This is a genomic window from Agrobacterium sp. M50-1, assembly GCF_049843495.1.
GTDB lineage: Bacteria > Pseudomonadota > Alphaproteobacteria > Rhizobiales > Rhizobiaceae > Agrobacterium > Agrobacterium radiobacter.
Genome location: NZ_JBBHZH010000003.1, coordinates 397044 through 512386, shown reverse-complemented (window position 1 = coordinate 512386; position 115343 = coordinate 397044). Strand labels below are relative to the sequence as shown.

The window sequence follows — 115343 nt, the reverse complement described above, 5'->3', positions numbered from 1 at the left end:
GAGAAGATGAAGTCGGTATGGCTATCGGGAATGATGCGCTTGACGATACCCTCGCCCGGTCCGCGCCCGAACCAGTCACCGCGAATGATCGCCTCGCGCGCGGTATCCACCTGAAACGTATCGCCCTCTCCCGTCCAGAACCGGTCGATACGGCCCGCGACGTGCGGCAACATGAGATAGGCGGTCACAATGCCGCCGACGCCAAGGCCGCCGAGCATGATGATCCAGAACCACGGCACGCCGGCCATGAAGAACATGCCGCCCCAGACGACCGAGGTCAGGATTGTCTGGCCGAAGTCCGGCTGGGCGATCAGGAGCGCCGCCACGATGCCGAAGGTGATGATGGCGAAGAGATTGCCCGGAATTTCCGGATGACGCGCCCGCTCGGCAAAAAGCCATGCGCAGACGATGACGAAAGCCGGCTTCATGAATTCCGACGGCTGGATCGAGAAGGTGCCGATGGAAATCCAGCGCCGCGCACCCTTGACCTCGATACCGAAGAACAGCGCGAAGATCATCATCAGCAGCGAGGCGATCAGCATGATGACCGCCACACGGCGAACCTGGCGCGGTGACAGGAAGGACAGGCCGACCATGATCGCCAGTGACGGCACCATGAACATCGCCTGACGCTCGACGAAAAAGAAGCTGTTGAGACCGATGCGTTCGGCAACCGCAGGCGACGCCGCAAAGGACAGCATCAGACCGATGCCCATCAGCGCGATGAACGCCGCCAGAAAGAAACGGTCGATGGTCCAGAACCATTCCGCGACCGGACCTCGATCAACTCGGCTTACCATGGCCTTCAGCCCCCTTTTCCAGAGTCAACCAGCATCGTCATGCCATCGAGCGCCGCGACCTGCGCGACGAACGAATCACCTCTGATTTCAAAGTTCTTATATTGATCGAAGCTTGCGCAAGCCGGGGATAACATCACGATATTGCCGGCCGTCGCATCTTTTTCCGCATCCGCGGCCGCATGCTGAATCGCTTTGTCCAGCGTGCCGGATATTTCGTAAGGCACGGCCTCGCCCAGCGTCGCCGCAAATTCGGCTGCCGCTTCGCCGATCAGATAGGCTTTGGCGATGCGCGGGAAGAGCGGCGAAAGGCTGGTGATGCCGCCCGCTTTCGGCAGGCCGCCGGCGATCCAGTAGATGCGGTCGAAGCTTGAAAGCGCCGGTGCAGCAGCATCGGCATTGGTTGCCTTGCTGTCATTGACGAAGGTAACGTTGCCACGGCGCCCGACAGGCTGCATGCGATGCTTGAGGCCGGGGAAGGATTTCAGGCCTGCGCGAACTTCCTCTTCGGAAACGCCGACCGCAAGGCAGGCGGCGATTGCCGCCGCCGCATTCTGCGCATTGTGGCTGCCACGAAGGGTCTGGATGCCATCGAGATCAACCAGCAGCGAGGACGTGCCACCATGCGCCCGCAGGATGCGGCTGCCTTCGGCATAAAGACCTTCGGAAACAACATTGCGTTTGGAAATGCGCTCGACCTTTACCCCGGCACGCTCGATACGATCGGCGATCAATGTCGAATGGCTGTCATCAACACCGACGATGGCCGTTTGACTGCCAGCCACCAGCCGCTCCTTGACGTCGGCATAGTGCTGCATCGTGCCGTGCCGGTCGAGATGATCGGGCGTCAGGTTAAGAAGAATTCCGGCGGTCGGATTGATCGTCGGCGCGAGATCGATCTGGTAGGACGAGCATTCCACAACGTAGAAACGCTGCGCCTTCGGCGGATCGAGGCTCAGCACCGCCGTGCCAATATTGCCGCCCAGCTGCGTATCGCGCCCCGAAGCCTTGAGAATATGCGCGATCAGCGCCGTCGTTGTCGACTTACCGTTGGTGCCGGTAATCGCGATGAAAGGGCAATCCGGCGCGTGCGCACGGCGCTCGCGGATGAAGAGCTCGATATCGCCGATGATCTCGACGCCAGCAGCTTTCGCGAGGTCCACCGACCAGTGCGGTTTCGGATGCGTCAAGGGCACACCGGGCGCCAGCACGAAGGAGGAAAAGGAGGGCCAGTCTATCGTCCGCAGGTCCGCCGTCGTAATGCCTTCGGCTTCACCCTTGGCCACGCTGTCGGGATTGTCGTCGAAGGCGACGACATCCGCCCCGCCGGCAACCAGCGCCCGAGCGGTAACGAGGCCCGAACCGCCGAGCCCGAAGAGAGCGACTTTCTTACCCCTGAACGACGTGACCGGGATCATCGCTCACCTCAGCTTCAGGGTAGCGAGGCCGAGCAGCGCAAGGCCCACGGAGATGATCCAGAAACGGATAACCACCTGGCTTTCCGTCCAGCCTTTTTTCTCGAAGTGGTGATGGATCGGCGCCATCAGGAAAACGCGCCTGCCGGTACGCTTGAACCAGAAGACCTGGATGATGACCGACAGCGTTTCCATGACGAAAAGACCGCCGACGATGACCATGACGATCTCGTGCTTGGTGGCGACAGCGATGGAACCGATGAGGCCGCCGAGCGCCAGCGACCCCGTATCGCCCATGAAGATTGCGGCGGGCGGCGCATTGAACCACAGGAAGCCAAGCCCCGCACCGATGACCGCGCCGACGATGACGGCGAGTTCACCCGTGCCGGGCACGAAATTGATCTGCAGGTAATTGGCAAAAACCGCGTTGCCGGCGAGATAGGCGATCACGCCGAAGGTGGCGGCCGCGATCATGACGGGCACAATGGCAAGCCCATCGAGACCATCCGTGAGGTTCACCGCATTGCCCGCGCCGACGATGACGAAAGCACCGAAGAGCACGAAGAAATAGCCGAGATTGATCACGAGTTCCTTGAAGAAGGGAAAGGCGATGGAGCTGCCGAGCGTGCCGCCATGCGGTGCGGAAGCAAGCGCCATCTTCATCATGAAGAACACGGCAATCGCCGCAATCAGGAATTCGATGCCAAGACGCGCCTTGCCGGAAAAGCCCTTGTCGCTCTGCTTCGTGACCTTGAGATAATCGTCGTAAAAGCCGATTGCGCCGAAACCAAGCGTCACCATCAAAACGGCAACGACATAGACGTTGGAGAGGTCACCCCAGAGCAGCGAACCGCCGAGGATACCGGCAAGGATCATCAGCCCGCCCATGGTCGGCGTGCCGGCTTTCTTGAAATGCGTCTGCGGCCCGTCGGCGCGGATCGGCTGGCCCTTGCCCTGACGCACGCGCAGCGAATTGATGATGGCCGGTCCAAACAGGAAAACGATCAGCGCAGAGGTGAACATCGCCGCACCCGCCCGGAAGGTGATGTACCGGAAGAGATTGAAGACTTGAATTTTATCCGACAGTTCGACGAGCCAGATCAGCATAATTGCCCTTTCAAAAGGCTATTTCAGACTTGGCGTTCCGTCTCGGGGAATGCCGGATACTTGTCAAGCAGCGCGGCGACAATCTTGCCGAAACCGAGGCCAAGTGACGATTTTACCATCAGCGCGTCTCCCGGTTGCACCCATTGCAGGGCAAAATCGGTGAGTTCCGCCGTCGTCGGGAACCAGATGACGGTCACGCTATCAGGCAGCGCATCGCGCAGCGCCGCCATCGCCTCGCCCGCAAGCCACACATGCTCGATGCCGGCTGCGAGCAACGGCCCGGCCAGTTCCTCATGCAGCTGCGCCGAAAACTCGCCCATCTCCAGCATGTCGCCGAGAACCGCGACCCGCCGGCCGTGACCCTGCGTTTCCGTTTCCGCCAGCACGGCAATCGCGGCGCGCATGGAGGCCGGATTGGCATTGTAGCTTTCATCGATCAGCAGGAAGGAGCCGCCATTGATGGAAAGATGATGGCGCTGGCCGCGCCCCTTCACCGCTTCGAGCGATCCGAGCGCCTCGAAGGCGCGTTCGAGATTGGCGCCCGTTACGGCAACCGCGCCAAGGACCGCCATGGCGTTGTCTGCGATGTGCCGGCCGGGAATATTGATGTGCAACTCACTGGTTTCGCCGTTCAGGATCGCCCAGATCGTCGAGCCCGTCGTCGTGCTCTCGAAATCCGCGAGGCGGAAATCCGCTTTCGCGTGCTGCCCGAAGGTAAGGATATGTTCGATGCCCTGTTCCTGCGCCGCTTCTTCAAGCTGTTCGAACTGGGCGTTATCGCGGTTGAGGATGACGGAACCACCCTCCTCCAGACCTTCGAAAATCTCGGCCTTGGCGGCGGCGATCTCTTCGATATTCTTGAAATTGCCGAGATGCGCCGGTGCGATGGTCGTGATGATCGCCACATGCGGGCGGACCATTTTCACCAGCGGCCGGATTTCGCCGGAATGGTTCATGCCGATTTCGAACACGCCGAATTCCGTATCGGCGGGCATGCGCGCGAGCGTCAAAGGCACGCCCCAATGGTTGTTAAAGGAGGCAACCGCCGCATGCACCCGGCCCGAAGGGGCCAAAGCCTGCCGCAACATTTCCTTCGTCGTCGTCTTGCCGACCGACCCCGTGACCGCGATGATGCGCGCCGACGTTCTTTCACGCGCCGCGATGGCGAGTTTGCCAAGCGCGATAAGAACATCTTCCACGACGATCATCGGCACCGTCAGACGGCCAAGAGCCGGCAGCTTGCCTTCGGCCACGACGAGCAGACTGGCCCCGTTGGCGACGGCAAAACTCGCATAGTCATGGCCGTCAACCCGGTCGCCCTTGATGGCGAAAAAGGCCTCGCCGGCTTTGACAGTCCGGCTGTCGATGGAAATGCCGGTGATTCCGGTCGACAGGTTGCCCACGGGGCGTCCTGCCGTAATGGCGATCATGTCGGCGACTGTCCATAACCAGCTCAAATCTTCGATCCTTCCAGCCCTGCCAGCGCAGCGCGCACCTGTTCATGATCGGAAAACGGCAGCGTCACGGAACCGACGATCTGCCCCTCCTCATGCCCCTTGCCCGCAACGATCAGCGTATCGCCATGTGAAAGCATCGACACCGCATGGCGGATTGCCTCCGCCCTGTCGCCGATTTCCAATGCATCGGGAGCCGCCGCCATGACTTCCGAACGGATCGTCGCGGCGTCTTCCGAACGCGGATTGTCGTCGGTGACGATGACGATGTCGGAAAGCCGCGTTGCAACCTCGCCCATGATCGGGCGTTTGCCCTTGTCACGGTCGCCGCCGCAGCCGAAGACGGTGATGATGCGGCCAGAGGTGAAGGGCCGGACCGAAGTCAGCACGTTCTCCAGCGCATCCGGCTTGTGGGCGTAATCCACATAGGCGAGCGCACCGTTCCCCGTCTGGCCGACGAGTTCCAGACGGCCGGCAGCGCCGATCAGCTTTTCAAGCGCCTTGAGCGCCGTTGTCGCGGCAACGCCGGTGGACATGGCAAGACCTGCAGCGACGAGAGAATTCGCAACCTGAAAATCGCCCGCCAGCGGGATGTCGACTTCATGGATCACGCCGTCATGATGCACTTCGATCATCTGCTTGTGACGGAAGTGCTCCACCCGTTTCAAGGTCAAATAATCACCCTTGCGGCCGACGGTGCGCACATCGAGACCCGCTTCGCGCGCCGCGCGGATTGCCTTGTCCGACCACGGATCGTCAGCAAAGATCACTGCGGGAGAGCCCTTCTCCATCAGCGTATCGAAGAGCCGCATCTTCGCGGCCATATAGTCCTCGACGGTCGGATGATAATCCATGTGGTCGCGGCCAAGATTGGTGAAACCGGCGGCTGCCAGCTTCACTCCATCGAGACGGCGCTGGTCAAGACCATGGCTGGACGCCTCCATCGCCGCATGGGTCACGCCTTCGGCCGCAAGTTCGGCGAGAAGCGCATGCAGCGTCACCGGATCGGGCGTGGTGAGCGCGCCATAATCCTCGCGGCCGGGAGCGATGACGCCCGTGGTGCCGATCTGGGCGGCGGCATGGCCGGCGAAAGCCCATATCTGCCGCACAAAGGAGGCGACGGACGTCTTTCCGGCAGTGCCGGTGACGGCGACCATGGTTTCCGGCTGTTTTCCGTAAAAACGGGAAGCGGCAAGGGAGAGATAAAGGCGTGGGTCCGTGACGGAAAGCACCGGCACATCAGCCTCCAGCGCGTGTCCGGAAACGACAGCGACCGCACCCTTGGCAACCGCGTCCTTTACATAGGCCGCGCCATCCGCCCTGGTGCCCGCAACCGCCACAAACAGGCTGCCGGGCGCAGCCTTGCGGCTGTCTGCGGTGATCCCCCCGATTTCGATCGCCCCGATCTCAGACAGGAGCAATTCTTTCAATTCCGGAAACGCATTTCCGGATATATCTCGCAAATTCATCGACTGTGTCCGTCTTGTCCCCCCGGCGCGAATCGCCGGAACATCATAAGCTAACAATCAATAAGACACGAGCAAGGCCGAGCCATCCTTGCCGAACTTCGGCTTCACGCCCAGCACCGCCGCCGTGCGGGTGATGATATCGTGCACCATCGGCGCCGCAGAGGTGCCGGCAAGCGCTGCGCCGTTGCCCTTGTCCGTCTTTGGCTCATCGATGAAAGACAGCACGACATATTGCGGATCGTCCATCGGAAAGGCCGAGAGGAAGGCGTTGAAGTTCTTGTCGTGCACGTAACGTCCGTTGACGACCTTGTCGGCCGTACCGGTCTTGCCGCCGACGTTGAAACCGTCGACGCGCGCATTGCGGCCCGAACCGTTGACGCCGTTCCACTCGAAGAGGAAACGCATGTCCTTGCTGGCGCCGGGCTTCAGAACCTGCTTGGCCACCTGATCGGCCTGTTCGCGGGTACGCGGCAGGAACGTCGGCTCGATCAGTTTGCCGCCATTGACGAGTGCTGCACCGGCAACCGCCGTCTGCAGCGGTGTCGTGGAAACGCCGTGGCCGAAGGAAATGGTGATGGAGTTGATCTTCTTCCATTCGCGCGGCTGTGACGGCAGCGCCACTTCAGGCAACTCGGTCTGCATGCGGGTCAAAAGGCCAAGCCGCGTCAGGAATTCCTTATGGCCTTCCGTTCCGACGGTGTCGGCGATCTTGGCCGTACCGATATTGGACGAAAACTGGAAGATTTCCGGCACCGAAAGCATTCGGCCCTTGCCGTGGAAGTCCTTGATGGTGAAACCGCCGATGCGGATCGGATAACGCGCATCGAAAGTGTCGCCGAGACGGACGCGGCCCGAATCGAGACCCATGGCAATCGTGAAGGACTTGAAGGTGGAGCCCATTTCGAACGTGCCGTTCGACATGCGGTTGAGCCAGCCTTCCTTGGCGCCTTCGGCCGGGTTGTTCGGATCGTAATCCGGCACCGAGGCCATCGCGAGAACTTCACCGGTATGCACATCCAGAACCACGGCACCCGCACCGATCGCCTGGAACTTGGCAATCGCCGCGGTCACGACTTCACGCACAATGGACTGCACACGCAGATCGATGGAAAGCTTTACCGGCTCCAGCGGCTGGTCGCTGGTCATGCCGAGCGCCGTCAGATCGGCAAGGCCCTGGCTGTCGACGTAACGTTCCATGCCGGCAACGCCACGGTTGTCGATGTTGACGTGGCCGACGACATGGGCCGCAGTCGGCCCGCCGGGATAAAAGCGGCGCTTTTCCGGGCGGAAGCCGACGCCGGGAATACCGAGCGCCAGAATCTGGCTCTGCTGCTTCGGCGTCAGCTGACGGCGCAGCCACTGGAAGCGCGAATTAGAGGAGAGCTTCTGATAGGTGGTACGCTGGTCGAGGTCAGGCAGGACGGTGCGCAGCTTCTCGATGGCCTCGTCGATATCAACGATGCGATGTGGTTCGGCAAACAGCGAGACGGTGCGGATATCGGTGGCCAGAACCTCGCCGTTGCGATCAAGAAGATCGGGGCGCGACGCCATCAGCCGGTCTGCGGGCGCAATGCTCGACACTGTTTCCTGTTCCGCCATGCCATATTGCACGAGACGGCCGCCCACGACGGCATAAAAGGCGACAAAACCGAAAATCAGAAGGCCGACGCGGCTTTTCGCCTGGGCGGCCCGCTTCTTGCGGGCGCCCTCAAACGCCGCATGGTCGGTATAGACACCGGTGGTGCTGGCGGAAAAGTGAGCCTTGCTCTTCAAAACCATGACGCGGGAGAGAAAAGACATCAGCGGTTCACCGATCCTGTTATGGTTTCATCCATATCGCCGGTTTCATCACCAGCGGCGGCGGAAGCGACCGGTACAGGCGCCGGTGCCGGACGTGAAACGCGCGCACGTGGCGTGGGCACCGGAACGCCGTTCACGGCAATCTGGCCCGCAGGCGGCGATTTGGGCTTCGAAGCGCCACCGAGGGTAGCCCCCGGCTTGGAGCCATTGACGGCGGCGGCGATGACATCCTCGACGCTCATGCCTTCAGGCTCGGGCGGCTGCGGCAATTGCGAGCGCAGCATGGGCAACTCGCGCGGCTGCGCCAGCTGCGTCGGCAGCGTCGGTGAAAGACCGAGTTCCGTTTGATAGGCATTCACCAGACGGTGCAGACGGTTCGGCTGTGTCAGCAGCGCCCAGTCGGCCCTCAAAAGATCGATCGTGTCCTTTTCAAGCTTGATCTCGGCCTCCAGCTTGCGGACCTCCTCAAGCTTCAGATCGGCCTTGTGCTTGATCGAATAGGTCACGACAGCCGCAGCGACCATGACCCCCATCAAGATGACATCGAAAGTGCGCAGCATATCAGCCTCCCATCTTTTCAAGGCTGGCGAGATCAGGAAGCTCGAAAATCGAGAAATCTGCAGCGCGCGCCGGGGCTGTGGTGCGCAGGCCAGCGCGAAGCTTGGCCGAGCGAGCCCGCGGATTAAGCTCCGCCTCCTCATCGCTGGCGGCGATCATCGGCTTGCCGATGTTCTCGAAAATGGCCGGCTTATCCTCCACCATCGGCAGATGCCGGGAACCGGCGGCCTTGCCCGAACGGTCGGAGAAGAATTTCTTGACGATACGGTCTTCCAGCGAATGGAACGTGACGACGACGAGCCTTCCGCCGGGCTTCAAAACCTGCTCGGCGGCAAACAAAGCCTGCGCCAGTTCCCCCAGCTCATCATTGACGAAAACGCGCAGCGCCTGGAACACCCGCGTTGCGGGATGGATCTTGTCCTTCGCCTTGCGCGGCGTGACGATCTCGATGAGCCCCGCCAGATCGCGGGTGGTTCGGAACGGCTCTTCCGCCCTCTTCTTCTCGATGGCGCGGGCAATGCGGCCCGGCTGCTTCTCTTCACCGAGAAAGCCGAAGATGCGGATCAGATCGCTGACCTTGGCGCGATTGACGACATCGGCAGCCGAGACGCCGGAAGCGGACATGCGCATGTCGAGAGGGCCGTTTTTCTGGAAGGAAAAACCGCGCTCGGCCTCATCGATCTGCATGGAAGACACGCCGATATCGAGAACGACGCCATCAAGCCCGCCTTCAGGCGCATGCTTCGCGAGATCGGAAAATTGCGCATGAATAAGCGAAAGGCGGCCGCCATTGGCGGCAACCATGGCCTGGCCGCCGGCGATCGCCGTCGGATCGCGATCGAGTGCGATGATATTGGCGCCCTGATCGAGAATGGCCTGGCTATAACCGCCGGCGCCGAAAGTACCATCGAGAATAATCTTGCCGGACGCAGGCTCCAGCGCGGCGATGACTTCGCGAAGCAGGACAGGGATGTGACGCTGAGGTCCGCCATCGGCATCAGAAGATCGTCCGCCAGAATTCGCCGCCATCCCGTGTCCCCGTCCTAGGCGGGGCGAGCAGCCGAAAAACCGCGCCCCGCTCTTGCTTCCGCCTGCGCCGCCAAAAACGCATCCGGTTGCCAAAGCTGAAAATGATCCGCCCGCCCGACGAAGGTGACCTCGGTGGATATGCCGGTGAATTCCCGCACAAAATCCGTCACCATCAATCGACCTTCCTGGTCGAGCTTCATGAAAACGCCGCCGCCGTGAACCAGCAGCGACATTGCGTTCGCCTCTGGCGAGAAAGCATCCATGGACGCAATCTGCCGCTCGTAGCGCTCCAGCAAATCCGGACCGCCGACACTGATTGCCGGAAACGCAAAATCCTGGAGACAATAAAGCTCCTGAACGCCGCGCTTCGCCAGCACCGAACGAAACGGAGACGGAACCGAGACGCGCCCCTTGGCGTCGATCCTGTTCGTCACGTTCGATAAAAAGCGGTCCATTACTCAACTCGCCAAAACCGCATGCCGCAAAGCGATCCATCCGCTCCGCAGCCGACACCGGTACGCACGACACATCGCCAAGCGCCAGGGCGACATGCCCTGCAGCAGCCCCTCGCAGGCTCCTCACTCGTTTCAGCGATTGCGGGTCAAAAACACGACCCAATGTGGTGTGCATTTGGGATATCATGGGACACTATGGGCGTCAATGGGAGAAGCCGGCACGATACCGACTTCGCATCGGAAATTCATAAGCCGTTAAGTTTAACGAATGGTTTACTTCAGCCGCAAAGACACTTTTTCACGGCACACAAAGGTGCGGTGAAACCACCATTTTTCTGTTTTGAAACAAGGAAATGATTTCAGCCGCACCGCTTTTGATCGCGGTCTGGGCGAATGCGCCTCTTCATCCAGCCATGGTCTCAGCCACAATGCACGGAAGACGGCGCACGACGGCGCTCGCGCCACAGGTGACAGGAGTACGATGTCGTTTTTCATCGGGAGCATTCCAGCTAAAAGCGTGACGGCGCACGGGGCCGCCCGACACGTCGAGCATCGGCCCCATATTTGCCCGGCAATTGAACTGCAAATGGCAATTGCTTTCGGCCCTGTGGACCGCAAACATTATTTCACTGCGATGACGACCTTGCCCTTCGCACGGCCGGTCTGGATATAGTCCAATGCCTCATTGGTCTTTTCGAACGGGAATATCCGATCCATCACCGGACGTATGTGGCCCGCCTCGATCAGAGCGGTAATCTTTTCAAGCTGCCCGCCATTCGCAGTCATGAAGAGAAAAGAATAGCCAATCCCCCGGCGTTTCGATTTCCTCCTGATGCCAAGGCTCAACAGGCGCATGACCTGCCGAAGCGGCCAGCCGGAGCCATTCTGCCGTGCGAAATCCGGATCAGGTGGGCCGGAAATCGAAATCAGCTTGCCGCCCGGCTTCAGCACCGCAATGGATTTTTCCAGCGTGTCCTTTCCGAGGCTGTTCATCACGACATCATAACCGTGCAGCACTTTTTCGAAGTCTTCCTTCTTGTAGTCGACCACGACGTCTGCACCGAGACTTTTTACCATATCCACGTTGGCTGTACTCGTGGTTGTGGCCACATAAGCCCCGAGATGTTTGGCAAGCTGGATCGCGATAGTGCCCACGCCGCCCGAACCGGCATGGATCAGCACCTTCTGTCCCTTCTGCACATTGGCCCGCTCGACAAGCACCTGCCATGCCGTCAGGGCGACAAGCGGCAAAGATGCCGCCTCTTCCATGGTCAGATTGTCCGGCTTCATCGCCACATCGGCCTCATCGATGGCGATGTACTCGGCAAATGTCCCGATACGCGCCTGGTGCGGACGGGCATAGACCTCGTCGCCGGGCTTGAATTTGCGGACATTGGCGCCGGCGCGGACCACAACACCCGCCACATCGTTGCCCAGCACCAGCGGAAGGCGGTACGGCAGGATGAGCTTGAACTCTCCGTCTCTGATCTTGTTATCCAGAAGGTTGACGCTGACGGCGCGGATTTCGACCAGAACGTCGTTTGCGCGCACCTCCGGCTCGGGGATTTCACCGAGCCGCAATGCGCCGCCTTTCTTGTAGCGATCGATCAGAAATGATTTCATCGGACTAACTTTCGTTTCTGCGGCCGACACCCGGCACCGGCAATAAAAGCTCAATCAGGAAGCCTGCTGAATTTCCGAAAGCTCCTGTCGACGAAGGACTCAGGCAGGAAGCGGCGGATGAAGCGGGCCTGCCCCGCAGCTTTTCCGGCAGTATAGCGTCGTTTGGGCGCTGCCGTATTGGCGGCCTCTACGACAACTTTTGCGACCACCTCCGGGTCATCGCCCTTTTCGATGACGTCACGCATCAGTTTCTCGGCGTCCGCCCGAACCGTATCGTAGAGGGCAAGCGGCCGGTCTGGCCGTGTGATGTTTTCTTCGAAGGAGGTGCGGGTCACACCCGGCTCGACAAGCACGATGCGGATGCCCTGCGTTCGCACTTCATGGTCAAGAGATTCCGAATAGCCTTCAATGGCGTGCTTGGTCGATGCGTAAAGCGCATTATAGGGGGCCGGGATCAGCCCGAGTATGGAACTGAGGTTGACGATACGGCCGCGACGCTGCCGTCTCATGACGGGCAGAACCGCATTTGTCACGCGCATCACGCCGAACACGTTAACGTCGAATACGGCCTTCGCCTGCTCCGCCGTCGATTCTTCCGCACCGCCCAGCAAACCGATCCCGGCATTGTTGACGAGAAGATCGATCCTTCCTGCGCGGCTCAAAACCTCGTCCACCGCGCGCCGCACGGACGCATCGTCGGTAACGTCGCAGATCAGCATCGTGATCCCATCCTCCATGTCTGGCATCGGCTTTCGGCTGGTGCCGAACACACGGTAACCATCGCGCCGGAGCGCCCGCGCCGTCACCAGCCCGATGCCGGAGGATGCGCCCGTCACCAGGGCTATGCCGCGTTCTGTCTTGCTCATCTGCGTCCACTTTCATTTTGTTATGGAACAACAATGAGCATTGAGTTACTATCAAATCGATACAAAGTCACTACTAAAAAGATATCGACATGAAAAATCTCTCGGACCAGCCCTGCCTCATCGCCCGCAGCCTTGCCCTTGTCGGTGATGCCTGGAGCATGCTGATCATGCGCGATGCCCATGCGGGCCTCGCCCGCTTCGATGATTTTCGCAAGAGCCTCGGCATCGCGCCGACGATGCTGACGGCGCGGCTTTCATCGCTGACCGAAGAGGGATTACTGATGAAACGCCGTTATTCCGATCGTCCGCCACGCTACGAATATATGTTGACGGAAGCCGGCCGCGATTTTCTGCCGGTGCTGTTTGCAATTGGCGCATGGGGAAACAAGCATCGCGGCGGAGGTGAGGTAACCCGTTTTTTCGACGCCGAGACCGGAACGGAAATCGATCCCGTCACCATAGACCGCGTGACCGGCGCTCCGGTCGGAACCCGTCCAATTCGTATCGCTAAACCCGAATAAGCACCTTCACCGCAAGTGCGCCGGATTAACAGCGGAGCATCGCACACAGGTAGGAAAATTCGCCAGTTGGCCTGTAAGCCGGGTTCTGTATGGCCCCGGTTTGACCCGGAACGTGGCAGCCATTCATCTGGGACGGCATTTGCATGCCGCCTCGCGCAACCCACCCGGATGACGGGCCTGGAAACCGGCTGTGAACGGGCTTTCGCCCATCCCGTGTCATCCCTATTCGGTCTTGCTCCCGGTGGGGTTTACCTTGCCGCCGCTGTCACCAGCGGCGCGGTGGGCTCTTACCCCACCCTTTCACCCTTACCATGCAAGGCATGGCGGTTTGCTCTCTGTGGCACTTTCCCTGGGGTCACCCCCGCCGGACGTTATCCGGCACCGTATTTCCGTGGAGCCCGGACTTTCCTCACCTTACCGTCTTTCGACATTGGTAAAGCGCGGCTGCCCGGCCAACTGGCATGGGCTCCATAACCATGTTCCGAGGCGAAAGCCACTGAAAAGCGCAGGCGAGGATCAAAGAAATGCCGGTTTGAAATCCGTCGAAAAGGCCCCGTCAACGATTTCTCCGTCCCGCAGCAGCCCGGCGCCAAGCCGGCCGATCTCGTCAGAGCTCTTGGCCGCCGTGCCGTTGCCGCCGGTCAGAACCGCGATGCGCGGCGAGGCGGTGAAACCGATGGCCGGATAGCTGCTCCCCGTTTTGGAGACGACGCAGGCGGCCATCGAGACACGCGAGAGATCAATGGAAGGCACCAGCGTTCCGACGATGTCAGAGAGATGATCCCGCACGCTTTCACGTCCGCCGGAGCGGAACCATTCCCGGATTTCCGGATCGCTGCCGAGCCTCTTGTCATCCGGATCGCCGCCGATCTTCAGGTAGAATTTGCCATCGGGATAACGCACCGGCGGCAGCAGATAGATATGTTTGGTCGGCTCACGCGGCTCATAGATCAGCGATGGCATGTCCGCATATTGCGCAAGGTCACCCTCGTCTATCTCGAAGAAAGCGACGGTGCGTGCATAGACATCAAGAGCCACCGGCTGCGGCAGAAGATCTTTCATGATCGAGAAGCCGCCAGCCGCCACCAGCACCCGGTCTGCGGTATAAACCGCGCCCGAGGCCGTCTGAACCGATACCCGGCCACCCTCTTCCCGCGTCGAAACGACGATATCGTCGATAAGCGTGACACCCGCCATTTCAGCGAGAATAGTTTGCGCCTTCACCAGCGCCCGTGGATTGACGTATCCGGCATTGTTCCTCTCGAACACTCCCTCGCAACCCGGCTCGAAGGTGAAATAGGGAAAGCGGTTTTCGAGGCTTTGACCGTCCAGCAGTTCCGTCGAAACGCCGAGCCGCGCCGCCGCCTTGCGGACATCGTCAACAAAGGAATTGTCACCGCCCCGCTGAGGCCCCACCATCAGGCAGCCGACCGGAGCATAAAATTCAACGCCGCTTCTGGCCGTAATATCGGCATAACGCGCGATCGAGCGGTTGGCGAGCAGCGCCCAGTCTGCGTCACCATCGATGGTGCGGGTAATCCGCGCTTCGTCATAGTGGCTGGCGAAAACACCCTGATGCGATTTAATGTCGGCAGGTTCACCGGGACCGATCAGCGCGACGCCATCCACCGTTTCCGCCAGATGGCGGGCGGCGGCCGCACCCATCATGCCGCGACCCACGACAATATATTTGAAATGTCCCGACATGCCGCCCTCTTCACCCGCTCACTTCCGTCGCAACCTTTTAGCCGCTTCCGCCCGTGAATGTCAGACGAAAACCGGCGCCATTTCAGCGGCGAATTCATCCTCGGTCAGCTGGCCGTTCAGAAGCAGCACAGCACCCAGCCGTCCGATCTCGTCCGAAGACTTGGCGGAGACGAAATTGCCCCCGGTCAGAACCGCGATATTGGAGGATTGCGTATAGCCGATATAGGGATAGCCGCTACGGGTGATGGAGGCGACACAGGAGCCGGAGGTCACGGGGCAGCCGGCAAGCGCCGGCATCAGGGACAGCGCCCGCTTTTTCAAAAATTCTACTTCACCCGGCGTACCGTCCGAGTGGAACCAGTCTACCGCTTCGGTGAGCGTTTCAAGCCTGCCCTTCTCGCTTTCGCCGCCGATCTTCAGATAGACTTTGCCATCGGGATAACGCACCGGCGGCAGGATATAGACGATGTCGTCCTCGTTCTCCGCGAGCACGATGGTGGACGGCATAGCGCCGAACAGGGCCTGCCTTGCCTCATCCAGCTCGAAAAACACGATGGTGCGGCCCGTTGCCGCCATATCGACCGGCGATGGAAGAAGTTCCGCCATGTTGGTAAAGCCGCCCGCCGCAACGATGACCTTTTCGGCGGTATGGACGGCCCCGTCGCGGGTCGAAACCTCCACGCCATGGGAGGTGTCGCGAATATGGGCCGCCGTCTCACGCAGCAGTTTCGCGCCCTGCACCTCGGCAACGGCGCACTGCGCCTTCACCAGGGCGCGCGGATTGACGTGACCGGCATTCTGCGCCTCGAAATAACCGTCGTGATCGGCCGGCAGGGAGAACATCGGAAACCGGTCAACGAGGACATCGCTGCCGAGTGTCTCTACACCAAGACCGAGACGGTCGACCGAGGAAAGGGCGCGCGAGACATAATCTCCCGCAAGACCCTTACCGTTGCCGGTGAACAGGCAGCCTGCTTCAGTGAAAAAGCGGATGCCGCTTTTGGCCTCGATCTCCGCATAACGGCGGATGGAGCGTTGCGCCAGCTCCGCCCAGACCGGATCGCCGTCAAACCCGCGGGTGATGCGCGCCTCATCGTAATGACTTGAAAACACACCCTGATGGGTCTTGCGATCAGCGGGTTCGCCCGGTCCGATCAGCGCCACGCCATTCATTTGCGCCGAAAGATGCCGCGCCGCGGCCGCTCCCATCATCCCGGCCCCGACCACGATATATTTGAAATCCGGCATGTCATGCTCCGTATCAGCTTTGTTTCTGACTACAGCATGCCGGGCCGAACCGGAATCGCTTTTCGCAATTTAACAAGCAATACAAGCCGGCCTCAGCCGGCCAGCAGCGCCTGCACCTTGCCGCAATAACGCTTGGAGACCGGGTTCATGCGGGTGGCGCCATGGCCGGCATTGTAGCGCAGGATCGTGCTGCAGACCTGGCCGCCGCCCAGTTGATGCGCCGTCGCCAGATATTGCATGCCCCAGCGAATATTGGTCTCGGGATCGTAGAGCGCCTTGGTGGTGCCGCGATAGCCCATCATCCGCGCCGTTGCCGGCTTGATCTGCATCAGCCCGACTTCACCTGCGCTGCCGCGGGCCTTCGGATTAAACTTGCTTTCCACCGAAACCACGGCATGCGCCAGATTGGTGGGAACGCCGTAACGCTTGGCATATTTGACGATCAGATCGGAATAATCGTTCCTGAGCGAGGAAGGCAGGCTTTTTTCGGGAATGGGATAACCGGGCTTGCGGAAGAAGGTCTCCAGCGTCACGGTTTTGGTCTTGACGTCCTCGTCTTTGGCAAAAGCAATCCCCGCCTGCGAAGCGAGCATAACAACGCTCGCCACGACAGCAACAACAACCCTGTTCATATGTAGAAAAATTCTCCAGATCGGATGACCGGAACAATGAAGCGACACAAATAGTCTGCGCCCGGAAAGTCGATCTCGACCTTCCGCTGTCCGGTCTCCTTGATTGATATTGACGGTAAGTTCCCCTGAAGAACGACACCGCATGCAGTGACGTTCTTAAACTTCCTCAATGCGGATTAACTGTGGCACAAGAAAAAAAGCGACTTGAACACGCTGGAAGAGCGGGAATGCTTTTCCAGAATCGGCGGTTAAGCGCCCGAAAATCTCGGCAGGCTGGCGATCAGCCGGTGCAGCGTGTCAATGGTGGAGAAATCCGCGATGCCATCCACCAGGATGGGGCGGAAATGCCGCTGGAAAGCCGCCACGGCGCCTTCGGTTTTTTCACAATAAGCGCCTGTTATTTCAACGCCATAACCATAAATAGACAGCATCGACTGCAGCGCTTCGACCGGCTGGCCATGGTCCCCGCGCTGAAAAAAGCGCCCGCCACGGATCGGCGCAGGCTCCACCCAATGGCCGACACCCTGCTGCGACAGGATGTCCCACGGGAATTTTTCACCCGGATCGACCTTGCGGATCGGGGCTACATCCGAATGCGCCAGCACCCTTTCAGGGGCGATATTCCAGCGCTGGCCGCAATCGCGACACAATTCGATGACGGCTTCGATCTGCTTTTTCGGAAATTCCGGCAGGCCGCCTGGATGGCCCTGATTGGCGATCTCGATACCGATGGAGCGAGAATTGATGTCTTCATCCCCAGCCCAGCTGCTCTTACCCGCATGCCAGGCACGGCGGGTTTCCGGCACGAGCTGGAGGACGCGTCCGTCTTCGAAGACGAAATAATGGCTGGAGACCTGGCTTTCGCGATTGCAGAGCCATGACAGCGCGCCATCGGCCGTCGTCATGCCGGTATAATGCAGAAGAATGATGTCAGGACCGGCTACACCCAGCCTTTCGCCATGATTAGGCGAAGGCGCAACGGCTGCGCCCCCGAAATCCGGGGTAAAATCCGGCAGACATTCACTCATGCGACGCGGCGTTCTTTCTCAATGGCCGCATAAGCGGCGTTGAGAGCCGCCATACGTTCATTCGCGGCCGCATGCAATTCCATGGGAACGCCGCGGGCGATGAGCTTGTCGGGATGGTGTTCGGCAACCAGCGTTCGGTACCGCTTGCGGATATCCAGAAAATCGTCCGAAGGTGAAACACCGAGTACGCGGTAAGGGTCGCGCCCGTCCATATGCACATGCCGCGCCATGATCGTTTCGAAATGATCTTCGGTGATACGGAAGATTTCCGCGATCCGGCCGAGGAAGGCCAGTTCCCGCTCGTGGATCAGCCCGTCGGCCTTGGCGATGTGGAACAGGCCGTCGATGACGCTTTCCAGCATCTCGCAATTGGCGTGCCCGGAACCGCAAAGACCCGCCAGCCGCTCCGCATAGGCTTCGTAACCGGCAACGTCCTGACGCGCGAGGTTATAAAGACGAGCGACGTTCTTGGCTTCTTCTTCCGGAAAATCGAAAATCTGCCGGAAAGCGCGAACCTCGGCATCGTTGACGACCCCGTCGGCCTTCGCCATCTTGGCGGAAAGTGCAATGATGGCCACGGAAAAGGAAACCTTGCGGCGGGTTTCCGGATCACCTTCGAAAAGGGTGCGGATGGCTTCCACCACGCGCCCGAGTGCACCGCCTGCCGCGTCGCCGATTGCGCCGAGCAGCCGTTCCCACAGGGATGAAATTTGCAGACACGCGAAATCGAACATCATGCGACAAGCATGACGGGATATTGCCGCGAATGCAATATGTCCAGCGGTCCGGCGGCATTAACTTTTATTCATCTTTGCGACAGTTTTGCTTCAGGAACAAGGGTGCGGCAGACGATGGGACCACGGTTTTCCACAGACGGCGGATAGCCGGCCACCGGCTATGCCGATTGAAACGATTATATTTCGCCACTTTGCTCAAGCCGCTGAAAAACCGCGAGAAATCCGCGTTTTTCTTCATAAATTCACTTTACACCTACACGCGGCTGTCGCATCCATTTGCCAGACATGTCTTTGGGTATATGTGAAAAGGAGAGCCATGATGGCCAAACAGAAAGTCGCAATGCTGACCGCGGGTGGCCTTGCGCCCTGTCTCTCTTCGGCCGTGGGCGGCTTGATCGAGCGTTACAGCGACATCGCGCCCGAGATCGACATCATCGCTTACCGCTCGGGTTATCAGGGCGTGCTTCTGGGTGACCGCATCGAAATCAACAAAGACATGCGGGAAAAGGCGCATCTGCTGCACCGTTACGGCGGCTCGCCGATCGGCAACAGCCGCGTCAAGCTCACCAATGCCGCCGATTGCGCCAAGCGCGGTCTGGTCAAGGAAGGCGATAATCCGCTGCGCGTCGCCGCTGACCGGCTGGCGGCCGACGGCGTCACCATTCTCCACACCATCGGCGGTGACGACACCAACACGACGGCTGCGGACCTTGCCGCCTATCTCGGCGCGAACGGCTATAACCTCACCGTCGTCGGCCTGCCGAAGACGGTGGATAATGACGTCGTGCCGATCAAGCAGTCGCTCGGCGCCTGGACGGCCGCCGAAGTCGGCGCCTCCTTCTTCGACAATGTCAGCAACGAGCAGAGCGCTGCCCCGAAAACCTTCGTCATCCACGAAGTCATGGGCCGCCATTGCGGCTGGCTGACGGCCGCCACCGCCCGCGCCTATATCCAGAAGACCAGTGGCAATGAATATGTCGAAGGCCTGATGATGAACACGCAGATGAAGAACATCGACGGCATCTACCTGCCGGAAATGGCCTTCGACATCGAGGCGGAAGCCGAGCGACTGAAGGAAATCATGGACAAAAACGGCTATGTCACGCTGTTCGTGTCGGAAGGCGCCGGCCTTGATTCGATCGTTGCCGAACGCGAAGCCTCCGGCGAGGCCGTCAAGCGCGACGCTTTTGGTCACGTCAAGATCGACACCATCAATGTTGGCGGCTGGTTCCAGAAGCAGTTTGCCAGCCTCATCGGCGCAGAACGCTCCATGGTGCAGAAATCAGGCTATTTCGCCCGCTCCGCCGCCGCCAATGGAGACGATCTGCGCCTCATTCAGGGCATGGTGGATCTCGCCGTCGAAAGCGCGCTCAACAAGGTCTCCGGCGTCACCGGCCATGACGAAGACCAGAATGGCAAATTGCGGACCATCGAGTTTCCGCGTATCAAGGGTGGAAAGCATTTCGACCTCTCTGCAAAATGGTTTACCGAAGTGATGGAACACGTCGGTCAGCCGTTCACAGTCGCCTGATTTTACGATAGTCTAAAATAAGACGGCGACAGGGAGGGCAAGGAGGAAGAGAATGTCTGGACAGGCCTGGCTGATTTTTTGTGCAGCATGTGCCGTTGTGTTCGCACTCCCCTCTCCCCTTGTATTCTCTGTTGCCTCCTATGCCGCCATCCGCGGCAAGAAGACGGTCTTCGCCTCCGCTGTCGGCGGCGCGCTCGGCATCGTCACGGCCATGATGATTTCGGCCATTCCGGTGGCCGGTCTCGCCTATCTGCCGCAATCCTTCTTGGAAATCGTGCAATGGGCCGGCATCGGCTGGCTGATGCTGTTTCTGTTGTGGACCTTCGCCACGCCGGCCGCCCAGGCGGCCAATGCCGACAATGACAATCTGCCGGGCAAATCCTGGAGCGGCATTTTCCGCGATTGTTACGCCATTGCCGCTTTGCGACCGCGCTACTTCACTTTCTTTCTGGCGCTGTTGCCGCAATTCGTTTCCACTTCCGGCAACACAATTGAAACGCTCGCCATAGCGCAGGCCGCCATCCTGCTTCTGGCGCTTGTGATTCTGACCGCGCAGGCGCTGTTTGCCGGCCCGACGCTCGCGCTGGTGCGCCGCATGTCGGGCGACAAGAAAATCCGGCCGAAATACCGCACCCACTTCATTTCCGGTCGCGCTGTCAGCGCCGGATACAGGCGCATCGCAGCCTGAAAAACTTGGTCGCCACCTCCCGGCTTGCCGCTATCCTTACAATAGGTTAATGAAGGCTCGACGGGACACTGCCTGCTTCGCTCGACGCGGGGGTATCGAAAGACAGGCATAACGAAGGCGGCAACATGCGAAATTCGGGCAAATTCCGCGGAAGAAGTGCACTTCTTCTGTCTTCCACCGTGGGTCTGGCACTGGCATTGAGCGCATGCACCAGCGTCGAATATACCGCAAAGGAAGGGCCAAACGGCCCGAAGATCGCAACGGTTAACCCCGCTGCCACTCCAGCGCAAACATCGGCGCAGACGGCAACGGCCGAAGCCGCAGCGGGCGCGACCCCGGCAGCGGTACAGACTGCCGAAACCACAACCTCTTCCCAGCCAGCAGCACTTCCCACCGCCGTCGCCGTCAAGGGCGGACGCGTGGCCCTGCCGCCGGCCTCCGAAATTGCAGCCGCCGCAGCCATCACCGCCCAGATGCAGCCGCACCAGACGGAAGTGGCTCAGGCCGCAGGGGCGACATCCGCACCCACAGCCGTTGCAGCACTCGCGCCGACGGGCGCTGCTCCTGCGGCAGCAGCCATCGAAACGGCGGCAAAACCGGCTGCCCACAATGCCGCAGCCGATCTGCCGCAGGTGGTTGCCGTCAAGGGTAGCTTCCCGCCTGCACCGCCACCGCCCGGCTCACCCTCCATCGGCACCGAACTGACAGCGGAACGCAAAGTCATTCCGCTGCCGAAGCCGGACAGCACGGTTCTGGCCTATGCCGCCGGCCCCACCAATGCCGCTCTTGCCGCCATCCGGCAGAACGAATCAATGACGGCGCCGCTCAATGCCGCGCCGGCCGGACGCGAAAAGCTGAGCGGCCTCATTACCAAATACGCCACCATGTATGATGTGCCGGAAGATCTGGTTCACCGCGTGGTTCAGCGCGAGAGCCGGTACAATCCCGGCGCCTATAGCAGCGGCAATTTCGGCCTGATGCAGATCAGGCACGCCACGGCCCGCTCCATGGGCTTCGATGGCCCCGCCTCCGGCCTCTTCGATGCCGAAACCAATCTCAAATACGCCGTCAAATATCTGCGCGGCGCATGGGTTGTGGCTGGTAACGACCGCGACAATGCCGTCCGGCTTTACGCACGCGGTTATTATTACGATGCCAAGCGCAAGGGCATGCTGCACGTTCTGCGCAAGTGATAGCCCCGGCTGTATTGGGGATGCCGTCTGAATTCGTTCGGCTTCTCGATACCGGTGACAAAAGCGCCTGAAATTTTCTCTCCGTCATCCGCGGGTTTGACCCGAGGATCCACGATTGCAATGCGTTATGGATCCTCGGGCCAAGCCCGAGGATGACGTCGTGTGTGACGAGGTTTCGTGGGCAACTTAGACGCCGATGGTTTCACATCGTCTTTTCGATTCGTTGCTTTCACCCACAGCCCCTGTCATCAAATTGTAGTGTCCCGGCTGTAGACGCCTCTCAATCGACTGAGAGGTGAACATATGACGAGTGCGGCACCCAAGACCGGCTTCAGCAAGAACACAAAACTGAAGTCCGCATTGCTCCAGCACAAGGCACTCTCCAAAAGCGGATTGTCCGAGCGCTTTTTCGGCGTCCTCTTTTCCGGCCTCGTCTATCCGCAGATCTGGGAAGACCCTGAGATCGACATGGAAGCGATGGAGCTTGGCGAAGGCCACCGCATCGTCACCATCGGCTCGGGCGGCTGCAACATGCTGGCCTATCTCTCCCGCAACCCTGCCAGCATCGATGTGGTTGATCTCAACCCGCATCACATTGCGCTGAACAAGCTGAAGCTTGCCGCGTTCCGCCATCTGCCGGGCCATCAGGATGTGGTGCGCCATTTCGGCCGCGCCAACACCCGCAGCAACAGCCACGGTTACGACCGCTTCATCGCCGAGCACCTTGACGCCACGACCAAGGCTTACTGGTCGAAGCGCACCCTTTCCGGCCGCCGCCGCATCTCGGTGTTCGACAGGAACATCTACCGCACCGGCCTGCTCGGCCGCTTCATCGGCGCCGGCCATCTCATGGCCCGGCTGCACGGCGTGAAACTCACCGAAATGGCCAAGACCCGGACGCTGGATGAACAGCGCCAGTTCTTCGACAGCAAGGTCGCACCGCTGTTCGACAAGCCGGTGGTGCGCTGGCTGACGAAGCGCAAAAGCTCGCTTTTCGGCCTCGGTATTCCGCCGCGCCAATATGACGAGCTGGCCAGCCTTTCCGCCAATGGCACGGTTGCATCCGTGCTCAAGGAGCGGCTGGAAAAGCTCGCCTGCAACTTCCCGCTCAGCGACAATTATTTCGCCTGGCAGGCCTTTGCGCGCCGTTACCCCGAACCGCATGAGGGCGCACTGCCCGCCTATCTCAAGCCGGAATATTACGAGACGATCCGCAACAACACGGCGCGCGTCACGGTGCATCACGCCACCTATACCGAGCTTCTCTCGCGCAAGCCTGCAAGCGCCGTCGACCGCTACATCCTCCTCGACGCGCAGGACTGGATGACGGACGTGCAGCTCAACGAATTGTGGTCGCAGATCAGCCGCACCGCCGCCTCGGGCGCGCGCGTCATCTTCCGCACCGCCGCCGAAAAGAGCGTCATCGAAGGTCGGCTTTCCCCTGATATCCGCAACCAGTGGGTCTATCTCGAAGAGCGCTCCAACGAGCTCAACGCCATGGACCGCTCGGCCATCTATGGCGGCTTCCATATTTACGAGAGGGCTATGGCATGAAAACCATCGGCGAAAATGTGGGCCTTGCAGACAGCGCGCATGCGAGCCTGATGGACCGCATGTATCGCCACCAGCGGCATATCTACGATATTACCCGCAAATATTACCTTCTCGGCCGCGACAGAACCATTTCCGGCCTCAACGTGCCGAAGGGCGGCACCTTGCTGGAAATCGGCTGCGGCACCGGCCGCAACCTGCTGCTGGCCAGCCGCAAGTTTCCGGACGCGAAACTGTTTGGCCTCGACATTTCCGCCGAAATGCTGCTGACCGCCTCCGAGAATTTCGCCGGCAAGGCGGAACGCCCCGTTCTGCGCGTGGCCGATGCCACTGCCTTCCGCGCCTCGGAATTCGGCCAGTCCGAGGGCTTCGACCGCGTCATGATCCCCTATGCGCTGTCGATGATACCGGACTGGGAAAAGGCGATCGAGCAGGCGCTCACGGCGCTGAAACCGGGCGGTTCGCTGCATATTGTCGATTTCGGCCAGCAGGAACAGTTGCCGAAGTGGTTCCGCACGCTTCTGCAGGCCTGGCTCACCCGCTTTCACGTTACGCCCCGCGCCAATCTCCGCTATGTTCTCGCCAATATGGCCGGCCGTTTTGATGGTAACCTCGAATTCGAGGAAATCGCGCGGGGTTATGCGTGGCGGGCCATCATCACACTTCCGATCGCTGAAGCGCAGCAGCCGAAAATTCATCGCATATTGGCCGACGCCTGATTCCAGAGGGCGGTGCGAATCCCTAACCATAAGGGGTGTCGCCTTCAAGGCTCCTGCCGGGCCAGAATTTCGGCGTTAAAACCGCAAACCGCTTCAAATCCAGCGACTTGCGGGGTGCAAAAAACACGTTGCCCCTTGCCATATCAGTTTGTTTACCATGTTATGCGTAAATCGGGAGATACGGCGCGCTATTCTGCGGCCGTGGGATGGGCAACATTTTCATCAGGATTCCAATGCGGCTGCGTTCATGGGCACTATTGTCGGCTTTGCTGTTGATCGGCGGCTGCACCTCCACCAGCTATGACCTGCTGGAAACCGCATCCGTTTCCAAGCCGAAATTTTCCGATACCGACCCGCAGGATTTCGGCATGAACAACCCGCACCGCCATGAGGTGCACGGCATCGACGTGTCCAAATGGAATGGTGATGTCGACTGGCAGACCGTCCGCAAATCAGGTGTCTCCTTCGTTTTCATCAAGGCGACGGAGGGATCGGACCGCATCGATCCGAAGTTCGGTGACCATTGGCGCAGCGCGGCAGCCGCGGATATTCTGCATGCGCCCTACCATTTCTATTATTTCTGCTCGACAGCGGATGCCCAGGCCGACTGGTTCATTCGCAACGTGCCAAAGGACGCCGTCACCCTGCCGCCGGTTCTCGACGTGGAGTGGAACCCCTCCTCGCCCACCTGCAAGACGCGCCCGGCGCCCGGCGTTGTTCGCGTCGAAATGCAGCGTTTCCTCGACCGCATCGAAGCCCATTATGGCAAGCGCCCGATCATCTATACCTCTGTTGATTTCCACCGCGACAACCTCGTTGGCCAGTTCAAGGATTACCATTTCTGGGTGCGTTCCGTCGCCGCCCATCCGGCCAAGATCTACGAAGATCGCAAATGGGCCTTCTGGCAATATACGGCAACCGGCGTCGTGCCCGGCGTAAACGGCCCAACCGACATCAATGTCTTTGCCGGTACGGAGAAAAACTGGCGAAAATGGATTGCTTCGGCCAAATAAGACGGCCAAGAAGCAACACTTTCGAAAAATCGGCGTTGTTCTGCAACGTCAGATCGCGCGGTCCGTTTTTTTGTCGCAAACATATGGGTAAAGCGGGCTAACAACCTATCGAGGAAATTCCCATGCCCACGTTCCGGTCGCGCAGCATCGTTTTTGCCGCCGCTTTGTCGCTTCTTTCCACCACCTGCGCCTTCGCCACCCCGCCCGTTGCCTCGCCTGAGGATCCCAAGCAGGTTTCCTGCGGCGGCGATCTCGGCGCGTTTCTTGAAGGCGTGAAAGCCGATGCGCTCGCCAAGGGCATTCCGGCCGATGCCATTCAGAAGGCGCTTGCAGGCGCGCAGATCGATCCGAAAGTGCTCTCGCGTGACCGCGCCCAGGGCGTCTTCCGTCAAACCTTCCTGGAGTTCTCCCAGCGCACCGTCAGCCAGGCGCGTCTGGATATCGGCCGCAAGAAGCTTCAGGAACTGTCCTCCACCTTCGCCCGCGCCGAAAGTGAATACGGTGTACCGGCCGGCGTCATCGCCGCCTTCTGGGCCATGGAAACCGATTTTGGCGCCGTTCAGGGTGATTTCAACACCCGTAACGCGCTGGTGACCCTTTCGCATGATTGCCGCCGCCCGGAACTCTTCCGCCCGCAATTGCTAGCGCTCATCGAAATGGTCCAGCATGGTGATCTCGACCCCACCACCAATAGCGGCGCGTGGGCCGGTGAAATCGGCCAGGTGCAGATGCTGCCCAAGGACATCATCGCCTTCGGCGTCGATGGTGATGGCGACGGCCACATCAACGTCAAGAGCAGCGCCCCGGATGCGATCCTGACGGCTGCGAAGTTCATCCAGCATCTCGGTTTCAAGAAGGGCGAACCCTGGATTCAGGAAGTTTCCCTGCCGGAAAACCTGCCCTGGGAAAAATCCGGCCTCGGCGGCCCGCTGACAGCCGGCGAATGGTTCGCGCTTGGCGTGACGCCACGAGACGGCAACAAGAACTTCGCCGCCCTGCCCGCAGCGCTCATCATGCCGCAGGGGCGCAAGGGACCGACCTTCATCACCTATCCCAACTTCAACATCTATCTGGAATGGAACCAGTCGTTCATCTACACGACTTCGGCCGCCTATTTCGCCACCCGCCTGATGGGCTCCCCCGTCTACAACAAGGGCAATCCGGAGCCCGGTTTCGATGACGCGACCATGAAGGAGCTTCAGACCAAGCTCGAAGCGCGCGGACACAATGTCGGCAAGGTGGATGGCATTCTCGGTTCCGGCACCCGCGTCGCCATCCAGAAGGAGCAGCAGCGTCTCGGACTGCCCGCTGATGGCTGGCCGTCTGCCGCACTTCTGCAGGCGCTTTAAGCAATCTTAACGACGCCTTCCGGACTTTAATCTATCGGCCGGAATCAAGGCATAAAGTGTTAATCTCGACCTGATGACTGGGGATAACACCCCGGTCATTTACTTTTTTTAAAGATATGAAGCACTGCGTGATAAGAAAATAATCATTTAATTTCAGCATGTTACATGAATTGATTTTTTGCGCCCCGCCAAAGCGTGCTGCACTGCGTCACAGAAACCGCTTTTCAACTGCCACAAAACGGTCATATTATCGAACCTGTCAACAACAGGAGGCACCCATGGGACTTACAAAATCTCTCAATGCCTTGGCAGTCGGTTTGGCGTTTTTGTTCGTAGCGATGATGCTTTTCATCTGACACGACGTGAAGACCAAACGCAGATAAGAACCGTAGATGACACGAGTTTAAAAAGCGCAGGCCCCGAGGGACCTGCGCTTTTTTCATGTCGGTGCTCTGCTGCTTTAAGTCAGGCGGCGCTGCGGCGCAGACGCTCCAGCCCGAGATTTTCAAGCACAGCGTCGACCAGGGGCGCGCGGTTCATGGTGTAGAGGTGGAACTCATTGACACCGCGACGCTGAAGATCGGCGATCTGTTCGGCGGCAACCTCCGCAGCCACACGGGCACGACCTTCCAGATCGTCGTCATAGCCTTCAAAACGCTCATCCAGGAAACCGGGAACGCTGGTGCCGCAACGGCCGGCGAAACGCTTGAGCTGGGTGAGATTCTGGATCGGCATGATGCCCGGAACCACCGGAATGGTGATGCCTGCCGCCGTCACCCGCTCCATATAGCGCTCGAACACGTCGTTATCGAAGAAGAACTGCGTCAGCGCACGCGTCGCGCCATTGTCCGCCTTGCGCTTCAGCATATCGATATCAACAGCATCGCTGGCGCTCTCGGGATGTTTTTCCGGATAGGCGGAAACGGAAATCTCGAAATCGCCGATCTCGCGCAGTCCCTTCACCAGGGCTGCAGCATTCTCATAACCTTCCGGATGCGGCTGATAAGCCGTGCCGATGCCGGTGGAGGGATCGCCACGCAGCGCCACGAAATGGCGAACGCCGGCGTTACGGAATTCTTCGATGACCTGATGCACGTCCTCACGGCTGGCATCCACGCAGGTCAGATGTGCGGCGGTCGACAGATGGCTGTCACCGATCATGCGGCGCACCGCATCCAGTGTCGGCGCTTTGGTGGATCCACCGGCGCCATAGGTGACGGATACGAAATCCGGATCCCACTTCTTCAACTCGGCAACCGTTTCCCAGAGCTGGGTTTCCATCTCGGCATTCTTGGGCGGGAAAAATTCGAAAGACAACCGGATATCGCCATCGCGGCGTGCGGTTTCCGACCTCAACATATCATGCCCTCCCGGCAGCGAGTAAAACGGCCTCTTGCACCACATCGTCTGCCATCAGCAGCCGCTGGTCGCGGGCAACCCAGATCGTCACGTCCAGAGATTCATCGGACGCCTTTTCAGAATGAAGATCGACGGCGCGGTCCGGAGCAAGTCCGGCCTTTTTCAGCCATTCTTCCATCAGCGGATGGGAAAAACCGAGCCGCACATGCGCATGTTCATCGCGCAGATATTCGAAGGAATGCGGCGCAAGGTCGATGACGATCAGCCGCCCACCGGGACGCAGCATGCGCGCGGCTTCCGAAAGCGCAATTTCCGGCTGGTCGAGGAAATGCAGGACCTGATGGATAACGATCAGATCGAAATCCTGTCCCTCCAGCGGCAGATTGAGAATATCGCCATGACGGACCGAGGCGTTGACCACCCCCGCCTTGTCGAGATTGGCACGCGCCACCGACAGCATGTCACGGCTGGCATCGACGCCGATCGCGCGGCGATAGATGCCGCTCAGAAGCTGCAGGATACGGCCGGTGCCGGTGCCCAGATCGAGAAGCGAATCGACAGGCGTGGTGCCCACCAGCTTCAGGAGCGCACCCTCCACGGCCTCGTCACTGACATGCAGGCGACGCAGTTCGTCCCAGGCGGAAGCATTGCGGCTGAAATAATCCTGCGCCCGCTCCGCCCGCACCCGCTTGACGGTGGCAAGCCGTTCACTGTCACGCTGGAGAACGGCATCAGACGGTGACGCAGCGTCAAGCAACTGCCGAACGACGCCCGCGGGCTCACCATCCTGCCGCAGACGGAAATAGGCCCATGCGCCTTCCTGATAACGCTCGATCAGCCCCTCTTCCGTCAAAAGTTTGAGGTGACGGGAGATACGCGGCTGCGACTGGCCGAGGATTTCGGTAAGATCGGTAACCGTCAGATCGCCGGCAGCCAGAAGCGCAAGCAAGCGAAAGCGCGTCGTCTCACCCGCCGCTTTCAACAGATCCACCAATTTGTCCAGACCGAACGTCACTCTGCCGCGCCTCGCAAGCTAATCAAGATATAAAGATATCTTTATGTCGATGTAGCGTTCGATGCAAGCGTAAAGTGTCGTGCGAGACGATGATGTCCACTTATTGCACGGAAAAAGGCCCGCTTTACGGCGGGCCTTTTTGAAGAAATGACGAAAGGGATCAGCGCGTCAGGCGCTTGTAGCTCACGCGGCCGGGCTTGATGCTTTCCGGGCCGAGACGGCGGACCTTGTCCTTTTCGTAGTCTTCGAAGTTGCCTTCGAACCATTCCACGTGGCTGTCACCCTCGAAAGCGAGGATGTGGGTGGCCAGGCGGTCGAGGAACATGCGGTCGTGGCTGATGATGACGGCGCAACCGGCAAAGGCTTCCAGCGCTTCTTCGAGCGCTGCCAGCGTTTCCGTATCAAGGTCGTTGGTCGGTTCGTCGAGGAGCAGCACGTTGCCGCCGGCCTTCAGCATCTTGGCGAGGTGCACGCGGTTACGCTGACCACCCGAGAGGTTGCCGACCTTCTGTTGCTGATCGCCGCCCTTGAAGTTGAAGGCGCCGCAATAGGCGCGCGAGTTCACTTCGAACTTGCCGAGCTTGATGATGTCGTTACCGCCGGAGATTTCCTCCCAGACGGTCTTGTCACCCGCCAGCGTATCGCGGCTCTGGTCGACATAACCGAGCTGCACGGTCTCACCAACCGTAACAGAACCGCTATCCGGCTGTTCCTGACCGGTGATCATCTTGAACAGCGTCGACTTACCCGCACCGTTCGGACCGATGACGCCGACGATGCCGCCGGGCGGCAGCTTGAAGGAAAGGTTTTCGATCAGCACGCGGTCGCCATAGGACTTGGTGAGGTTCTCGGCCTCGATGACGACGCGGCCAAGACGCTCGGCAACCGGAATAACGATCTGCGCGTCGCCGGGACGGCGGTTTTCAGCTGCTTCCACCAGCTCGTCATAGGCCTTGATACGCGCCTTGGATTTCGTCTGGCGTGCCTTGGGGCTGGAGGCGATCCACTCGCTTTCGCGGCTGATGGCCTTCTGGCGCGAGGCGTCTTCGCGGGCTTCCTGCTGCATGCGCTTGGCTTTCGCCTGCAGGTAAGCGGAATAGTTGCCTTCGTATGGAATGCCGCGACCACGGTCGAGCTCGAGAATCCAGCCCGTCACGTTGTCGAGGAAGTAGCGGTCGTGGGTGATCATCATCACGGCGCCGGGATAGTCGCGCAGGTGCTTTTCGAGCCAGGCGATGGTTTCCGCATCAAGATGGTTGGTCGGTTCGTCGAGCAGCAGCAAGTCCGGCTGCGACAGCAGCAGGCGGCAGAGCGCCACACGGCGGCGTTCACCACCCGAAAGGCCGGTTACGGCCGAGTCGCCGGGCGGGCAACGCAGGGCGTCCATGGCCATTTCAACCTGGTTTTCCAGATCCCACAGGTTCTGGCTGTCGATGATGTCCTGAAGCTTCGCGCCCTCATCCGCCGTTTCGTCGGAATAATTCATCATCAATTCGTTGTAGCGGTCAACGATGGCCGTCTTGCTCGCCACGCCTTCCATGACGTTTTCCATCACGGTCTTGTTTTCGTCGAGCTTCGGCTCCTGCTCGAGATAACCGAGCGTAGCACCTTCGGCCAGCCATGCCTCGCCGGTATATTCCTTGTCGAGACCGGCCATGATCTTCAAAACAGTCGACTTACCGGCGCCGTTGGGGCCGAGGATACCGATCTTGGCGTCTGGGTAGAAGGAGAGATGAACGTTCTCCAGAACCTTCTTCGCGCCATAGGCCTTGTTCAGCCCGGCCATGTGATAGATGAATTGACGTGCCATTGTAGCGAATGCTCCACATCGGATTTTAAAGAGTACGTATCGGGAAATTTGCCGCTATGTAGGGTAAATAGGACCTTGGGGCAACCTCTGGCACGATTATGACCCCATGATTATGACAAGAGATGTTATGGCAGGACAGGCGCGATCATGAATGAAACGACCGACGACTTGGCCTTCAGCCGTATTGAGAGACTGGAAGCCCCCTCCGGCGCATCCATCGCCTTTCGCCACCAGCCCTCCGCCCTTTCCCCGGCGCGCGGCGTGCTGATGATCTGCCATGGCCTTGTCGACCATGCCGGACGTTATCGCCGGTTCGCGGATGTGATGTCGAAGCAGGGTTTCGAAGTCTATGCCCACGACCATCGCGGCCATGGCCGCACGAGAGCGGCAGATGCGCCTCTTGGCCGTTTTGGCTGGAAGGACGGCGCGGAAAAGGTCATCGCCGACGTCATGGCGATGCGCCGGATGGTCGGCGAAAGGCACCCCGGCCTGCCGGTGATCCTGTTCGGCCATTCCATGGGCGGCCTCGTGGCGCTTAACACCGCCGTCAGCCATCCGGATGCCTTCGACGGCCTGTCGATCTGGAATTCCAATCTCAACCCCGGCCTCATGGGCCGCGTCGCGCAGGTGCTGTTGCGGCTGGAAAAAATGCTGAAAGGCTCTGATGTGCCGAGCGCCATTCTGCCGAAGGCAACCTTCCGCGTATGGAATGCCCGAATGCCGGAAAAGCGCACCCATGCGGACTGGCTTAGCCATGACAAGGCGGCAGTGGATGCCTATGTGGAAGATCCGCTCTGCCAGTTCGAGGCAAGTGTTTCCCTGTGGCAGGATGTTTTCCAAATGTCCTTTCGTGCACCGAAACTCATTGAGCGCCTTCCGAAAACCTTGCCGCTTCTGCTTGTCAGCGGCGATCAGGATTCAGCCACCAATGACGGCCAAGAGATCGTCTGGCTGGCGGAGCGTTTCCGGGAGGCCGGCTTCAGCCATGTCGAGCACACGATCTACAAGGGCATGCGGCACGAGACCTTGAACGAGATCGGCTGGCAGGCCGTGGCGGCGGATTTCGCCGCCTGGTGCGGGCGCGTCGTCGGCGATTGAGGCAGCCTTTGCCGAAACGGAATAAGTCCATGAGATAAAATCACATGCGACGCGGCAAGCAGCGGTCTATAAACCGGCAGACACAAATACCGGGGGACAGATGACCGACATGCCGAACAGGAAACCGCCGCTATCAGGCATTCGCGTCATCGAGCTGGCGCGTGTTCTGGCCGGTCCCTGGGCGGGGCAGATGCTGGCCGATATGGGCGCTGATGTCATCAAGGTGGAAAACCCCGAAGGCGGCGACGATACCCGCGCATGGGGGCCGCCCTTTTTCGAGGATGCCGATGGAGAAAACCTCTCCGCCGCCTATTATCACGCCACCAATCGCGGCAAACGCTCGATCGTCGCCGATCTGAAGACGCCTGAGGGTTGCGAGCTGGTGCGCCGGCTGGTGCGCACCGCCGATGTCGTCATCGAGAATTTCAAGCGCGGCGGGCTTGCCAAATATGGCCTCGACTACGAGAGCCTGCGGGCGCTCAATCCGAAGCTGATCTATTGCTCCATCACCGGCTTCGGCCAGACCGGGCCTTATGCCGATCTCGCCGGATACGACTATATCGTGCAGGGCATGTCCGGTTTCATGTCGATCACGGGCGAAGCGGACGGACAGCCGATGAAGGCGGGTGTTGCGGTTGCCGATATCTTTACCGGCATCTATTCCGTGTCAGCCATTCAGGCGGCCCTGATCCACGCCATTCGATCAGGCGAAGGCCAGCACATCGACATGGCGCTTCTCGATGTGCAGTCGGCCGTGCTGGCGAACCAGAACATGAATTACCTGATTTCCGGCAAGCCTCCCGTCCGGCTCGGCAACGCCCACCCGAATATTTCCCCCTATGAGGTGGTGCCGACTGCCGACGGTTTCCTGATCCTCGCGGTCGGCAATGACGGCCAGTTCCGCCGTCTCTGCAATATTCTCGGCATCGGCGCGATTGCCGACGACGAGCGTTACGCGACGAACAAGGCCCGCGTGGCCCATAAGGTCGAGGTGCGACAGATCGTGTCCACGGAAACCTTGAAATGGCAGAAGCGCGATCTTCTGACCGCCTGCGAAAAGAACGCCGTCCCGGCCGGGCCGATCAACTCCATCGAGGAAATGTTCGCCGATCCACAGGTTCAGGCACGTGGCCTTCGCATCGATCTGGAAGCGGAAGACGGCACCGTCATCCCCGGTGTCCGCACACCCATTATCATGTCGCAAACGCCGCTGCGCTATGAACGCCCGAGCCCGAAGCTCGGCGAACATCAGGCGCAGGTGCTGGCCGAACTGGAAAACATCGAAAGGACCACGACGCCATGACTGCAGCCGGAATGAAAAGAACAGGCGGGCAATTGATCGTCGAAGCGCTGAAGGCCAATGGCGTCTCCCGCGTTTCCTGCGTTCCGGGCGAAAGCTATCTCGCCGTGCTGGATGCGCTTTATGAAAGCGGCATCGAAACCGTGGTCTGCCGCCAGGAAGGCGGCGCCGCCATGATGGCCGACACCTGGGGCCGGCTGACCGGCGAACCCGGCATCTGCATGGTGACCCGTGGTCCGGGCGCAACCAACGCCTCGGCCGGCCTGCATATCGCACGGCAGGATTCCATTCCGATGATCCTCTTCATCGGCCAGGTGCAGCGCGAAGCGCGTGAGCGCGAGGCGTTTCAGGAAGTGGAATATCGCCGCGCTTTCACCGAATTCGCCAAATGGGTGGGCGAGATCGACGATGCCCGCCGCATTCCCGAATTCGTCACCCGCGCCTTTGCCGTCGCCACCTCCGGCCGCCCCGGCCCGGTTGTGCTGACCCTGCCCGAAGACATGCTGGTGGAAGAGGTCGAAGCGCCCCAGGCGAAGCCCTACACACCCGTCGAGGCACATCCTGGCCCGTCGCAGATGGCCGCCTTCGCGAAAATGCTTGATGAGGCAAAGCGCCCGGTCTTCATCATCGGCGGCACGCGCTGGTCCGAGGAAAGCGTCGCAGGCTTCAAGGCTTTTGCGGAAAAGCACAAACTTCCCGTCGGCTGCTCCTTCCGCCGTCAGATGCTGTTCGATCATCTGAGCCCCTCCTATGCGGGCGATGTCGGTATCGGCATCAATCCGGCGCTGACCAAGGAGATCAAGGAGGCCGATCTCGTCGTTCTGCTCGGCGGCCGCCTCTCCGAAATGCCGTCTTCCGGCTATACGCTGCTCGACATCCCCTACCCCTCGCAGAAACTCGTCCACATCTATCCCGAAGCCGAAGAGCTTGGCCGCGTTTACCGTCCTGATCTTGCGATCTGCGCCGCGCCGGATGATTTCGTTGCCGCCCTCTCCTCGCTCACCCTTACCGCGAATGCCGCATGGGCGGACCGCACCGCCGCCATGCATTCGGCCTATCTGAATTGGTCCACCCCACCGCAGACTGGCCCCGGCGCGGTGCAGATGGGGCCGATCATGGACTGGATCGAGGCGAATGTGCCCGAGGATGCGATCTTCACCAATGGCGCGGGCAACTATGCCACCTGGGTGCATCGCTTCCATCGTTTCCGTCGCTACAACACGCAATCGGCGCCGACATCAGGCTCGATGGGTTACGGCCTGCCGGCGGCGGTTGCCGCGAAGCACCTTTTCCCGGAGCGTGAGGTGATCTGTTTTGCCGGTGACGGCTGTTTCATGATGCATGGTCAGGAATTCATCACTGCCGTGCGTTACGGCCTGCCGATCATCACCGTGCTGGTCAATAACGGCACCTACGGCACGATCCGCATGCATCAGGAGCGGGAATATCCCGGCCGTGTCAGCGGCACGGATCTCGTCAACCCGGATTTCAACGCCTTTGCCAAGGCCTATGGCGGCCACGGCGAAACGGTGGAAAGGACCGAAGACTTCGCCGCCGCCTTCGAACGGGCCCGTGCAAGCGGCAAGCCGGCCATCATCGAGGTGAAGCTGGACGCTGAAGCCATCACGCCGACACGGACCCTGACGCAGATCAGGACCCGCGCGTGACATTGCGCATGGACATGGTTCCGGCATGGTGTAAATCCTGACGCTCGCACGACGTCATCCTCGGGCCTGTCCCGAGGATCCAATCACGTATCGCAAAGTTCATCCGTTGCAGATGCTCGGGACAGGCCCGAGCATGACGAAGAAGGGGTCTCACACTTCTTTCAGCAGCCCTTTGGATCAGGAAACGACATGCCGGATGCAGTCTCTCCCGTCATCACCCCGCGCGGCGCAAAAATCGAACCCTCGGCTGGCGCGCCTTTCGAGGCCGTGCGCGTGGCCCGCGATGTGCTGCACACTTCCCGCACGGCAGCGCTTGCCACGCTCGATCCTATCAGCGGCTATCCCTATACGACCGCTACCAATATCGGCATCGAGCCGGATGGCACGCCTTTCTTCTTCGCCGCCGGGCTGACGCTGCATGCCCGCAACATGGAGGCGGACCCGCGCATCTCGCTGACGCTCGCCCCCTTCGGCAAGGGCGATGCGCTGACGCTGCCGCGGCTGACACTGGTGGGCAAGGCGGAACAAATCGGCCCGGATAAAGGGCCACTCGCCATCGCGCGCTACATTGCCCGCTACCCCAAAGCGAAGCTTTATCTCTCCCTTCCCGATACGCGGCTTTACCGGCTGCGGACGGAAGGTGTGCAGATCAATGGCGGCCCGGCCCGCAATGCCAGCAACATCACCCCGGCCGATCTGCGCACCGATCTGTCAGGCGCAGACGAACTGATGGCGGCGGCGGAAAGCGAAGCCATCCGCCTTAACGCCATCAAGGGCGAAGCATCCCGGCTTGCCGTTCTGGCCGGCGCAAAAAGCGGCCGCTGGACGATCACCTCCATCGACCCTGAAGGCATCGATCTCGCCTCGGCGAGCGATCTGGCCAGGCTGTGGTTTGCGGAGCGGGTGACGACGTTGAAGCTGTTTGAGAAGGCGCTTGCTTAGCTTTTGAAGTGACGTTTCCAAGCGATTCACAAACCTGGGACAATCCCCTCTCCTCCGTCATGCTCGGGCCTGTCCCGAGCATCTGCAACCTATCAAATTGCGATAGGTGATTGGATCCTCGGGACAAGCCCGAGGATGACGAAACGAAGGTTTCGAATTTTCTCATCAAAAAAGGCCGGGCCGCTTTCCGCGACCCGGCCTTTCTCAAAAATCAGACGGATGCTCAGAGAGCAGCGGTCACGATGAACTCAACCTTGTAATCCGGCGTTGCCAATGGTGCACCGCTGGTGGCGCGGGCCGGCGGGTTTGCCGGGTCGATCCAGCCTTCCCAGACGGCGTTCATTTCGCCGAAGGTGGACATGTCGGAGAGGTAGATGATCGTCTGCAGGATCTTCGACTTGTCCGAACCGGCAGCGGCCAGCAGGCGGTCGACTTCAGCGAGAGCAGACTTGCTCTGTTCCGTAACGCTCGTGCCTTCGCCAACCTGGCCGGCCAGGTAAACGGTGTTGCCGTGAACGACGGCGCCGCTCATGCGCTTGCCCGGCTCGATACGCTTGATGGTCATGAAAAACTCCTGTTGATTGGCATTAAAAGTCGGGATGTGCGGAAAATCAGCCGCGCAGGTGATGGGTCTTTTCGTAGATGGCCGTCGAGCGCGCGCCGGAGCGGCAATAACCGAGCATCGGACGCTGCAATTCGTCCAGCGCATCCACCATGCCGGCAGCGGCATCGGCGTCGACGCCATATCGGCCAACAGGCACATGCATGATGGTGAGGCCAAGCTGTTCCGCACGCTCGGCAATATCGGCAAAAAGCGGCTGGCCGTCTTCTTCGCCGTCGGGGCGGTGGCAGACGATCGACTTGAAGCCGAGCGCCTTGATCTCGTCCAGATCGGCAACGCTGATCTGTCCCGTTACCGAATATTCGTCGTCTATGCGCCTGATATCCATGTCATACCTCCGCTGAAACCGGCGTCCGCGCCGCTGGCTGTCATCCTTAAATCCGCATCCGATGTAAGCGGTCAAACCCCATGCGTCAATGATGCGCGGCCTTCATTCGGTACGGCTCAGAGGATGGAAAAGCGCAGGCCGAAGGAACGGCTTTCGCCCGGCTGAAGAATATTGAACTCGCCCGCCGCCTCAAGCTCGCCGCGCCCCACCCAGCGATGCGAAACCGGCTCGATGCCGAGCACATTGGCGGGCTCCTGCTGGTTACGCCACATTTGCAGATAGGGCAGCGTCTCCGTGCGAAAACGCACGGTCAGTGTCTTCCCGCCAATGGCCGCAATCGGGCCAAGCTTCAATTCCGCCCATTCGTCCTTGCCGGCGGAAACACAGAAAACATTGCCCGGCTCCTCGCCAAAACGCCAGCCGTGGCCGCCGCCATCCAGCATCGCGCCTTCAAGCCGCACGGCATCATCAAACAGGCGGGCGCCGACATTCATGTGATACATCAGGAATACCGGGATCGGCCGGTCTGACGTATTGACGATCCTGTCATCAAGGCTGACTTCGCCGCTTTCGCCATGGATGCTCCATGTCCGTTCCAGCAGTGCTGTGCCACCATCGGCGAGCTTTACGGGAACCTCGACGCGCGCCAGCGCATTGGACTCCTGAACATCGAAGACGATGATCGTCGCGGGATGCGAGGAGAAGGAGCCATGCAGCGGATATCGACGCCCCTCACCGTCGCCATCGATCGGTTCGGGATGGCGGATATGGTCGGGACCGCAGGTGAACAGAAAGCCTTCCAGCGAATGGTCGATACGCGCATCGCCATCATCGGGAATGGCGCGGCCGGGCGCGATATCGATGCCATCGACGACACAGGAGCCGATATCGAAAACGGAGGTTTCATCGAGGAAAATGCGTGGCGACCTGCCAGCCTGAAACGAACGCAAGACAACCTCCCTGTGGCACTAAAAACGCATGGTTCACGGAAACGCTACTAACCGTGACGGAAATTAAGATTGCATTAACCGCGAATTCACCTTTTTCACAATAGGGTCAAGATTGCGGTGTGTTTATCGGTGAACAAGCAAGGGATAGCAGAATCGTGAAACAGTTTCTTAACGCAGCTCTGGGTCTGACAGTCGCGCTGGTGGCGGTTATCGCCCCGCTCCAGGCTGGCGCGCAGCAGCGTTATGGCGACCAGCAGCAGACAATGCTGGTCACTCCGGACGGTCGTGTGCTCGACTTCATGCCGGAGCGCGGTGATATCGTCATCAGCCGTGATGCGATGGGCCGCACGGTGTTTTACGACCAGTACGGCAATCTCCTGGCCACCGAAATGCCTTCCGGTTATCAGCAGCGTCAGCAGGCGCGCCAGCGCGACACCACCTATTACCCGCCCGCCCCCGGCGGCCAGTATCGCGAGCCGCAGCGCGACTACGGTTATCAGGACAATGGCAGCGTGCGCGATTACCGCGAATATCGCGGCGACGGCTCCGACAACAACTTTTATACCGGCTCCGTTCCCGCGCCCGGCGCAGTGGAAAGCGGCCCGCTCGGCCAGCCGATGCCGGGCGAAAGCACCACGGCCGCCGTTCCACAGCCGGATCACCTGATTGAGCGGCATACGCCGGTGACCACACCGGTCAACCGCTCGCGTCAGGAAATCGTCGCGCTGCAGACCTTCCTCGATCGCGAGGGCATCTCGCCCGGCGTTATCGACGGCAAGATGGGCGACAACGTCAACAAGGCGATTGCCGCCTGGCAGGACATGACCGGCGAAAAGCTCGATCCGAACAATTCCGATGATATTCTGGAGCGGCTGCGCGCCTCCGGCGGCATGCCGATCGTGGATTATACGATCACGGCTGCCGATGCCGCAGGCCCCTATGTCGCCTCCATTCCGGACGACTATGCCGCAAAATCACAATTGCCGGCGCTCTCCTTCACCTCCACGTCCGAGGCGCTGGCCGAACGCTTCCATATGGATGAGAACTACCTGAAGGAACTGAACCCCGGCATCGATTTCTCCGTGCCCGGTACGATCATCAAGGTCGTTAATCCGGGCGAGACGAAGAAGGGGCAGGTCGCCCGTATCGTTGCGCACAAGGGTATCAAGCAGGTCTTCGCTTATGGTCAGGACGGCAACCTGATCGCAGCCTATCCCGCCACTATCGGTTCCACGGATACGCCCTCGCCGAGCGGCACGCATACGGTGGAGCGCATCGCGCTCAATCCGGGTTACACCTATAATCCGAAGATCAACTTCAAGCAGGGCCAGAACGACAAGATCCTGCAGATCCCGCCGGGTCCGAACGGCCCGGTCGGCACGGTCTGGATCGCCCTGTCGAAGCCGACTTACGGCATTCACGGCACGCCGGAACCGTCCAAGATCGGCAAGACCAACAGCCACGGCTGTATCCGCCTGACCAACTGGGATGCGACCGAGCTGGCGAAAATGGTCCGTCCCGGCGTGGTGGTCGAATTCGCGGAATAAATCGGCTGGAAGAAAAAGAAAAAGCCCGGCGGTTTGGTCCGCCGGGCTTTTTTCGTTGATGGCGTTTCAGTCGCGCTTTTCCGTCAGGAAATATAGAAGGGCTGCCACCGGCAAGGCAAAGCCGATCCACGAGGCGGCTTGCCATTCGCCAACGGCATAGGCCCAGCCGCCCACGGCGGAACCGATCGCGCCGCCCATGAAAAACGTCGCCATGTAGATACCGTTCAGGCGGCTGCGGAATTCCGCTCCGAGCGTAAAGATCGCCCGCTGGCCGAGCACCAGATTGGTGGTGACGCCGAAATCCAGAACGATGGCTGCGACGACCAGAATGGCGAGCGCCAGATGTGAACCTTCAGGCGCCAGATGGGTGACGGCGAAGGAGAGCGCCACCGCCACCAGTGCAAAGAAGGTGGCCGCACGCGTCCAGCCGCGATCGGCCATCCGCCCGGCAATCGGAGCGGCCACGGTGCCGGCCGCACCGGCCAGTGCAAAGAGCGCAATCTCACCCTGGCTCAGATTAAAATGCGGTCCGCTCAGATAAAGCGGCGTCGTGGTCCAGAACAGGCTGAAAGCCGCAAACAGGAAGGCGTGATAGATCGCCCGCCGCCGCAGGATCGGCGTGTGCAGCGCCAGCCGGCCCATCGAGGCCATCAAGGCCCCATAGCTCAGCCGCGCATCGGGCATACGGGCGGGCAGAAGCCGGAAAAGCACCACGGCAAGAAGCGCCATGACTGCCGCAGACGTCAGAAACACACCGCGCCAGGACACCACTTCCGACAACAGGCTGGAAACCGGCCGCGCCAGCATGATGCCGGCCATCAGCCCGCTCATGACATTACCGACCACCCGCCCGCGAATGGCGTGCGGCGCCATATGGGCGGCATAGGGAACGATGACCTGTACCGCCACCGAACTGACGCCGACGAGAAAGGCCGCAATCAGAAACGGGGCCGCATGCGGCGCGAATGCCGCTCCCACGAGGGAAAGCACCGCCATCGCGACGGAACTGACGACCAGCTTGCGGTTTTCAACGAGATCGCCAAGCGGCACGACAAACAGCAGACCGATACCGTAACCGATCTGAGTCAGGGTTACGATAAGGCCGGTAGCGCCGGCGGAAAGACCAAGTTCCGCCCCGATAATGCCGGCAAGCGGCTGGCCATAATAAAGGTTGGCGGCAATCAGTCCGCAGGCTGTCGCCAGGAGGAAAGTCAAGGCCGGGGAAATGGATGTTGCCTCAACATCATCCCCTTCAATTACACGCGTCGTCATCATTCTCTCCAATATGGAAACAATCGTTTCCTAAATAGTCATAAAATCACTCGGCAAGCTTCATGGCGATATCCACCACGGCCACCATGTCTTTGAGGCTGCGCCCCGTCTTTCCCACCACGCGCATGCCGTACATCATGCACAACATCGCCCGGGCGAGATCATCGGGATCAGCCTTTGAACCTACGGAACCATCCTTCTGCCCTTCGGCAACGAGACGGGCAACGATGCGCTCCCTCGCCTTCACAGCCCGCTCGACCACAACTGCAATGTCGTCATCCAGGGCCGCCAGATCGGCAGCAGCACCAACCACCAGACATCCGTCAGAGCCGACACCACCATGCGACCGTTCCGCATAGAACATCAGGCCTGCCCTAAGGCGCTCATAACCGGTATCGAAGCCGGCCACCGCTGCCTCGAAACGCTCGGTCTGTACGATCCTGTAGCGCTCCATCGTGGCGATGAACACGGCCTTCTTGTCCTTGAAGGCCTTGTAAAGACTGCCCTGCGCCAGTTCCATCGCATCGGTGAGATCACCAACGGAGGTAGCGTGGTAACCTCGTCTGGAAAAAACGCGGATCGCGCCATCAAGTGCACGGTCGAGATCGAACTCGCGTGGCCTGCCGCGATGGCGCTGCTCCTGAGAATTGGGTTGGGCGATATTGGTCATGGCCGCAATATAGGAAACGATCATTTCCAAATCAAGCGAATAATTTTCTGCCTGCGCCCGGTTAGTCGGATGAAGCCGGGCGTCTGGCTATTTCCCGATACAAAGCCTCGGCAGAAACGCCTATTTCAGCCGCGAGGCTCTTCCATTGACCCTTGGGCGGAAGCAGACCTTCATTGACAGTGATCCAGGCATCGAGCCGCGCGCCAACCGAGCGCAGCGCCAATATTTCCGCCCGCGTCCTGACCTTTTTTAGCTCGCCGGAGATATGATTTATCCATTCGAGTGCGAATGCGGGTTCGCGTTCCAGCAATTGCCGCAGCGTGCTGATTGACACGAACAATGCGCGCCCTGCCGTCATCGCGATGGCGTCGCAGTGATATTGCTTCGAGAAGACCGAGGCTTCGGCAAGAATCGTCAGGGGCCCCGCGCGCTGCAACACTGCACTATGTCCATCCGCCTGAAACCGCATCAGGTGGACGCAGCCCTCGGCGACCAGCGCCAGCATGTGAATGGGATCGCCCTGATGAAAAAGGTATTCACCTTTTTCAAAGGATCGGGAGATGGACGCCCTCGGGCGAAGCTGGTCAAAAATCGAACTCGACATGATTTCTATCATGTCCGGCAAACCGGCCGGCTGGCAAGCTCAGGGGATCGCAACAACCCGAGTAGCCTCATGAAATCCACGGTTCTTGTCTTCCTAACCGCTCTTCTCCCCCTCTCAGCCGCCGGGGAAGAGCGGCATCTCCACCAATCGCCCTATGCGGGCCAGCAGAGCCGAACCATCAAGAGCCTGTCGGCTGAAGATATTGCCGAATTGGAACAGGGAGGCGGATGGGGCTTTGCGAAAGCCGCCGATCTCAACGGTATGCCGGGTCCCTCACATGTCAGCAAGATGGCGACCGAACTGGCGCTGACGGCGGAGCAGACCGCCGCCGTCCAGCAGCTGTTTCAAACCATGCGGAAAGATGCCGCGACAGAGGGCAGGCAAATGATCGCCGGCGAAGCGGCGCTGGATGCCAGCTTCCGTACCGGCGCGATCAATGCGGATCAACTGCGCGCGCAGCTCGACCGTATTGAAGAAAGCCGCGCCAGGCTGAGATACATCCACCTTGCCGCTCATCTCGAAACGGTGAAGCTGCTGACCAAGGAGCAGGTCACACGTTACAACAAGCTGCGCGGCTATGCGCCTTGACGGCCCGGAAATGTCCTCTGGCCTTAAGCAGGCGGACGGAACCTGTCCCTGCGCTTCAGGCAGCTCCGGCTCTCAGGCGGCTTTGCGGGTGAAGAGGCGCGCAGGTTGCGTGCCGAGCCGCAGAAGCCGTTGCGGCAGAAGGCCGACGACCTCAGTCGCGAAGGCTTTCGCATTCTCCACGGCCTTGTCGATATTGCTGACCTTGTCCTTGTCGAGACAGAGAAGCGTGCCGCCATAATCGAAAATATCGCGATAGGCTGCTCTCTCGACAATCGGCGTATTGAGAACCGAGACGTTCTTCTCAGCCAGCAGCATTTTGACGAGAAGCAGGGAGCGCGTCGCCACCATGGCATTGACCCGCGTCAGCACGATGGAATGGGCGATCGCCTTGCCCATCTTGCGGTTCAGGAATTCGATATGATCGAGAACCTCGGCAGCGCCGCGCGCATCCATGGCTGAACCCTGTACCGGGATAAGCACATGATCGGAAATACCGAGCGCCATCGTCAGAAGCGGCGTTTTCGCTCCCGGAAGGTCGATGATGAAACAGTCGGTGTTGGCCTTGTTTTCGCGAATATGACCCTCGAGCGAGGCCATCGTCACATGCGAAATCACCGAGAGATTTTCGATGTCGCCTGATAATTCGCGCCAGCGGGAAATCCACAATTGCGGATCGGCGTCTAGAACCGTCACGCGGTGGCCGCTGCTGGCCAGTTCGGTCGCGAGAAGCAGCACAGCCGTGGTTTTTCCAGCGCCGCCCTTGGTATTGGCGAAAGTGATGACTGACATGATACCCCCTGTTGGTCAGAGCCGTTTCATGCTCATTCACGCACCGAACCAATCATGGTGCTTTCCATAACCTTAACGAAGATGGTTAAGAAAAGGCTAAGATCGTTTTTGGGGACAACAAAAAGCCCGCGACTGGATCATCGCGGGCTTCATGGATTACAGATCGTATCTCAGCCCTGTCCTGATGCAGGGCACGACGGTGCGGCTTGTTTCTTCTCCCCGCCGGCGAGAAGACGAAAATCGCACCCACTCGGCCTCTCATAAACCTAGCGAATGGCAGGGCTCATCAGAAGCAGTCCTCGAACAGCTTCTTTGTATTCTCAAGCGTCATCGGCACCGGATTGCCGCCGCAGCTCGGATCCTTGATCGCTTCCGCGGCCAGTTCGTCGATACGATCAGGCTTGATGCCCATGGCGGTCAGGTTTTCCGGCACGCCGAGTTCCTTGCGAAGCTCCAGCACATAGTCGTAGAAGCCGTCAAAGCCGCCGGAAATGCCGAGATAGGCGGCCGCGCGGGCGATCTTGTCTTCGATGGCCGGGCGATTGAAACGTAGCACCGCAGGCATCACGACGGCATTGGTCATGCCGTGATGGGTATTGTAGACCGCACCGATCGGATGCGAGAGCGAGTGAATGGCGCCGAGGCCCTTCTGGAACGCAACCGCCCCCATCGCCGCCGCCGCCATCATATTGGTGCGCGCTTCGATATCCGTGCCATCCTTATAGGCGCGCGGCAGGAATTCCTTGACGAGACGCAGGCCCTCCAGCGCCACGCCGGCGCTCATCGGGTGATAGAAGGGCGAGGAATAGGCCTCGAGGCAATGGGCAAAGGCATCCATGCCGGTGCCCGCCGTGATGACCTTCGGCATGCCGACGGTCAGCTCCGGATCGCAGATGACGACGCCGGGCAACAGCTTCGGATGGAAGATGATCTTCTTCACATGGGTCTGCGAATTGGTGATGACGCTGGCGCGGCCGACTTCCGAACCGGTGCCCGCCGTGGTCGGCACCGCGACGATCGGGGCGATCTTGGCGGCATCCGCCCGCGTCCACCAGTCGCCAATATCCTCGAAATCCCAGACCGGGCGCGTCTGCCCGGCCATGAAGGCGATTGTTTTGCCGAGATCGAGGCCCGAACCGCCGCCGAAGGCGACGACGCCGTCATGGCCGCCATCGCGGTAGGCTTTGACGCCGGCTTCCATGTTGATCTCGTTGGGGTTCGGATCCACATAGGCGAAGATCGCCCGGCCAAGGCCAGCCTCTTCCAGCACGTCGAGCGCATGCGCGGTGATCGCCATATTGGCAAGGCCGCGATCCGTCACGAGAAGCGGCTTTTTGATCCCGAGCGTCTTGCAGGCTTCCGCCAGTTCCTTGATCCGGCCACGGCCAAGCTTGACGGCGGTGGGATAGCTCCAGTTGGCGACGATATTCATTTCGTGACTTTCTTCAGATGGTAGGATTTCGGTCGGGTCAGGTTCTGGAAGCCGAGCACGGAGAGCGAGCCGCCACGGCCGGTTTCCTTCACGCCTGTCCAGCAAAGGGCCGGATCGAGGTAATCCGCGCGGTTCATGAACACGGTGCCGGTTTCGATTTCGCGGCCGATCCGCCCGGCGCGTGCCGCATCCTGCGTCCAGAGCGAGGCGGTGAGGCCATATTTGCTGTCATTCATCAGCGCGATGGCTTCGTCGTCATGTCTGACCTTCATGATGCCAAGAGCAGGGCCGAAGGTTTCTTCGGTCATGAACTCCATGGAATGATCGACATTGACGAGGATTTGCGGCGCGACATAGGCGCCTTCACCGTCGTCGGCAGGGAAGAGCTTCGGATCGACCAGCGCCTTCGCACCCTTTGAGACGGCATCGGCGATCTGCGCGCGCACCACCTTGGCGAAACGCTTGTTGGCCATCGGCCCGAGCGTCGTTTCCTGTTCCAGCGGATTGCCGAGCTTGTAGTTGGACACCCAGGCGACGGACTTCTCGACGAATTCGTCATAGAGGTTTTCGTTGACGTAGATGCGCTCGATGCCGCAGCAGCATTGCCCGGAATTATAGGTCGCGCCATCCATCAGCGTATCGACGGCGGCGTCGAGATCGGCGTCCTCCATCACGTAGCCGGGGTCCTTGCCACCGAGCTCAAGCCCGAGACCGGTGAAGGTGCCGGCTGCGGCGCGCTCGATGGCGCGGCCGCCTTCCACCGAACCGGTGAAGTTGACGAAATTGAATAGGCCTTCGGAAATCAGCGCCGAGGTCGTGGCATGGTCGAGGAAGACGTTGATGAAGACATCTTCCGGCACGCCGGCCTCAACGAATGCCCGCACCATGCGCTCGCCCACCAGAAGCGTCTGCGCCGCATGTTTGATAACAACCGTATTGCCGGCCATCAGGGCGGGCGCAACGGTATTGATCGCCGTCATGTAAGGATAGTTCCACGGCGCGATGACGAAGACCACGCCATGCGCCTCGCGCTCGATGCGGCGTTCGAAATTGCCGCTTTCCTCGATGACGAGCGGCGCCAGCGCATCGGCGGCAATAGAGGCGACATAGTTGGAGCGTTCGTTGAAACCCTTGAATTCGCCGCCGTAACGAACCGGACGGCCCATCATATGCGCCAGTTCCGGCACGACTTCCGCCACCATTTCGTTGAGGCGCGCCACACCCTTCAGAACCAGCTGAACGCGGTCCTCAAGCGGACGTCGCGCCCAGTCCTTTTGCGCCTTGCGCGCTCTTGAAACGGCGGCGCGCGCCGCCTCCAGCGACATCGCCTCCCGCTCGGCATAAACCGAGCCGTCGATGGGCGAGATATTCTGGATCATGGTCATGATGTTTTCCCGTAATGATTAGGCTCGTTCGAAACCGCGCGCCACTTCCCAGTCGGTCACGCGGCGGTCGTATTCTTCCTGCTCCCACCGTCCGGCATGGACGTAATGATCGATCACATCGTCGCCAAAGGCGTTGCGCAGCATCTTCGATCCGTCCAGAAAGGCAGTGGCGTCACGCAGGGTCTTGGGTATCTCGCGCACGTCCTTGCCGCCATAGGCATCACCGACAAAAGCGGGCTCAAGTTCAAGTTTATTTTCGATGCCGTCAATGCCTGCCGCAAGCAAAGCCGCCATGGCGAGATAGGGATTGAGATCGGAACCGCCGACGCGGCATTCGATGCGGATGCCCTTGGTGCCTTCGCCGCAGAGGCGATATCCGGCCGTACGATTGTCGAGGCTCCAGATCGCCTTGGTAGGGGCAAACGTGCCGGCCATGAACCGCTTGTAGGAATTGATATAGGGCGCGAGGAAATAGGTGATCTCGCTGGCATGAGCGAGAAGCCCGGCAACATAGTGCCGCATCAGCTCCGACATGCCGTGCTTGGCGTCTTTGTCGAGGAAAGCGGGAGTCTTGCCGTCGACGCTCCACAGCGACTGGTGAATATGTGAGGAGCTGCCGGCGGCGTTGTAGTTCCACTTGGCGAGGAACGTCACCGCCTTGCCCTTGGACCAGGCGATCTCCTTGGTGGCGTTCTTGATGATGGCGTGCCGGTCGGCCATGGTCAGCGCATCGGCATAACGAACGTTGATTTCCGCCTGCCCGGCGGATGCTTCGCCCTTGGAATTTTCGACCGGAATGCCGGCGCCCTGCAGGCCCTTGCGCAGCGCCCGCATGACATCCTCTTCCTTGGTCGTCTGGAAGATATGGTAATCCTCATTATAACCGCTGGCGAGGTTCAAACCCTTGTAGCCGTTGGCGCGCGCCGCATCGAAGGTCTGGTCGAACAGGAAGAATTCCAGCTCGGTCGCCATATAGGCCTTCAGCCCCATGGCCTCCAGCCGCGCCACCTGCTTTTTCAAAAGCGCGCGCGGCGAATGCGGCACTTCCTCATGGGTGTGATGGTCAAGCACGTCGCACAGCACCAGCGCCGTGCCTTCCAGCCATGGCACGCGCCGCAGCGTCGAAAGGTCTGGCTTCAGCACATAATCGCCATAGCCCTTTTCCCAGCTGGAGGATTTGTAACCGGGAACGGTTTCCATCTCCATGTCGGTGGCAAGCACATAGTTGCAGCTATGGGTTTCCTCAAAGGCGCTTTCGACGAAGAATTCCGCCTGGAACCGTTTGCCCATCAGACGCCCCTGCATGTCGACAAGGCAGGCCAGAACCGTGTCGATGCGCCCCTCGGCGACATCCATTTTAAGCGCGTCGAATGTGTAGCTCGTCATTTTGTCCGTTCCCTTTATTGTGGCGACCGGGCGGCCGGGATACGGCCGCCCGTTTCGTTTGAGCGTCAGGCCTTGGCGGCCGCTGCGGCAACCGCAGCCTGCTTGTGCTCCATCGCGAATTCCTCTTCCGGCGACAGGATGAGGCGATGGCGTCCGACAAAGGCGAAATAGGCGATCGCCACGGCGAACCAGACGGCGACCCAGAGTACGCCCTTGGTGAAGTTCGGATCCTGGATCTGGTAAAGCAGCGTGACGATGGCGATGATAACAGTCAGCACCGCGCCGGGAATGCCGAAGGGCGAGCGGAACGGCCGCTCGATATGCGGCAGGTTCTTCCGGAGCAGGATGAAGGAAATCGCCTGCATGATGTAGGAGAACATGGCGCCGAACACGGCCATGTTCAAAAGCACGCTGCCGATGATGCTGCCGCCCTGTTCCGCACCCAGAGAGAACCAGATGACCAGCATGACCGCGAGACCCACAATCGCGCCGGTGATATTCGCAACGTATGGCGTGCGGTATTTGGAGTGGGTGATCGACAGCACGGTCGGGAAGTAACCCGCACGCGACAGCGAATAGATCTGCCGGCCCTGTGCATAGAGGATCGTATGGAAGCTGGCGATCAGACCGGTCAAGGCAACGAGACCGAGCACCACCACGCCGCCGTCGCCATAGATCGCCTTGAAGCCATCAAGCAGCGGCTCGAGCGAGGAGCTGAGATGGAAGGCGCCGACGCCCGGCAGGGACGGGTTGAGCAATACGATCATGAAGGCCGAGACCATCAGCGTCACCATGCCGAGAATGATGCCCTTGGGCATGTCCCGTTTCGGATCGACCGATTCTTCCGCCGCCAGCGGCAGCTGCTCGATGGCAAGGAACAGCCAGACCGCAAAGGGCAGCGTGGCGAGAACGCCCGAGAACCCGAAGGGGAAGAAGGAACCGCCGCCTTCCGGCAGCTCCACCGCCTTGCCGTCAGGGCCGACACCGATATTCAGCGCGAAACGCGAAAAATCGATGTTTGGAATGGCGCTGATCCAGAAGAACACCAGAACCGTGAGGGAGATCAGCGTGATAACCAGCGTGACCTTGAAGGAAAGCTCAAGCCCGAAGACGTTGAGCGCAAGGAAAATTGCATAAAAGACTATCCACACGAAGGGTGAATAGGCCGGATCAAGGCCGAGAATGGAATTCACATAGGCCGTGATGAAGGTAACGACGACCGCCGGCGTCAGCACATATTCGACATTCTCGCAAAGCCCGGTGATGAACCCGCCCCAGGGGCCCATCGCCGTGCGGGCGAAGGAATAGGCCGCACCCGTATGCGGCAAGGCGGGGCTCATTTCCGCAATCGAAAATGTCAGCCCGAGATACATGATAGCGATGATGATGCCAGCCACCAGCATGCCGCCCCAGCCGCCGGTGGAAAAGCCGAAATTCCATCCGGAAAAATGTCCTGATATGACCGCGCCGACGCCGAGCGACCAGAGCGACCACACGCCCGCATAGCGGGATAGTCCGCGTTTTTCGAAATAGGATGCATCAGCCTTCTTGTAGCTGACGCCTGATGATGAACTGTCCATGCCCTTCTCTCCTGATAAGAAAAAAACAAGCCAGTCAGCCGTTATTGGCCGATTGTGCCCCAGTTTCCGGCTTCACGCGGGTGCTTCCCGCGCTCTGCCGCACGCACTTGCTGTTCCCTTGCCGCTTCGCGCCTTTCCGGCTTTATTGAATGGCGGCAGTCTCGTTTTGATGGCGGGCCCCGGTGCTTTCACCATCGGCCAGCCCTTGCTCCCTCACCCGTCAAGCAACGAGAGCGCCTTCTCCATGAGCTCATGGAGAAAACCGGCAATAGTCGCCTGATCTCCTTCATTGGCGATGAGATCGTTGCGGATTTCGATCATGACGTTCAAAAGCCCGTCCGGCAGCGCATGCAGGCGAAGCGTATGCGTCACGCCGTCTTCCGGACCATAGGGATCATTGCGATTGACCGTGAGCGAAGCCCCTTCGGCGCCCGCCAGCATCGCATCCGCCAGGCGGCTGTCGCTATCGTGCAGGATGCCGATCTCAACCTTTCGGAACCGGCCGTGATAAACGGGCGTGAAACTGTGAATGGTTACCACCACCGCCTTGCGGCCATCCGCCTGCCGTTTGGCGATAATCTCGCTCACCCGGTCATGAAACGGCACATAAAGCGCTGACGTGCGGGCGAACCGCTCCGCTTCGCTAAGCTCGAAATTGCCGGGAATATCGTAAATCTCGCTTTTCACCGGCATGGCGGAAGGCGATTCGGGCGGCCGGTTACAATCATAGACGAGACGCGAAAAGCGCTGATAGACGAGCGTGGCGTCAAATTTTTCAGAAAGCAGCCGGGCAACGGCCAGAGCGCCCGGATCCCAGGCCGCATGGCTCGAAAGCACATCCGGCGAAAGACCCAACGTGCCATATTTCTGCGGGATGGTGGCGGAGGCATGCTCGCAGACGAGAAGGACATCGCCTTTCGCCGCCGCATTCTCAACGCCGACGGCCTGCCCTTCCGCTTCTGTGAAAAACCGTGAACGCACCGTCATGCACGAACCCCACCCGGAAACCCCGTGTTCCGCCAATGACGAAAAGAATTCTTCACATTATTGCGAGTGTCAAATGGAATTTTGAAATTTTCTCTTCATTTTCCCCATTGACTCGATAGCTGGCACAGATGTTTATTTTAGCCATGCACCGGCAGAAGACCGGAAAGGGGAAAAATTTGCGCAGCACGACGGCGACCGTGTCGGATGTCATCCATGCCCATTACGGCGCGCTGACCCGTTCGGAAAAACGGCTGGCGGAAAGCCTGCTCGGCAACTACCCCGTCTCCGGCCTCGGCAGCATCACCACGATCGCGGAAAATGCCGGCGTTTCGACGCCAACGGTGGCGCGCATGGTGCAGAAACTCGGTTATAAGGGCTATCCGGAATTTCAGGCGCATCTGCATCAGGAACTGGAAGCAACGATCTCCGGCCCCATCGCCAAACACGACCGCTGGGCCACCAATGCGCCCGGCCTGCACATTCTCAACCGCTTCGCCGATGCCATTACCGGCAATCTGCGCGATACGCTGAGTGACCTCGACACCGCTGTCTTCGACAATGCCGCCGCGCTGCTTTCCGACCGCAAGCGCAGCATCTATTTTGTCGGCGGGCGCATCACCGGCGCGATTGCGGAATATTTCTTCACCCATATGCAGGTGATCCGCCCGAAAACGACGCTGATGTCGTCCAATTCCAGCGCCTGGCCGCAATATATGCTCAATATGAGCGCCGGCGATGTGCTCGTCATCTTCGATATCCGACGTTACGAACACGATATGACGACGCTTGCCGAAGTGGCCAAGGCCAACGGCGTGCAGATCATTCTCTTCACCGATCAATGGACATCGCCGGTGGCGCGCCATGCGCTGCACATTTTCCGCGTCAGGATCGAAGCTCCCTCGGCATGGGATTCCTCCGTTGTCACCCTGTTCGTGGTCGAAGCCCTGATCGAGGCGGTGCAGAGCGGCACCTGGGATGAAACCAAGGAACGCATGAACGCGCTGGAAGGCCTGTTTGAACAGACACGGCTCTTCCGCAGGCCGGAAAGAACATGAATTTGCATAGCCGGCATACGACTTGACGCGGATGCCGCACGCTGATTGGATACCTGTCATCGCCACCAGCACGATAAAACAGGGGAAAACACCAAGCTGGGGAACGCATCTGGTCTAACGGACGACAACGGGCAACTCCCGCAATTACAGGCATACAATCCTGATAATGGCGGAAAACGAGTGTAAAGTGGCGGAATCCGGATAAATAATTTGTAATCTGGCCGTCACATTAGCTTCATCGAGAATCCGTATCAGCGTCCGCAATATGAGAACACGAAGAGGAGAAAAAAGTGATCTCTCACTGCCGCCGACTGCTTGCTACGACCACCGCGCTGGTCATCGCCTCCACCGCGATTGCCGCCGCTGAACCGAGCGCCGAACTGATCGCCGCCGCCAAGAAGGAAGGCATGCTGACCACCGTCGCGCTGCCGCACGACTGGTGTGGTTACGGCGACGTGATTGCCGCTTTCAAGGCAAAATACCCGGAAATCACCGTCAACGAGCTGAACCCCGACGCCGGCTCCGCCGATGAAGTCGAAGCCATCAAGGCGAACAAGGACAACAAGGGCCCGCAGGCTCCTGACGTCGTTGACGTCGGTCTCGCCTTCGGCCCGCAGATGAAGGCCGAAGGCCTGCTGCAGCCTTACAAGGTCTCCACCTGGGACGAAATTCCTGACAATGTGAAGGATCCGGAAGGTTACTGGTACGGCGACTATTACGGCGTCATGTCGATGTTCGTGAACAAGGACCTCGTCAAGAACACGCCGAAAGACTGGGCCGACCTGCAGAAGCCGGAATATTCCGGTCAGGTAGCGCTTGCCGGCGATCCGCGCGCCTCCAACCAGGCAATCCTCGGCGTTCTCGCCGCCGGTCTTTCCACCGGTGCGAAGTCCGGCAAGGAAGCCGGTGAAGCCGGCCTGAAGTATTTCGCCGACCTCAACAAGGCGGGCAATTTCCTTCCGGTCATCGGCAAGGCCGGCACGCTGGCCCAGGGTGCGACCCCGATCATCATCGCCTGGGACTATAACGCGCTTTCCTGGAAGAAGACGCTGAACGACAACCCGCCCACGGAAGTCGTCGTTCCTGAGAAGGGCGTTCTCGCCGGCGTTTACGTTCAGGGCATTTCCGCCTACGCGCCGCATCCGAACGCCGCCAAGCTTTGGATGGAACACCTCTATTCCGACGACGGTCAGCTCGGCTGGCTGAAGGGCTATTGCCACCCGATCCGCTTCAACGCCATGGTCAAGGCCGGCAAGGTTCCGCAGGAACTGATCGACAGCCTGCCGCCCGCAGCAGCCTATGAAAAGGCGATCTTCCCGACACTCGAGGAAGTCGACGCCAACAAGGCTGCCGTCACCGGCGGCTGGGACAGCGTCGTCGGCGCGAACGTGAAGTAAACTGTTGAAAATGCGCCCCGGCCGATCAAAGCCGGGGTGCTTCTTTTATAATGAATACCTTAATAGACAGACCGTTTTAAAAACGGCGTTTGGGGACAAGGCATGTCATCGACCAACACCGGCGGACCATCCGATGCGGGCAGGAAGTTGCCTCTTCACTGGATAGGAATCGTACCTTTTGCCGTTTTTGTTCTGCTGTTTCTGATCCTGCCGACGATGAAGATCGTCATCGGCGCGTTTCAGCAGACGGATGGCAGCTTCACGCTGGAAAACATTGCCGGGCTTTTCACCTCATCAATCCTTGCCGCCTACTGGATTTCGATCAAGATCAGCCTTGCCTCGGCAGCACTCGGCTGCCTGATCGGCTTTGCCGTCGCCGCAGCCGTGGTGCTTGGCGGCCTGCCGCAGCGCATTCGCGGCCCGCTTCTCACCTTTTCCGGCGTCGCTTCGCAATTTGCCGGCGTGCCGCTTGCCTTCGCCTTCATCGCCACGCTCGGCCCGGTCGGCCTGCTTACCGTCTTTCTGAAGACGCAGGTCGGCATTGATCTCAGGCTTTTGGGCTTCAACATCCTGTCCTTCTGGGGCCTCACCGTCACCTATCTGTTCTTCCAGATACCGCTGATGATCCTCATCATCACGCCGGCACTTGATGGCCTGAAGCGCGAATGGCGCGAGGCAGCCGAAATTCTCGGCGCAACCGGCCTGCAATATTGGCGCATGGTCGCCTTCCCCATCCTTTTGCCGTCGCTGCTCGGCACCATGTCGCTGCTGTTTGCCAACGCCTTCGGCGCAGTGGCAACCGCGATCGCGCTCACCGGCTCCTCGCTCAACATCGTACCGATCCTGCTTTTCGCGCAGATCCGTGGCGACGTTCTCGGCAATCCGCATCTCGGTTATGCGCTTGCCTTCGGCATGATCGTCGTCACCGGCATCGCCAATGCACTTTATATCTGGCTGCGCGCCCGCAGCGAAAGGTGGCTGAAATGAAGCGTTTCTTCGCCTGGGGCGCGCTGACTTTCGGCCTGCTCTATTTCGCCCTGCCGCTGATCGGCATGACCAACTTCTCGCTGAAAATGCGGCGCGGCGAATATTCCTTCGACGCCTATGCAAAGGTGCTTACCGATCCGCGTTTTCAGGAGACCTTCAGCTATTCCGTCGTGATGGCGCTGTTCACCATCGTCTTCGGCGTTCTGCTTGTTGTGCCCACCGCCTATTGGGTGCGGCTGAAACTGCCGGGCCTGCGGCCCTATATCGAATTCATTACTCTTCTGCCGCTGGTCATTCCTGCCATCGTCATCGTGTTCGGTTACATCAGGCTTTACAACACCTCCAGCTGGCTGCCGCTGACCGGCACGACCTTCGGCACAAACCTTCTTCTGATGTTCGGATATGCCACGCTCGCCCTGCCCTACATGTACCGCGCCGTCGACACCGGTCTCAGGACCATCGACGTCTCGACGCTGACGGAAGCAGCGCAAAGCCTTGGCGCGGGGTGGACGACCATCCTGTCGCGCATCATCCTGCCCAATGTTCTGGTCGCGGTGCTCTCGGGCGCGTTTTTGACCTTCGCCATCGTCATCGGTGAATTCACCATGGCGGCCCTTTTGAACCGCCCGGCCTTCGGCCCCTATATGCAGCTGCTCGGCGCCAACCGCGCCTATGAACCGGCGGCCCTTGCCGTGATTTCCTTCGGCATCACCTGGGGTTGCCTGGGTCTGATCCAACTCGTTTCACGCTACCAGAAGGGCGCGCCTCCCAAGGCCTGAGGACAATATTTTCATGAGCTTTTTGACACTTAGCAATATCAAGAAATCCTTCGGCTCCGTGCAGGTCGTGCATGATTTCAACATGGCCATCGAAAAGGGCGAGTTCGTCTCCTTTCTTGGACCATCGGGCTGCGGCAAAACCACCGTGCTGCGCATGATCGCCGGCTTTGAAATCCCGACTGGCGGATCGATCGTCATCAATGGCAAGGACCAGACGACGCTGAGACCAAACCAGCGCAATATCGGCATGGTGTTTCAGGCCTATGCGCTGTTCCCGAACATGAATGTCTACGAGAACGTCGCCTTCGGGCTCAAAGTCGCCGGCAAGCCGAAAGCCGAGATCGATGCGCGCGTGAAGGAAATGCTCCAGCTTATCCATCTGGAACATCTTGCGGACCGCTATCCCTATCAGATGTCGGGCGGCCAGCAGCAGCGCGTGGCGCTTGCCCGCGCTCTGGCCCCGAAGCCGGAAGTCCTTCTGCTCGACGAGCCGCTTTCGGCGCTCGACGCCAAGATCCGCGTCTCGCTGCGGGAGGAAATCCGCCAGATCCAGCAGAAACTCGGCATCACCACCATTTTCGTGACCCACGATCAGGAAGAGGCCCTGTCGATTTCCGACCGGATCGTTGTCATGAATGGCGGCCGCGCCGACCAGATCGGCTCGCCCTTCGATATTTACAACAAGCCCGCGACCCGCTTCGTCGCCTCCTTCGTCGGTACGCTCAACCTCATCGACGCGACCATCGTGGATTCCTCCTCCAACACCATCCGTGTCGGAGAGCAGCAGATCACCCTCCACAAGCCGGTCAATGCGGCGAACGGCGAAAAAATTACTCTCGCCCTGCGACCGGAAGCGGGCTCGCTCGGCAGCGATGCGAAAGGCGATGTCGCCATTTCCGGCACGGTCACCTCCAGCCAGTTCCTCGGCTCCGTCATCCGCACCCGCCTCGATCTTGGCGGCTCGACCCTGTCTTTCGACATGTTCAACGATCCCGGCACAGCGCCCCCCGCCGTCGGTGAGCCGGTGACGCTGAAATTCGCGGCCGGCGACCTGATGGTCATCAAGGACTGAACCACCTTTCCGGATGCAAAACCGCTCCGCCCCCTTGCTGGAAATGGTAGAGCAGGTATCACTTCGAACCTGCATACCAACGATGTGAGGCCATGATGCGCGCGCTTTATTACGAACGATTCGGCGAAACCCCGGTAGTCGCATCCCTGCCCGATCCGGAACCGACCGATGGCGGCGTCGTCATCGCGGTGAAAGCGACGGGCCTGTGCCGGAGCGACTGGCACGGCTGGATGGGGCATGACCCGGATATTCGCCTGCCGCACGTTCCCGGCCACGAATTTGCCGGCGTCATCGCCGCGGTCGGCAGACACGTCACCCGCTTCAAGACCGGTGACCGCGTTACCGTTCCATTCGTCTCCGGCTGCGGCCATTGCCATGAATGCCGTTCCGGCAACCAGCAGGTCTGCGAAGCGCAGTTCCAGCCCGGCTTCACCCATTGGGGTTCCTTCGCCGAATATGTCGCGATCGATTATGCCGACCAGAACCTCGTGCACCTGCCTCAATCGATGAGCTACGCCACCGCCGCCGGCCTCGGCTGCCGTTTCGCCACCTCCTTCCGTGCCGTGACCGATCAGGGACGCCTGAAGGGCGGCGAATGGCTGGCGGTTCATGGCTGCGGCGGGGTCGGCCTCTCCGCCATCATGATCGGCGCTGGTCTTGGCGCGCAGGTCGTCGCCATCGACATCGCCGAAGACAAGCTTGAGATGGCCCGGCAGCTCGGCGCGACCGCGACAATCAACAGCCGCACGGTTGCCGATGTTGCCGAAGCCGTGCGCGAGGTGACAGGCGGCGGTGCGCATGTCTCGGTCGATGCGCTTGGCCACCCGCAGACGTGCTGCAACTCCATCAGCAACCTGCGCCGGCGTGGACGCCATGTGCAGGTAGGCCTCATGCTCGCCGACCATGCCATGCCCGCCATTCCCATGGCCCGGGTGATCGCCCATGAGCTGGAAATCTACGGCAGCCACGGCATGCAGGCGTGGCGTTACGGGGACATGCTGGCCATGATCGAAAGCGGAAAGCTTGCACCGGAAAAGCTGATCGGCCGCCACATCACGCTTTCCGAGGCCGCAACCGCCCTGCCCGCCATGGATAGCTTCAGGGAAAGCGGCATCAGCATCATAGACCGGTTCGAATAGTCCCGGTCCTGTGACGTTTCGCGGACGGAGCCGGGTCAGGCTCAGGCGTTCCTGCGCCCGAAAGCCCGGACAGGAGCGCCGGCCCGGGACGGCGCCTGCTCTGAGGAAGGTGCCGGCACACTTGCGCCGGGACTAGCCTGGTTGTCGCTCCACTGGCGGTTCATCAGTTGTTTCTTGCGTATCTCCAGCGGATCGGACACGGCGTCCGCCGAGCCATTGTCAGTGACGGCTGGTGTCGTCAGTGACCGCGCAAACCACCGTACGATCTGTAGCCCCTTGTGGATGAAAACCAAAAAGCCGACCGCAAGCACGGCGATGAAAATCACCAAGCCCCAGCGGCTGTTCTGCTCGTCACGGGCTGCGCGTTCCATGCGGTGTTTGGTCGTTGGATCAAAACCAAGCGTCGCCTTCAGGCTCGCAATATCCGCATGGCTGAGCTTGGTATAACGGTCGCCGTTATACAGAACATAGCCGCTAGTGCTGCCATTCAGATAACCGAGATCGAGCGCCTTCCCGTCCCGGAGGAAAGCTGCGGTGTTCGGCAGATCATAGACGGGATCGATCGTCTCGCCGCCGCCAAATCCGGGTATGGCAAATAATCGAACCTCCCGCGCCTCGGCCCCACTCGCGAATATCGCGGAGAAAAGGGCCGCGGCAGAAAAGAGAGCAATGTAATTCATCCATTCCCCACAACAGCAACGAGAATGCATGACGATTGACATCGCCGTATTAATACAGAGTATATATCTGAGACATTCTTTTAATTACACAGTAATTATGATGATTAATTGCACAAACGAAACCATGAAATACTACATAATCTGAATTATTATTTTATAATAAACTAAAAAGTACGGCCCGGCAAAGCCGAGCTGAGACCGAACAGTCCGGCGCCATTGGCGCGGGCCGCGGACCGCGTTAAACTCCAGTCCCGCTCACACGCCTTGGGTCTCCAAGACGCGCCGAAGCATCACACCTCCGAACGGGATGGATATTGGCAAGGACTGCAACATGCTGTTTCTCGACAGCGTCACCATGAAGGAAAGCGCGGACGGGAGGGATGATTACCCCTTCTCGGTTCCGGCGCTGCGCCAGCTGGAGCGCCTCGAATTCAAGACGCCGATCACCTTTTTCGCCGGCAATAACGGCTCCGGCAAATCGACGCTGCTGGAAGGGCTGGCGGCGGGGATGACGGCCTATGCCATCGGCAATCACGGCCATGTGGCCGGCGACCTCTATCTCCAGCATGCCGAGACCGTGGCGAAGTCGTTCTATTTCGCCCGCAAGAGATATCCGAAGATTCGCATGTTCCTGCGCGCGGAAGACGTCCTCGGCTATGTCCGTCGCCAGAACGAGGAAGCGCTGGACGATTTTCGATGGGAGCGGGAGAAGGCTCTGAAAAAAGGCGAAGACTTTCCCGAGGAAACTCCGGAGACGTTTCGCAGGATCATCAGGAACAATGCCATAGACCGGCGGTCACATGGCGAAGGGTTTCTCGACATTCTGCACCGGCGCGTCCACGGCGCCGGCCTCTATTTTCTCGATGAACCGGAAAGCCCGCTTTCGCCGCAAAAGCAGCTCGAACTGGCGGCCCTCATCCGTCACACCGCCGATAGTGGCGGCCAGTTGATCATCGCCACCCATTCACCGGTTCTCTTGGCCATTCCCGAGGCGACGATTTATTATTTCGATGAGGATGGCGTCACCGAACGCCTCTATGACGAGCTGGAGAACATCAGCTTCCTGCGCCGCTTCCTCGACCGCCCTTCGAAATACCTGAACGATTGAACACCGATAAGGCTTGAAATCGCGCTGCGCTTGCCGCATTCCCATAAGTAATACGTAATTTAGAAAAGAAGCAGCTTCATGTCTCCCACCACCACACCGGCGGCAGCCCGGCCACTTAACAGCCAGGATTACAAAACTCTCGGTCTTTCGGCCCTGGGCGGTGCGCTCGAATTTTACGACTTCATCATTTTCGTATTTTTCGCGACCGTCATCGGCCATCTGTTTTTCCCGCCGGAAATGCCAGACTGGCTGGTGATGATCCAGACCTTCGGCATCTTCGCCGCCGGTTATCTGGTGCGGCCGCTGGGCGGAATCGTTCTCGCGCATTATGGCGACCGTTATGGCCGCAAGCGCGTCTTTGCCTTCTCGATCCTGCTGATGGCGCTCTCGACCCTGGGCATGGCGCTGATGCCGACCTATGCCATGATCGGCGTGGCAGCACCCATCCTGCTCATCATCCTGCGCATGCTGCAGGGTGCTGCCATCGGCGGTGAAGTGCCGGGGGCATGGACCTTCGTTGCCGAACACGTGCCGTTCCGCCGCGTCGGGCTTGCCTGCGGCTTCCTCACATCCGGCCTCTCTTTCGGCATTATGCTGGGCTCGCTGATCGCCTTCGCCATCAACTCGCTCTTCACACCCGAGGACGTGGCCGGTTACGCCTGGCGCATTCCCTTCCTGCTCGGTGGGATTTTTGGCCTGATCGCCGTTTATCTGCGCCGCTGGCTGGAAGAAACGCCCATCTTCATGGAGATGAAGAAGTCGAAATCGCTGACGGACAAGCTGCCGCTCGGGCTGGTGCTGAAACACCATATGCGCGGCGTGATCATCTCCGCCCTGCTGACATGGGTCCTGTCGGCCGCCATCGTCGTCACGACGCTGATGACCGCCACCTTCCTGCAGAAGCTCTATGGCTATACCCCGACGCAGGCGCTCGCCGGCACCAGCTTCGGCACGCTGTTCCTGATCTTCGGCGTCATCATCGCCGGAGCGCTGATCGACCGTATCGGCTCCGGCCTCTTCTTCATGGGCGCGAGCATCTTTTTCGGCATCGCCACCTTCACCTTCTACAGCTACGCCGGCACCTCGCTTCAGACCATGTTCGTGCTTTATGGCGTGATGGGCCTCTCTGTCGGCATGGCGGGTGCGGTGCCCTATGTCATGGTCCGGGCCTTCCCCGCATCGGTCCGTTTCTCCGGCCTATCCTTCGCCTACAACGTCTCCTATGCCGTCTTTGGCGGGCTGACGCCGATCGGCGTGACGACGGCGCTTGCGGTCAACCCCATGGCCCATGCCTGGTATCTGGTGTTCATCGCCGTCCTCGCCTTTGCGATCGGACTCTATCTTTACCTGCGCGGCAGCGAGGTGGAGAGCCATGTCGGCATCGAGGAACTGGCGGCGTTAAGGTCGTAAAAGACACAATGAATGCAAAAAGCGCGGGCCCTGCCCGCGCTTTTTGTTTGACCTGTACCGCCTGAAACCTCACGCAGCGCTATCGATTTCCTCAGCACCATTCGTCGGCACGTAGTTGAGAACAGGCCCAAGCCAGCGCTCCACCTCTTCCACCGGCATATCCTTGCGGCGCGCATAATCGAGAACCTGATCGCGCTCCACCTTGGCGACGCCGAAATAATAGCTTTCGGGATGGCCGATATAGAGGCCGGAGACGGAAGAGCCGGGCCACATGGCATAGCTCTCCGTTAGTTCCACGCCCGCCGCATTGGTGGCGTCGAGCAGGGAGAAAAGCGTCTTCTTTTCGGTGTGATCGGGCTGGGCCGGATAGCCGGGCGCAGGGCGGATACCGGCATAGGCCTCGCCGATCAGCTCGTCGCCGGCAAGCGCTTCGTCCGGCGCATAACCCCAGAATTCCTTGCGCACGCGCTCGTGCATACGCTCGGCAAAGGCTTCCGCAAAGCGGTCGGCCAGCGCCTTGACGAGGATGGACGAATAATCGTCATTCGCCCGCTCGAAACGCTCGGCAATCGCCACTTCCTCGATACCTGCCGTCACCACGAAACCACCGACGTAATCGGCAACACCGCTATCGACAGGCGCCACGAAATCGGACAGCGCCACATTGGGACGACCGTCGCGCTTGGAAAGCTGCTGGCGCAGCGTGAAGAAAGTCGCAAGCTCTTGCCTGCGGCTCTCATCCGTGAACAGCCTGATATCGTCGCCCACCGCATTGGCCGGCCAGAACCCGATTACCGCGCGTGGCCGGAACCAGTTCTCCTCGATGATCTTCTTCAGCATGGCCTGCGCATCGCTATAAAGCTGCCGCGCCGCCTCACCCTGCTTTTCATCCTCGAGGATCGCCGGGAAACGGCCCTTCAACTCCCAGGTCTGGAAGAACGGCGTCCAGTCGATGTAGCGGGAAAGCTCCTCAAGATCGTAGGTTTCGAACACCTTGGTGCCGAAGAACTGCGGCTTGACGACGCTGTAGCTCGACCAGTCGATCTTGTGCGCATTCTCCCGGGCACGGGAAAGCGGCAGGCGCAGCTTTTCGCGCTCGTTGCGAGCATGGGCCTCCGCCACCTTGGCATATTCGCTGCGAATGCCATCGATATAAGCGGGCTTCTGTTCGGCGGAGAGAAGCGCCGACACGACGCCGACCGCGCGCGAAGCATCGGTGACGTAGATCGCCTGACCCTGCTCGTAACGCGGATGGATTTTCACGGCCGTATGCACGCGGCTCGTCGTTGCGCCGCCGATCAGCAGCGGAATGTCGAAGCCCTGCCGCTCCATTTCGGCCGCCACATGCACCATCTCGTCCAGCGATGGCGTGATGAGGCCGGAAAGGCCGATCACGTCAACCTTTTCGGCAATGGCCGTTTCGAGGATTTTCGTTGTCGGCACCATCACGCCGAGATCGATGATCTCGTAATTGTTGCAGGCGAGAACGACACCGACGATGTTCTTGCCGATATCATGCACGTCGCCCTTCACGGTCGCCATCAGCACCTTGCCGGCAGCACTGCGCTCAGACCCGCCATTGAGGCGTTTTTCCTCTTCCATGTAAGGAAGCAGCACGGCCACGGCCTGCTTCATCACGCGGGCGGATTTCACCACCTGCGGCAGGAACATCTTGCCCGAGCCGAACAGGTCGCCGACCACGTTCATGCCGGCCATCAGCGGCCCTTCGATGACGTGCAGCGGGCGCTCCGCCTTCTGGCGCGCCTCTTCCGTATCGGCCTCGATGAAATCGGTGATGCCGTTGACCAGCGCATGTTCCAGACGCTTCTCGACGGGAAGTTCGCGCCAGGAGAGGTCCTGCACCTTGGTGTCCTTGGCGCCTGTGCCGCGGAAACGCTCCGCCACTTCGAGCAGACGCTCCGTCGCGTCGTCGCGACGGTTCAGCACCACGTCCTCGCAGGCCTCGCGCAGTTCCGCATCGATATTGTCGTAAACCGCAAGCTGCCCGGCATTGACGATGCCCATATCCATGCCGACCTGAATGGCGTGGTAGAGGAACACCGCATGCATCGCCTCACGCACCGGCTCGTTGCCGCGGAAGGAGAAGGACAGGTTGGAAACACCGCCGGAAATATGCGTGAGCGGCATGGTTTCGCGGATGGTCTTGGTGGCCTCGATGAAATCAACGCCGTAATTATTGTGCTCTTCGATACCCGTCGCCACCGCGAAAACGTTCGGATCGAAGATGATGTCTTCCGGTGACAGGCCGGCCTTTTCGGTCAGCAGCTTGTAGGCGCGCGAGCAGATTTCCACCTTGCGCTGATAGGTGTCGGCCTGCCCAACCTCGTCAAAGGCCATGACGACGACCGCCGCACCGTAATTGTGAACGAGCCGCGCCTGCTGGAGAAACTTCTCCTCGCCTTCCTTCAGCGAAATCGAGTTGACGATGGGTTTGCCCTGAACGCATTTCAGGCCTGCTTCGATGATCTCGAACTTCGACGAGTCGATCATGACAGGCACGCGGGCGATGTCAGGCTCGGCGGCGATGAGGTTCAAAAACTCCACCATCGCCTTTTCGGAATCGATCAGGCCTTCATCCATGTTGATGTCGATGATCTGCGCGCCGTTTTCCACCTGGTCACGGGCAACGGCGAGAGCCGCCGTATAGTCGCCAGCGGTGACGAGCTTGCGGAACTTGGCCGAGCCGGTGACGTTGGTGCGTTCACCGACATTGACGAAGGGAATGTCCTTGGTCAGCACGAAGGGCTCAAGGCCGGAAAGCGACATGAAGGGCTTGTGCTCGGGAATCGGGCGCGGCTTGTAATCCTTGACCGCATCGGCAATCGCCCGGATATGCTCGGGCGTCGAACCGCAGCAACCGCCGACGATGTTGACGAGACCGTCGCGCACGAAGCCTTCCACCTGTCGCGCCATCATCTCAGGCGTTTCGTCATACTGACCGAATTCGTTCGGCAGGCCGGCATTCGGGTAAGCACAGATGAAAGTATCGGCGACGTCGGACAGTTCCTGCAGATGCGGACGCATCGCATCCGCACCGAGCGCGCAGTTCAGGCCGATGGTGAAAGGGTTGGCGTGGCGCACCGAATTCCAGAAGGCCGAAGGCGTCTGACCGGAAAGCGTGCGGCCGGAAAGATCGGTAATCGTGCCTGAGATCATGACCGGCAGGCGGATGCCCTTGGCCTCGAAACGCTCCTCGCAGGCGAATATCGCCGCCTTGGCGTTCAGCGTATCGAAAATCGTCTCGATCAGGATGATATCGGCGCCGCCGTCGATCAGGCCGTCGATCTGCTCGCCATAGGCGATGCGCAGATCGTCGAAGGTGACGGCGCGGTAGCCGGGATTGTTCACGTCAGGCGAAATCGAGGCCGTGCGGTTGGTCGGGCCGATGGCGCCGGCCACGAAACGGCGGCGGCCGTCTTCCCGCTCGGCGCGCTGGGCGGCGCGGCGAACAATCTGCGCCCCTTCGCGGTTGAGATCGTAGACCGCATTTTCCATCTCGTAATCGGCCTGCGCGATGCGTGTGGACGAAAACGTGTTGGTTTCGAGAATATCCGCACCCGCCATGGCGTAGCGGTAGTGAATTTCTTCGATGGCGTCGGGCTGGGTCAGGATCAGAAGGTCGTTATTGCCCTTCTGGTGACAGGCGCAGCCGATAAAGCGATCGCCGCGAAAATGGTCTTCGTCAAAACCCAGACCCTGGATCTGCGTGCCCATGGCGCCGTCGAGAATAAGGATGCGTTCGCTGGCAGCTTCGCGCAACGCCTTGAAAATTTCCGCGCCGTCGCGCTTTGCCCCTTCAGGGCCAAACAGATCGTCAAACACGGGCACACTCCTCATTTCGATTTGCAAGATCGCAAGTCGTCAAGTCACATAAAGATATGTTTATGTCAATATATCTTCAAGGGACAGGCATGGCTTTGCGTCGTTGCGTCACGTTACGAAATATCGCTGACAGATGACAGGTTTATACGGCAAGGATATAAGCCGAAGCAGCAAACCGCATGGAGGACGAGATGCCCGAAGACGATCACAACAGCCGCAACTGGAATACCCTGCCCTGGCACCGCCAGTGGCTGGTGAAACAGGCCGAGGGACTTTTCGACTTCTTCCAGTATCGCGCCCTCAATCCTGCCGGCGGTTTCTTCGATCTCGACGCCAAGGGCGCGCCGCTGCAGGCAAATGATCCCGTGCGCGGCATCCACGCCTCTGCGCGCATGGTGCATTGCTTCTCCATCGGCCACCTGCTCGGCCGCCCGGGCTGCGGCGATATCGTCGATCACGGCATGACCTATCTCTGGAACAAACACCGCGATGGCGATCATGGCGGTTATTTCTGGCAGGTGAACGATGCCGGCCCGGTGGACGCCACCAAGCAGGGTTATGGCCATGCCTTCGTGCTTCTGGCCGCCTCTTCCGCCAAGACCGTTGGCCACCCGCTGGCCGATCGGATGCTGGCGGATATTACCGAAGTGCTGGAAACCCGCTTCTGGGAAGAAAAGCACGGCGCGATCGCCGAAGAATTCAATCGCGACTGGTCGCCCATCGACAATTATCGCGGCCAGAATTCCAATATGCACCTGACCGAAGCGCTGATGGCCGCCTATGAGGTGACCGGCGACAATAACTACCTCAGCAAGGCCGAACGCATCGCCGATCTCGTCATCCGTCGCCGCGCCGGCGAGCTGGATTTCCGCGTGCCCGAGCATTTCGACGACAACTGGACGCTGGACAAGGAGTATCGCGGCAACGAGATGTTCCGCCCCTCGGGCTCCACTCCCGGCCACTGGCTGGAATGGGCGCGTCTCATCCTGCAATTGTGGGTGCTGGGCGAACGCCGCCACGACTGGATGCCGGTCGCGGCCAAATCCCTCTTCGTGCAGTCCATGGCGCTGGGCTGGGACCGGGAAAAGGGCGGCTTCTTTTATACGCTGGACTGGAATGATAATCCCGGAAAGCGGGCAAAGCTCTGGTGGCCCATGTCCGAGGCGGCGGGTGCGGCCCATTTCCTCAACGAGAACCTGCCGGCGGATGGCTTCTACGAAGACAGCTACCGCCGCATCTGGAGCACCATCGCCAACAACTTCATCGACCATGCCAATGGCGGCTGGCATGAGGAACTGACGGAAGATCTGGTTCCCGCCCACACGCTATTCCCAGGCAAGGGCGATATCTACCACGCGCTCCAGGCCTGCCTCATCCCGCTTTTCCCGGCGACGGGCAGCCTGACGAAGGTGATCAAGGAAAGCGGCGGGGATTATTAAGGCGCGCTGCGGCCAATAGCCCCTCTGCCGTCATGCTCGGGCTTGTCCCGAGCATCTGCGGCCTATGTATTGGACGCAAAGTGGTTAGATCCTCGGCACAGGGCCGAGGATGACGTCGCGCATAAAGCAACCCTCAAAACCCGATGGTTTCCTCGAAATCATCCCAGGACTGGTACATTTCATAGCGCCCGATTCCGGGGATCGGCACATGCCCGTAATAGGGCGAAAGCTGAAACTCGGCTGCCGCCTCGCTCTTGCCAGCCACAGCAGCCACATAGATGGCTGAGGCAAGGCCGGTGCGGTTGGCGCCATGTTCACAATGGATGAGAACAGGCTTTTCCGCATTGCGCAGCACGGCGGCCAGCGTTTCCGAATCCTCCACCGAGACCTTTTCGCTTGAACTCAGCGGGTAATCGACAAGCCGGATGCCATTGTTTTTCGCCGCGCGGCTTTCGGCGTCATACCAGCCTTCACGCTTTTCATCACGCAGGTTGATGATCGTCTTGATGCCATAGGCCTTGGCATAGGCCGCGATGTCCTTGCCGCTCGGCTGGGCCGAACGATAGAGTTCACCGGGAATGACTTCATGGAAGTTTCCGGTCAGCTGGCCGATGCCCATATGCGCACCCGCCAGAACCGGCAGGGCGACAAGGCCAATGGCCGTTATTTTCAGAAACTTCAGAACAATACGCAAAACATCAACCCGCGACATCAATCGAATGAAGGGGGAAGTGGCATCGCAAATGGACGAAAACAAGTCAGCGACCGTCCTGACCCGCTCCGGTGCGGACGATAGAAGTTGACCTTTCCGCCCGAAGCAACTGTGATGCAAGGGTTTTACGGCGGCCGCTCAGCGGAGCGAAAATTCTCAAAATGCCGTGATCGCCGGAAGCCGTCGAACCGTTCAGTCGAATTCTGCGGAAATGACGGTAACGCGCCATTCCAGACGCTGCGGCTCCACCCTTTCATTGTTGCGCAGCCGGAAGGAACGGCAGGCCGCGAACGTCTCCCCGGCCTCGATCCGTCTTTCGCTCACCTGATAGGGATCGAAGGCGACGGAGGCGCGGAAGGCCGGTTCGAACCCTTCGAGCGTATAGGTCAGCCGCTGCACCGCGACATTATTGTCGTTGCGGAAGCTGACGCGGATCGGCAATGCCGCATCCGGGCAGGCCGCATCGAAGCCGGCGGTCGCGACGATATGGTCGAGCCGCTGGCTGCCGCGCCGCCAGTCATAAATCACAAAAGCGGCGGTGGTCGCCCAGATCAGCAACAGGCAGATGACGACAGATTTGAGATGCCGCGGAAACGCAATGAGGGTGAGGAGAAGAATGGCGCTGAGAACGGCTCCGACAATCACGTCGTCCCTCCTCCGCTAAAATAAAGCCTCATCTGAACTCATCCTCCCATGCCCTTTCCCCCCGCAACGATCCCCCTCAACGCGAGGTCACAGCGGTGGACTTTCAGCCGCAGCTTAAGCCGCTTCTGGCGCAGCGCAAAGCACCGGACCCGCCGCAGTCAGCCACAACTCTATGGTCGCATCTCCCGCTGTCAAGACAACCAAGCGTGACATCCAACCACCAAAGTGCCGGACCTTTGACGAAACACCAAAGGGAACCAAACGCGGCGGAAGGCGTTCGCAGCATCAGAACAGCATGGCGGGGCGATAAAACGCCGCGAACAGGGGCAAGACGGCGGCAACGCCTGGAGGACACGAGCGCCTCTTGGAACCGCCGAACCCGGCCCCATATTAAAAGCAGCTAATCTATGCTATGGATGTCAGTCAGCTCAGGGAGAAAAACGATGAAAACGCTGATCGTAACGTCACTCCTGGCCCTGTCGGCCAGCACCGCAATGGCCGCGGATGCCGTCTACGAAACGCCTGCACCTCCGGTCGCGCAGGAAACCCTGCCGGTCTTCACCTGGTCTGGCCCCTATCTTGGTATTCAAGGCGGCGCGGGCTGGGCAAATGGCGATTTTTCGGCTGGCGGCCCGGTCGCCTCGGATAATTTCGATGGCGGCATTCTCGGCGCCTTCGTTGGTTACAACTACCAGTTCGACAATAATCTGGTGCTCGGCATCGAAGGCGATGTCGATTATAACTGGAACGACAATGACTATGCCGGCGTGCAGATCGGCACCGACTGGCAGGGTTCCGTTCGCGGCCGCGTCGGTTATGCCTTCGACCACGCCCTGCTCTATGCCACCGCTGGCTGGACCGCGACACGCGGCTTCATCGAAACGCCCGGAGCCGGCAAGGACAGCACCACGTTCAACGGCTATACCGTCGGCGCGGGTCTGGACTATGCCTTCACCGACAACGTGTTCGGCAGGCTGGAATATCGATACAACGACTATAGCGACAAGGACATCTTCGGTATCAACACCGATTTCGACCAGCACACTGTTAAAGTGGGTCTCGGTGTGAAGTTCTGATCGCGACAGAAGGATTTCGACAAGAAGCCCGGCCTTCCGCCGGGCTTTTTTATTGCTGAAAGCGTCCATCTTCCGCGATCCCCGCAGTCTGAAATCAGGAAAATATGAACCGCTTGAAAATGAAATATTCACAGGCCGTTCACCCGTCCCGTGCCATCATCCGGGCATAATGAGCCTCTATCTCCCGAAGCAGGCTTATGGAGTAGCCCCGATGAAAAAGATAATTCTTTCCACTATTGCCGCGTTGGTCGCCACCGGCAGCATTTTTGCATCCTATGGCACCGCCGCCGCCCAGGACTATCCCTATCGCCCGCGCTACGACCGGGGTTATGACCGTGGCGGCCCACCCCCGCCGCCCTACCGCGAACATCGCCGCCACAATGATGGCGCAGCGATTGCCGGCGGTCTCGCCGCAGGCGTCATCGGCGGCCTGATCGGCGGCGCCATCGCCAACGGCAACGGCGGCCCCCGCTACTACGAACCACCGCCGCCGCCCCCGCCGCGCTGCTGGTTCGAAGACCGCCGCGTTCCCAATTCTTATGACGGCGGCTGGCATACGGAGAGTATGCGGGTTTGTAACTGACCCGATAGCCGAGAACTCAATCTGGATGATCCGATCAGCCTAACCGGCTGGTCGGATTTTTGTTGGAGGGAACAAAAAATCCAGAAGAGGGCGATGATCGATAAAATAGGGATCCGCTGCCTGGAATCTCGCTATTTTGTCTAGAATATGAGGAAAATGGTGGGCCCGGAGGGACTCGAACCCCCAACCAAGCGGTTATGAGCCGCCGGCTCTAACCATTGAGCTACAGGCCCCTTTCGGAAAAAAGCAGTCCGAAACACCGGCTTCGCAATGGTTCGAATCCGGTGGGTCACGCTCTAACGTAATTTTTTGAACCCGACAAGCCAATGATGCTTTCCCAAAGCAGCGCCGCCGTATTAGCTACACAATCTAAGGCAATACCCTTCAAAGGGACTCAATCAACGAGGAAACACCATGAAGACAAAAACGGCCCGCCTTTTCGCACTCACCGCAATGACCGCAGCTGCCATGACGCCGCTTGCCGCCCAGGTGTCTGCGCAGGAGGCTTCCCCGCGTGAAGCCACCATCAGTGTTTCCGGTGAAGGCCAGGCGGCCATTGCCCCTGATATGGCGATCCTGTCCTTCAGCGTCGTCAAGCAGGCGGAGACCGCGGCTGCGGCTCTTACGGAGAACTCCAAGGCGCTCGCCGATGTTCTGAAAGCGCTGAAAGAGGCCGCCATCGAAGATCGTGACCTGCAGACCAGCAATTTTTCCGTGCAGCCGCTCTACAAGCACTATGAACCCAAGGATGGCGTCTATGTTGCGCCCGAGATCACCGGTTACCAGGTATCCAACGGCCTGACCGTGCGGGTGCGCGACCTGAAGAAGCTCGGCACGATCCTCGATACCTCCGTCAAGCTCGGCATCAACCAGGGCGGCGACATCACCTTCACCAATGACAAGCCCGAAGCGACGGTGACCGAGGCCCGCAAGCAGGCTGTCGCCGATGCGCTGGCCAAGGCGAAGACGCTGACGGAAGCGGCGGGCGTGAAGCTTGGCCGTGTCATCCAGATCAGCGAAAACTCGCAGCGCCCGATGCCGGTACCGGCGGGCATGATGCGTGCTTCGATGATGAAGGAAGCCGACAGCGTGCCGATCGCTTCGGGTGAGAACAGCTACAATGTGGTGGTCAACGTCACCTTCGCTCTCGAGCAGTAAGATCGGCGGCGAGCGGCACTCCTGCGCCGCTCTTCCCCCATCCTGAATTCAGCCATTGACATGATGCAAAACGAAATGCCCCTCGCCTGCCTTTTTGGACAAGCGAGGGGCATTTTTTAATCGTTCCGCCGGACGGGGATATCAGCAGATCGATAATGCTAGACGCTGTTAGCGCCGGATCACCGGGCAACCGCGCTCATTGGCGAAAACGATGCGATCACGGCCGCGACGGTCAAAGCCTGCCACCACGACACGGCGCGGCGATACATCAACGACGCGGGCGCGGCGAAGACCCATGCGGCTTGCCTTTTCTTCCGCAAGCGAAACGGAGCAGCCACGGCGTGGGCGGTCCGGACGGCCCCAGCCGGGACGATGACCATAGCCGTCCTGAACCTGAACTCTGAACTGGACATCCGAGCCTGCGGACGCCGCTGGCGCCGTAAAGGAAATTCCACCGAGGGCGATGAGGGTAGCCAGGCCGGCTTTTGCAAAGGTGCTGAACATGAACTTCACTCCGTTTGTTTCTTTGCCGACAGGGGAACATCCCCCGGCGATTGACGAGACCCTAGACTCGCCCATCTGAATATCAGCAGAACCGAATGTTCAGCAGGCGTTCAGAGAGGTTAACGCGCAATACATCAATCCGGATCCAGACATCACGGCGAGATATGCAGCACGATTTCCCGCCGATGCGGCTGGTCGCGATGTTCGAAAAGATAAAGGCCCTGCCAGGTGCCGAGCACAAGCCTGCCGTCGCTGATCGGCACACCGATGGAAACCGTGGTCAGCGCCGATTTGATATGGGCGGGCATATCGTCGGGGCCTTCCAGCGTGTGGATGATCCATCGCATGGAAGGATCATCGGAAGGCGGCGCGAGCCGGGAGAAAAACACCGTGAGATCACGCCGCACATCGGGATCGGCATTTTCCTGAATAAGCAGAGAGCAGGATGTATGCCTAACGAAGATTGTCAGCAGGCCTTCCTCCACCCCGGCATGATTGACGAATGCCCTGGCCTCGGATGTGAACTCGTAAAGCCCCTGTCCGTGGGTGGGGATGGTCATTTTCTTCTGCGGCACAATTTTTCCTTCAAATAATTTGGAACAAAATCCACGCTGCCAACGTTGCAACATGTCAAATTGTATCCGATGACATCGCGGATACGACAATCGCATGACGGCGGCTCATAAAAGCACAACGGAAAACCGGCGTCACAGTTGCAAAATTCGGGGAAGGGTTGGCACTATCAGAATGGACTATTCAGGCTTTCCCATCTCGCGACAACCAGATTATCTTCGCCACAAACAGACACAGGGTGCGAAAGACTGATTCATGGCATCCAGTGACTATCAAGTCGATCTGACCAATTGCGACCGCGAACCCATCCATATCCCAGGCTATATTCAACCGCATGGCTGTCTCATCGCCTGCGATAACGCCATGCGCATGGTGTTGCGGCATTCCGAAAACTGCCGCGAGCTGCTGGGCATTGACGGCGATATCAATGGCCAAACCGCCGAGGACGTGCTCGGCAAAAAACTCGTGCACGATCTCCGCAATGCGCTGACCGTCACCGGCAGAACAACGCGTCCCGCCATGCTGCCGGCCATGGAAATGAGCGACGGCCGCAGTTTCGATATTTCGCTCCATCGCTACAAGTCCACCACGATCATCGAATTCGAGCCCTCCGGCAGCGAAACGCAGCCGCTCGGCACGGCGCGCAAGATGGTGGACCGCATCCGCGAGGCGGACACCGTCGAAAGCCTGATCTCCAGAACGACGCGGCTGGTAAAGGCGACGCTCGGTTACGACCGGGTGATGATCTATCGTTTCGAGGAGGATGGCGCGGGCAAGGTCGTATCGGAGGCAAAGCAGCCGGAGCTGGAAAGCTTTCTCGGGCAATATTTCCCCGCCAGCGACATCCCCCAGCAGGCCCGTGCGCTTTATCTCAAGAACACGCTGCGGATCATCTCCGATGCCAGCGGCGACCGCGTACCGGTCCTGCCGGCTCTCGATGCCTCCGGCGAGCCGCTCGATCTGTCTTTCGCGCATCTGCGCAGCGTCTCGCCCATCCATTGCGAATATCTTCGCAACATGGGGGTCGGCGCTTCCATGTCCATTTCGGTGATTGTCGACGGGGCCCTGTGGGGCCTCATCGCCTGCCATCACTATTCCCCGCGCGTGCTGACCATGCCTGTCCGGATCGCCGCAGAAATGTTCGGGGAATTTTTCTCCATGCATCTGCAGGTTCTGAAACAGAAGCGCCGGCTCGATACCGTCAACCACGCCCATGCCGCGCTCGACCGTTTCCTGCGGCTTGCCGCGCATCACGCCAATATTGAAGAACTGCTGATCGACAGTTTCCAGGATTTTGCCGATCTGATGCCGTGTGACGGCGTTGGCCTGTGGGTGGGAAACAACTGGCATTGCCATGGCGCAACGCCGCCGCACGACGCCATTCCAAGGCTGGTTCGTTTTGTCGCCTCGGCGTCCGAAAGCAAGGTCTGGGCGACCCATGCCCTGTCGCAGGCCATACCGGAAGCGGAAATCTACGCCGACACAGCGGCCGGAATGCTCGCCATACCGCTCTCGCAGGTGAAGAACGACTATCTCCTGTTTTTCCGCAAGGAGATCGTGCAGAACCTGAACTGGGCCGGCAATCCGGAAAAATCCTATGAAACCGGCCCGATGGGGGATCGTCTCACTCCACGGAAAAGCTTTGCTATCTGGAAAGAGACGGTGCGTCTGCAGGCGCAACCCTGGTCGGAAGCCGATCGTGAAATCGCCGAGGCCGCCAGAATTGCGCTGGTCGAGGTCGCATTCCATCACAGCGAGCTGATGGCGGGCGAAAGGGAACGCGCCGAAGTGCGCCAGCGCATGTTGAACGAGGAACTCAACCACCGCGTCAAGAATGTTCTCGCCATCATCAAATCGCTGGTCGGCAATCCCTCGCAGGAGGGCAAGACCCTGCAGGAATATGTCACCGCGCTGAAGGGCCGCATTCAGGCATTGTCCTTTGCCCATGACCAGATCATCCGTGGTGAAGGCGGCGGCTCGCTGCGCGATCTGCTGGACGCCGAATTGTCGCCCCATCGTTCGCCGGAAACGACGGTGAAACTTGAGGGTCCTCAGGTCACCCTCGATTCACGCGCCTTCTCCGTGATGGCGCTGGTTCTGCATGAACTGGCGACGAATGCCGCCAAATATGGCGCGCTTTCGCAAAATGGCGGGCAATTGCATGTGCGCTGGCAGATCAGCGAAAACCGCGATTGCGAGATTGGGTGGCGCGAAATCCTGCCCACCAAACTGCCTGCCCCGTCGCGCGCCGGTTTCGGCACGGCGCTCATCAGCCGCAGCATCCCCTACGATCTCGGCGGGCGCAGCACGATGCGTTATTTGCCTGATGGACTGGAGGCGGAAATTTTCCTGCCCGCCCGTCACGTCTCATCGGCGACGGTCGCATCCAGCGCGCAAACCGAGGATGAAACCGCACCACAGCCCCGACGCTATAACCGGGAGGAGCCGTTGAAAGTATTACTCGTTGAAGATCAGATGCTGATCGCGATGGATGTCGAGAACATGCTGGAGGATAACGGCATCAAGACCATCGAAACGGCGACCTCGTCGGCAATGGCACTTGAAAAACTGAAGAGCTACGTGCCTGACGTGGCCATTCTCGACATCAATCTCGGCTCCGATACCTCAATCCCCATTGCCCGGGAACTTCACCGCCGTGGCATTCCATTCCTTTTCGCCACCGGTTATGCGGATGGCAGCATGGTGCCGGATGAATTCGGCAATGTGCCTGTTATCCGCAAGCCCTATGACGAGGATGCGCTGATGGCGGGCATTGGGTTACTGGTGGGCGATACGGAGCGGGTATAGAAACGCGGCGTTATCCTCGGGCTTGCCTGAGGAACCGCAACCTCTTGATTGTCTCGACGTGCTTAAAGCCTTGGAACAAGCCAAAGGATGACGAGAGGGAGGTCGTGAAACCGACCGCCGATCCTCAAAAATCGAGAAAACCCGCCCTCACTGGAATCTCGTAAAGCCCCGCTTTTTCGCATCTTCCGGGCTGACTTCATTGCCGATTTTAAACCGGAATTCCGTCACGGTGTAGTTTTCCAGATCGACTTCGCACTGGAACGACACATCGTGCCAGCCATTGCCCGTGTTGAACGCGCCGCCGGAAGCATCGATCGAATTTCCGGAAATCCTGCCGCCCGTGTCCGAATAGGGGATCATGCCTCGGGCGACAAAACCCGCCCCTTGAATCTGCGCCAGAGCTTCGGTGCTGCAAAGCTGAACGATGCGGCGGCGCGGCGGCAGATCGCCGAACATCTGGCGTCTCTGGGCCGGTGACAGCATGGACGAAGATAGAAGGTTTTTGGCCGCCGGAAGTTTCGCGGGCTTCTTTTCCTCCGCCTCAGCAGGCTTTTCCTCAAGCGGTTTTGCCTGCGGCACAGGCGGCTGCTCCGGCGGGGCCTCCTCCTTCAACGGCGAAACCGCAATCTCGCCCTGCTCGGCGGAAGCCTGAAGGTCGCTGTTGGCGGCAGGAGGCGCGGGCTTTTCCTCAGCCGTTTTCTCAGGCTGGCTTGCAGGCTCCTCGGAGGGCTCGCTCCTTTCCGCTTCCTCGGTCTTGCCCGGCTTGTCTTCGGGGTCCGCTTGCGTCTCTTCCGGTCGCATGGCGATAGCCGGCAACGTCGCCTGAAGCGGCGGCGAAGGTTTCGCTTCTTCGGCCGGAGGCGCGGGCGGTGGTGGCGGAGGTTGCGGCTTTTCCTCTTTCGCCTTCTCTTCACCCGGTGGTGGAGCCTCTTCCACCTTTTTCTCCTCGGGCGGCGGCACCAGATCGACGCTGATGCTTTCAGGCTCTTGCGGCTCGGCTATCCGCTCGGGCAGTTCGAAAAGGAAAATGGCGACAACGGCAAGGTGCAGCAGCACGGAGACGGGCACAGCCCATCCTTTCCCACGCCATCTGCCTGCCGAAACCTGTTGCATCTCATCGAACCAAATCGAACCGGAGCATTTCCAATAAAAGCGGAATGCCTGTTTTCACACATAAGGCTTGTCGCAGAGTTCGCCAGTGCGGGAAACAAAAAACCCGGCCAGAGGTGACTGACCGGGTTCAATTTTAAAGGAAGCAAAAGCTTAGCTGTCGAGGAAGCTGCGGAGCTTTCTGGAGCGGCTCGGATGCTTCAGCTTGCGCAGCGCCTTCGCTTCGATCTGACGGATACGTTCGCGGGTAACCGAGAACTGCTGGCCGACTTCTTCCAGCGTATGGTCGGTGTTCATGCCAATGCCGAAACGCATGCGCAGAACACGTTCTTCACGCGGCGTCAGCGAGGCCAATACGCGGGTCGTCGTTTCGCGCAGGTTCGCCTGAATGGCGGCGTCGATCGGCAGCAGCGCATTCTTGTCCTCGATGAAGTCACCGAGATGCGAATCCTCTTCGTCGCCCACAGGGGTTTCGAGCGAGATCGGCTCCTTGGCGATCTTCAGGACCTTGCGCACCTTTTCAAGCGGCATGGCCAGCTTCTCGGCCAGTTCCTCCGGGGTCGGCTCGCGGCCGATCTCGTGCAGCATCTGGCGCGAGGTACGAACGATCTTGTTGATCGTCTCGATCATGTGCACCGGAATACGGATCGTGCGGGCCTGGTCGGCAATCGAACGGGTGATCGCCTGCCTGATCCACCAGGTCGCATAGGTCGAGAACTTGTAACCACGGCGATATTCGAACTTATCAACCGCCTTCATCAGGCCGATATTGCCTTCCTGAATGAGATCGAGGAACTGAAGACCACGGTTGGTGTATTTCTTCGCAATCGAGATCACGAGACGCAGGTTGGCCTCGACCATCTCCTTCTTGGCGATACGCGCTTCGCGTTCACCCTTCTGCACCATCGAAACGATGCGGCGGAATTCGGCAATGGAAATGCCGGTTTCCGTGGAGAGGTTCTGGATCTCCTGACGGATTTCCCGGATCGTGTTGCTTTCTTCGCGGGCAAATTCCTTCCAGCCGCGGGCGGCCAGATTGGCGATCGACTTCATCCAGTTCGGATCAAGTTCCGCACCGTGATACTGCTCCAGGAAGCTGTCGCGCTTGACGCCGTAGGATTCGGCAAGGCGCAGCAGCCGGCCTTCGTTCTGCATCAGGCGCTTGGAAATATCGTAGAGCTGCTCGACAAGGCTGTCGATACGGTTCTGGTTCAGCGACAGCGACTTGACGGCCGTGATCAGCTGATCCTTCAGTTCCTTGTAACGACGCTCCTGACCGGAAGACAGCGTGCCGGTGCAGGCAAGGCGCGCCTCAACCTGCTGATCCTGAAGCTTGCGCAGCTTCTTGTAGGTATCGGCAATGGTGTCGAGCGTTTCCATGACCTGCGGGCGCAGTTCGGCTTCCATCGCAGCAAGCGAAAGATTGGACTCGTCGTCGTCCTCTTCTTCCTCTTCCGGCGGAAGGCCATCGCCACCCACGTCAGTCACGTCTTCGTCACCTGTCGGCGCACGCAGCTTGCGGGTCTTTTCCTTCTCTTCGGCGGCCTTGCGGTCCGCCTCGATCTTTTCCGGGCTCTGGAACTGCGGCGCAGCCTTGGCTTCCGGGCCGGAATAGGTGGTTTCGAGATCGATGATCTCGCGCAGCAGCGTCGTGCCTTCGTTGAGTTCGTCGCGCCAGATGATCAGCGCCTGGAACGTCAGCGGGCTTTCGCACAGGCCCGAAATCATCGTTTCGCGGCCGGCCTCGATGCGCTTGGCGATGGCGATTTCGCCTTCGCGCGACAGAAGCTCGACGGAACCCATTTCGCGCAGATACATGCGAACGGGGTCATCGGTACGGTCGGTCGGTTCTTTCTTCTTTGCGGTCGCAAGCGCGGTTCCGCCGGAAGGGGCCAGTTCGCCGCCTTCGGACTCTTCGCCGTCGGAATCGCTGTCGTCGTCGCTGGCGGTCGCTTCCTCGGCATCCTCGTCCTCGATGACATTGATGCCCATATCGGACAGCATCGCCATCGTGTCTTCGATCTGCTCGGAAGTCACCTCTTCGGACGGCAGGACGGAATTCAGCTCGTCCATCGTCACATAGCCGCGCTTCTTGGCGGCCTTGATCATTTTCTTGACCGCGTCATCCGAAAGGTCGAGAAGCGGGCCGTCCGTCGCACCGTCGCGTTCGTTTTCTGCTTCTTCGTTTTCTTTGACTTTGGTTGCCATCTATCTCGTCGCTTTCCCTGACGCTAACACCTGTTCCGCCGCATCGCCGTCCGCCCCTTGAGCATCCAGCGGTTTGCCGCGAATCACTGTCAGACACCTAACGGAGTGATCTTTAATTGCCGATTAACCACGGCAGCCTCAGGCAGAATGCAAAGACAGTGCACCCGGAAATGCTTGCTCATGCAATTTCTATCCGCCAAGGCTCATTCCACCTTACTTTTCCTGAAATGGTGATTCCCGCTATTTCCCGCCCCGTCAAGCCTTTGCGGGCGAGACAGACACGGAAATTCTTAAAAAGAGCCGCATTTTGCGGGTTATCACCAAACTACCCCCTATTTAGGACGCCTGCCGCAAAAGGCAACCCCACACGTCTTTCTATTCTTGCCGACCGTTCTCAGCCATGGCCGAAGGCCGGCCCCTTCACCCGGCCGGACATGACGCCGAAACCATCGATGATCGCTTCCTGATTTTCCATTCGGCCGATTTCCAGCTGGACCTCGGCAATCGCCCGCACCAGAAGCGTGCCACGCTCATCATCGGTCGCCTCGGCGATTTCCCGCTCCAGCTCCCGTTTCTGCCAGAGCAGGGATTTGGTTCTCTTGTGCAGTGAAAGAGCCTGCACATAGCCTTCGCGCGCATCCTCCATCGCCGCCTGTTCGGTCGCCGTCCACAGGCGGGCATTACGCACCTGCTGATCCATGGTTTTCAAAAGCGCCTCGAAACCCTGCTGCGACAACCGGTCGATCAGCCCTGCCCGCGATATATCCGCCGCACTCTCGGCCGCGTAGGTCAACACCGTCGACCACAGCCGCTGCAGATCGCGGTTCTCGTAATCGATAGCAGCGATCTCGTCATATTCCTCCAGCAGCAGCTCGGGATGGTTGACGATGGTGATGGCAAGAACGCTCTCCCTGAGAGACGGCTTGGTCTGATGCCCCCTGACAAGACCGGATTGCGTCAGCCGGTCGGAAATGCTGCTGGCAGGTGCGGCCATTGCCCCGCCCCGCCCCGGCGCATTGCGCTGGAAACCGCGACCCGTGCCCTGACCGCCTTCGCGGCGGAAATTCCCGCCCTGTGAGCCGCCAGACTGAAAACGCGGCTGGAAAAAGCCATTCAGCCTGTCGCGCATATCCTGCTGGTAAAAGCGGCGCACCGTCTCGTCGGCAATCACGGCAACGATCTGGCGCAGACGGCTTTCAAGCTGCGCCCGTTTTTCAGGCGTATCGAACGTGACGCCCAAGGTCTCCCGGCTCCAGATCATCGCGGCAAGCGGTTTGGCTTCCGAAAGCACCCGGTCGAACGGCGCGCGCCCCTCCAGCCGCACGAGATCGTCCGGATCCTTGCCATCGGGCAGCAGCGCAAAGCTGACCGACCGATCCGGCTTGATATGCGGCAAGGCGAGATCGGCCGCACGGTTGGCGGCGCGAATGCCGGCGCCATCGCCATCGAAGCAGAGAACAGGCTGCGGCGACATCTTCCAGAGGAGATCGAGCTGGCTTTCGGTCAACGCCGTGCCAAGCGGCGCAACGGCATTTTCGACACCCGCCTGGTAGAGCGCGATGACATCCATATAACCTTCGACGGCGATGACCGAGCCACCCGCCGCCTGCGACGCGCGGCGGGCGCGGGCAAAATTGTAGAGGACATTGCCCTTGTGAAAGAGCTCGGTCTCGTTGGAGTTCAGATATTTCGCCACCGCATCCGAAGCCATCGCGCGACCGCCGAAAGCGATCACCTTTTCCCGCGAGGACAGGATCGGGAACATGATGCGGTCGCGAAACCGGTCATAGGAAACCGGTACGTTTTCATGCACCACCAGTCCGCAGGCTTCCATCTGTTCCTTCGACACGCCCTTGCTTGCCAGGTGCTCCTTCAGCGCATTACGGCTATCAGGCGCATAACCCAGCCGGAACGTCTCGATGATGCGCCCGGTCAACCCGCGATCGCGCAGGTAAGCCCGCGCCCGCGCGCCAAGCGCGGTCTGCAACTGGTCCTGAAAGAACAGCGTCGCCATTTCCATGACGTCCTGCAGCGAGGTCCGCTCGCGCTCGCGCTTTTCCGCCTGCGGATCGGGCTGCGGCATGGAAATGCCGGCCATATCGGCGATCTGCTGCACGGCCTCCGGGAAACTTAAGCCCTCAAGCTCCGTCAGAAAACGGAAATGGTCGCCCGAAACACCACAGCCAAAGCAATGGTAGCGGCCCTTACGGTCCTCGCAGTGAAAGCTCGGGCTTTTCTCGCCATGGAACGGGCAGCAGGCCCAATAATCCCCACGCGACGTATTTGTCTTTTTCTTGTCCCAGGACACACGTCGGCCGATCACATCGGAGATGTGCACGCGGTCGCGTATCTCATCAAGGAAAGAATTGGAAAAGCGCATGGGTTACCTGTTCGAGGCCAGTCTTTCATATAAGCGCATAAGAGCCGCAATACAAAATGGAGAGATAAACAATACCCACTATTCACAGGCGGAATTGACATCGCAGGAGACGAAAAATGAGCGAAGAGCATATCGTCAGATATTCCCTGGAAGAAATACGCGCCAAGTGGGCTCGCGGCGAGAAAAGCAAGGCCGATTGGGCGCGCGTCGATGCCATGACCGACGAGGACATCGACCGCGCCACGCGCGACGATCCGGACTGGGCGGGCTTCGACGATATCGACTGGTCAAAGGCCACAGTGGTTTTCCCCACCAGCAAAGATTATCAAACCCACATGGAGGCGATCCAGCGCCACCATGTGCATGAGCAAAAGAAGCCGCAGGGTTGAAGCGTCCCGACTGAGAGGCCAACAGCGCCTTCGAGCGGGTTGAAGAAAACAAGTCGCGATTGCGCCCGCTTCGGGCGAATTTATGGCACCGCAGCATCACCAAAAATTATGTTTTTGTAATTTGAGCCGGCCGCAGCGGCGATGTAAAAACATCAACGAAGGCAGCAATTGACCTCCGTATAATCTGCCGACGCCCGCAGGCACGTCCCCCGAAAAAAGCCTGCGCTTGAGAGCATTCTGATCCGCCGGAATGCGTTTCGTCGACAGAAAAAAGGCAGGGCAGTTCACATCTGCCCTGCCTTTACTTTTTCGGAGCACCGAAAATTACTTCAGCAAATCCTTGACGACACCGGAGGCCTTCGCGAAGTCGATCTGGCCCGGATAACGCTCCTTCAGCGCATTCATGCACTTGCCCATGTCGCGCAGGCCGGAAGCGCCGGTCTCGGTGATGACGGCCTGGCAGAGTTCGCGCACCTTTTCGGCCGGGATTTCTTCCGGCATGAACTCCTTGATGATGACGATTTCCTCGCGCTCCTGAGCGGCAAGCTCGGGACGGCCGGCGCCTTCGTAGATGGTGGCGGATTCTTCCCGCTGCTTTACCATCTTGGTCAGGATCTGCATGATATCTTCATCGCTGACGGGGTCCTTGCCCACGCCGCGATTGGCGATATCGCGATCCTTGATGGCCGTCTGGATAAGACGCACGGTCGATGTACGTCGGGCGTCACGAGCCTTCAGCGCATCTTTCAAAGTATTAGCGAACACGTCGCGCAGCATTTTTCTTCTCCTTGGGAAAGCCCGTTCCACAGCTTCCTGATACGGAAACTTTCCGCCTTATTTTTCGCAACGACATAAACGAGCAAACACGCCCAAGCAAATCAATTGCATAAGCCCTTGAATCTACGACAGCTTAAATCCGCGTAAATCTCGGCCCTGCGGTTGACCGCTTGGGTTGCTTTCGTTATTTTCCGGCACCTGCACGAGATTTTAACGAAGGGTCGGAACGCGAGCTTTATCGCGCGCCCCTTTATGTCACGAAGCCTGCGACAAAAATGGCCCCTTACCCCCTGCCTTTCAAGAGGCGGGGTGCGAAGCGGCAGAAACGGAACGAGATGACCGAGACAGCGCCCTGGACTACCCGCAAACCGACCGCAATGCTTGTTCTTGCCGATGGCACAGTGATCGAGGGAACAGGTATCGGCGCAACCGGCAAGGTTCAGGCCGAAGTCTGCTTCAACACGGCGCTGACGGGTTACGAGGAAATCCTCACCGACCCTTCCTATCTCGGCCAGATCGTCACCTTCACCTTCCCGCACATCGGCAATGTCGGCACCAACGAGGAAGACATCGAAGACCTGACGCCTGCCGCCCGCCGCGGCGCTGTCGGCGTCATCTTCAAGGCCGACATCACCGATCCCTCGAACTTCCGCGCCGCCAAGCATCTGGATGCCTGGCTGAAGGCCCGCGGCGTCATCGGCCTTTGCGGCATCGACACGCGCGCGCTGACGGCATGGATTCGCGAAAACGGCGCGCCGAACGCTGTCATCGCCCATGACCCGAACGGTGTCTTCGACATCGAAGCGCTGAAGGCGGAAGCCAAGGCGTGGAGCGGCCTCGTTGGTCTCGATCTCGCCATCGAAGCGACCTCCGGCCAGTCCTCCACCTGGACTGAAACCCCCTGGGTCTGGAACAAGGGTTACGGCACGCTCGGCGAAGCCGATGCCAAGTATCACGTCGTCTGCGTCGATTTCGGCGTCAAGCGCAACATCCTGCGCCTGTTTGCCGGTCTGGATTGCAAGGTCACCGTCGTTCCTGCCCAGACTTCGGCCGAAGACATCCTGGCGCTGAAGCCGGATGGCGTGTTCCTCTCCAACGGCCCAGGAGACCCGGCCGCGACGGGCGAATACGCTGTGCCTGCTATCCAGAACCTCATCAAGAGCGAGCTGCCGATCTTCGGCATCTGCCTCGGCCACCAGATGCTCGGCCTCGCCGTTGGCGCAAAGACTGAAAAGATGCATCAGGGGCACCATGGCGCGAACCATCCGGTCAAGGACTTCACGACAGGCAAGGTGGAAATCGTCTCGATGAACCACGGTTTTGCGGTCGACGCCAAGTCGCTGCCTGATGGTGTCGAGGAAACCCACACATCGCTGTTCGATGGCACCAATTGCGGCCTGCGCATCGTCGGCAAGCCGGTCTTCTCCGTCCAGCACCACCCGGAAGCATCGCCCGGCCCGCAGGACAGCCACTATCTCTTCCGCCGCTTCGTCAACCTGCTGCGCGAAAAGAAGGGTGAGGCAGCGCTCGCCGAGCGCTGATACCTCCGGAGATCAGGAAATATTATGCGGCCCGCTTTTCAGCGGGCCGTTTGCATTTCACGCTTCACCAGAATGACGAAGCGGATGGTGAGCAGAACAGCCGCCGTCGAAAGGCCGATCACGAAACCGAACCAGACGCCGCGTCCACCAAAGCCGAGCGGAAAGGCCATGGTCCAGGCAAGCGCCAGCCCGATCGGCCAATAGGAAATCAGCGCCAGCATCGCTGGAATGCGCGCATCCTTCAATCCGCGCAGCAGGCCCGCTGTCACGGCCTGAATGCCGTCCACCAGCTGGAAGATACCGGCGATCACCACGAGGCTGCTGGCATAGGCAAGCACTTCCGCCGCCTCAGGTAACTTCGCATCCAGGAACCACTTCGCCAGAAATTCCGGCACGGCCGCAAACAGGATGCCACCGCAAATCGCAATACCGCAGGCGATCGCGTAAATCATGACGGCGGCGCGGATGAGGTTCTTGAAATCGCCCTGACCGCGGGCGATGCCCACCCGAACGGTCGCCGCCTGCGATAAGCCGAGCGGAATCATGAAGGCGATGGAGGCAAGCTGCAAGGCGATGCCATGCGCCGCAAGCTGCACGGTGCCGATTTGCCCCATCAGGATCGAGGCGGCGGCAAACAGCGTCACTTCGGCAAGAATGGTGATGCTGATCGGCAGGCCAAGACGCAGCACTTCAAAAAGCGCATGCCAGTCCGGCCGCCAGAAGCGCACGAACAGCTCGTATTTTTTCGTTTCCTCGCGCGTCTGCACATAGGCGACGATGAAGATGAAGCTGAAGGCATTCACGATGACGGCAACGACCGCCGCGCCATTCATGCCCATCGCCGGCAATCCGTAATGGCCGAATACCAGCATGTAGGCCAGCACGCCGTTCATAACGAGCATGATGATGGTGACATAAAGAATGATGCCCGCACGCCCGATGGCACTGACGAGACTGCGCAGCACGTAAAACAACAGCGCCGGCAGGAGGCCGAACTTGGCGATGGCGAGATAGTGCCCGGTCAGCGCCGCAACATTGGGGTTCTGCCCGAGCGAAACGAGAATGCGCTCGGCATTAAAGAAGATCGGCAGGGCAAGCAACCAATAGGCGATTGCCACCCACATGCCCATGCGAAGCGAGCGACGGGCCGCCGTCGCATCACCCTGCCCGTAGGCCTGCGCCACCATCGGCACCACGGCGACGGAAAAGCCGGAGCCGAAAATGAAGACGACAAAGAAGAACTGCCCGGCCAGCACCATGGCCGCCAGCTTTTCGGCGCCAAGCTGGCCGACGATGACCATGTCAGTGGTGTGGATACCAAGCTGCGCGAGCTGAGCGCCGATGAGCGGAATTCCCAGCGCAAGCGTAGCCTTGAAATGCGAAAACCACGACCCCGATCCGGACGGAACGGTTCCTGCAACAACCGACGAAGACATTGTAATTCACCTGAACCTTGGCCGTTGCCCGCGAATTGCGCAACGGCAGCACGGTGATGAATAAAATATTCCCTTCCTGCACGCAACCTTTGCAGATCGGTGATCAAAATTTACGCAAAACGGCAATCTGGCGCGCGCCTCGGTCAAACCGCCACTGACAAAAGACAAATTTAGTCGAATTTTACCATTTCAATTTACTTATTAGAATATCTCGTAGTTCTTCTAAACCAAAAGCTGCATGACGCAGAATATTCCCGCCATTGAGGCATGTCTTTCCCCACCATTTTCCAAGATGAGTCGAACGGGTTCACCCGGTTTCAAGGACGTGTAGCTTGCCTAAAAAACCAATCTCATGACGCGCATTCTCGTTGCTGCGTCGTCACTTGTCGTCGCCGCCTTTGCCGGCTTCTCTTTCTACATTGACAGCCTCCAGCACCGGGTCACGACGGAAGCGGTGGCGGAGAATATCGATTCCTCCGGCAAGCAGGCCGCGCAAAGCATCGCCAACTGGCTGAACGGCCGCATCATGCTGACGGAGACGGTGGCAAAGACGCTCGCCAAGCTGCCTGATGAAGAGGCCAAGCTGCGGTTTCTGGAAAACGACGTTCTGACCGCCCAGTTCATGTCGACCTATTTCGGCAATGCCGAAACGGGAAGCTTTACCACCTTCCCCAAAACACCGCTGCCGGAAGGATATGACCCGCGCAAGCGTCCCTGGTATCTGGATGCCGTAAAGGCTGGCAAGACCGTTCTGACCGAACCATACAACGATGCATCAACCGGCGGCCTCATCATCACCGCCGCCATTCCGGTTTCGATCGATGGCAAGCTCACCGGCGTGACAGGCAGCGACTTCTCGCTGAATTCGCTGGTAACGATGATCAAGTCCGTGGATGCCGGCACGGACGGATATGCCTTCCTTGTCAGCAAGGATGGCAAGATCCTCATCCATCCCGATCCGAAATTCGTCGACAAGCCGTTGACCGACCTCTTCAAGGGCAACACACCGGCGATTTCCTCGGCGATTTCACAGACGGAAATCGACGGCAAGGGCAAGATCACCAGCTTCATTCCGGTCGCCGGCCTGCCCTCGGTTGACTGGTATCTCGGTTTCGTCGTCGATTCCGATGTTGCCTACAGCGCAATCGGCCAGTTCCGGTTGGCGGCAACCATCGCCACGATCCTCGCAGCCACGATCATGATCGGACTTCTCGCAACCGTGCTCTCCCGCTTCATCGTCCGCCCCGTCACGCAGATGACCTCGGCCATGGAAGGCCTTGCCGCCGGCAATCTCGATGTCGCCATTCCCGGTCAGGAGCGCACCGACCAGATCGGCTCGATGGCTGCAGCGGTCGCCGTGTTCCGGTCGAACGCCATGGAACGCCTGCGCCTCGAAGGCGACGCCGAAGAAAACCGCACGCTCTCCGAACAGGAGCGTAATGAGCGCGAAAGATTGACCGCAAAAGATGCGGCAGACATCCAGTTCGCCGTCGATTCGCTTGCCCGGGGACTGGCGCACCTGTCGGATGGCGATCTCAACTACCGCATCGACACGCCTTTCGTGAACCGCATCGACCGCCTGCGCAACGATTTCAACAATTCCGTCGCCAAGCTGAACGCAGCGCTCAGCACCGTCGGCCAGAATGCCCGCGCCATTGACGCCGGCGCCGGAGAAATCCGCCAGTCGGCGGATGATCTCGCACGGCGCACCGAACAGCAGGCAGCGTCGGTGGAAGAAACGGCGGCGGCGCTTGAGGAAATCACCACGACGGTGAAGGATTCCGCCAGCCGTGCGGAAGAAGTCGGCCGTCTGGTCGACCGCGCTCGCAGCAATGCCGAACAGTCAGGCGTCATCGTGGAAGACGCCGTGCGCGCCATGGAAGGCATTGAAAAATCATCGTCGGAGATCAGCAACATCATCGGCGTGATCGACGAAATCGCCTTCCAGACCAACCTGCTTGCGCTGAACGCCGGTGTCGAAGCCGCCCGCGCCGGTGAAGCAGGCAAGGGTTTTGCCGTCGTCGCGCAGGAAGTGCGCGAGCTCGCCCAGCGCTCCGCCAATGCAGCCAAGGAGATCAAGACGCTGATCAACGCCTCGACATCGCAGGTGCAGTCCGGCGTCGAACTCGTCGGCAATGCCGGCAAGGCGCTGGAAACCATCGTCCGCGAAGTACAGGAGATCAACCGCCATATCGACGCCATCGTGACCTCGTCGCGCGAACAGTCGACCGGGCTTCAGGAAATCAACACCGCCATCAACACCATCGATCAGGGCACGCAGCAGAATGCCGCCATGGTCGAGGAACAGACGGCGGCCAGCCACGGTCTTGCCTCGGAAGCGGCGGCGCTGAACGAGCTGCTGGCGCAATTCCAGCTCGCTTCGGCCACGCGGCGGCAGGCGGAATATGGGCGGGCGGCTTAAGGGAAAACTACGTTGACCGGGGCGCTATCGTAACCAGATCGCTGCCAACCCTTACCCGCTCTCGACGTCATCCTCGGGCTTGTCCCGAGGATCCACCACGTCTCGTTTAAAAGCTACGTCGCAGATGCTCGGGACAAGCCCGAGCATGACGGAGGCGAGGTCTTGCGCCTTTCTCACCCTAATGGCCGGAGCGATCCGGCCATTTTTTTGTTCACCCTCATAATAGTCGGTTCCCGCCATTCACATGATCCGCTAGAGCTTGATCAATCATGATATGCGGAGGAATTCATGCTGGAACTGATTTGGCGCGGCATTGCCATGGGCATTGGCGGCACCCTGTTTATGGATATATGGGCAATCATACTGCACCGGTTTTTCGGCCAGTCCGCGCCGAACTGGGCGCCGGTCGGCCGCTGGTTCTGGCATGTGCCGAAGGGCCGGATATTTCACGACAGCATCGCCACGGCTGAACCCTATGAGCACGAACTGGCGCTCGGCTGGATTTCGCACTACGCCGTCGGCATCCTTTACGGCATCGTTCTTGCGCTGGTCGTCCCGGCCGCATGGTTTGCCAATCCGTCCTTCATTGAGCCGTGGATCGTCGGCATCGTCACGGTGGGTGCGGGCTGGTTCCTGCTGCAGCCGGGGCTGGGCATCGGCTGGGCGGCATCGAAGACGCCGAACCCCACAAAGGTCCGCATCCTCAACCTTGTGGCCCACACGGTTTTCGCCCTTGGCATGTATGCCGTAGCGCTGTTGATGCGTTGAATAAAAAAGGGGGCTGAAAGCCCCCTTTTCCGTCTGATATCTCAGATATTCGCCGAGAAAGTATCGCAGTCCTCGACGCGGCCGCTCTGGAAGCCGCGCTTGAACCATTCCATGCGCTGCGCCGAGGTGCCGTGGTTGAAGCTGTCAGGCACCACATATCCTTGAGTCTGCTTCTGCAGCGTATCATCGCCGATCTGATGGGCCGCGTTCAGAGCTTCCTCAAGGTCGCCGGTCTCAAGAATACCCTTCTGTTCGGTAAACTTGCCCCAGATGCCGGCATAACAATCCGCCTGAAGCTCGACACGCACGGACATCTTGTTCGCGTCCACCTGGCTCATGGACTGGCGGCGGCGGTTGAACTCCGGCAGAACCCCGGTCAGGTTCTGGATGTGGTGGCCGACCTCATGCGCAATCACGTAAGCCTGCGCGAAATCACCGGCCGCACCGAAACGCTGGTCCAATTCCTTGAAGAAGCTGGTGTCGAGATAAACCTTGCGGTCACCCGGGCAATAGAACGGGCCGCTGGCGGCAGAGGCATAACCACAGGCGGATGACACCTGCCCCGAGAACAGAACCAGCGTCGGTTTCTGATAGGTCTCCCCGGCGGACTGGAAGATGCCGCTCCAGGTATCTTCCGTCTCAGCCAGCACGGTGCGCACGAAAGCCGTCGTCTCGTCCGACGATTCGCCCTGCGGGCGTGTGCCGGATTGCTGGGTGCCGGATTGTTGCGTCGTGCCGCCGCCATCCATCGAGATGTCGCCGCCCGTAAGCAGCGTCAGCGGGTTGATGCCAAGCACCCAGCTGATCAGCAGGATGACTACAATGCCGCCAATACCGATGCCGCCACCGCGACGCCCGATCGGCACGCGCATTCCGCCACGGGAAAAAGGATCGCTACCGCCCGGCCCCGACCCCGCCGACATGCCACGCCGATCCTCGATATTGTCCGACTGGCGGCGCCCTCTCCATTCCATGCTATTCTCCCGGCGGATACCGCCTTAACAAGCTGCCATATAACGGCACTATAATACATCTTGTTCCGGAAGAAAGCAGAGGCAGTGAGCGGAGTCTCTCAAGCGGTTCTGCGTCTTTGTCTCAGGACGGTCAGAAACAGGAAGACGAAAACGAGAGCGCCAGCGGAAAGGGCCGCAAAACCGGCTTTGCCATCACCAAAAGCAACCTCATGCATGAGACGACCGGGAACGAAGGTGAAGCCTCCGGCAACAACGATGCCGCCGATATAAACGCCCTGCATGATGCGCATATGGCGTCTGATATCGCCGCGCCGGGCGAAATAGACCGATTGCAGACAGCCATATATCGTGAAGGCGGAGAGAAGATGGATCGGGCTGAAACCGTAAAACACCCTCAATTCATGGATGAAGAACGTCGAAACGGACGTCGTGACCATCAGCATGACCCAGATCTTGCCGAGCAGCCGGTGGATGGCTGTGCCCTTGGGGCGCAGGAAGATGAAGGCGCCGAGAATGGCGGCGGGCACGACGGTGGCGACATGGAATTGCACGGCGATCGGTGCATCTAATAAAGGCTGGAATGACATGGGTGCTGTTTCGGCTCGGTTGAAATCACCGGCAATTTCAGCAAAACATGCGCCCAAGAAAAACGGATTGACGCCAACCGCAGGAAAACTTCGTGGATCACCCGTATCTGCAATCCACGCTTCGTGAAATGCACGCCGTCCTGCAATCGCGCAGGCTGTGGCTGACATTTCTCGCCGTGCTGGCGATCTTCATCGTGACCGGGCCTTTCGGCACAAGCGAAACCATGAGTTTCGCCGACCGGCTGCTTTACTGGACAATCATTCAGGCCGGCGCCTGGACATTCGCGATATCCTTTTCCATCATCGCCAACAGCATCCTCGCCGGCCGCATCGGAAACATGCTGGCGCGCATGATGATCGGTTCGCTGACGGCGGCCCTGCCGATCGGGCTGCTGCTTACCATCACGAACCGGGTCTTTTCAGGCAAGGATATGGGTTTCGGACCCTTTCTGCAAAGCAGCCTGTCGTCCCTGCCTCTCTGCGCCATCTTCTGCCTGCTGAGTTATCTCACCGCCTGCCAGTCACTCGAAGCGGCGGCCAATGCCGTTACGGATACAGACGAAGATACCAAAAGCGAGGCAAAAGGCGTTGCACCGCTGCTGGAGCGGCTGCCGCCGCAAAAGCGCGGAGAATTGCTGCGGCTGTCGGTGCAGGACCACTATACTGAAATCGTCACCACCCGCGGGCGTCAGCTCGTTCTGTTGCGTTTTGCCGATGCGCTGAAAGAGATTGGCGAGACGCAGGGCTTGCAGGTGCACCGCTCCCACTGGATTGCCGATACGGATGTCATCGCGCTGCGTAAACAGGCGGGTCGTCTGCTTCTCATGACAAGGGACGGTTCGGAGATCCCCGTCAGCCGTTCTTATAATGCAGCGGTGCAGGCCCGTTTTACGGCCCTTGCCCCTGCCGGTTAAGAGTTTCTGTCGATTCCGGAATTTATGGGGTTCCGTTCTCAAAAACATTTGCCTATAAGCCGCTTCTAGCCTGAAAACATTTGAATTGCGCTCCCCGGCCGGTGATCTTTCACCCTGGCTGGTGTTTTGCGCAACCAAAAAGCGGAACGAGAGAGCCCATGCCGAAGCGCCAAGATATCAAGTCCATCCTCATCATCGGCGCGGGACCGATTGTCATCGGCCAGGCATGTGAATTCGACTATTCCGGCACACAGGCCTGCAAGGCGCTGAAGGAAGAGGGTTACCGGGTCATTCTGGTCAACTCCAACCCGGCCACCATCATGACCGATCCCGGCCTTGCCGACGCCACTTACGTTGAGCCGATCACGCCTGAAGTGGTCGCCAAGATCATCGCCAAGGAGCGCCCGGACGCGCTTCTGCCGACCATGGGCGGCCAGACCGCGCTCAACACCGCGCTTTCTCTCAAGCGCATGGGCGTTCTCGACCGCTACAACGTGGAAATGATCGGCGCGAAGCCCGAAGCCATCGACATGGCCGAAGACCGCGCCCTCTTCCGCGAGGCGATGGCCCGCATCGGCCTCGAAACGCCGAAGTCCATGCTCGCCAATGCGACCGAGATCAAGGACGCCGACCGCAAGAAACACGAAGCCGCCCGCACTGAGCTGAAGGGCAAGCTTTCCGGCTCCGACCTCGACAAGGCGCTGGACGACCTCGAAAACCAGTGGAACCTCGGCGAAACCGATCGCAAGCAGCGTTACATGGCGCACGCCATGGCAATCGCCGCCCAGGCCATCGACCATGTCGGCCTGCCCGCCATCATTCGCCCGTCCTTCACGCTCGGCGGCACCGGCGGCGGCATTGCCTATAACCGCTCGGAATTCTTCGACATCGTCTCCGGCGGCCTCGACGCTTCGCCGACGACAGAAGTGCTGGTCGAAGAATCGGTTCTCGGCTGGAAGGAATATGAGATGGAAGTGGTCCGCGACACCGCGGACAATTGCATCATCATCTGCTCCATCGAAAACATCGATCCGATGGGCGTTCACACCGGCGACTCGATCACCGTTGCGCCAGCGCTGACGCTGACGGACAAGGAATACCAAATCATGCGCAACGCCTCGATCGCGGTGCTGCGCGAGATCGGCGTTGAGACCGGCGGCTCGAACGTGCAGTTCGCCGTCAATCCGAAGGACGGCCGCCTCGTCGTCATCGAAATGAACCCGCGCGTCTCGCGCTCTTCGGCTCTCGCTTCCAAGGCGACCGGCTTCCCGATCGCCAAGATCGCCGCCAAGCTCGCCATCGGTTATACGCTGGACGAGCTGGAAAACGACATCACCGGCGGCGCGACGCCTGCCTCGTTCGAACCGTCGATCGACTACGTCGTCACCAAGATCCCGCGTTTCGCCTTCGAGAAATTCCCCGGCGCCTCGCCGATCCTCACCACCGCCATGAAGTCGGTCGGTGAAGTCATGGCCATCGGCCGCACCTTCGCGGAATCGCTGCAGAAGGCGCTGCGCGGCATGGAAACCGGCCTCACCGGTCTCGATGAAATCGAAATCCCCGGCTTTGAAGAAGGCGAAGGCTCCAAGAACGCCATCCGCGCCGCCATCGGCACGCCGACGCCGGATCGCCTGCGCATGGTCGCCCAGGCGCTGCGCATGGGAATGACGGAAGAAGAAGTCCACGAAAACTCGAAGATCGACCCCTGGTTTATCGCCCAGTTCAAGGCAATCGTGGATATGGAAGCCCGTATTCGCGAGCAGGGCCTGCCGCAGGACGCCGAGAACCTGCGCATGCTCAAAGCCATGGGCTTTTCCGACGCCCGCCTGGCAATTCTGACGGGCAAGCGCCCGAAGGAAGTGGCCGAACTGCGCAACAGCCTCAATGTTCGCCCGGTCTTCAAGCGCATCGATACCTGCGCGGCAGAATTCGCCTCGCCCACAGCCTACATGTATTCGACCTATGAAATTCCCTTCGTCGGCGCCGCCCGCTCTGAAGCGCAGGTTTCCGACCGCAAGAAGGTCGTCATCCTCGGCGGCGGCCCGAACCGTATCGGCCAGGGCATCGAGTTCGATTATTGCTGCTGCCATGCCGCCTTCGCGCTGAAGGATGCAGGCTTCGAAGCGATCATGATCAACTGCAACCCGGAAACGGTTTCGACCGACTACGACACTTCCGACCGCCTCTATTTCGAACCGCTGACGGCCGAAGACGTGATCGAGATCATGCGCGCCGAACAGGAAAAGGGCGAACTGGTCGGCGTCATCGTGCAGTTCGGCGGCCAGACGCCGCTGAAGCTGGCCGAAGCGCTGGAAAAGAACGGTATCCCGATCCTCGGCACCGCGCCTGACATGATCGACCTTGCCGAAGACCGCGACCGCTTCCAGAAGCTGCTGATGAAGCTCGACCTCGCCCAGCCGAACAACGGCATTGCCTATTCGGTTGAACAGGCGCGCCTCGTCGCTTCGGAAATCGGCTTCCCGCTGGTCGTGCGTCCCTCCTACGTTCTGGGTGGCCGCGCCATGCAGATCATCCATTCGGAAGGCCAGCTCCAGACCTACCTGCTCGACACGGTTCCGGGTCTCGTGCCTGAGGACATCAAGCAGCGTTACCCGAACGACAAGACCGGCCAGATCAACACCCTGCTCGGCAAGAACCCGCTTCTGTTCGACAGCTACCTGACCAACGCCGTCGAAGTGGACGTCGATGCGCTGTGCGACGGCGAAAACGTCTTCGTCTCGGGCATCATGGAACATATCGAAGAAGCCGGCATCCACTCGGGCGACTCGGCCTGCTCGCTGCCTTCGCGTTCGCTGAGCAAGGAAATGCTCGACGAACTGGAGCGCCAGACCACGGCTCTTGCCAAGGCGCTCAATGTCGGCGGCCTGATGAACGTTCAGTACGCCATCAAGGATGGCACCATCTACGTTCTCGAAGTCAATCCGCGCGCCTCGCGTACCGTGCCTTTCGTCGCCAAGACCATCGGCGCGCCGATCGCCAAAATCGCCGCCCGCGTCATGGCCGGTGAAAAGCTCGATGCGGCGATTGCCGCCTATGGCCAAAAGCCCGATCCGCGCAACCTGAAGCACATCGCCGTCAAGGAAGCGGTCTTCCCCTTCGCCCGCTTCCCCGGCGTCGACATTCTGCTCGGACCGGAAATGCGCTCGACCGGCGAAGTCATCGGCCTCGACACGGATTTCGCGCTGGCCTTCGCCAAGAGCCAGCTTGGCGCCGGCGTCGACCTGCCGCGCTCCGGCACGGTCTTCGTTTCCGTGCGTGACGAGGACAAGGAAGGCGTTCTGCCGGCCATCCGCATTCTAGTGGAAAGCGGCTTCAAGGTGCTGGCAACCGGCGGCACCCAGCGTTTCCTCGCTGAACAGGGCATCAACGCCGAAAAGATCAACAAGGTGCAGGAAGGCCGTCCGCATATCGAAGACGCCATCCGTAACCGTCAGGTCCAGCTCGTCATCAACACCACCGACAGCAACAAGGCGATCTCCGACTCAAAGTCGCTGCGCCGCGCAACGCTGATGCAGAAGGTGCCCTACTACACCACCATGGCCGGTGCGGAAGCCGCAGCCCTCGCCATCAAGGCGCTGAAGGCAGGCAATCTGGAAGTGAAGCCGCTGCAGAGCTACTTCAACTAAGTTTCTGCGGGAAAAGTCCGCAAGATTGAAAACAAAACGCCGCGGATCGCCATGTCCGCGGCGTTTTGCATCGCGTAATCCCGCTGCAATCCGTTGCGGGTATCAAAAAGACATCATTCCCACGCGAGGCCCATGATGTCTTTTCCTACGCCTGAAAAATCCGCCCCCGCCAGCGGTCGCATGATTTCCCTGAACTTGAAGCTGCAGGGTTAAATCATGGCTGGACGTCCGCCAGGCCCGGAGCGCGTGGCTTTTCCGCTGCGGATCGAACCCGCAATCTTGAATGAAATCCGCCACACCGCGAGCGATGAACTGCGCAGCATCAATGCCCAGATCGAGATATTGTTGAAAGAAGCCCTACGGCATCGCGCCGCGATGGATGCGAGTGCGCCGAGCGGCTGAGCCGCAAGCTGCCAGCCGCAGAAACGAGGATGCCCCTAGGCCGCCAGCGCCTCGCGGACACAGTTGCGCCCTTCGGTCTTTGCTCGGTAAAGCGCACGATCCGCCATTTCGGCGAGCGTCTGGAGATCGCAGCGCATGTCGCCGGTGGCGGCAACGCCGATGCTGATCGTCACGCCGACACGCAGACCGCCGCAGTCGACCTCGCTGACCGCAATCGCATCGCGAATGCGTTCGCCGATCATGCAGGCTTTGTGAACGCCGGCGCCCGGCAGGTAGATGATGAATTCCTCCCCACCGTAGCGCGCCAGCACGTCCCCACCGCGAATGCTGCCGCCGATGCGCTTCGCCACTTCCTGCAGCACGCTATCGCCGACGGCGTGGCCGAAACGGTCATTGATCGACTTGAAGTGGTCGATATCCAGCAACATGGCCGCGTCAGTGGGATGAGGCGTCGCAGGCATGGTCTGGAAGAAGAAGCGTCGGTTCTTGACGCCGGTCAGAGGGTCCGTATTGGCAAGAACCAGCAATTTCCGTTCCGACCGCTCGGCAACCAGCATCATCACGAACAGGGCGATGGCAAAGTTCAGCATGATGATGAAGAAAAACGCATTGACCAGATTGAGGGCGGCATAAGCCGGGAAAAGCACGCTTTTCATCACCGCCAGCGAAATGAGACCGGAGACGCCGGTAATCGCACCCAGCGCCAGACGGGAAAGCAGCGGTTCCCTGCGCCATCCTTCAAGAAGCACCAATGCCCCGGCGAGATAGGCCAGCGACGCGCAGCCATTAAAGAGCGCCGCGCGAAGCGCATTATTGTCCGCCACCTGATACGCGACAACCATCGCCAGCACGGTGATAAAACACACAAAGAGTAGGATTCGCCGGTCGACGGCGCGTCCATCGCTCAACGTTTTCAGGCCGAGCCAGATCAGCGCATAGCCCACAATACCAAAAACGACACTGCCGAGTTGCCACAAGGCCGGCGACAATATTCCCCATTCTCCGTAACCGGCGAGCGTGGAGCCAATCGTCATCGTCGCGAAACCCGCCGCGAGAGGAACGGGCCCGCGCAAACCGCGATTGGTCATTTTCAGGTAGATAAAACTCAAAAGTCCAACGATATAGGAACACTTTTGCATCAGTATGACTGTCGTAAGGTCGAGTTCACCTAACATGATTTGTCCATACGGTATATAAATTCGGAGGACTTAATTATAATATTAAGTATAAAATTTCAATAAAAATAACATATAAATAATCAATAAATTACACTACTGTAAGTTAATATTCACATTCCGAAATAAGTCTCCAATCGAAAATAGAAATCTATTCGAACATTCTAATAAAATCCATATCCTTCGTGAATCTTGCCATCTCCGCCGCTTTTGCCTGCGTATCGACAAGGCGCAGGAGAAAAGACGGGTGCACGGTGACAAAAAGCGTCCGGCCCTCCTCCATTGGTAAAGAACGCCCCCGAATCTCCGTGACTTTTTCCTTGCCGCCGGTCAGCGCATAAAGCGCCGTTGCGCCCATGGCAACGATCAGTTTGGGCCGAACAAGCGCGATTTCCTGATTGAGCCACCAACGGCATTGCTCCACTTCGCCTGCATTTGGCCGCTGATGGATACGTCGTTTGCCACGCGTTTCATATTTGAAGTGCTTGACGGCATTGGTGACGTAAAGTTTTTTTGCGTTCGATGCCGATTTGGGCGAGAGTCCGGTCAAAGAGCTGGCCGGCCGGGCCGACGAAAGGTTTGCCGGCGAGATCCTCCTGATCGCCCGGCTGCTCGCCAACGATCATGATGTTCGCATCCTCCGGGCCAGAGCCGAAAACAGTCTGCGTGGCGTTGCAATGCAGGGGGCAGCGGGTGCAATGGCCCGCCTCCCGCGCCAGCGACGCGAGCGTGCCATCCGGCGCCGGCCGCGGTGTCTCCCGTGCAGCGGCCGCAGCCTGCAGACGGTGGTGAAACGGCTGCGGCTGGCTTGCCGCCTTGGCGGCCATCTCCAGCACCCGCGCCTCCGCCCCGAGAACCAGACCGGGAATAAGATCGGCTTCCGGCAGGTTCTTCCAGTATTTCTTCGGCATCTCCGCGGTCATGGCTTTGATCTTCAGGCGGGCCGGATTGAATATATTGGCATAATAGGTCCGCCAGAGTTCATCCGTCTCGTCCGTCAGGTCGGGTTTCGCCGCCGCCTCCCGCGAGGTCCGTAGCGCGTTTCCATCCCACTGTGCAGAACCCTTCGGCGTGGCGATCAGCCAGTCCATGTCGGTAAACCGCCGCTGGAAAAAGGCTGCCGTCCGCTCGACGATGAAATGATCAGGCTCGAACCAGGCAATGAACCGCCGCCGCCCACCCTGCCCCTGTGGTAAGGGCACTTCCTTGAAGCGAACAAAAGCCGTCATCTTGTGACAATCGCGGCGGACGGATTTCTCAAGCAGCCGGACCTCTGAAACATCCGGATCGGACTTGAACTGTAACAGCGCGCGATACTGCCTCAGCCGCCACAACAGCCGGTAAAGCAGTGCAAAACGGCCTGGATCATTGTGACAGATGGCGGCCTGCGCCAGCGCGACGAATGAGGCTGGAACGGAAACCTGCGCAGACCCGGAGCCGACCGCCGGCAAGGGCTGGCCGGCAAAATCCAGCAACCCTGCCCCGTCATCCCGCAGCCGCCAGTCAATCATCTCGGGTCGAATATCGGCGGTAAGGGCCGCGCGGGCGGCGTCGCGCCACTCGCCGAAATCACCCCGTCCTTCCAGAACCGGGCCATACATCACAAGAGCGACAATTGTTCGGGCTGCGGCGCAAACATCGCCCGCAGATCCGGCCGCTCGGTCAGCTTGCCCGGCGTCCAGCCCTCTGCGACGATGAAGGCCTTCACCTTTTTCAGGGAAACACCGAAGCGGGCAATATCCTCCAGCCGCAGCCGCCGGAATCGCCGCGAGGACAGGATGGAAGCAACCGTCTTCGTGCCGAAACCGGGCACGCGCAAGAGCATTTCCCGATCCCCAACATTGACGTCCACAGGGAAACGCTCGCGATGTTTGAGCGCCCAGGCGAGTTTCGGGTCGATATCGAGGTCGAGCATGCCGTCGCCGCCGATCGCCGTTATCTCGCCAATGTCGAAGCCATAAAAGCGATAAAGCCAGTCGGCCTGATAAAGCCGGTGTTCCCGCATGAGCGGCGGCTTGATGAGCGGCAGGTTCTTCGACGAATCCGGAATGGGGCTGAAGGCCGAATAATAAACGCGCCGCAAACCGTAGCTGCCATAAAGCCGGGCGCTGGTGGAGAGAATGGTGCTATCGTCTGCGCCATCGGCCCCCACGATCATCTGCGTGCTCTGACCGGCCGGCGCAAAGCGCCTGGTCTTGCGTGTGCGAACGGTCGGCTCCCCCGCCTCCTCGATCTTCAGGCGGATATCGGCCATGGAGCGGCGAATATTGGCGGGCTGCTTTTCCGGCGCGAAACGGCCAATGCCGCTGTCAGTGGGCAACTCGATGTTGATCGAAAGGCGATCCGCATAAAGCCCCGCTTCCTCGATGAGCCTGGGCGATGCTTCGGGAATCGATTTCAGGTGGATATAGCCGCGAAAACCATGGGTAACGCGCAGTTCGCGCGCCACGCGCACCATCTCCTCCATCGTGTGATCGGAGGAGCGGATAATGCCGGAGGACAGGAACAGCCCCTCGATATAGTTGCGCCGATAAAACTCCAGCGTCAGCCACACCACTTCTTCTGGTGTAAACCGCGCCCGCTCGACATTGCTGGAAGAGCGGTTGATGCAATAGGCGCAATCATAGATGCAGAAATTGGTCAGCAGAATTTTCAAAAGCGAAATGCAGCGCCCATCCGGAGCATAGGCGTGACAGATGCCCGAGCCTTCCGTGGAACCCAGACCGCCTGACACTGCGGAGTTGCGTTTTGTCGTGCCGCTCGATGCGCAGGAGGCATCGTATTTCGCCGCGTCGGAGAGAATGGCCAGCCGTTGCCTGATCGACTTCTTCATGATCATGTTCACTATATGTTCCATTGAAGAATGTCAATATTGGCAGTCAAGCCTTTGATTGGATGAGGAAATACTCACACCTCAAATTTGCTGGCATTTCGCTGTCGTCTTCTGATATAGTCGGCTCAGTTATGATTTTGGCATGGTTCCGGAGTTCCTCTCCGGAACCTGTTTCTTTTTGTGTCTGCAAGTAAAGCGACCGGAATGCGAAGGATAAAAAAATGGTAGAAAAAGTACCGATGACTCAGGGTGGATTCGTCAAGCTGCAGGAGGAGCTGCGCTTTCGCCAGCAGGAGGAACGTCCCCGTATCATCGAGGCGATTGCGGAGGCGCGCGCCCATGGCGACCTTTCGGAAAACGCCGAGTACCATGCTGCCAAGGAAGCCCAGAGCCACAATGAAGGCCGCATCACTGAACTCGAAGACCTGACCGCACGCGCGGAAGTCATCGATCTCTCCAAGATGTCGGGTTCGAAGATCAAGTTCGGAGCGACCGTCAAGCTGGTCGATGAAGACAGCGATGAGGAAAAGACCTACCAGATCGTCGGCGATCAGGAAGCCGATGTGAAGGCTGGCCGCATCTCCATCTCCTCACCCATCGCCCGCGCCCTCATTGGCAAGGAAGTCGGCGACAGCATCGAAGTCAATGCACCTGGCGGCGCCAAGGGTTACGAGATTCTCGCGGTTCAGTGGGGCTGATTGCCCGACGTGCAATGCGCCCCATGCGGGCGCGTTGCTTTTTGACGTATTAAATTCCCAAACCAGCCGCAGAGACGGAAGCCCATCTTGTCCCACGTCAGTCTGAAAGATGTGCAGGTGCTTGCGCCAAACTTCAAGCGCAGGCTCTCGGGCGTTACCTCCACCATCGTTCAGCTGATACCGGTGCAGAACCGGCTGGAACAGAAGGTGGCCACCATCGGCCCCGGCCTGCCGCCGCATCTGCCGCATGTGCGCTTCCGCGATCTGTGGCGGCTCTGGCAAAACGGCCCGCAGGGTGGCCCGCGCATCTGGCATGCCCGCCGCAACCTCGAAATGCTGCCGGGTCTTCTGATGCGCGATGTGCTGCGCATGAAGGTGAAGCTGCTCTTTACCTCCGCGGCACAGAGGCGGCATTCCGCCTATACCCGTTTTCTGATTTCGAAGATGGATGCCGTGGTTGCGACCAACGCCCGCTCCGGCTCGTTTCTGGAAGTGCCCCATCGCGTCGTCATGCATGGCGTCGATACCGACCTGTTCCACCCGGCAACCGGCCCGGAAGATACGATCGCGGCAACCGGCCTGCCGGGCCACTATCTGATCGGCTGTTTCGGGCGGGTGCGCCACCAGAAGGGCACCGATCTCTTCGTGCGCGCCATGATCGAGCTTCTACCCGCCTATCCGGAATGGACAGCCGTGGTGTCCGGCCGCGTCACGGCGGAACACAAGGCCTTCGGTGATGCGCTCAAGGCCGATGTCGCCGCAGCCGGCCTTTCCGACCGCATCGTATTTCAGGGCGAAGTTGATGACATCAAGCCCTGGTACCGGCGGCTGACGCTCTATGTCGCCCCATCCCGCAATGAAGGCTTTGGCCTGACACCGCTCGAAGCCATGGCCTCCGGGACGGCCGTTGTCGCCAGCAATGCCGGCGCTTACGAAGAGATGATCGTCACCGGCGAGACCGGGGCGGTTGTTGACGCGGGTGACTATGCCTCACTGAGAGATGCGATAAAGACCTATCTCGCCGATCCTGCTCTGGCAAAAGCCCACGCAAGTGCCGGACTTGCGCATGTGCGCAGCACTTTTCCGCTGGAAAAAGAAGCGACAAGTCTCGGCGAAGTCTATGAGGCGTTGCGGCGGGGGTAATGCCCCCGAAGTCGACGAAAAGCCGGCCGATCAGATTTCCACCAGACCGACGCGCTTGACCTGACGGATGGTGAGCATGGTGCGCACCGTATCGACATTTTCATCCGCCGTCAGAACCTCGATGACGAAATCCTGAAATTCCGTCAGGTTCCTGGCGACGCAATGCAGCAGGAAGTCGCTTTCGCCAGACACCATCCAGGCCTGCCGCACCAGCGACCAGCCGGCGGTTGCCGCCGCAAAAGCCTTCAGATTGCTGTCCGACTGGCGCTTGAGACCGATCATGCAGAAGGCGACGAGGTCGAAACCGAGCTTCGGCGCGTTCAACATGGCGTGATAACCCTCGATCACGCCCGCCTCCTCCAGCTTGCGGACCCGCCTGAGGCAGGGCGGCGCGGAAATACCGACCCTTTCGGCCAGTTCCACATTGGTCATACGCCCGTCGCGCTGCAATTCGCGCAGGATTTTCAGATCGATGGCATCGAGTTCGACGCTGGTCACGGAGGAGTACCTCGTTAAGCTGTAGAACTTCCTTGTACTATTCGGCGCGGGATTCGCAACATTATGCCACCGCCCGGTCACAAAATTGCGCGCGCATCCACAACTGCCTTGTTGGTAACGCAAGGCTGCCCTTGAATAAAGACACTAGACAACCTTAAATACCGGGCAATGAAGGGGTTGTGGCCTGTCCGCCGTGCTGCGGCTGGAAGGTCTTGCTGCTCAAAGGCCCCGCTACCGTAAAAAGGAACGTTTCCATGTCTGCCCGCCATACCAAGGTATTGATCATTGGCTCTGGTCCCGCTGGTTATACAGCGGCGATCTACGCGGCCCGCGCAATGCTGAAACCCGTGCTGATTGCCGGCATGGAACAGGGCGGCCAGCTGATGATCACCACCGATGTCGAGAACTATCCGGGCTTTGCTGATCCGATCCAAGGCCCCTGGCTGATGGATCAGATGCTGAAGCAGGCGACCCATGTGGGTGCTGAAATCGTCAGCGACCTCGTCACCGAAGTTGAAACCAATGTACGGCCTTTCGTGGTCAAGACCGATTCCGGTCAGGTCTGGACCGCCGACACGCTGATCATCGCCACCGGCGCCAAGGCCAAGTGGCTCGGCATCGAAACCGAACAGCAATTTCAGGGCTTCGGCGTTTCCGCCTGCGCCACCTGCGATGGCTTCTTCTACCGCAACAAGGATGTGATCGTGGTCGGCGGCGGCAACTCCGCCGTGGAGGAAGCGCTGTACCTCGCCCATATCGCCAAGACCGTTACCGTCGTGCACCGCCGCGACAGCTTCCGCTCGGAAAAAATCCTTCAGGAACGGCTGTTCGCGAAGGAAAACGTCAAGATCCTGTGGAACACGGAAATCGCCGAAATCACCGGCGCTCCCGCCAAGCCGCCAATGCCGCCCTCCGTCTCTGGCGTAAGGTTGCGCGACACCAAGACCGGCGCGATCAGCGACACGCCGATCGATGGCGTCTTCGTCGCCATTGGCCACGCGCCCGCAGTCGAACTGTTCAAGGGCAAGGTGAAGCTCAAGGACAATGGTTACATGTGGACGGCTCCCGATTCCACAGCCACCGATGTTGAGGGCATTTTCGCTGCCGGCGACGTCACCGACGACATCTACCGTCAGGCTATCACCGCCGCCGGCATGGGCTGCATGGCGGCGCTGGAAGCGGAACGTTATCTCACCGCGCAACAACCGCTCGCGGTAGCAGCGGAATAACCGAAAGGCAGGATAGGCATGGCAATGCCATTGGACTGGGATAAACTGCGCATTTTTCATGCCGCAGCCGAAGCGGGGTCTTTCACCCATGCTGCCGACAAGCTGCATTTGTCTCAGTCGGCCATCAGCCGTCAGGTCAGCGCGCTGGAACAGGATGTCGGCGTCAAGCTGTTCCATCGCCACGCCCGAGGCCTGATCCTCACCGAACAGGGCGAGCTGCTGTATCGCACCGCCCATGACGTGCTGCTGAAGCTCGAAACCGTCAAGATGCAACTGACGGAGACGACGGAGAAGCCGAGCGGCAAGCTGCGCGTGACGACGACCGTTGGTCTCGGCCAGGGCTGGCTGACGGACAAGGTGCAGGAGTTCCTGCAGCTCTACCCGGAAATGTCGATCCAGCTCATCCTCGACAATGAGGAGCTGGACGTGAACATGCGCCACGCCGATTGCGCCATCCGCCTGCGCCAGCCGCAGCAGTCGGACCTCATCCAGCGCAAGCTGTTCACGGTGCATATGCACGTCTATGCCGCACCGTCCTACATCAACCGTCACGGAGAGCCGCAGTCGATTGAGGATCTCGACAACCACCGCATCATCTCTTTCGGTGAGCCGGCGCCCAACTATCTCCTTGATGTCAACTGGCTGGAAAATGCCGGACGGTCTTCCGACAACACGCGCACGCCGCATCTGCAGATCAACAGCCAGACATCGATCAAGCGCGCCTGCCTGTTGGGAATCGGCATCGCCTGTTTGCCTGACTATATCGTCGGGCGCGATCCCGGCCTCATCCAGCTGTCGCTCGCCGCAGATATTCCGTCATTCGATACCTACTTCTGTTATCCCGACGAGATGAAAAACGCTGCAAAGCTGAAAGCCTTCCGCGACTTCATCGTCGCCAAGGCGCGAAACTGGAACTTCTGACGTTAAAATAGCCGGCGCTTGGCTATCGTGCTTTAATTTCAATAGCTTACGCAAAGCGTTGCGTGAGCGGAATGCCGGCGCTCTCCGGCAGCATTGCACATAAAATATACCGGAAATATCGAGGGCTGCGTGGTGCGCATGCCTGACCTGCACAAAAAAGAGTTGTTTCGTGCACAAAAAAGCACCATATCGCTCTCAGCTGATGCACACGGTGGCTTTTCCTCCCAGTTCCACCGCATCAGCTGTTCCCCTCTGGAGGTTTTTGACCTTCACACTTAAAGGGCCCTGGATCCATCCGGCGGCCCTCTTTTTTTACCCGCAAGAATTTTCTCCAAATTGGCGAAATATCGCATGATGCAACCTTGTTTTGCATTATTGCCGCTCCCATATTTTAGTTGGCTGTCACGCTCGCCCAAGGCACGCGACAGCTGTTCCCCTCTGGAGGTTTTGACCTTCAAACTTGTCAGGCCGCGGAGACATCCTGCGGCCTTCTTTTTTGGAACCGCCTGCCCGCTCCCCACGGTCCTCACAGAGACGTGACTTGTATATCGAAAATGATCGATATAAATATCGCCAATGTCAGATATTAAAGAAACCCAGATGAACCCGGAGGAAATCCTCAAGGCCCTTTCGCACCCAGCAAGGCTGAAATTTCTGGAATGGCTGAAGCGGCCGGAAAGTCACTTCTGCCAGGAGCATCCGCTTAGCATGGGCGTGTGCGCCAACCAGTTTCAGATCAGCGGCCTGTCGCAATCCACCGTCTCGTCGCATCTGGCGGTATTGCAGGCAGCTGGCCTCATCAGGTCGAAAAAGGTTGGGCAATGGGTGTTTTTTGAGCGCAACGAGGAAACCATCGACGCCTTCCGCAATTATCTGCACGCCAATCTCTGAGCCTCCCAAGCTTTGAGCCCCGGGGTGCCGGATGGGAACCGCAACGCAGGTTTCGATCCGGCACCCGACCCAGATAGCGCGCCTGCCGCGCAATTTCGCCAACCGACCAGAAAGTGAAGTCGCATGACCAGTCTTTTCGAACCGGCACAGGCCGGCGATATCGCACTCGCCAACCGTATCGTCATGGCCCCCCTCACCCGCAACCGCTCGCCGGGCGCAATTCCCAACAATCTCAACGCCACCTATTACGAGCAGCGCGCCACGGCCGGGCTGATCGTCACCGAAGGCACGCCGATTTCCCAGCAGGGTCAGGGCTATGCGGATGTTCCGGGCCTCTACAAGCGGGAAGCGATTGCGGGCTGGAAACAGGTTACCGATGGCGTGCATTCAGCCGGAGGCAAGATCGTCGCGCAGATCTGGCATGTCGGCCGCATTTCCCACACCTCGCTGCAGCCGCATGGCGGCCAGCCGGTTGCTCCTTCCGCCATTCCCGCCAAGTCGAAGACCTATATCATCAATGATGACGGCACCGGCGCTTTTGCCGAAACCTCAGAGCCCCGCGCGCTCACCATCGACGATATCGGCCTCATCCTCGAGGATTACCGCAGCGGCGCACGCGCGGCTCTGGAGGCCGGTTTCGACGGCGTCGAAATCCATGCCGCCAATGGCTACCTGATCGAGCAGTTCCTGAAATCCAGCACCAACCAGCGCACGGATGAGTATGGCGGCCCGATCGAGAACCGCGCCCGCTTCCTGCTGGAAGTCGTCGATGCGGTGGCGGAAGAGATTGGCGCGGGCCGCACCGGCATCCGCCTTTCCCCCGTTACCCCCGCCAACGATATTTTCGAAGCCGATCCGCAGCCGCTCTATAATTACGTGGTGGAACAGCTCGGCAAGCGCAATCTCGCCTTCATCCATGTCGTTGAAGGCGCAACCGGCGGCCCGCGCGATTTCAAGCAGGGCGACAAGCCTTTCGATTACACCGCCTTCAAGGCCGCCTATCGCAATGCCGGCGGCAAGGGGCTGTGGATCGCCAATAATGGCTATGACCGTGAGAGCGCCATCGAAGCCGTTGAAAGCGGCAAGGTGGACGCCGTGGCCTTCGGCAAGGCCTTCATCGCCAATCCGGATCTGGTGCGCCGCCTGAAAAACGATGCGCCGCTCAATGAGCCGAACCAGCCAACCTTCTATGGCGGCGGAGCCGAGGGTTATACCGACTATCCGGCGCTCGCCTGATAAAGGATCAAGCAAATACGCCGCACTGCTCGAGAGCGGTGCGGCGTATTTCTTTCAGTGCAGGGCGCGCGCCTGCCGCGCGGCAAAATCGGAAAACGCGCCCATGACGAAGGCGTTGGGCACATGCAGCGCCTGCAGAAAGCCATTGCCCGTTTCCCGGCCGATGCTCATCAGCGCCACCTGAAGACAATAAAGACCAAGCAGGACCAGCGTGCGGGCAAGGTTAGGCCGCAGATCGTCGTACCGCAGAGCGAGGAACACCAGCGACAGGATCGGAACGGCGATCAGGACACCGAGCCCCTTATGCAGCGAAAGCAGCGATCCATCATAATAGATCGACAGCCCGGCCAGCAGCACCTGCGCGAAGATCAGCACCGGCACGCTTGCCGAAATCACGGCAAACAGGCGACGCCGAGCCGACACCCCATTCGCAGCCGTCGCCATCACACCCTGCCCCCGGCATCGGCCGGATGAGGAAGGCTCGCCGGGTGCTGCCTCTGCTCAAGGCAGCCGAGGCTCGCCAATGTCGCCGATACCGCGACATCGATCGGTGTTTTGGGTTCCGTTCCAAGGAAATCCGTCAGCTTGCGATTGCTCATCCGGATCGGCATCTGCCAGAGATATTGCATTTCAAGCACTTCGCGGAACAGGGGAACGAAAGGCGCGGCCAATTTGATCCCCGGCCAGAATAGCCGCCGCCGCTTGACCGGATGCCCCACAACCCGCTCGATCGCGTCAATCAGCTGCAGCCCATCGAAATCCCAGAAACCTTCCATGTGGTAGAGGGCGAAAGCAGGAAGCTCGCCGGCCCGGTCAAGCAGCCGACCGATCGTCTCCGCCACGTCAGGCAGATAGGCCCATTGATGCCCCGCATGGGATGCGGCGGGATTCTGGACGCTGCGGACCGGCTTTCCCGGCCGTACCAGCATCTGCGAAAACCAGTTATTTCTCGCATCCGGCCCAAAGAAATCCCCCGCCCGGACAATCAGAACAGGCACACCACGCATCGACGCCATTTTCAGCCGTCGCTCCATCTCCACACGCAGTGCACCCTTGCGGGTAAAGGGTTTTTGCGGGCTTTCTTCCGTCAGGAGGGGAAAGGCATCCGGGCCGAAATTATAGACGCTGCCCGGAAAGACGATCCTCGCCCCGCAGGCCTCGGCAGCGGCAATGGTATTGTCCAGCATCGGCAATACCTGCCTGTCCCAGTTGCGATATCCCGGAGGATTAACCGCATGGACGATCAGCCGCGCATCTTTTGCCGCGCCGAGAACATCCTGCCGGTTCATGGCGTCTCCGGTTACGAACTCGATATCACCAGTGGTCCGGGACGCTGTTTGCTGGCGCGTCATCGCCCTCACCCGCCATCCGCGTTGCTGCAGCATCCTGGAGACCTGACTGCCGATACCGCCATTCACCCCCAAAATCAGGGCCAGAGGCCGGTCATTCGCCGCTGTGTCTGCGTTGTTTTCATATATCATCGCCGTACTCCTTGTTGTGGGCTGGAGTATCGTCCCGTTCTGCGATATACGAAATTATCGAAATGAGTGGAGCAGCTATACAAAATATTATGACACGAAGCCGTGACATCAGCTGGGATTTTTACCGCACCTTCCTCAGCGTGCTGAGCGACGGCTCGCTTTCCGCCGCCGCGCGCGAACTCGGCATCACACAGCCGACGGCGGGACGCCATATCGGGGCTCTGGAAGAAGCCGTCGGTTTTCCGCTGTTCATCCGCTCGCCCCACGGGCTGATGCCGACGGAAGCAGCACTTGCGCTCCGCCCCTATGCGGAAAATCTGGCGGCGACGACCGCAGCCCTCATGCGCGCGGCCTCCGGCGAGGTCGGCAAGATCGAAGGCACCGTGCGCATCAGCGCCTCTGACATCATCGGCGTGGAGATGCTGCCGCCAATCATCACGGCCATGCAGGAAATCCACCCCCGGCTTGAAATCGAGCTTTCACTGTCCGATACGCTGGAAGACCTTTTGCGGCGTGAGGCCGATATCGCCATTCGCATGACCGAACCACAGCAGGATGCGATCGTCATGCGTTACATCGGCAATTTCCGTCTGGGATTTCATGCGACGCGCGACTATCTGGCCAGAGCCGGCGCTCCGAAGAGCATGGAAGATCTCAACCATCACCGCATGGTCGGTTTCGACCGCAAGACGCCTTTCATCCGGGCGGCCATCCAGCGGATGCGCTCGCTCGATCCGGAAATACCCGATATTGAGGAAATTTCCTTCGAAATCCGCGCCGACAGCAACCTCGCCCAGCTTGCCATGATCCGCGCCAGCGCGGGCATCGGCGTCTGTCAGATCGGTCTGGCGCGCAAGGACCCTCGGCTTGTGCAAGTCCTTCCGAAAATCGACATCCCGCTCCACACCTGGGTGGCGATGCATGAAAATCTCAAGACTTCACCGCGATGCCGTGCCGTCTTCAGCGCGCTCGTCGAAGGCCTCAAGGGTCATCTCAAAGAAACCGATCCGGGTGCTCCGCCGAAACGGCGCTAGCGCCAATCCGGCATCAATACCGCAAAACTCGCTCATCAAAACGGTCTGGCCGGCTGTGACGTCTTGTCGACCACCTCGGCTTCCGGCCGATCGCCGCCCTGGCTATATTCCTCATGCCAGTGGCCGCTCTCATCCTGATAGCTGATTTCCTCGTCATCGCCCCCAACCTGCTGTTCGGCGGCAACGATGCGCGCGGCCTCGACCGCATCGGCATAGGTAGGAAATGTTTCGGAATAAGCGCCGTTCATGCGGTAGGCGAAGCCTCCGTCATGTTCGACGATTTCATACACCACTTTGGTCATGCATGGTCCTCCTGTCTCGGTAGGCGACATGGCAACCACAACCGCGTTTCAAGCATTGCACCCGATGGGACAGCGCGGCATGAGCAGCATGTCCTGCAACACCACTATCCTACCAAAAGCACTCAAGCGCAAATCCTGCTTGATCTCATGGACGATACGTCACAGCTTGGGACTGGCACGGGGAAGGGAAATCGATGGCGGGTTCTATTCTGAAACAGGAGCGGATGCTGCTTCTCGCGATACCGGCGGCAATCATCGCCTATATGACCGAGCATGCCATATTCGAAGCCGGAAAAACGGCGGCGCTCATTGCCGCAATCGTGCTGATCGGACTGATCGTTCTCATCTCGATGCGGGTCGCCCACCACGCCGAAATCCTCGCCGCCAAGGTCGGCGATCCCTATGGAACGATGATCCTCACCCTCTCGGCGGTCGCCGTGGAAGTGCTGATCCTTGCCATCATCATGAGCGAATCCAGTTCACCCACCCTCGTGCGCGATACGATCTATTCCGCCGTCATGATCGACATCAACGGCATTCTGGGCCTGGCCGCCCTGCTCGGCGGCCTGCGCCACGGCGAACAGCCCTATAATGACGATTCCGGCAAGACCTATGGCGTGATGATCCTCACGGCCATGGGTATTTCGATGATCGTGCCGGAGTTCATTCCAGAGCAGAGCTGGCACGTCTATTCCGCCTTCACCATCGTCGCCATGATCGCGCTTTATGCGCTCTTCCTCAAAATGCAGGTTGGCCCTCACAGCTATTTCTTCAGCTACGCCTACCCTCGCAAGACACATCCGGCCGGTCAGCCGTCAGACGGTCATGCGGAGGAGGAAGACGAAGGCAGCGTTCCGCTTTCCATCGGCCTCATCATCGCCGGCGTGGTATTGATCGGCGTGCTGGCGGAATTCATGTCGACCTTCCTGAGCGAAAGCCTCGAAGGCACCAGCGCACCGCCCGCGCTGATGGCGGTCGTGGTGGCAACAATCTCGGCATCGCCGGAAATCCTCACCGCGCTCCGCTCCGCCCTGCGAAACCGCATGCAGGCCGTGGTCAATATCGCCATGGGCGCATCGCTCTCGACTGTCATCCTGACCGTTCCTGTGATGGAGGGCATCGCGCTTTATACCGGCCAACCCTTCATCATGGCCATGACGCCGGTTCAGACCGTCATGGTCTTCATCACCCTCATCGCCGCCGCCATCAATCTCAATGACGGTGAAACCAACGCGATCGAGGGAATGACCCATTTCATCCTCTTCGCCACCTTCATCATGCTGCTGTTTCTCGGGCTTTAGCCGAAAGAAAAGCCCGGCAGGCTGCCGGGCTGAGGGTGATGAGAACGCTACCCTCCCACACGACGTCATCCTTGGGCTTGTCCCAAGGATCTAAGCACGTCCAAATAAATCTGGACGTTGCAGATGCTCGGGACAGGCCCGAGCATGACGGAGAGAGCTTGCGGGACTTTGAAAACAAAAAAAGCCCGGCATCGCTGCCGGGCTTCCTTCAAGACTGCATCAACTTATCAGCGGCAATCGGCGCAGAAGCGCTGGATGCGCTTGCAAGCCTCTTCCAGCAGCGCTTCCGACGTGGCGTAGGAAATGCGGAAGTTAGGGCCAAGGCCGAAGGCCGATCCCTGCACGACGGCAACGCCTTCGGCTTCCAGAAGCTCGGAGACGAAATCCACATCAGACTCGATGACCTTGCCCGACGGCGCGGTCTTGCCGATCATGCCGGCGCAGGACGGATAGACGTAGAACGCGCCTTCCGGAGCCGGGCAATTGATGCCCTTGGCCTGGTTGAGCATGGAGACGACGAGATCACGACGACCTTCGAAAATCTTCTTGTTGGCCGGAATGAAATCCTGCGTACCGTTCAGCGCTTCGACAGCTGCCCACTGTGCGATGGAGCTGGCGCCCGAGGTCTGCTGGCCCTGGATCATGTCCATGGCCTTGATCAGCGGTAGCGGGCCTGCGGCATAGCCGATACGCCAGCCGGTCATGGCATAGGCCTTGGAGACGCCGTTCATCGTCAGCGTGCGGTCGTAGAGCGAAGGCTCCACTTCCACTGGAGTGACGAATTTGAAATCGCCATAGGTCAGGTGCTCATACATGTCGTCAGTCAGCACCCAGACATGCGGATGCTTGACCAGCACGTCCGTCAGCGCCTTCAGCTCGTCATGCGAATAGGCCGCGCCCGAGGGGTTGGACGGCGAGTTGAAGACGAACCACTTGGTCTTCGGGGTAATCGCCTTTTCCAGCGCTTCCGGCTTCAGCTTGAAATTGTCTTCGAGCGTCGTGTCGACAAAAACCGGCGTACCACCGCAGATCGCCACCATTTCCGGGTAGCTTACCCAGTAAGGCGCTGGAATGACGACTTCATCACCCGGGTTCAGCGTGGCCATAAAGGCGTTGAAGAGGATCTGCTTGCCGCCCGTGCCGACAATCGTCTGCTCCGGCTTGTAGTCCAGGCCGTTTTCACGCTTGAACTTGTCGGCAATGGCCTTGCGCAGTTCCGGAATGCCGGAAACAGGCGTGTATTTCGTTTCACCACGCTTGATGGCGTCGATGGCCGCTTCCTTGATATTTTCGGGCGTATCGAAATCCGGCTCGCCGGCGCCAAGGCTGATCACATCGCGGCCCTTCGCTTTCAGCTCACGGGCTTTCTGGGTAACAGCGATGGTGGCGGATGGCTTTACGCGGGAGAGAATGTCGGCAAGGAAGGCCATTTTTAATCGGTCCTATTGGGGTTGACATCAGCAGAGGTTGGAAAACTTGTCATCTGCGGCATTTTCTATGTCGAAAGACAGGCCTTCTTTCAAGGTCAAAAGCCGGCTTATGTGCCGCGGCGGAGAATTTAACCTTCCTTAACCCGGAAGTAACGCTTGATACGCTACATTCGCGAGCCTAGAGGTCGTGTCTCTATAGCTGGTTGAAAAATGGCGCTCAAAAGCATCTTTTCCAGTCTTGTCCGCGAGGTCGATGGCACATGGTCCACGGCCTATCGCACCTTTAACCTGAAATCGGCTCTGCAGCCCATTTTTCGCCGCACGATGAGCGGGGTGCTCGACATCGATTCCTTCGAGGGTCTGGTGCGTCCCCATCGCAATGGCGAGCCGGTAACGCCGGGCGAATTTTTCTCGCTGGTCGCGCCTGAGGACATCGAAAACATCGACAGCATCCTGCGCACGATCCATATTCTCAACACCGGCAGGCTCAACCGTTCCCGCGCCCGCATCTTCGTCAACTTCCATCCGGGTCTGTTCCAGACCCCGGCCAAGATGCGCCAGGAAGTGGAGCGCATGCGGCTTGCCGCCCACGAGGCCGGCATGACGGCGGATCGCATCGTCTGCGAAATCTCCGAGAAAAAGGCCTCCGACACACAGATGGTCGCGGACTTCGCTTACCACATGCACGATATCGGCTTTCGCGTGGCGCTTGATGACTACGGCGCCGGCGACTCCGACATCGACCGGGTAAAACTCATCAAGCCGGACTATGTGAAATTCGAAGCGGGCTGGGTGCGCGATTTCATGCAGAATTCGGCGGGCGCCGCCCTTCTGCGCGTCATCGTCCGCCAGTTCCGCGACGATGGGATTGAGCCGGTCTTCGAAGGGCTGGAGACAGGCTGGCAAGTCGATCTCTGCGAGGAACTCGGCGTCCTGCTCATGCAGGGTTACGTGCTGGCGAAGCCCGAACTTGCCCCGACCAGTTTCGACGCACGTTTCCCGGAACTCGGCAGTGAATATTTCGCCCCGTCAAGGACCGAGAGAAACGCTGGACCACCGGCATTTTCACGCGAAGACCGCCCGATCGATCCGCATCCCCTGCGCCAGGTCAGGACCTTCGGAAAACGCGGCCTCTGACGCCATATCCGGCCAAAAGGACGCCATATCAGGCTTTGCCACAATATTGCCGCAATAAATACCGCGGAACGCCAGAATTCGGTCTCCAAGCCGTCCATTTCGAAGCCTCTTTTATCCTTTAAGAACAGGGACAAGAGGCGACAGCCATGTTTACCAACGATCGGACTTCCGTTGAACGGTTAAGGGCGCAGAGAACGCTGTTTTCCCTCTGGATGGCCGTTGCGGCTTTTCTTGTCATCGTCACCATGGCCGCCGGCATCGCAACCTCGGCCAATGCGGCTGCTCAGGCGATCGACACCCTGCACACATCCGCCATCCCTCAGGTAGCGGCAACCACGAAGGCCGGCCCTCACATCCTGCTCATCGTCCTGTCAGCCGCAGCCTTTATCGGCCTTGGCATCGGCGGCCTAACGCTCACCCGGCGCAGCCTGAAGGACGAGGCCCGCCGCTACAAATAAGCGGCCTTCCCCCTCGACTTGCGGCCTCGGCATGTTGCTGCTAAAGCACCCGGGAACAGTCGTCCGCGTCGCCGGATCGACATTCCAGAAATCCCCTGTCTGCCACGGCCGTGACTGAATGATCTTCCGGCCCCTGCTCTGCTGGTGCCAACAATGACGCGTATTCAGGCCAATATGCTGCTTCTGCTCGCCGCAGCAATCTGGGGAGGCGGCTTTGTCGCGCAATCCTCCGCCATGGCCTCGATCGGCCCGTTCTGGTTCGTCGGTCTGCGTTTCGCCATTGCCGCCATTGCCGTGCTGCCCTTCGCGCTCATGGAAACACGATCGCTGAAATCGCCGCCGCGCCGGCGCGAAATCGGCAGCTTCATTCTCGTGGGCCTCGCCCTGTTCGGCGGCGCCACCACCCAGCAGGTCGGGCTTTTGACCACGACCGTCACCAATTCCAGCTTCCTGACCGGGCTCTACGTCATCTTCGTACCCGTGATTGCCGTCGTGCTTTACCGGCGGCATCCCCACTGGATCGTCTGGCCATGCGCGCTGATGATGCTGGGCGGCATATTCCTGCTCTCCGGCGGCGCCTTCGAGGCGCTGACAACGGGTGATATTCTCAGCATCATCTGCGCCTTCTTCTGGGCGATCCAGATCACGCTTGCCGGACGCTTCGTTTCCGAAAGCGGAAGGCCGCTGGCGCTTTCCTGCACCCAGTTCGCCGTTTGCTCCCTTCTTAGTTGCATGATCGGCGTCGTGTTCGAACCGATCAGCATGGCCTCCATCGAGGCGTCGCTGGCGGAAATCCTCTATGTCGGCCTCGTCTCCTCCGGCCTCGCCTTCGTACTGCAAGTCATCGGCCAGCGTTACACCACGGCCCCGCAGGCTGCGATATTCCTGTCTTCGGAGGCGCTTTTCGGCGCTTTGCTGGCCTCGATTTTCCTCAACGAAACCATTTCGAGCGCCGGCTATATCGGCTGCCTGATCATATTCGTCGCGATCCTGATCGTCGAACTGGTGCCGGAACTGACGCGCAAACGGCAAAAACCCATGGCCGGCGCTGCCTGACGCAAAAAGAACTTATTTTTCTTATTCCGCCATAAATGCGCGGTGCGGCATTCAAATTTTGCCGTGAAATCCAGCGGCAAACGGCAATTATTTCATCAATTGTCACCCATGCAGAAAAAATATGCGATTGCGCGAGGTTATTCTACCGCAGGTTTTTTATCTGACAAAAAGCCCGTGAAAACTTTTGCTTGCCAATTTTTGATAAACGCATCACTCTACCGCGGTTCGGGCAATTTGCGAGCATGGGAAGGCCTATAAATTTGCGCACTGGGGACGCTATAAACCTCGGGCGGTGGGACGAAAAACGTTGGATGAGAACGCCATTACTTCCCGCTGCGAAGGTCCATTTTCTCAATAGTCAAAAACTGCCTGCCAACGCCCACGCGGGGCAAAACTGTAATGCTGCCTGTAGCTGAACGCGGGCAGAGCGAAAAGGACCTGATGCATGGCCGAAACTGGCACCGTAAAATTCTTCAATACAGACAAAGGCTTCGGCTTCATCAAGCCAGACAATGGTGGCGCTGATATCTTTGTTCACATCTCTGCTGTACAGGCTTCCGGCCTGTCCGGACTTTCAGAAAATCAGAAAGTGAGCTTCGACACGGAACCGGATCGTCGCGGCAAGGGCCCGAAGGCAGTCAATCTGCAGATTGCTGGCTGACCCTAAAAACGGCTTTCTTTTCTAGTTGAAGCCCGGCAGGAATGCCGGGTTTTTTTGTGCCGTTCCATCGGTGTAAATCACCGGGACTTCAGATACCCTTGAGATAGGGATTGTTGCGCCGCTCCTCACCCAGCCGCCCGCCGGGGCCATGGCCGCAGATGAAGCCGACTTCATCGCCGAGCGGCAGCAGCTTGTCGCGAATGGACGCCATTAATTGTTCGTGGTTTCCGCCAGGCAGGTCCGTGCGCCCAACCGATCCAGAAAACAAGACGTCGCCGACATGGGCGAACTGCTGGTCGCGGTTGTAGTAGATGACATGGCCGGGTGCGTGGCCCGGGCAATGATAGACCTCGAAGACATGGTCTCCGAAGGATACCTTGTCGCCATCCTTCAGCCATTTGTCGGGCACGACATTCTTCAAACCGCTGATACCGTATTTTTCGGCCTGCACCTCGATCCTCTCCAGCAGCGGCCGGTCATCCTCATGCGGCCCGATCACCGGCAAAGAGAGCTTTTCGCGCAGTTCGTCGGCGCCGCCGGCATGGTCTAGATGCCCGTGCGTCAGCCAGATTTCCTTCAGCGCGATGCCGTTTTCAGCCACGACCTGAAGAATGACGTCCACATCCCCGCCGGGATCAACGATGACGCCCTCCTTGGTGTCCTGATCGAACAGGATGGTGCAGTTCTGCTCGAATGGCGTGACCGGAATAATACCCGCCTGCAACTTTCCCATATCCTGCATCTCCTGTCTGAAAGGTTGCGCCTCCTATAGCCCGCGACCGCCTTCGGCACAATGGCGGCGGAAATGACACCCGCTTTCAGTGATCGCCCACTCTAAAAATAACCATGAAATACAGCAAGATAACAAGAAATCCTCCGCATATTTCGGGAACTGCCGGCGAAAAAAGTGGAACGCCCTGATGGTTGCGACGTTCTAGCTCCAGTCTTGAAAAGGAGTGAGACACATGGACAAGACGCTTAAAATGCTCATGGCTGGCGGCGCCTTCGCCCTGATGGCTGGTTACGCGAACGCCGCCATGGTCGCCACGACAGCATCGGATATTTCCGTTCGCTCGGGCCCCGGTGAAGACTATCCCGAGTTGGGGCTGGCCACCCGCGGCAGCAATGCGGTTCTGGATGGCTGCATGGAAGGCAGCAGCTGGTGCCGCATCGAAGTCAACGGTCTGCGCGGTTGGGTTCATGCGGATTATCTGAATGTCATGTATGAGGGTTCTCCGGTCATTCTCGAACAGCGCCGCTCGGACCTCAGCGTTCCGGTGGTCACCTATGAAAAGACCTCGAGCGTGCAGGCCGAACCCAATCCCGGCGATCCAAACCTCGGCCGGGTTGGCGAGGTGGACCCGCCGCAATCGGTGATAACCTATATTGACGAACATCCCGCCGACACCGTTACCTATGACGGCGACATAGCCATCGGGAGTGTATTGCCGTCAGATACACGTCTCGTCGAAATCCCCGACTATCAGTATCGTTATGTCCGGGTGAACGATGTGCCGGTTCTCGTCGAACCTTCAACACGGCGGATCGTCTACGTTTACCAGTAGAGGCTTCTGCCGAACAAATCGTCCATCGGGCGACATGAAACCAATGAAGAGCGCGGGCTTTCCGCGCTCTTTTCTATTTCCGGTAAAGGTCACTCAGGATTCCAGTTGCACCCGCACCCGCAGCATATTATCCACCGCAACAGAAAATGATCGCGGCATTCTCCCGAGCGGACGCATTTTCGGCTATGTTTACAGAATATTGGCGCATCGACGTATGTCAGCCGCAGAATATGAAGGAACCGCAGTGCCACCGCAATCGCTCAAAACCGCAGCCGCCAGACAGACACCGGCACTTCCGAAGGTGGACGACGGCAAGATCGACTTCGACACGATCGAGGCGCTGTTTTTCGCCTATCGCGATTTCGTCTCCGATCCCGATGTCATTCTGTCGAAGCTGGAATATGGCCGGGCGCATCATCGGGTGGTCTATTTCGTCAGCCGGCAGCCGGGCATGACGGTGGCGGATTTGCTCGACACGTTACAGATCACCAAGCAGAGCCTTGCCCGCGTGCTCAAGCAACTGATCGACGACGGTTACATCCGCCAGATGGCAGGCCCTGAAGACCGTCGCCAGCGCAGGCTTTATCCGACGCTGACGGGCCGCGAACTGGCGCTGGCGCTGAGCGAGCCGCAATCGCGCCGCATCGACCGGGCGCTGGAAGGGCTCGAACCTGACGCCCGCGCCTGTGTGCGCAAGTTTCTGGCGCAGATGCGCAGCCCGACAACCGTGGAAGGCGAGTGACGATGGCGCAAGCTCCGACAAAACGACCGCCAGCGGATGACGATGCGGCCCATCTCCTGATCGTCGACGACGACGCCCGCATTCGCGATCTCCTGCAGCGCTTCCTTGGCGACAAGGGTTACCGCATCTCCGTGGCAGCCGATGCGGCCGAAGCACGGCGTAAAATGATAGGCATCCGCTTCGATCTGCTCATCCTCGATGTGATGATGCCGGGCGAAAACGGGCTTTCGCTGACCCGCTCGCTGAACGAGGATAAATCCGTACCGGTTATTCTTCTGACCGCCCGTTCGGAGGCGGATTCGCGCATTGCCGGGCTGGAAGCGGGCGCGGACGACTATCTCGCCAAGCCCTTCGATCCGCGCGAACTTGTCCTGCGCATCAACAATATCCTGCGGCGCAACACCTCGCCTGACACGCCCAAGATCGAACAGATCATGTTTGGTCCCTACAGTTTCTCCATTCCGAAGAAGGAATTGCGGCGCGGTCCCGAAACGATCCGCCTGACGGATCGCGAACAGGAGATCATGCTGCTTTTTGCACTGCGCGCCGGCGACACCATTCCACGCCACGAACTGGTGGAAGCGGAATCGGAAGTGGGCGAAAGAACCATCGACGTGCAGATCAACCGTCTTCGCCGCAAGATCGAGGACGACCCTGCCAATCCTGTCTATCTGCAAACGGTGCGCGGCATCGGTTACCGCCTGAGCGTGGACTGACGAGCACCAAAGGAAAGGCGAACGCACGGCCATGGCGAGCCTCGATTTTCTGAGCACGGTCAAAAAAAGCGGCGTGGCCAAGGCCTGGCGCCTTTCCGGCAGATGGTTGCGCCACTGGCTGCCCACCGGCCTTTACACGCGATCCCTGCTCATCATCATCCTGCCGATGATTTTGCTTCAGGCCGTTGTCGCAGCCGTCTTCATGGAGCGTCACTGGCAATTGGTGACGGAACGCCTCTCCTCCGCCGTGACACGCGATATCGCCGCGATCATCGAACTGCTGCAGACGGACCCGGAAGAAGACGACTATCAACGCGTCATCCGCATCGCCCGCGACAAGCTGGATCTCAGCGTCTATATCGAACCGAAGGCGGATCTGCCTGCTCCGAGACCTGAGCCGCTGTTTTCCATCCTCGACAGGATTCTGGCAGATCAACTAACCCAGCAGATCGGCCGGCCGTTCTGGATCGATACCTATGGTAACGGCTCGCT

General features: G+C 59.6%; 103 protein-coding genes, 1 tRNA gene, 1 other RNA gene and 1 pseudogene (2 of these 106 cut by a window edge). 50 read left to right on the top strand and 56 right to left on the bottom strand.

What is annotated here, in order from left to right; all coding sequences use genetic code 11:
- From ftsW to WDZ78_RS09955, 12 genes are all read right to left on the bottom strand, one after another.
- Positions 1-800, bottom strand: the 5' portion of a protein-coding gene (ftsW, locus tag WDZ78_RS10010) for a putative lipid II flippase FtsW (protein WP_004430748.1). 355 nt of this gene lie to the left of the window's left edge; only the first 800 of its 1155 coding nucleotides appear in the window; it begins with the start codon at positions 798-800; its stop codon lies beyond the left edge, outside the window.
- Positions 801-805: 5 nt separating this feature from the next.
- Positions 806-2215: a UDP-N-acetylmuramoyl-L-alanine--D-glutamate ligase gene (gene murD, locus WDZ78_RS10005; protein ID WP_425672925.1), complete on the bottom strand. Its 1410-nt coding sequence runs from the start codon at positions 2213-2215 to the stop codon at positions 806-808.
- A 3-nt stretch (positions 2216-2218) separates the two neighbouring features.
- Positions 2219-3319, bottom strand: a complete 1101-nt coding sequence (gene mraY, locus WDZ78_RS10000) for a phospho-N-acetylmuramoyl-pentapeptide-transferase (RefSeq protein WP_004430746.1) — start codon at positions 3317-3319, stop codon at positions 2219-2221.
- Between the two features lie 23 nt (positions 3320-3342).
- Positions 3343-4776 carry a UDP-N-acetylmuramoylalanyl-D-glutamyl-2,6-diaminopimelate--D-alanyl-D-alanine ligase gene (locus WDZ78_RS09995; RefSeq protein WP_425672924.1) on the bottom strand — a complete coding sequence of 478 codons (1434 nt, stop codon included), beginning with the start codon at positions 4774-4776 and terminating at the stop codon, positions 3343-3345.
- Positions 4773-6242 (bottom strand): UDP-N-acetylmuramoyl-L-alanyl-D-glutamate--2,6-diaminopimelate ligase, encoded by a 1470-nt coding sequence (locus WDZ78_RS09990; protein WP_425672923.1) that lies wholly within the window; start codon positions 6240-6242, stop codon positions 4773-4775. Before WDZ78_RS09990 ends, WDZ78_RS09995 begins: the two co-directional genes overlap by 4 nt.
- Positions 6243-6299: 57 nt before the next feature.
- Positions 6300-8042: a peptidoglycan D,D-transpeptidase FtsI family protein gene (locus WDZ78_RS09985; RefSeq protein WP_020009290.1), complete on the bottom strand. Its 1743-nt coding sequence runs from the start codon at positions 8040-8042 to the stop codon at positions 6300-6302.
- Positions 8042-8602 carry a cell division protein FtsL gene (gene ftsL / locus WDZ78_RS09980; protein WP_004430738.1) on the bottom strand — a complete coding sequence of 187 codons (561 nt, stop codon included), beginning with the start codon at positions 8600-8602 and terminating at the stop codon, positions 8042-8044. The genes WDZ78_RS09985 and ftsL overlap by 1 nt, the downstream gene beginning before the upstream one ends.
- 1 nt (position 8603) lies before the next feature.
- The gene (rsmH, locus tag WDZ78_RS09975; protein ID WP_425672922.1) at positions 8604-9629 is read right to left on the bottom strand and encodes a 16S rRNA (cytosine(1402)-N(4))-methyltransferase RsmH; all 1026 of its coding nucleotides are present in this window, start codon (positions 9627-9629) and stop codon (positions 8604-8606) included.
- Between the two features lie 14 nt (positions 9630-9643).
- Entirely contained in the window at positions 9644-10084 is a 441-nt protein-coding gene (gene mraZ / locus WDZ78_RS09970; RefSeq protein ID WP_004442807.1) for a division/cell wall cluster transcriptional repressor MraZ, read from the bottom strand.
- Between the two features lie 273 nt (positions 10085-10357).
- The gene (locus WDZ78_RS09965) at positions 10358-10579 is read right to left on the bottom strand and encodes a hypothetical protein (RefSeq protein WP_425672921.1); all 222 of its coding nucleotides are present in this window, start codon (positions 10577-10579) and stop codon (positions 10358-10360) included.
- 126 nt (positions 10580-10705) lie between these two features.
- Positions 10706-11707, bottom strand: a complete 1002-nt coding sequence (locus tag WDZ78_RS09960) for an NADP-dependent oxidoreductase (protein WP_425672920.1) — start codon at positions 11705-11707, stop codon at positions 10706-10708.
- A gap of 50 nt (positions 11708-11757) precedes the next feature.
- On the bottom strand, positions 11758-12573 hold the full coding sequence (locus tag WDZ78_RS09955; RefSeq protein WP_020009287.1) for an oxidoreductase: 816 nt from the start codon (positions 12571-12573) through the stop codon (positions 11758-11760).
- Between the two features lie 89 nt (positions 12574-12662).
- Between WDZ78_RS09955 and WDZ78_RS09950 the strand changes: the two genes are divergently transcribed.
- Positions 12663-13094 carry a winged helix-turn-helix transcriptional regulator gene (locus tag WDZ78_RS09950; protein WP_020009286.1) on the top strand — a complete coding sequence of 144 codons (432 nt, stop codon included), beginning with the start codon at positions 12663-12665 and terminating at the stop codon, positions 13092-13094.
- Positions 13095-13152: 58 nt separating this feature from the next.
- Here the strand turns inward: WDZ78_RS09950 and rnpB are convergent.
- The 6 genes from rnpB to WDZ78_RS09920 all read right to left on the bottom strand — a co-directional run bounded on the left by rnpB (position 13153) and on the right by WDZ78_RS09920 (position 18446).
- Positions 13153-13554: RNase P RNA component class A (gene rnpB / locus WDZ78_RS09945), an RNA gene on the bottom strand.
- A gap of 56 nt (positions 13555-13610) precedes the next feature.
- On the bottom strand, positions 13611-14801 hold the full coding sequence (locus WDZ78_RS09940; protein WP_425672919.1) for an FAD-dependent oxidoreductase: 1191 nt from the start codon (positions 14799-14801) through the stop codon (positions 13611-13613).
- 60 nt (positions 14802-14861) lie between these two features.
- Entirely contained in the window at positions 14862-16049 is a 1188-nt protein-coding gene (locus tag WDZ78_RS09935) for an FAD-dependent oxidoreductase (protein WP_425672918.1), read from the bottom strand.
- Positions 16050-16141: 92 nt separating this feature from the next.
- The gene (locus WDZ78_RS09930; protein WP_020009283.1) at positions 16142-16681 is read right to left on the bottom strand and encodes a lytic transglycosylase domain-containing protein; all 540 of its coding nucleotides are present in this window, start codon (positions 16679-16681) and stop codon (positions 16142-16144) included.
- Between the two features lie 248 nt (positions 16682-16929).
- The gene (locus WDZ78_RS09925; protein ID WP_425672917.1) at positions 16930-17709 is read right to left on the bottom strand and encodes an N-acetylmuramoyl-L-alanine amidase; all 780 of its coding nucleotides are present in this window, start codon (positions 17707-17709) and stop codon (positions 16930-16932) included.
- Positions 17706-18446 (bottom strand): J domain-containing protein, encoded by a 741-nt coding sequence (locus WDZ78_RS09920; protein ID WP_004430712.1) that lies wholly within the window; start codon positions 18444-18446, stop codon positions 17706-17708. Before WDZ78_RS09920 ends, WDZ78_RS09925 begins: the two co-directional genes overlap by 4 nt.
- A gap of 319 nt (positions 18447-18765) precedes the next feature.
- Between WDZ78_RS09920 and WDZ78_RS09915 the strand changes: the two genes are divergently transcribed.
- From WDZ78_RS09915 to WDZ78_RS09885, 7 genes are all read left to right on the top strand, one after another.
- Entirely contained in the window at positions 18766-19977 is a 1212-nt protein-coding gene (locus WDZ78_RS09915; protein WP_425672971.1) for a pyrophosphate--fructose-6-phosphate 1-phosphotransferase, read from the top strand.
- 52 nt (positions 19978-20029) lie between these two features.
- Positions 20030-20665 (top strand): LysE family translocator, encoded by a 636-nt coding sequence (locus WDZ78_RS09910; RefSeq protein WP_425672916.1) that lies wholly within the window; start codon positions 20030-20032, stop codon positions 20663-20665.
- A 125-nt stretch (positions 20666-20790) separates the two neighbouring features.
- On the top strand, positions 20791-21858 hold the full coding sequence (locus WDZ78_RS09905) for a transglycosylase SLT domain-containing protein (RefSeq protein WP_425672915.1): 1068 nt from the start codon (positions 20791-20793) through the stop codon (positions 21856-21858).
- 303 nt (positions 21859-22161) lie between these two features.
- On the top strand, positions 22162-23412 hold the full coding sequence (locus tag WDZ78_RS09900) for a DUF3419 family protein (protein WP_425672914.1): 1251 nt from the start codon (positions 22162-22164) through the stop codon (positions 23410-23412).
- Positions 23409-24128, top strand: coding sequence for a class I SAM-dependent methyltransferase (locus WDZ78_RS09895; RefSeq protein WP_425672913.1), 720 nt, complete (start codon positions 23409-23411; stop codon positions 24126-24128). The genes WDZ78_RS09900 and WDZ78_RS09895 overlap by 4 nt, the downstream gene beginning before the upstream one ends.
- Before the next feature lie 233 nt (positions 24129-24361).
- Positions 24362-25141 (top strand): glycoside hydrolase family 25 protein, encoded by a 780-nt coding sequence (locus WDZ78_RS09890; protein WP_425672912.1) that lies wholly within the window; start codon positions 24362-24364, stop codon positions 25139-25141.
- Between the two features lie 122 nt (positions 25142-25263).
- A complete protein-coding gene (locus WDZ78_RS09885; RefSeq protein WP_020009274.1) occupies positions 25264-26490 on the top strand; it encodes a lytic murein transglycosylase in 1227 nt (408 codons plus the stop codon).
- Positions 26491-26955: 465 nt separating this feature from the next.
- Here WDZ78_RS09885 and metF read toward each other — a convergent pair whose 3' ends face one another.
- From metF to ettA, 3 genes are all read right to left on the bottom strand, one after another.
- Positions 26956-27849, bottom strand: a complete 894-nt coding sequence (gene metF / locus WDZ78_RS09880) for a methylenetetrahydrofolate reductase [NAD(P)H] (protein ID WP_004430696.1) — start codon at positions 27847-27849, stop codon at positions 26956-26958.
- Position 27850: 1 nt separating this feature from the next.
- Positions 27851-28864 carry an ArsR/SmtB family transcription factor gene (locus WDZ78_RS09875; RefSeq protein ID WP_020009272.1) on the bottom strand — a complete coding sequence of 338 codons (1014 nt, stop codon included), beginning with the start codon at positions 28862-28864 and terminating at the stop codon, positions 27851-27853.
- Between the two features lie 160 nt (positions 28865-29024).
- Positions 29025-30674 (bottom strand): energy-dependent translational throttle protein EttA, encoded by a 1650-nt coding sequence (ettA, locus tag WDZ78_RS09870; RefSeq protein WP_004430692.1) that lies wholly within the window; start codon positions 30672-30674, stop codon positions 29025-29027.
- Between the two features lie 147 nt (positions 30675-30821).
- Here ettA and WDZ78_RS09865 point away from each other — a divergent pair, with 147 nt between their 5' ends.
- The 4 genes from WDZ78_RS09865 (at position 30822) to WDZ78_RS09850 (ending at position 35681) form a co-directional block, all read left to right on the top strand.
- Positions 30822-31772, top strand: coding sequence for an alpha/beta fold hydrolase (locus tag WDZ78_RS09865; protein WP_425672911.1), 951 nt, complete (start codon positions 30822-30824; stop codon positions 31770-31772).
- 100 nt (positions 31773-31872) lie between these two features.
- Positions 31873-33075, top strand: a complete 1203-nt coding sequence (locus WDZ78_RS09860; protein WP_425672910.1) for a CaiB/BaiF CoA transferase family protein — start codon at positions 31873-31875, stop codon at positions 33073-33075.
- Positions 33072-34739 carry a thiamine pyrophosphate-binding protein gene (locus WDZ78_RS09855; protein ID WP_425672909.1) on the top strand — a complete coding sequence of 556 codons (1668 nt, stop codon included), beginning with the start codon at positions 33072-33074 and terminating at the stop codon, positions 34737-34739. The genes WDZ78_RS09860 and WDZ78_RS09855 overlap by 4 nt, the downstream gene beginning before the upstream one ends.
- Before the next feature lie 189 nt (positions 34740-34928).
- Complete coding sequence (locus WDZ78_RS09850) at positions 34929-35681, top strand: HugZ family protein (protein ID WP_425672908.1); 753 nt, start codon at positions 34929-34931, stop codon at positions 35679-35681.
- A 223-nt stretch (positions 35682-35904) separates the two neighbouring features.
- Here the strand turns inward: WDZ78_RS09850 and WDZ78_RS09845 are convergent, their stop codons facing one another.
- From WDZ78_RS09845 to WDZ78_RS09835, 3 genes are all read right to left on the bottom strand, one after another.
- Positions 35905-36246: a RidA family protein gene (locus WDZ78_RS09845; protein ID WP_003494829.1), complete on the bottom strand. Its 342-nt coding sequence runs from the start codon at positions 36244-36246 to the stop codon at positions 35905-35907.
- A gap of 46 nt (positions 36247-36292) precedes the next feature.
- Positions 36293-36631: a TIGR01244 family sulfur transferase gene (locus tag WDZ78_RS09840; RefSeq protein WP_020009267.1), complete on the bottom strand. Its 339-nt coding sequence runs from the start codon at positions 36629-36631 to the stop codon at positions 36293-36295.
- Positions 36632-36747: 116 nt separating this feature from the next.
- On the bottom strand, positions 36748-37581 hold the full coding sequence (locus WDZ78_RS09835) for an aldose 1-epimerase family protein (protein WP_425672907.1): 834 nt from the start codon (positions 37579-37581) through the stop codon (positions 36748-36750).
- 155 nt (positions 37582-37736) lie between these two features.
- On the opposite strand from WDZ78_RS09835, the gene WDZ78_RS09830 reads away from it, so the two are divergent.
- Positions 37737-39128, top strand: coding sequence for a L,D-transpeptidase family protein (locus WDZ78_RS09830; RefSeq protein WP_425672906.1), 1392 nt, complete (start codon positions 37737-37739; stop codon positions 39126-39128).
- Positions 39129-39194: 66 nt separating this feature from the next.
- Here WDZ78_RS09830 and WDZ78_RS09825 read toward each other — a convergent pair whose 3' ends face one another.
- From WDZ78_RS09825 to WDZ78_RS09815, 3 genes are read right to left on the bottom strand one after another with little or no spacing between them, the layout of a single operon-like run.
- Positions 39195-40400 carry an MFS transporter gene (locus WDZ78_RS09825; RefSeq protein ID WP_207909206.1) on the bottom strand — a complete coding sequence of 402 codons (1206 nt, stop codon included), beginning with the start codon at positions 40398-40400 and terminating at the stop codon, positions 39195-39197.
- Positions 40401-40446: 46 nt separating this feature from the next.
- Positions 40447-41094, bottom strand: a complete 648-nt coding sequence (locus tag WDZ78_RS09820; protein ID WP_425672905.1) for a TetR/AcrR family transcriptional regulator — start codon at positions 41092-41094, stop codon at positions 40447-40449.
- A 37-nt stretch (positions 41095-41131) separates the two neighbouring features.
- Positions 41132-41686, bottom strand: a complete 555-nt coding sequence (locus WDZ78_RS09815) for a Crp/Fnr family transcriptional regulator (RefSeq protein ID WP_425672904.1) — start codon at positions 41684-41686, stop codon at positions 41132-41134.
- A gap of 57 nt (positions 41687-41743) precedes the next feature.
- Here WDZ78_RS09815 and WDZ78_RS09810 point away from each other — a divergent pair, with 57 nt between their 5' ends.
- Positions 41744-42262: a Spy/CpxP family protein refolding chaperone gene (locus WDZ78_RS09810; protein WP_020009261.1), complete on the top strand. Its 519-nt coding sequence runs from the start codon at positions 41744-41746 to the stop codon at positions 42260-42262.
- A 72-nt stretch (positions 42263-42334) separates the two neighbouring features.
- Here the strand turns inward: WDZ78_RS09810 and WDZ78_RS09805 are convergent, their stop codons facing one another.
- The 6 genes from WDZ78_RS09805 to WDZ78_RS09780 form a co-directional block, all read right to left on the bottom strand.
- On the bottom strand, positions 42335-43051 hold the full coding sequence (locus tag WDZ78_RS09805; RefSeq protein WP_020009260.1) for a ParA family protein: 717 nt from the start codon (positions 43049-43051) through the stop codon (positions 42335-42337).
- A 286-nt stretch (positions 43052-43337) separates the two neighbouring features.
- Positions 43338-44483: an iron-containing alcohol dehydrogenase gene (locus WDZ78_RS09800; RefSeq protein WP_425672903.1), complete on the bottom strand. Its 1146-nt coding sequence runs from the start codon at positions 44481-44483 to the stop codon at positions 43338-43340.
- Positions 44480-45868: an aldehyde dehydrogenase family protein gene (locus WDZ78_RS09795; RefSeq protein WP_425672902.1), complete on the bottom strand. Its 1389-nt coding sequence runs from the start codon at positions 45866-45868 to the stop codon at positions 44480-44482. The genes WDZ78_RS09800 and WDZ78_RS09795 overlap by 4 nt, the downstream gene beginning before the upstream one ends.
- An 18-nt stretch (positions 45869-45886) precedes the next feature.
- The gene (locus WDZ78_RS09790; RefSeq protein WP_425672901.1) at positions 45887-47254 is read right to left on the bottom strand and encodes a glutamine synthetase family protein; all 1368 of its coding nucleotides are present in this window, start codon (positions 47252-47254) and stop codon (positions 45887-45889) included.
- Between the two features lie 65 nt (positions 47255-47319).
- Entirely contained in the window at positions 47320-48834 is a 1515-nt protein-coding gene (locus tag WDZ78_RS09785; protein ID WP_425672900.1) for an amino acid permease, read from the bottom strand.
- A 213-nt stretch (positions 48835-49047) separates the two neighbouring features.
- Positions 49048-49821 carry an N-formylglutamate amidohydrolase gene (locus WDZ78_RS09780; RefSeq protein WP_425672899.1) on the bottom strand — a complete coding sequence of 258 codons (774 nt, stop codon included), beginning with the start codon at positions 49819-49821 and terminating at the stop codon, positions 49048-49050.
- A gap of 176 nt (positions 49822-49997) precedes the next feature.
- On the opposite strand from WDZ78_RS09780, the gene WDZ78_RS09775 reads away from it, so the two are divergent.
- The 6 genes from WDZ78_RS09775 to WDZ78_RS09750 all read left to right on the top strand — a co-directional run bounded on the left by WDZ78_RS09775 (position 49998) and on the right by WDZ78_RS09750 (position 56250).
- Positions 49998-50876, top strand: a complete 879-nt coding sequence (locus WDZ78_RS09775) for a MurR/RpiR family transcriptional regulator (protein WP_004430661.1) — start codon at positions 49998-50000, stop codon at positions 50874-50876.
- A gap of 290 nt (positions 50877-51166) precedes the next feature.
- On the top strand, positions 51167-52273 hold the full coding sequence (locus WDZ78_RS09770; protein ID WP_020009254.1) for an ABC transporter substrate-binding protein: 1107 nt from the start codon (positions 51167-51169) through the stop codon (positions 52271-52273).
- 102 nt (positions 52274-52375) lie between these two features.
- A complete protein-coding gene (locus WDZ78_RS09765; protein ID WP_020009253.1) occupies positions 52376-53260 on the top strand; it encodes an ABC transporter permease in 885 nt (294 codons plus the stop codon).
- Entirely contained in the window at positions 53257-54039 is a 783-nt protein-coding gene (locus WDZ78_RS09760) for an ABC transporter permease (RefSeq protein WP_425672898.1), read from the top strand. The genes WDZ78_RS09765 and WDZ78_RS09760 overlap by 4 nt, the downstream gene beginning before the upstream one ends.
- Positions 54040-54052: 13 nt before the next feature.
- The gene (locus WDZ78_RS09755; RefSeq protein ID WP_020009252.1) at positions 54053-55111 is read left to right on the top strand and encodes an ABC transporter ATP-binding protein; all 1059 of its coding nucleotides are present in this window, start codon (positions 54053-54055) and stop codon (positions 55109-55111) included.
- 95 nt (positions 55112-55206) lie between these two features.
- Positions 55207-56250 carry a zinc-dependent alcohol dehydrogenase family protein gene (locus WDZ78_RS09750; RefSeq protein ID WP_065695170.1) on the top strand — a complete coding sequence of 348 codons (1044 nt, stop codon included), beginning with the start codon at positions 55207-55209 and terminating at the stop codon, positions 56248-56250.
- Positions 56251-56291: 41 nt separating this feature from the next.
- Here the strand turns inward: WDZ78_RS09750 and WDZ78_RS09745 are convergent, their stop codons facing one another.
- A complete protein-coding gene (locus WDZ78_RS09745; RefSeq protein WP_425672897.1) occupies positions 56292-56930 on the bottom strand; it encodes a hypothetical protein in 639 nt (212 codons plus the stop codon).
- A 331-nt stretch (positions 56931-57261) separates the two neighbouring features.
- Here WDZ78_RS09745 and WDZ78_RS09740 point away from each other — a divergent pair, with 331 nt between their 5' ends.
- Together WDZ78_RS09740 and WDZ78_RS09735 are read left to right on the top strand one after the other, a co-directional pair.
- The gene (locus WDZ78_RS09740) at positions 57262-58038 is read left to right on the top strand and encodes an AAA family ATPase (protein WP_425672896.1); all 777 of its coding nucleotides are present in this window, start codon (positions 57262-57264) and stop codon (positions 58036-58038) included.
- A 78-nt stretch (positions 58039-58116) separates the two neighbouring features.
- Positions 58117-59448, top strand: a complete 1332-nt coding sequence (locus WDZ78_RS09735) for an MFS transporter (RefSeq protein WP_026363414.1) — start codon at positions 58117-58119, stop codon at positions 59446-59448.
- A 69-nt stretch (positions 59449-59517) separates the two neighbouring features.
- Here the strand turns inward: WDZ78_RS09735 and metH are convergent, their stop codons facing one another.
- Positions 59518-63291: a methionine synthase gene (gene metH / locus WDZ78_RS09730; RefSeq protein ID WP_425672895.1), complete on the bottom strand. Its 3774-nt coding sequence runs from the start codon at positions 63289-63291 to the stop codon at positions 59518-59520.
- Between the two features lie 179 nt (positions 63292-63470).
- Here metH and WDZ78_RS09725 point away from each other — a divergent pair, with 179 nt between their 5' ends.
- A complete protein-coding gene (locus WDZ78_RS09725; protein WP_425672894.1) occupies positions 63471-64730 on the top strand; it encodes an AGE family epimerase/isomerase in 1260 nt (419 codons plus the stop codon).
- A gap of 133 nt (positions 64731-64863) precedes the next feature.
- Here WDZ78_RS09725 and WDZ78_RS09720 read toward each other — a convergent pair whose 3' ends face one another.
- Positions 64864-65424, bottom strand: a complete 561-nt coding sequence (locus tag WDZ78_RS09720; RefSeq protein ID WP_425672893.1) for a dual specificity protein phosphatase family protein — start codon at positions 65422-65424, stop codon at positions 64864-64866.
- A 210-nt stretch (positions 65425-65634) separates the two neighbouring features.
- Positions 65635-66087 (bottom strand): hypothetical protein, encoded by a 453-nt coding sequence (locus WDZ78_RS09715; RefSeq protein ID WP_020009244.1) that lies wholly within the window; start codon positions 66085-66087, stop codon positions 65635-65637.
- 443 nt (positions 66088-66530) lie between these two features.
- Between WDZ78_RS09715 and WDZ78_RS09710 the strand changes: the two genes are divergently transcribed.
- The gene (locus WDZ78_RS09710) at positions 66531-67163 is read left to right on the top strand and encodes an outer membrane protein (RefSeq protein ID WP_020009243.1); all 633 of its coding nucleotides are present in this window, start codon (positions 66531-66533) and stop codon (positions 67161-67163) included.
- A gap of 211 nt (positions 67164-67374) precedes the next feature.
- On the top strand, positions 67375-67746 hold the full coding sequence (locus WDZ78_RS09705) for a hypothetical protein (RefSeq protein ID WP_004430631.1): 372 nt from the start codon (positions 67375-67377) through the stop codon (positions 67744-67746).
- Between the two features lie 157 nt (positions 67747-67903).
- On the opposite strand, the gene WDZ78_RS09700 is transcribed toward WDZ78_RS09705, so the two are convergent.
- Positions 67904-67979, bottom strand: a tRNA-Ile gene (locus WDZ78_RS09700).
- 181 nt (positions 67980-68160) lie between these two features.
- Here WDZ78_RS09700 and WDZ78_RS09695 point away from each other — a divergent pair.
- Entirely contained in the window at positions 68161-68904 is a 744-nt protein-coding gene (locus WDZ78_RS09695; protein WP_020011304.1) for an SIMPL domain-containing protein, read from the top strand.
- Positions 68905-69072: 168 nt separating this feature from the next.
- Here WDZ78_RS09695 and WDZ78_RS09690 read toward each other — a convergent pair whose 3' ends face one another.
- Complete coding sequence (locus WDZ78_RS09690) at positions 69073-69408, bottom strand: hypothetical protein (RefSeq protein WP_004430463.1); 336 nt, start codon at positions 69406-69408, stop codon at positions 69073-69075.
- Between the two features lie 152 nt (positions 69409-69560).
- Positions 69561-69983 carry a secondary thiamine-phosphate synthase enzyme YjbQ gene (locus WDZ78_RS09685; protein WP_425672892.1) on the bottom strand — a complete coding sequence of 141 codons (423 nt, stop codon included), beginning with the start codon at positions 69981-69983 and terminating at the stop codon, positions 69561-69563.
- A gap of 253 nt (positions 69984-70236) precedes the next feature.
- Here WDZ78_RS09685 and WDZ78_RS09680 point away from each other — a divergent pair, with 253 nt between their 5' ends.
- The gene (locus WDZ78_RS09680; protein ID WP_425672891.1) at positions 70237-72789 is read left to right on the top strand and encodes an HWE histidine kinase domain-containing protein; all 2553 of its coding nucleotides are present in this window, start codon (positions 70237-70239) and stop codon (positions 72787-72789) included.
- A 147-nt stretch (positions 72790-72936) separates the two neighbouring features.
- Here the strand turns inward: WDZ78_RS09680 and WDZ78_RS09675 are convergent, their stop codons facing one another.
- From WDZ78_RS09675 to dnaG, 3 genes are all read right to left on the bottom strand, one after another.
- Positions 72937-73857, bottom strand: a complete 921-nt coding sequence (locus WDZ78_RS09675; protein ID WP_020011307.1) for a DUF930 domain-containing protein — start codon at positions 73855-73857, stop codon at positions 72937-72939.
- A 195-nt stretch (positions 73858-74052) separates the two neighbouring features.
- Positions 74053-76107: an RNA polymerase sigma factor RpoD gene (gene rpoD / locus WDZ78_RS09670; RefSeq protein WP_003494761.1), complete on the bottom strand. Its 2055-nt coding sequence runs from the start codon at positions 76105-76107 to the stop codon at positions 74053-74055.
- A 394-nt stretch (positions 76108-76501) separates the two neighbouring features.
- Entirely contained in the window at positions 76502-78487 is a 1986-nt protein-coding gene (dnaG, locus tag WDZ78_RS09665; protein WP_425672890.1) for a DNA primase, read from the bottom strand.
- 116 nt (positions 78488-78603) lie between these two features.
- Here dnaG and WDZ78_RS09660 point away from each other — a divergent pair, with 116 nt between their 5' ends.
- The gene (locus WDZ78_RS09660; protein ID WP_020011309.1) at positions 78604-78876 is read left to right on the top strand and encodes a hypothetical protein; all 273 of its coding nucleotides are present in this window, start codon (positions 78604-78606) and stop codon (positions 78874-78876) included.
- A gap of 324 nt (positions 78877-79200) precedes the next feature.
- On the opposite strand, the gene WDZ78_RS09655 is transcribed toward WDZ78_RS09660, so the two are convergent.
- Positions 79201-79653, bottom strand: a complete 453-nt coding sequence (locus tag WDZ78_RS09655) for a GatB/YqeY domain-containing protein (protein ID WP_004430448.1) — start codon at positions 79651-79653, stop codon at positions 79201-79203.
- Between the two features lie 335 nt (positions 79654-79988).
- On the opposite strand from WDZ78_RS09655, the gene carA reads away from it, so the two are divergent.
- Positions 79989-81194 (top strand): glutamine-hydrolyzing carbamoyl-phosphate synthase small subunit, encoded by a 1206-nt coding sequence (gene carA, locus WDZ78_RS09650; RefSeq protein WP_425672889.1) that lies wholly within the window; start codon positions 79989-79991, stop codon positions 81192-81194.
- Between the two features lie 38 nt (positions 81195-81232).
- On the opposite strand, the gene WDZ78_RS09645 is transcribed toward carA, so the two are convergent.
- Positions 81233-82630: an MATE family efflux transporter gene (locus WDZ78_RS09645; protein ID WP_425672888.1), complete on the bottom strand. Its 1398-nt coding sequence runs from the start codon at positions 82628-82630 to the stop codon at positions 81233-81235.
- Positions 82631-82982: 352 nt separating this feature from the next.
- Here WDZ78_RS09645 and WDZ78_RS09640 point away from each other — a divergent pair, with 352 nt between their 5' ends.
- Together WDZ78_RS09640 and WDZ78_RS09635 are read left to right on the top strand one after the other, a co-directional pair.
- Positions 82983-85052, top strand: a complete 2070-nt coding sequence (locus WDZ78_RS09640; protein WP_425672887.1) for a methyl-accepting chemotaxis protein — start codon at positions 82983-82985, stop codon at positions 85050-85052.
- Positions 85053-85340: 288 nt separating this feature from the next.
- Positions 85341-85820: a DUF2938 domain-containing protein gene (locus tag WDZ78_RS09635; protein ID WP_026363855.1), complete on the top strand. Its 480-nt coding sequence runs from the start codon at positions 85341-85343 to the stop codon at positions 85818-85820.
- Between the two features lie 41 nt (positions 85821-85861).
- On the opposite strand, the gene ypfJ is transcribed toward WDZ78_RS09635, so the two are convergent.
- Together ypfJ and WDZ78_RS09625 are read right to left on the bottom strand one after the other, a co-directional pair.
- Positions 85862-86794: a KPN_02809 family neutral zinc metallopeptidase gene (ypfJ, locus tag WDZ78_RS09630; protein WP_425672886.1), complete on the bottom strand. Its 933-nt coding sequence runs from the start codon at positions 86792-86794 to the stop codon at positions 85862-85864.
- A 98-nt stretch (positions 86795-86892) separates the two neighbouring features.
- Positions 86893-87381 carry a DUF2306 domain-containing protein gene (locus tag WDZ78_RS09625; protein WP_020011316.1) on the bottom strand — a complete coding sequence of 163 codons (489 nt, stop codon included), beginning with the start codon at positions 87379-87381 and terminating at the stop codon, positions 86893-86895.
- Between the two features lie 92 nt (positions 87382-87473).
- Here WDZ78_RS09625 and WDZ78_RS09620 point away from each other — a divergent pair, with 92 nt between their 5' ends.
- From WDZ78_RS09620 to WDZ78_RS09610, 3 genes are all read left to right on the top strand, one after another.
- A complete protein-coding gene (locus WDZ78_RS09620; RefSeq protein WP_425672885.1) occupies positions 87474-88295 on the top strand; it encodes a LytTR family DNA-binding domain-containing protein in 822 nt (273 codons plus the stop codon).
- Positions 88296-88453: 158 nt separating this feature from the next.
- A complete protein-coding gene (gene carB / locus WDZ78_RS09615; RefSeq protein WP_425672884.1) occupies positions 88454-91942 on the top strand; it encodes a carbamoyl-phosphate synthase large subunit in 3489 nt (1162 codons plus the stop codon).
- 216 nt (positions 91943-92158) lie between these two features.
- A complete protein-coding gene (locus WDZ78_RS09610; RefSeq protein ID WP_020011319.1) occupies positions 92159-92344 on the top strand; it encodes a hypothetical protein in 186 nt (61 codons plus the stop codon).
- 35 nt (positions 92345-92379) lie between these two features.
- Here the strand turns inward: WDZ78_RS09610 and WDZ78_RS09605 are convergent, their stop codons facing one another.
- The 3 genes and pseudogenes from WDZ78_RS09605 to WDZ78_RS09595 all read right to left on the bottom strand — a co-directional run bounded on the left by WDZ78_RS09605 (position 92380) and on the right by WDZ78_RS09595 (position 96352).
- Entirely contained in the window at positions 92380-93519 is a 1140-nt protein-coding gene (locus WDZ78_RS09605) for a GGDEF domain-containing protein (protein ID WP_425672883.1), read from the bottom strand.
- Positions 93520-93670: 151 nt separating this feature from the next.
- Positions 93671-95120 (bottom strand): annotated as a pseudogene (locus tag WDZ78_RS09600) (UdgX family uracil-DNA binding protein).
- Entirely contained in the window at positions 95120-96352 is a 1233-nt protein-coding gene (locus tag WDZ78_RS09595) for a putative DNA modification/repair radical SAM protein (RefSeq protein WP_026363858.1), read from the bottom strand. Before WDZ78_RS09595 ends, WDZ78_RS09600 begins: the two are co-directional and overlap by 1 nt.
- A 221-nt stretch (positions 96353-96573) precedes the next feature.
- On the opposite strand from WDZ78_RS09595, the gene greA reads away from it, so the two are divergent.
- Complete coding sequence (greA, locus tag WDZ78_RS09590) at positions 96574-97050, top strand: transcription elongation factor GreA (protein WP_026363859.1); 477 nt, start codon at positions 96574-96576, stop codon at positions 97048-97050.
- Between the two features lie 87 nt (positions 97051-97137).
- The gene (locus WDZ78_RS09585) at positions 97138-98193 is read left to right on the top strand and encodes a glycosyltransferase family 4 protein (protein WP_425672882.1); all 1056 of its coding nucleotides are present in this window, start codon (positions 97138-97140) and stop codon (positions 98191-98193) included.
- 30 nt (positions 98194-98223) lie between these two features.
- Here WDZ78_RS09585 and WDZ78_RS09580 read toward each other — a convergent pair whose 3' ends face one another.
- Positions 98224-98691, bottom strand: coding sequence for an Lrp/AsnC family transcriptional regulator (locus tag WDZ78_RS09580; protein ID WP_020011325.1), 468 nt, complete (start codon positions 98689-98691; stop codon positions 98224-98226).
- 254 nt (positions 98692-98945) lie between these two features.
- On the opposite strand from WDZ78_RS09580, the gene trxB reads away from it, so the two are divergent.
- The 4 genes from trxB to WDZ78_RS09560 all read left to right on the top strand — a co-directional run bounded on the left by trxB (position 98946) and on the right by WDZ78_RS09560 (position 102968).
- Positions 98946-99920 carry a thioredoxin-disulfide reductase gene (trxB, locus tag WDZ78_RS09575; protein WP_020011326.1) on the top strand — a complete coding sequence of 325 codons (975 nt, stop codon included), beginning with the start codon at positions 98946-98948 and terminating at the stop codon, positions 99918-99920.
- 24 nt (positions 99921-99944) lie between these two features.
- Entirely contained in the window at positions 99945-100841 is an 897-nt protein-coding gene (locus WDZ78_RS09570) for a LysR family transcriptional regulator VtlR (protein WP_020011327.1), read from the top strand.
- A gap of 600 nt (positions 100842-101441) precedes the next feature.
- On the top strand, positions 101442-101732 hold the full coding sequence (locus WDZ78_RS09565) for an ArsR/SmtB family transcription factor (RefSeq protein WP_026363860.1): 291 nt from the start codon (positions 101442-101444) through the stop codon (positions 101730-101732).
- A gap of 123 nt (positions 101733-101855) precedes the next feature.
- The gene (locus tag WDZ78_RS09560) at positions 101856-102968 is read left to right on the top strand and encodes an alkene reductase (RefSeq protein ID WP_425672881.1); all 1113 of its coding nucleotides are present in this window, start codon (positions 101856-101858) and stop codon (positions 102966-102968) included.
- Positions 102969-103022: 54 nt separating this feature from the next.
- Here WDZ78_RS09560 and WDZ78_RS09555 read toward each other — a convergent pair whose 3' ends face one another.
- Entirely contained in the window at positions 103023-103412 is a 390-nt protein-coding gene (locus tag WDZ78_RS09555) for a DUF6220 domain-containing protein (protein WP_020011331.1), read from the bottom strand.
- Positions 103412-104449 carry an NAD-dependent epimerase/dehydratase family protein gene (locus WDZ78_RS09550; protein ID WP_425672880.1) on the bottom strand — a complete coding sequence of 346 codons (1038 nt, stop codon included), beginning with the start codon at positions 104447-104449 and terminating at the stop codon, positions 103412-103414. The genes WDZ78_RS09555 and WDZ78_RS09550 overlap by 1 nt, the downstream gene beginning before the upstream one ends.
- An 89-nt stretch (positions 104450-104538) precedes the next feature.
- Here WDZ78_RS09550 and WDZ78_RS09545 point away from each other — a divergent pair, with 89 nt between their 5' ends.
- Positions 104539-105483, top strand: coding sequence for a LysR family transcriptional regulator (locus WDZ78_RS09545; RefSeq protein WP_020011333.1), 945 nt, complete (start codon positions 104539-104541; stop codon positions 105481-105483).
- 35 nt (positions 105484-105518) lie between these two features.
- On the opposite strand, the gene WDZ78_RS09540 is transcribed toward WDZ78_RS09545, so the two are convergent.
- A complete protein-coding gene (locus WDZ78_RS09540; protein ID WP_004430396.1) occupies positions 105519-105785 on the bottom strand; it encodes a DUF2188 domain-containing protein in 267 nt (88 codons plus the stop codon).
- A gap of 194 nt (positions 105786-105979) precedes the next feature.
- Here WDZ78_RS09540 and WDZ78_RS09535 point away from each other — a divergent pair, with 194 nt between their 5' ends.
- A complete protein-coding gene (locus WDZ78_RS09535; protein ID WP_020011334.1) occupies positions 105980-107086 on the top strand; it encodes a calcium:proton antiporter in 1107 nt (368 codons plus the stop codon).
- Positions 107087-107313: 227 nt separating this feature from the next.
- Here WDZ78_RS09535 and WDZ78_RS09530 read toward each other — a convergent pair whose 3' ends face one another.
- Positions 107314-108516 (bottom strand): pyridoxal phosphate-dependent aminotransferase, encoded by a 1203-nt coding sequence (locus tag WDZ78_RS09530; protein ID WP_003513431.1) that lies wholly within the window; start codon positions 108514-108516, stop codon positions 107314-107316.
- Between the two features lie 210 nt (positions 108517-108726).
- Here WDZ78_RS09530 and WDZ78_RS09525 point away from each other — a divergent pair, with 210 nt between their 5' ends.
- The 4 genes from WDZ78_RS09525 to WDZ78_RS09510 all read left to right on the top strand — a co-directional run bounded on the left by WDZ78_RS09525 (position 108727) and on the right by WDZ78_RS09510 (position 111828).
- Positions 108727-109653, top strand: coding sequence for an EAL domain-containing protein (locus WDZ78_RS09525; protein ID WP_425672879.1), 927 nt, complete (start codon positions 108727-108729; stop codon positions 109651-109653).
- A gap of 146 nt (positions 109654-109799) precedes the next feature.
- Complete coding sequence (locus tag WDZ78_RS09520) at positions 109800-110111, top strand: hypothetical protein (RefSeq protein WP_080868451.1); 312 nt, start codon at positions 109800-109802, stop codon at positions 110109-110111.
- A 153-nt stretch (positions 110112-110264) separates the two neighbouring features.
- Positions 110265-111167, top strand: a complete 903-nt coding sequence (locus WDZ78_RS09515) for a DMT family transporter (RefSeq protein WP_425672878.1) — start codon at positions 110265-110267, stop codon at positions 111165-111167.
- 445 nt (positions 111168-111612) lie between these two features.
- Positions 111613-111828, top strand: a complete 216-nt coding sequence (locus WDZ78_RS09510) for a cold-shock protein (RefSeq protein ID WP_003494703.1) — start codon at positions 111613-111615, stop codon at positions 111826-111828.
- Positions 111829-111916: 88 nt separating this feature from the next.
- Here WDZ78_RS09510 and WDZ78_RS09505 read toward each other — a convergent pair whose 3' ends face one another.
- The gene (locus tag WDZ78_RS09505) at positions 111917-112561 is read right to left on the bottom strand and encodes an MBL fold metallo-hydrolase (RefSeq protein ID WP_113076553.1); all 645 of its coding nucleotides are present in this window, start codon (positions 112559-112561) and stop codon (positions 111917-111919) included.
- 232 nt (positions 112562-112793) lie between these two features.
- Between WDZ78_RS09505 and WDZ78_RS09500 the strand changes: the two genes are divergently transcribed.
- From WDZ78_RS09500 to WDZ78_RS09485, 4 genes are all read left to right on the top strand, one after another.
- Positions 112794-113393, top strand: a complete 600-nt coding sequence (locus WDZ78_RS09500) for a DUF1236 domain-containing protein (RefSeq protein WP_425672877.1) — start codon at positions 112794-112796, stop codon at positions 113391-113393.
- A 214-nt stretch (positions 113394-113607) separates the two neighbouring features.
- Positions 113608-114135, top strand: a complete 528-nt coding sequence (locus WDZ78_RS09495; RefSeq protein ID WP_425672876.1) for a MarR family winged helix-turn-helix transcriptional regulator — start codon at positions 113608-113610, stop codon at positions 114133-114135.
- A 2-nt stretch (positions 114136-114137) separates the two neighbouring features.
- Positions 114138-114851, top strand: a complete 714-nt coding sequence (locus tag WDZ78_RS09490; RefSeq protein ID WP_020011341.1) for a response regulator — start codon at positions 114138-114140, stop codon at positions 114849-114851.
- Between the two features lie 31 nt (positions 114852-114882).
- Positions 114883-115343, top strand: the beginning of a protein-coding gene (locus tag WDZ78_RS09485) for an ATP-binding protein (RefSeq protein ID WP_425672875.1). 919 nt of this gene lie beyond the right edge of the window; the window shows 461 of its 1380 coding nt (coding positions 1-461); the start codon lies at positions 114883-114885; its stop codon lies beyond the right edge, outside the window.

Bases quoted from the DNA above. Each gene is read 5' to 3' on its own strand.
- WDZ78_RS09790 (WP_425672901.1), bottom strand. From the start codon at position 47,254: ATGACGAGCTACACATTCGACGCGCTTAAAATGGATGTCGCCGAGGGG.
- WDZ78_RS09555 (WP_020011331.1), bottom strand. From the start codon at position 103,412: ATGGCGACGGCTGCGAATGGGGTGTCGGCTCGGCGTCGCCTGTTTGCC.
- WDZ78_RS09595 (WP_026363858.1), bottom strand. From the start codon at position 96,352: ATGAAGAAGTCGATCAGGCAACGGCTGGCCATTCTCTCCGACGCGGCG.
- WDZ78_RS09635 (WP_026363855.1), top strand. From the start codon at position 85,341: ATGCTGGAACTGATTTGGCGCGGCATTGCCATGGGCATTGGCGGCACC.
- WDZ78_RS09765 (WP_020009253.1), top strand. From the start codon at position 52,376: ATGTCATCGACCAACACCGGCGGACCATCCGATGCGGGCAGGAAGTTG.
- WDZ78_RS09795 (WP_425672902.1), bottom strand. From the start codon at position 45,868: ATGACCATGATCCAGAATATCTCGCCCATCGACGGCTCGGTTTATGCC.
- WDZ78_RS09965 (WP_425672921.1), bottom strand. From the start codon at position 10,579: ATGAAAAACGACATCGTACTCCTGTCACCTGTGGCGCGAGCGCCGTCG.
- metF (WP_004430696.1), bottom strand. From the start codon at position 27,849: ATGTTGAGGTCGGAAACCGCACGCCGCGATGGCGATATCCGGTTGTCT.
- WDZ78_RS09815 (WP_425672904.1), bottom strand. From the start codon at position 41,686: ATGATAGAAATCATGTCGAGTTCGATTTTTGACCAGCTTCGCCCGAGG.
- WDZ78_RS09905 (WP_425672915.1), top strand. From the start codon at position 20,791: ATGCGAAATTCGGGCAAATTCCGCGGAAGAAGTGCACTTCTTCTGTCT.
- WDZ78_RS09935 (WP_425672918.1), bottom strand. From the start codon at position 16,049: ATGCCGGATTTCAAATATATCGTGGTCGGGGCCGGGATGATGGGAGCG.
- greA (WP_026363859.1), top strand. From the start codon at position 96,574: ATGGTAGAAAAAGTACCGATGACTCAGGGTGGATTCGTCAAGCTGCAG.
- WDZ78_RS09820 (WP_425672905.1), bottom strand. From the start codon at position 41,094: ATGATCGTTTCCTATATTGCGGCCATGACCAATATCGCCCAACCCAAT.
- rpoD (WP_003494761.1), bottom strand. From the start codon at position 76,107: ATGGCAACCAAAGTCAAAGAAAACGAAGAAGCAGAAAACGAACGCGAC.
- WDZ78_RS09680 (WP_425672891.1), top strand. From the start codon at position 70,237: ATGGCATCCAGTGACTATCAAGTCGATCTGACCAATTGCGACCGCGAA.
- WDZ78_RS09565 (WP_026363860.1), top strand. From the start codon at position 101,442: ATGAACCCGGAGGAAATCCTCAAGGCCCTTTCGCACCCAGCAAGGCTG.
- WDZ78_RS09625 (WP_020011316.1), bottom strand. From the start codon at position 87,381: ATGTCATTCCAGCCTTTATTAGATGCACCGATCGCCGTGCAATTCCAT.
- WDZ78_RS09800 (WP_425672903.1), bottom strand. From the start codon at position 44,483: ATGAATATCGTCGCCAACTGGAGCTATCCCACCGCCGTCAAGCTTGGC.
- WDZ78_RS09500 (WP_425672877.1), top strand. From the start codon at position 112,794: ATGGACAAGACGCTTAAAATGCTCATGGCTGGCGGCGCCTTCGCCCTG.
- WDZ78_RS09805 (WP_020009260.1), bottom strand. From the start codon at position 43,051: ATGTCAGTCATCACTTTCGCCAATACCAAGGGCGGCGCTGGAAAAACC.
- WDZ78_RS09915 (WP_425672971.1), top strand. From the start codon at position 18,766: ATGGCCAAACAGAAAGTCGCAATGCTGACCGCGGGTGGCCTTGCGCCC.
- WDZ78_RS09660 (WP_020011309.1), top strand. From the start codon at position 78,604: ATGAGCGAAGAGCATATCGTCAGATATTCCCTGGAAGAAATACGCGCC.
- trxB (WP_020011326.1), top strand. From the start codon at position 98,946: ATGTCTGCCCGCCATACCAAGGTATTGATCATTGGCTCTGGTCCCGCT.
- WDZ78_RS09645 (WP_425672888.1), bottom strand. From the start codon at position 82,630: ATGTCTTCGTCGGTTGTTGCAGGAACCGTTCCGTCCGGATCGGGGTCG.
- murD (WP_425672925.1), bottom strand. From the start codon at position 2,215: ATGATCCCGGTCACGTCGTTCAGGGGTAAGAAAGTCGCTCTCTTCGGG.
- rsmH (WP_425672922.1), bottom strand. From the start codon at position 9,629: ATGGCGGCGAATTCTGGCGGACGATCTTCTGATGCCGATGGCGGACCT.
- ypfJ (WP_425672886.1), bottom strand. From the start codon at position 86,794: ATGGAATGGAGAGGGCGCCGCCAGTCGGACAATATCGAGGATCGGCGT.
- WDZ78_RS09920 (WP_004430712.1), bottom strand. From the start codon at position 18,446: ATGATGTTCGATTTCGCGTGTCTGCAAATTTCATCCCTGTGGGAACGG.
- WDZ78_RS09510 (WP_003494703.1), top strand. From the start codon at position 111,613: ATGGCCGAAACTGGCACCGTAAAATTCTTCAATACAGACAAAGGCTTC.
- WDZ78_RS09890 (WP_425672912.1), top strand. From the start codon at position 24,362: ATGCGGCTGCGTTCATGGGCACTATTGTCGGCTTTGCTGTTGATCGGC.
- WDZ78_RS09785 (WP_425672900.1), bottom strand. From the start codon at position 48,834: ATGGACAGTTCATCATCAGGCGTCAGCTACAAGAAGGCTGATGCATCC.
- WDZ78_RS09705 (WP_004430631.1), top strand. From the start codon at position 67,375: ATGAAAAAGATAATTCTTTCCACTATTGCCGCGTTGGTCGCCACCGGC.
- WDZ78_RS09515 (WP_425672878.1), top strand. From the start codon at position 110,265: ATGACGCGTATTCAGGCCAATATGCTGCTTCTGCTCGCCGCAGCAATC.
- WDZ78_RS09725 (WP_425672894.1), top strand. From the start codon at position 63,471: ATGGAGGACGAGATGCCCGAAGACGATCACAACAGCCGCAACTGGAAT.
- WDZ78_RS09535 (WP_020011334.1), top strand. From the start codon at position 105,980: ATGGCGGGTTCTATTCTGAAACAGGAGCGGATGCTGCTTCTCGCGATA.
- WDZ78_RS09930 (WP_020009283.1), bottom strand. From the start codon at position 16,681: ATGAACAGGGTTGTTGTTGCTGTCGTGGCGAGCGTTGTTATGCTCGCT.
- WDZ78_RS09750 (WP_065695170.1), top strand. From the start codon at position 55,207: ATGCGCGCGCTTTATTACGAACGATTCGGCGAAACCCCGGTAGTCGCA.
- WDZ78_RS09985 (WP_020009290.1), bottom strand. From the start codon at position 8,042: ATGTCTTTTCTCTCCCGCGTCATGGTTTTGAAGAGCAAGGCTCACTTT.
- WDZ78_RS09850 (WP_425672908.1), top strand. From the start codon at position 34,929: ATGCCGGATGCAGTCTCTCCCGTCATCACCCCGCGCGGCGCAAAAATC.
- WDZ78_RS09610 (WP_020011319.1), top strand. From the start codon at position 92,159: ATGGCTGGACGTCCGCCAGGCCCGGAGCGCGTGGCTTTTCCGCTGCGG.
- WDZ78_RS09540 (WP_004430396.1), bottom strand. From the start codon at position 105,785: ATGACCAAAGTGGTGTATGAAATCGTCGAACATGACGGAGGCTTCGCC.
- WDZ78_RS09525 (WP_425672879.1), top strand. From the start codon at position 108,727: ATGGCGCTCAAAAGCATCTTTTCCAGTCTTGTCCGCGAGGTCGATGGC.
- WDZ78_RS09560 (WP_425672881.1), top strand. From the start codon at position 101,856: ATGACCAGTCTTTTCGAACCGGCACAGGCCGGCGATATCGCACTCGCC.
- WDZ78_RS09740 (WP_425672896.1), top strand. From the start codon at position 57,262: ATGCTGTTTCTCGACAGCGTCACCATGAAGGAAAGCGCGGACGGGAGG.
- WDZ78_RS09755 (WP_020009252.1), top strand. From the start codon at position 54,053: ATGAGCTTTTTGACACTTAGCAATATCAAGAAATCCTTCGGCTCCGTG.
- WDZ78_RS09495 (WP_425672876.1), top strand. From the start codon at position 113,608: ATGTCAGCCGCAGAATATGAAGGAACCGCAGTGCCACCGCAATCGCTC.
- WDZ78_RS09990 (WP_425672923.1), bottom strand. From the start codon at position 6,242: ATGAATTTGCGAGATATATCCGGAAATGCGTTTCCGGAATTGAAAGAA.
- mraY (WP_004430746.1), bottom strand. From the start codon at position 3,319: ATGCTGATCTGGCTCGTCGAACTGTCGGATAAAATTCAAGTCTTCAAT.
- WDZ78_RS09840 (WP_020009267.1), bottom strand. From the start codon at position 36,631: ATGGATATCAGGCGCATAGACGACGAATATTCGGTAACGGGACAGATC.
- carA (WP_425672889.1), top strand. From the start codon at position 79,989: ATGACCGAGACAGCGCCCTGGACTACCCGCAAACCGACCGCAATGCTT.
- WDZ78_RS09605 (WP_425672883.1), bottom strand. From the start codon at position 93,519: ATGTTAGGTGAACTCGACCTTACGACAGTCATACTGATGCAAAAGTGT.
- WDZ78_RS09860 (WP_425672910.1), top strand. From the start codon at position 31,873: ATGACCGACATGCCGAACAGGAAACCGCCGCTATCAGGCATTCGCGTC.
- ettA (WP_004430692.1), bottom strand. From the start codon at position 30,674: ATGGCACGTCAATTCATCTATCACATGGCCGGGCTGAACAAGGCCTAT.
- WDZ78_RS09545 (WP_020011333.1), top strand. From the start codon at position 104,539: ATGACACGAAGCCGTGACATCAGCTGGGATTTTTACCGCACCTTCCTC.
- WDZ78_RS09900 (WP_425672914.1), top strand. From the start codon at position 22,162: ATGACGAGTGCGGCACCCAAGACCGGCTTCAGCAAGAACACAAAACTG.
- WDZ78_RS09695 (WP_020011304.1), top strand. From the start codon at position 68,161: ATGAAGACAAAAACGGCCCGCCTTTTCGCACTCACCGCAATGACCGCA.
- WDZ78_RS09910 (WP_425672916.1), top strand. From the start codon at position 20,030: ATGTCTGGACAGGCCTGGCTGATTTTTTGTGCAGCATGTGCCGTTGTG.
- WDZ78_RS09520 (WP_080868451.1), top strand. From the start codon at position 109,800: ATGTTTACCAACGATCGGACTTCCGTTGAACGGTTAAGGGCGCAGAGA.
- WDZ78_RS09845 (WP_003494829.1), bottom strand. From the start codon at position 36,246: ATGACCATCAAGCGTATCGAGCCGGGCAAGCGCATGAGCGGCGCCGTC.
- WDZ78_RS09530 (WP_003513431.1), bottom strand. From the start codon at position 108,516: ATGGCCTTCCTTGCCGACATTCTCTCCCGCGTAAAGCCATCCGCCACC.
- WDZ78_RS09760 (WP_425672898.1), top strand. From the start codon at position 53,257: ATGAAGCGTTTCTTCGCCTGGGGCGCGCTGACTTTCGGCCTGCTCTAT.
- WDZ78_RS09950 (WP_020009286.1), top strand. From the start codon at position 12,663: ATGAAAAATCTCTCGGACCAGCCCTGCCTCATCGCCCGCAGCCTTGCC.
- WDZ78_RS09505 (WP_113076553.1), bottom strand. From the start codon at position 112,561: ATGGGAAAGTTGCAGGCGGGTATTATTCCGGTCACGCCATTCGAGCAG.
- WDZ78_RS09710 (WP_020009243.1), top strand. From the start codon at position 66,531: ATGAAAACGCTGATCGTAACGTCACTCCTGGCCCTGTCGGCCAGCACC.
- WDZ78_RS09640 (WP_425672887.1), top strand. From the start codon at position 82,983: ATGACGCGCATTCTCGTTGCTGCGTCGTCACTTGTCGTCGCCGCCTTT.
- WDZ78_RS09490 (WP_020011341.1), top strand. From the start codon at position 114,138: ATGGCGCAAGCTCCGACAAAACGACCGCCAGCGGATGACGATGCGGCC.
- WDZ78_RS09925 (WP_425672917.1), bottom strand. From the start codon at position 17,709: ATGAGTGAATGTCTGCCGGATTTTACCCCGGATTTCGGGGGCGCAGCC.
- WDZ78_RS09780 (WP_425672899.1), bottom strand. From the start codon at position 49,821: ATGACGGTGCGTTCACGGTTTTTCACAGAAGCGGAAGGGCAGGCCGTC.
- WDZ78_RS09895 (WP_425672913.1), top strand. From the start codon at position 23,409: ATGAAAACCATCGGCGAAAATGTGGGCCTTGCAGACAGCGCGCATGCG.
- WDZ78_RS09955 (WP_020009287.1), bottom strand. From the start codon at position 12,573: ATGAGCAAGACAGAACGCGGCATAGCCCTGGTGACGGGCGCATCCTCC.
- ftsL (WP_004430738.1), bottom strand. From the start codon at position 8,602: ATGCTGCGCACTTTCGATGTCATCTTGATGGGGGTCATGGTCGCTGCG.
- WDZ78_RS09940 (WP_425672919.1), bottom strand. From the start codon at position 14,801: ATGTCGGGACATTTCAAATATATTGTCGTGGGTCGCGGCATGATGGGT.
- WDZ78_RS09745 (WP_425672897.1), bottom strand. From the start codon at position 56,930: ATGAATTACATTGCTCTCTTTTCTGCCGCGGCCCTTTTCTCCGCGATA.
- WDZ78_RS09855 (WP_425672909.1), top strand. From the start codon at position 33,072: ATGACTGCAGCCGGAATGAAAAGAACAGGCGGGCAATTGATCGTCGAA.
- mraZ (WP_004442807.1), bottom strand. From the start codon at position 10,084: ATGGACCGCTTTTTATCGAACGTGACGAACAGGATCGACGCCAAGGGG.
- WDZ78_RS09960 (WP_425672920.1), bottom strand. From the start codon at position 11,707: ATGAAATCATTTCTGATCGATCGCTACAAGAAAGGCGGCGCATTGCGG.
- WDZ78_RS09570 (WP_020011327.1), top strand. From the start codon at position 99,945: ATGCCATTGGACTGGGATAAACTGCGCATTTTTCATGCCGCAGCCGAA.
- dnaG (WP_425672890.1), bottom strand. From the start codon at position 78,487: ATGCGCTTTTCCAATTCTTTCCTTGATGAGATACGCGACCGCGTGCAC.
- WDZ78_RS09690 (WP_004430463.1), bottom strand. From the start codon at position 69,408: ATGTTCAGCACCTTTGCAAAAGCCGGCCTGGCTACCCTCATCGCCCTC.
- WDZ78_RS09810 (WP_020009261.1), top strand. From the start codon at position 41,744: ATGAAATCCACGGTTCTTGTCTTCCTAACCGCTCTTCTCCCCCTCTCA.
- WDZ78_RS09865 (WP_425672911.1), top strand. From the start codon at position 30,822: ATGAATGAAACGACCGACGACTTGGCCTTCAGCCGTATTGAGAGACTG.
- WDZ78_RS09825 (WP_207909206.1), bottom strand. From the start codon at position 40,400: ATGACGACGCGTGTAATTGAAGGGGATGATGTTGAGGCAACATCCATT.
- carB (WP_425672884.1), top strand. From the start codon at position 88,454: ATGCCGAAGCGCCAAGATATCAAGTCCATCCTCATCATCGGCGCGGGA.
- WDZ78_RS09550 (WP_425672880.1), bottom strand. From the start codon at position 104,449: ATGATATATGAAAACAACGCAGACACAGCGGCGAATGACCGGCCTCTG.
- WDZ78_RS09885 (WP_020009274.1), top strand. From the start codon at position 25,264: ATGCCCACGTTCCGGTCGCGCAGCATCGTTTTTGCCGCCGCTTTGTCG.
- WDZ78_RS09735 (WP_026363414.1), top strand. From the start codon at position 58,117: ATGTCTCCCACCACCACACCGGCGGCAGCCCGGCCACTTAACAGCCAG.
- WDZ78_RS09655 (WP_004430448.1), bottom strand. From the start codon at position 79,653: ATGCTGCGCGACGTGTTCGCTAATACTTTGAAAGATGCGCTGAAGGCT.